Here is an 82915-nt window from a genome sequence, read left to right as displayed (position 1 = left end):
GATGTTCCCACCCCATATCCTGCTAACTATTAAATGTAGCTAAAGATTCCATCCTGTTTTGAATAATGTTTTTGGCTCTTGATCGCTACATCATACATCAATTCAGCAACGCCTTAGATTGTACCTTTGCAGAAGATGCCTGCCGGATTCGCTCTTTCCACAGTCCCCGGAATTTGGCTGTCCTGCGACGTATTGCGCTGAATGCCCTCAACTGCGAACCTACTTACAAACGTAGTCTTCGACAAAAAATGAAACGGGCAGCTATGGATAATGATTATCTGATTCAAATTATCAGTTCTTGTTTTCTTGACAAGATCTTAGATTCTTCGGATTCCTTTTGTCAAGCATGATTGAGACGCTCTTACCCTGCTGGGAATTAGGGTTATTTATTCTTTTAAAACTTACGCATCAAGACCAAAAAAACCGGGTTTTTTGCGGTTTTGCCGACTGTAACGAAGTCTGCTGGTAAAAACTCGGTTTCTGACCACCCGTGCGTAAGTCTTATTCTTTTCAGGGCGAACCGGGATATTTGGTCGATCGCCCCCCAGCTAAAATTACATATACTACAATATATAATACAGAGATTTGAGCCAAAATCCTTGGAGCTCAGAAAAATCAGAATCGAAGCCCCTTGAATGTGTAAAAATACTGAAGCAAACATTACTAAACCCTGCACGGAGCAATTGTTGTGGATTCCAGATATAACCCCCAATCCATAGAAGAAAAATGGCAGCAGACATGGGCTGAGCAAAACTTAGACCAGATGCCAGAAGATACCCAAAAGCCTAAATTTTATGCCTTATCCATGTTCCCCTACCCGTCGGGAAACCTGCACATGGGACACGTCCGCAACTACACAATCATCGATGTAATTGCCAGACTCAAGCGAATGCAAGGTTATCGGGTATTGAATCCGATGGGGTGGGACGCTTTTGGTTTGCCCGCAGAAAATGCCGCCATCGAGCGCGGAATTCCCCCGGCAAAATGGACGTATGAAAATATTGCCCAAATGAAAGGCTTATTTCGCCGTCTCGGCATTTCCTTTGATTGGACAAAAGAAGTTACAACTTGTTCTCCCGATTATTATCGGTGGACTCAATGGATTTTCTTACAATTTTTAGAAGCAGGATTAGCATATCAAAAAGAAGCGGCAGTTAATTGGGACCCGATCGACCAAACAGTCTTAGCAAACGAACAAGTAGATAACGAAGGTCGTTCCTGGCGTTCCGGTGCCAAAGTCGAGCGCAAATTATTGCGGCAGTGGTTCCTCAAAATTACCGATTACGCCGAACAGTTATTAAACGACTTAGACAAATTGCCAGATTGGCCAGAAAGAGTCAAATTAATGCAAGCCAACTGGATCGGCAAATCAGTCGGCGCTTACTTAGAATTTCCGATTGTCGGAATGAATGAAAAAATCGCCGTTTTCACCACACGTCCCGATACAGTTTACGGCGTCAGTTACCTTGTTTTAGCGCCGGAACACCCACTAACTCAGCGCGTGACAACGGAAGACAGAAAAGCCGCCGTAGAAACCTTCATCAAAGAAGTCGCCGCCCAAAGCGAGATCGATCGCACAGCCGAAGACAAACCAAAGCGCGGCATCCCCACAGGCGGCAAAGCAATCAATCCTTTCAACGGCGAAGAAATTCCCATTTGGATAGCCGATTATGTGCTGTACGAATACGGCACCGGCGCAGTCATGGGAGTACCCGCCCACGACACGCGAGATTTCAAATTTGCCAATCAGTATCAACTGCCAATTAAAGTAGTAATTGTGGATGATGATGAGATTCCGCTGACAGAAGCTTACACAGAACCAGGAATTATGATTAATTCCGAAAGCTTCAACGGCATGGATTCAATTAAAGGCAAAGCAGCGATTATTGACCATGCCCAAAATCAAGGTTATGGCAAAGCCAGAATCCAATACCGCTTGAGAGATTGGTTGATTTCCAGACAGCGTTATTGGGGAGCTCCGATTCCCGTAATTCACTGTCCCACCTGCGGAACTGTTCCCGTACCCGCATCGGATTTGCCCGTATTGTTGCCGGAAAATGTAGAATTTACAGGCAAAGGTTCGCCCTTGGCAAAGATGGAAGAATGGGTAAACGTTCCTTGTCCGAGTTGCGGCACTCCGGCGAAGCGAGAAACAGATACGATGGATACTTTTATCGATTCTTCGTGGTATTTCTTGCGCTATCCCGACGCTCAAAATCAAGAGCAAGTCTTCGACAGTGCGAAGACAAATGATTGGATGCCGGTAGACCAATATGTAGGCGGCATCGAACACGCAATCTTGCACTTACTGTATTCCCGGTTCTTTACAAAGGTTTTGCGCGATCGGGGTTTGATCAATTGTGACGAACCATTTAAACGCCTGTTAACTCAAGGCATGGTACAAGCAATGGCCTATAAAAATCCTGTTACTGGCAAATACGTTCCCCCAGCAGATATAGACCCCACACATCCAAAAGATCCTCAAACTGGCGAAGCTTTGGAAGTATTCTACGAGAAGATGTCCAAATCAAAATACAATGGTGTTGACCCCTTGGAAGTTATGGGCAAATATGGGGTAGATACGGCACGGATGTTTATTTTATTCAAAGCACCGCCAGAGAAGGATTTGGAGTGGGACGACGCTGATGTGGAAGGGCAATTTCGCTTTTTAAATCGCGTTTGGCGCGTGGTTACAGAGTTTGCTGGACGAGTCCCTGCCACCCCCGCTCAAGTAGGAGAAAATGCTGGATTAAGTAAACCTGAGAAGGATTTACGGCGGGCAATTCACACTGCAATTAAGGAAGTTAGCGACGATTTGGAGGGCGATTATCAGTTCAATACTGCTGTTTCGGAAATGATGAAACTCAGCAATGCTTTGAATGAGGCTAAATTTAAAGATTCGCCAGTTTATGCAGAAGGAATTAACACTTTGATTCGCTTACTAGCGCCTTTTGCGCCGCATATTGCTGATGAATTGTGGCACAATACTGGTAACAGTGAATCGGTGCATACGCAAACTTGGCCAAGTGTGGATGCTTCTGCCTTAATTACCGATGAAATTACTCTGGTAATTCAAGTTATGGGCAAGACTCGCGGCACAATTCAAGTACCTTCTGGTGCTGATAAAGCTGCCTTGGAAAAGTTTGCTCGCGAGTCGGAATTAGCCAAGCGTCACCTGGAAGGTAAGGAGATTAAAAAGGTAATTGTGGTGCCTGGAAAGTTGGTAAATTTCGTGGTAGCGGGATAAAGATGAGAAACCCGGTTTATTGAAGAAACCGGGTTTTTAATACTTGCATTTAAAAATTAGCCCCTCCAAAAATGAGTAATCTAAAAATTTCCCGACTATGACTTACGCACTCCGCCAAAGAAACCGGGTTTTTTAGGGAATCTGCTGCTTCTAACAAAGTATTTTCGTAAAAAACCCGGTTTCTGAGTACCCATGCGTAAGTCCTATTTAATTGTTAGTTTCAAAAAGCAATTGCACGATCGCTCCGCATTCCAATTTTAATAGAGATTGAGCGCTGCCGCCATTAACGGCAATTTCTACCCAACCGTCAGAACCAATTATGGCAATTAAATCGCCCGGTTGGCTGTCGCTGTAGGTTTTACCGCTGGCGATGCGAATTCCATCAGAACTATTGCTAATTGTCAATGACCAATTGTTACCTATAATGCAATTATTGGGGATATTAGTAATGAGATTGCCGAAGCGATCGACATATTGAATGCAGCCTGCTGCACCTGTGGCTGTAACGGCACAATTTGGTATCTCTAACTCGACTAAACTTGCAGGGTCGATGGCCTCTCCCAAGTCTTCCAAAGCCACCCCGTTCGCCAAGTGAGCGCCCGCTGCTGCAAAAATATCGCGACCGTGAAAAGTGCTGCTGGGTTGAGGTGTGCGCCAGTATTTAGGGTTGGTGAGTTCGACACAGGCGATCGCACTTTCCCGACTCAACACCCCGCTAAACAACCCGTTATCCGGCCCGACAAGAAAGCAATTAGTACATTTAATCGCAACCGGGCGTCTCTTGCTTCCCACCCCCGGATCGACGACAGCAACGTGTACGGTTTCCGGCGGAAAATAAGCAAAAGCAGTCATCAAACAAAACCTCGCGGCCGCAATATTTTGAGATGGTATTTGGTGCGTAATGTCAATGACTTTTAACTGCGGGTTAATTTGGGCGATCGCACCTTTCATCACTCCCACATAAACATCGCTTAATCCAAAATCCGTCAGCAGAGTTATAATTCTATGTTTAAACATATATCCAAAGGTAAAAACATGGTATCACAATGGGAAAACTTTCTGCAAAACTTGGGAGAATGGCACGGTTCCTTCACTCAGCTATCGCCGCGAGGAGAGGTACTTCAAGATATTCCTAGCATTCTTTCTCTCAAAGGTTTCAATGACAACAAAACTGTGCGATTGAATCTCCGTCGGTTTTACCCAAATCCTAGCGGTGTCGGCGAACCGGAAGTCAACGAACTTGTTCTAGAAATTCAAGCTTTGGGACGAGATACCCTATTTTTTGAGAATGGAGCTTTTTCTCTGGGTACTATTCAACTAGCGCCTTTTTCTGAGTGCGGTGCCGAGTTGGGTTTTATCTACAATTATCGCCGGTTGCGCTTCCCTATGATCTACAATACCGACGGCAATTTATCCAAAATTACCTTAATTCGGGAAAAGCAGCTTGATAAAAATGTCCCCGAACGTCCGCATTTAACTGTTGAGGATTTGCTGGGAGAGTGGCAGGGCGAAGCCGTGACAATGTATCCAGATGGGCGTTCTCCTGACATTTATTCAAGCAAAATGCAATTGCATTTAGAAAGTAGCGATCGCCTAGTGTATAAAATTACTTTTGGCAGTAATGCTACCGTTATCAGTTCTAGTGGCAGGATTGACGGTTCAGTTCTGCACTTTAACGAAGGTGCTTCACCCGTGCAAGTTTTGCTCCTTCCTGACGGCGGTTCTTGCACTTTACCTGTCAAGATTGAATTGGGAAAACCTATATTTTTCGAGGCCGGTTGGTTGGTAGAACCTGACTTGCGGTTTCGGATGATTCGCAGTTACAATGAGCGGGGTGAATGGGTGAGTTTGACTTTAATTAAAGAACGAAAAATTAGTCATTAATCCCGATCAGTTGTTGAGGATTAATATTGAGTCTTTGGGGCGGGCTAGGAGGGGAGCATCTCACTTTTGCAGCCAATCTAGAAATTGGAGTTAGGAGCCAGGATTCAGGAGTCAGGAGGAAACAGGAAGAAGGAAGCAGGAAGAAAAAGTGTTTTTACAAATATGAGATGCTCCCGGCTACAAGCCCACCCCACAATAAACTTGATGTATTGTGGAACGGGCATCTTGCCCGTTCTAAACATAGTACAAGATATCAGCACTAAAAACATTTTTCAGATTTAGGAACCGGACTTTGTTTCCTGGGTTTGCGATTGAATCACGGCACTCCAGTCATCATTGTTAACAGCAGCTTCCAAATCCTTAGCGCGTTCGCCCTCACTTTTGGCGGCTGTTTCTAACTCTTTGGTAAGAGTAGAATCTGCCATTGCTTTGCGTAATTTTAGCTTCTTTTCCTCATAAGCTTGTTGTTCCTCAGCAGACATAGCAGCGCGCGCTGCTTGGCCTACCGTAGCCGCCCACATTTCGCTTTCAGCACCGTTTCCAGGCGGAATGCTGCCAATTTCTGCTATCCAAGCATCCCGCAAACTTTCCATTTCTTCCCGCTTGGGGAATTTGAAAGTTTGCACGCGCAGGAAAGCACAATTTTCTGTGCCATTTTGGGCGATGTGACCGTTGAGTGAAAGCAAGATATTTCGCGAATAACCGATAAACTGAGTGTTGCGGGAAGTGTCCATTACAGCGTAAACGCCTGCGACTTTCGCGTTAGTTGCCAAATCGCGCCATGTATCGATCGACATTACTTGCGTGCCGTCATTTTCTAATTCAGAAATAGCGGCTGCTGCGCTGTGTTCTGAGTCGGAACTGTATAAAAAGTTGTGCAGTCCTTCATGGGCGACTGGTACGTTTTGATGTTCAATTGCTACGTCTCGATCGGCATTCACTTGATTAGCTTCCATAAAACCCAATTCCTCAAAAAATGTCAACTTTACTCATTCAATCCCACTTTCAGGGGCGGGCTTTCCGGCCCACCCCACAATAAAGTTCTGTTTGTGGAACAGGCCGGAAAGCCTGTTCTATTGTTTTTTTTGCCCTTATATACTTAACTTGCGGCAATTTGTTGCAATTCCTCGTCAGTCAATTTAACTTCGAGCGCCCCCACAGAGTCCTCAATACTCGATACTTTGGTCGCACCGGGAATCGGAACGACGCAGGGCGATTGAGCCATCAACCAAGCTAATACTATACAGTAAACTGAAACGTTTTTTTCTGCGGCTAATTTGGCGATCGCGGGTATATCTTGCAAGCTGGTGACGCGGCGACTTCCTCCCAAAGGACTCCAAGGAAAAAATGTCAGTTTTTCGGTTTCGCAATATTCCAGTACGCCGTCTGATTCTGGCTGCCTGTGCCAAGGATTATATTGATTCTGAACAGAGACAATTTCTACTGTATCGCGGGCGCGTTTGATTTGCTCTACAGAAAAGTTGGACACTCCAATAAATCGAATCATTCCTGCTTCTACTGCTTCTTTTGCGGGTGCTAGGGCTGCTTCGATGGTATAAGCGGGATCGGGCGAGTGATATTGCCAAAGGTCGATCGGTTCCTTGCCACCCAATGCTTCAAAACTTTCCCGAATTGTCTTGCGTAAATGATGGGGGTTGCCGTTGCGCGTCCAAGCACCTTGAGGCCGCATTAAGCCACCTTTAGTGGCCACAGTAACGGCCCTAACATCTCCGCTGTACTGTTGCAAAGCTTTGGCAATCAGGTGCTCGTTGTGGTGTTTGTCGGATTGATCTTGGCAGTAGGAATCTGCGGTGTCAATTAGGGTGACACCCAAATCGAGGGCCCGGTGAATTACCGCAATTGATTGCGATTCGGGCGGCCTGCCGCTTAAGGACATTGGCATACCTCCAAGACCGATCGCGCTGATAGTAAAATTACTGTTACCCAGTTTTTTTCTTTTCATTAGTTTGCCTGCGTTTGCGTGGTGTATTTCCAGTTTACATTTTAAGGATAGGTTGAAATCTTACATTTATTTAACTATCTAAGTAAATAGAAAAAATATTTTTTAGATAAGCTGTTTTGCCTTGAAAATGTATATTTCAATTCCCTATTCCACCCGTGTCAAATCCTCTCCCTCTCAAACATAATAGACAATATAGATGTGCTGCAGCTTACCTACCGACTTAACTAGCTGGAAGCGCTGGTGTAAAAGCGGAGTGCAAATTGCCAGAAGTAGCGCGAGAAATATAAAAGCCCGATCGCCAATATTCCCGCCCCTGCGAGCCAAACGATTTCACCTCTCCCCAGCATGGCTTCTGCAGGCACAGTCGTCAAGAAGGCAACGGGAACTACGAAAGTGAAGAAAAATCGATAAGCTGCGGGATAAGCTGCCATTGGAAATCTACCCGCTTCTAACAATCCTTTGAGGACTTCGGTAACATTGTAAATTTTGACAAACCAAATGCTGGTGGCCCCTAACATAAACCATATACTGTAAAGAGTAATAGTTCCGAATAACAGCGGTATTGCTGTTAAAAAATAGTTGCCGATTCCTACTCCCAATTTGTTGGCAGCATACAGCAGCAATACGGTGCCGAAGATTAAATCTGGGATTCCCCAAGGCGAAACTGTGTTTGCAGATAGCCAAAATTGGGAACTGATGGGTTTGAGGAGTACGAAATCGAGAGTACCTTGCTGGACTCGATCGACAATACGGCTGAGATTAGGGGCTAGAAACGTTGACGAAAACCCCTGCAAAATCGTGAAAATACCGAGTACAACTAAAGCCTCTTCCCATGAATAGCCCGCAAACCTGTAGCCAGTACGGTAGAACAAAAACAGCCCAAACAAGCTGCCCGCAAGATTTCCGAGGCTGCTGAGAGTCGCGAGGACAAAGTTGATTCGGTATTCTAGTTCCGCTGCGATCGCCGCACCCCAGAACAATTTCAGTACGTGCAAATATCGTCCCATGTTTGTCGCCATTTTTTGCCGTGTAAATACTTAAATTCGCATATTTTAAAGGTTGTGTGAAGTTAACTCCTGTACAGGCTGCTCATTTTACTATAACAATAAATTATTGATACCACTTACCTAAATAATTTTACTGAAAAACAGTATTAAGTTATTTCACAAATTTTAAACAGAAATTACAATTATTAATTTAAGTCAATCTTAAGCCCATATATTTTGGCAATTATTAAGCCGAATTCATGTTTTCACACAAAGTCTCGCTTAATTGATTGGAAATACTAATATGTTACAATTTTTAATATTATAAATATTTGAGAAACATCTAGGCATACCCAAACGGAACACTTAGGATGGTGCATACGTACTCAAAAGGAATACGTAATCAGCAATGCGTAATTATACGTACAAAAGAGGGTGCAAGAAATTGACTTAACTAACAACACGTAAGGAAAAAAAGACATGGATGCGTTAACATTGTCCAGGCTGGGAGTCAAGCACACCAAGAGTGCAGTAGCCGAATCGCTGCGGATCAATACAGGATACGACGTGACAAGCCCAGTCACTTTTTACGGGATTGTAAACGAGCGCTGCAATGTTAAATGCCGCCAGTGCGAGTATTGGCGGCTCAAAGAATATAAAGACGAAATGACGATCGAAGAATGGCAAAATGCCCTCTTAAGCGTCAAAGAATTTGTGGGCGAATTTTCAATCAACTTTAGCGGCGGCGAACCTTATATTAAAAAAGGTTTTCTAGACTTGCTGGCTTTTGCAAATAAAAATGGCATTCACGCCGGCGTCACCACCAACGGCTATTGCATGACCAGGGAAAACGCAGCCAAAACTGTCGCTGCTCGTCCTTTTAATGTGAATATCTCAGTTGACGGGCCGAATGCAGAACTGCACGATTATTTGCGGGGTCAACCGGGATTGTTCGATCGGCTTTCTAAAGGAATCGGCTATCTGCGCGAAGAACAAGAAAAACAGAACGTCTTGTTTCCGATCAACGTCAAACCGACGATGAACCGACTCAATTTCCGCCACCTCCCGGAAATAGTCACCTGGGCTCAGGGAATTGGGGCTACGACGGTGAACTTCCAACCGGTCAACCGCTGGACGCCAGAAACATACGAGGAATTGTGGATTGAAAAAGAAGACATGGAGGAATTTTCTCAAGTAATCGAGCGGCTAATTGAAATGAAGAACAACGGCGCTCCGATTATGAACAGCGATGAAGTGTTACGATTGATGATTCCTCACTTTGCCGAAGAAAAAGCTCCTGATTCAACTCGTCCTTGTCGTGTTGGACTGCGAAATTACTGGATAGATACGCGCGGCGATGTGAAATTGTGCGATGAGTTTCCCGTGATTGGTAATGTGAAAAACGCCAGCGCCCGCGAGATTTGGTACGGCGAAAAAGCTCAGGAAGTCCGCCGCGATACTTTGAATTGCGGCAAGCTTTGTCTGATTACTTGTGTTTCGCAAAAGACGATTTTGGACAAGGTGAAAATGGGGATGAAGTTATTAAAGAATTGAGGTTTGCTCAGTGTTAATATTGCTTTTGTTTAGGGTTGCCGGGTTTTATCAGAAACCCGGTTTTTTGTTTGATGAATTGTATTCCCGTTCGGTTTTGCGAAAGGACACGGCAATGCCGTTTCCCTACGAATACAATGTTTTGTATCAGTCGTAGGGTGCGTGATGGTGAAAAATCATTGCACTGCAGCCCTTTACTATTGACTGTCACGCACCCCTTTACCTGGGCAATATTTTTCTGACCAGTCGCAGGATTCTGGGGGATATTTTTGTCGCCAGCGATAGGATACCCAGTATCAGCAGGCCGAATATTAAACCGAAAAGCAAACTCCAGATAATCGTGGGGGTGAAGGGATGAAGCGGGAGGGAAAAATCTGGTTGCTATTTAATCGGTGTATCTTTGATTAGGAGATAGCTGGCCCAAAAGATTTGTTCGCAGCCGATCGCAGTTCCGACAAAAAAGATGATATTCTCAAGTTGGCGAGATCGCTTTTTCTCTTTGTCTTCGTTCTTCCTGCCGATTTCCATTTGTTCTCGATCGCGCTCTTTCTGCTATTGTTCCTTTTGCTTGTATAATTCTAGTTGTTGGCGATCGCGCTGACGTTCCCTCTCTTCCTGTTCCCGGTTCAATTCCACCTGTGCGATTTCCACCAGCCCGCGAATTGTGGATATTGTCTGCTAGAACAAATCTTGATTAGCAATCAGGTAGTTTAAGTATTTTTCAATTTGACTTTGATATTTGCGATCGCACAAACTCAGGAACTTCTGCAAAAACACCAGTTGCCGCCTTCAAGGGAAAAAATTTTGATTTTAGCATAAATTTCGATATAATTCTCCGCATTAATATCAACAGTATTGCTGTCTTCTCGCAAATGCCACAATTCCTTAGCATAATCCAATACTTGGCTTCTGATTTCAGCTAACAATTTTTTTAAGTTCGCTAGTTTAATTTCTCGATTTGGTTGCGCTTCAATTTGAGTGAATTCTGGCAGCTTTCTTTCTAATTGGCTGGCTATTTGCTGCCCTCGGCGATCGACCTTTCGATGTCAAAAAGAGCAATCGCCTGCGCGTGGAGAAAAAGAGATAAAGTGAGATCGACCTTCCCATCTCCAAAAAAGCGCTCGCGTGCGCGTTGAATTAGTAGGTTAGTCGATCGCACGAACTCTACTTTTGGCCAAACAAATAAGGCCGTTACCAACTAAAAGTTAAAATCTGTGTCAATCGGCAACTACTTACCGCGCCCTGGCTACAGTCTGCAAAGCCCAACGCTAAGCGAGTCGAGACAACTGGCGAGATCCATTTCAACGACAGCTTTGATGGGATACTCAATAGCCGCCGCGCTGGTAATGAGGGCGATGCGGATGCGATTTGGTAGGTAAGCGAGGATGGATTGAGCGTCAGCCGGAATTTGGCGGGCTGCTTGCGGTTGTCCGTCGGTCATGAAGATTGGGAGCGATCGCAACTGAGCGCTGCTAATCTCAAGGATGCTATCATAGATTAACAGTTACTATGTCTTTATAGGTAAATGACATGAACGCTAAAGAATTGCTCCTTAAAGAAGTGGATAATATTCCAGAATTTATATTAGAAGAAGTTTGGGATTTTCTGCAATTCCTCAAAGCAAAGTATGATAAAGAGAAGTTAGAAGCAAGCCTGCTCAGTGAATCTTCTTTGCAAAAAGACTGGTTAAAGTCAGAGGAGGATGAAGCATGGCACAATTTGTAAAAGGTGATGTGATAGTTGTTCCTTTCCCATTTTCCGATTTAACACAAGCCAAGCGCCGACCGGCTTTAGTCATAGCAACTTTGGCAGGAGACGATCTAATTCTTTGTCAAATTACTAGCCAGACGATCGCCGATCGCTATGCTATTACCCTTGAAAGTAGTGATTTTAACGAGGGCGGACTTAACCAAACTAGCAACATTAGACCTAATCGCTTGTTTACCGCTGACCGAGAAATTATACTTTATAAAGCTGGTAAGCTTAAACCTGAGAAGTTGAACGAGGCGATGGCTAAGATAGTTGAAATTATTCACCAGTAATTCTTTTTTGTCAAGCGTTCTTCTGCTTCAAAATGCTGTTTGACTACATTGTGTTGTGCGATCGCCTGTGCGTTGAGAAAAAGACATAAAGTGCGATCGACCTTTCCATCCCAAAATGCGATCGCACTCACACTCTCAACCAAAGCTCGCCCTTCTCATTCCACTCATGGCGATCGCCGCATCACCTATAATTTTAATTAACATCCTGTCCCTCCCTTAAGCAGGGCTGGGGGGACAGGATGAAAGGGGAAACGAGACTTAAAGCGATCGATAAACGCGATAGTTAATTTCAGGGAAAATATTATCAATCTCCTCAACCTTCTCCAACCAACCCGAATCAACTTTCCCTTCTTTCACTTCATCGTAAAGCTTGTGAAAGCGCATTAAGTGCGATCGAGTCCGGCGCACTGCATAGGGCACCATCGTTCCTGTACGCATGATAAATGCCCAGTCAGAAGATTGAGCTAGCAGCACTTCCCGCGCCGCCTGGTTCAAAGCCCGCCACTGCAATTCATCCGCAGGTTCCATGCTTCCCAACTCAATCATCCGTTCCGCAGCTTTGTGCAAGTGCGGGTAAATCCAAGCATTGGTATCGTTGAGCCAATATTCGTGGAAACCCCGGAAACCCCAGCTAGACTGAGACGGGCGGCACACTTGCTGAGTCGGATTTCCCCGCAAATAATCGGCTAAGTGCGTCATCTCATAGGTATTTTGGTCGTACCAACTCTTGCGGAACAGGTAATCTAAGAACCAAGGCCCTTCGTACCACCAGTGACCGAAAAGTTCGGCGTCGTAAGGCGAAACAATAATCGGCGGACGCTGCATAATGCCGTTGAGGTGTTCGACTTGGCGTTCCCGGTTGAAAGCAAAGTTGCTGGCGTGTTCGGCTGCTTTTTCCCGTGCCCAGTAAGGATCGTACAACTGTTTATCGCCTAAACCCAATCCGCGACCGGTGATTTTGTGATATTTAATCCCGGTATTTTTCCGCTGTCCGTTGGGCATGATGTAGGGCTTAATGTAATCGTAGTCAGCTTCCCAGCCCAAATCTTTGTAGAATTCGCGGTATTCGGCGGCCCCTGGATAGCCGACTTCGGAAGACCAAACCTGCTGCGAGGATTCGTGATCCCGGCCGAAGGCTGCGACTCCGCATTCGGTGAAAATTGGGGCGTAGCTGCCGTAGCGGGGACGCGGGCGGGCGTAGAGGATGCCGTGACCGTCTGTGAGAAAGTAGCGGAGGCCGGCGTCGGCTAACATCCGCTCTAAACCTTCGTAGTAGGCGCATTCGGGCAGCCAAATTCCTTTTGGTCGGCGGCCGAAGTTTGCTTCGTAATTGTCGCAAGCTACTTGAATTTGTGCCCAAACTGCTTCGGGGTACATTTTCATCAGCGGTAGGTAGCCGTGGGTGGCGCCGCAGGTGATGATTTCGAGGTTGTTGGTATCTTGGTGTTCTTTGAAGGCTTTGACTAAATCTCGATCGTACTTTTCCCAAAAGTTGCGAACTTGAGAGAAATGGGTGGCGTAATGTTCTGCTAAATAGCGGAGGTGACCGTTTCCGCTGTTGTGTTCGATTTCGAGATCCGCTAATTCTTCGAGTTTAGCCAAGTGGTCGTCGAAGCGGTCTTGCAGCAAGGGGTCGCGCAGCATGGCAACCAAGGGCGGCGTCATGCTCATGGTAATTTTAAAGTCGATGCCGTCGCGCTTGAGCCCTTCAAAGACTTGCAGCAGGGGAATGTAGGTTTCTGCGATCGCCTCAAACAGCCATTCTTCTTCTAAAACGTAGTCGCTTTCGGGGTGGCGGACAAAAGGCAAGTGGGCGTGGAGAACGAGTGCGAGGTAGCCAATAGTCATAAAAAAATTCGGTAAGTGGGAAACGAGCGTGTCTTTAGACCTGAGAGGGAAACGGCTAGGCGGTTTCAACCGCCGTGAATCTTTCCATTACACGGGGATTGCTAGATGGGAGTGTACTTTTGTAATGTACTTTCAGTGGGACAATTACCACATCCAACCTCGCAACAGGCGATCGCATAATGTTCGCTCCTTTATGAGCCTCTATGAGAGGGGTAATGTTAGCTTGCGCCTTCGTTAACAGCCGCTACTATATCTAGGAAACTGATTTAACCCAATAAGTCTGTTTAATCCTAAATTTCGCTTGGCAAGGAACTAGCGAGAGCATTCCCTGGTAGGTCTTTAACTCTTACCGTTAACGTAGTACGCAGGTACGCCTCTGGTCAACTATGGTTTAAGTCTTAGGCCCGAAGCAAGCGTGTCTTGAGATCCGGGTCGTTGACAGTGATTTGGATGCCGTACTTATTAACTGACGCCATTTAGGGACAGCTTTAAAATATTTTAAGATTTTATGCTGAAACGGGACTCACAAAATGCCGTGTTTTTTTAATGGCCTTTCTCTAACAAACTAAATGTCAGCAAATTCTGATTTTCTCCTTGCTGTCGGATTAAGGCTGCTGCTGTTTGAGAGTCTACTGGCTTTGAGAAAAAGAATCCTTGGGCGTACTCACATTTTAACCCTTTTAGTATAGATAGTTGCGAGGCTTCTTCGACTCCTTCGGCTACTACATCCATGCCTAAATTGTGGGACAAAGTGACGATCGACCGCACAATTTCTGTGGGGTCAATGCCTCCTTTACTGAAATCGAACTCACCTCCCATCCTGCTAACAAAAGAGCGGTCTATTTTTAAGGTATTGGTGGGGAAGCGGTGCAGGTAGGAGAGCGAGGAATAGCCGGTGCCGAAGTCGTCAATGCACAAGTGTATGTTTCGGGTTCTGAGCTGTACCAGCATTGCTGTTACTGATTCGGAATTTTCTATGAGTACGCTTTCGGTAATTTCTAGTTTTAAACTGCTGCCGTCGAGGTGAGTTTCTGCGAGAACTTGGTCGATGTATTCGATTAAATCTGGCTGAGAAAACTGTTTGACAGAAATGTTGACGCTAACGCTCAAGGGGGGGTGGTTGGGAAATAGCTGCTGCCACTGGCGGATTTGGTGGCAAGCTGTGCGGAGTACCCAGCGGCCGAGGGGTACGATCAAGCCGGTTTCTTCGGCGATGGTGATGAATTCGCCGGGGGAAACTAAGCCGCGTTCTGGATGCTGCCAGCGCACTAGGGCCTCAAAACTGGTAATTGTGTTAGTGGCGATCGACACGATCGGCTGGTAGTGAATAATAAACTGGGGCGCTGGGGATAAGGGAGGTAAGGCTGATTCGTGGGATGGCGGAAAGTCTTCTTCTCTGACCGGCTCTCTAATTGATTCGATCGCCCGCCGCAGGTCGTTTTCTAGCTGCAACAGCCGCAAAGCGTGGGCGTGCATGGAACTGTTGAAAACTTCGTGTCGGGCTCTGCCGAGTTCTTTGGCGCGGTACATTGCTGTGTCGGCGTCGCGCAGCAGGGTTGTCGGTTCCACGTATTCGCCAGAACTCAAAGCTATGCCGATGCTGGCGGTGATAAATACTTCGTGTCCGTCTAGAAGGAGAGGGGAGGTGATTTTCTTTTGCAGGCGGTTGACAATGGTGGTAGCTTCATTGATGCCCTCGATGTCTTCTAGCAACAGCACAAACTCGTCTCCTCCGAGGCGGGCCACTGTATCTCCGGGCCTCAGACAAGCTTCCAGACGCCGCGCGATCGATACTAGCAATTGATCGCCGATGGCGTGGCCGAGGGAATCGTTGACTACTTTAAATCTATCTAAATCGAGAAACAGTACGGCAAACAAGTAGTCTTTGCGGCGTTTTGCCAGCCTCAGAGCGTGTTCGAGCCGATCGGTAAATAGCGATCGGTTGGGCAATCCGGTGAGGGCGTCGTGAAAAGCATCGTGCAGCAGTTGTTCTTCGGCGAGTTTGCGCTGAGTGATGTCGTGACAGTTAATCACGATTCCCTCGACTGCGGGATCGTACAGCAAGTTGGTGGCTACAGCTTCTACATAACACCAGGAACCGTTGCGGTGGCGGACTCGGTACTCAACAGGGGACTGGCTTCTTTTGGGGTTTTCAATGGCTTTGTGGAGGGTTTCGGTGATCGTGGCGCAGTCGTCGGGGTGAACTATTTCTAAGGCGCTGCGGCCGATCGCCTGGTGGGGCGGGTATCCTAAAATTCGCTTGACGGAAGGGCTGATGTAGCGGAAAATTCCTTCGGCGTCGAGAATGATCGTGATGTCTGTGGCATTTTCTATCAGCGAGCGAAATCGCTGTTCGCTTTGGCGCAGTGCTGATTCTGCTTGTTTGCGATCGCTGATGTCCAGGGCTACTCCGTCTATAATTACGTCGCCGTTTTCGTTTTTGGAAAATTTAGCGCTGTCTTGCACCCACTTGACCTCCCCAGATCTCAGAACGATGCGGTACTGGCGATCGCACGGCAAAAGACTCGCTCTCGATGCTGCTACCCTGCTGTCACACGAGCTTTTGTCCTCTGGATGGATGATTTCTGTCAAGAGTTCCGGGTGCGAAATCACTTCTTCGGCCCCGAACCCAGTAACTTCGCGCACGCCCGGACTGATGTAGGGCAGGGAAATTGTGCCATCTGGATGCAGCACAGTGCGGTAGACTGAGCCGGGAATGTTGGCTGCCATTGTGGCTAGCTGCTGCTGGATGCCGCAGACTGCTGCTTCGGCCCGCTTGCGTTCTGCAAGCTCGGTTTGGGCTTGTTGGTAGAGTTCGGCTTGGTGGATCGCGATCGCGCACTGATCGGCTATGGCTTTGAGTAGCGACAGTTCTTCTGCGCTCCAAGAGCGCGCCCGATCGCACTGATAGAGGCTAATTCCTCCCAAAAATGACTGCTGGTAGAGCAGTGGGGCGATCGCGACGGAGCGAAACCCTACCAACCCTGCTGATTCTTGCAGTGACGGGCACAGTGTCGATAACTCGTCGATGATCAGGGTTTCCCCAGCCGCGAGCCCGGATCTGTAGTGCTCGGCCACTTTGCAATTTAACCCGACGAACCGTTCTTTGTCGGCTGCTTTGCTGATGTAGCGAATTGTGATGCCGCCTTCCTCAGCATCTGGCTGCAAGATGGCGCAGGCGCTGATGTCTAAAGCTTCGTGCAGTTGATCTGCGGTGGTTTGCAGCACTTCGTCGAGTACAAGGGTGAAGCGCATGGCTTGGAGGATGCGGTTGACGATCGCTTCTCGCTGAGCTTGCCGCTGAATTTGGGCGATCGCTTCTTGTTGCTGGCGCCGCATTTTGTATTCTTGGAGCGATCGTTCTAAAACTGTGGGCAACCTAAACAGCCGCCCTTTTAATACGTAATCGGTCATTCCGGCTTTGATGCACTCAACAGCCGCTTCTTCTCCCAAACTTCCCGTTACTAAAATTAAGGGTATGTCTTGCCCTAATTCCTGCATTAATTTCAACACTTCTAAACCGTTGAAACCGGGGAGGCGGTAATCTGAGAGTACAGCATCGTACTTGCAATTTTCGAGCAGTTTTCTGCACTCTGTTGCTGTTTCTGCCGTGTCGCACTTAAAATTTACCCCCCCCGCTTCTAAGGCGAGCACTATTAATTCCATATCTTCTGCCATGTCTTCGATAATCAACAAGTTTAATGTTGATTCCGCTACCATTTTTAGTAGATAGTTGGTCTGATTTATATCTAACATAAGGTATTGGGGAGGTTTTCAATTGGTTATTCGTGTTGTTGCTAGTAATTTATTAGACGGAATTTGATTGTTAATTTTATCTCGATATTTTTAGCAAAATCAATTATATACTCTACTCTCAAAACTTTTATTGAGTATCGGCCGTCGAGGGCTGACAGAACCGATTGGGGATCATCCCAATTTTTTACAGAGCGTTTTTTAGGAGTACGAGCATCTTGCACTGCCAAGCCTAGATCTTTCGCTTCCATCCCTGACAGTGAACATTCCTGTCACACCAAAATTCTGATGCTCTCACGGATTGTGACTTATTTAAGTGTATAAGAGTTTTAAATTCAGAATTTAAAACTCTTATACACTTAACTTATGAATCTATATTACCGTTTGAGATTGTTTGCCCTAGTTTAAAGTAAAAGGTGGCTCCTTGACTAGGTAGGCTTTCGGCCCAAACGGTGCCGCCGTGGCGGTGAATAATCCGCTGGACGATCGCCAAACCGATGCCCGTACCTTCAAATTCTCTCTGGGAGTGCAGCCTCTGAAAGGCTGCAAACAGGCGATCGGCATATTCCATCGGAAAACCCACCCCGTTATCCTTGACAAAAATCGTCCCATCAGGTAAACCCTCAATAACTATTGTAGCCGGAGTGCGTCCGCGGCTGAACTTGACGGCGTTGCTAATCAAGTTGCTGAACACCTGTTGCAGCAAGGTTGGATCTCCCATTACTGTCGGCAAATCTCCGACGGCAAATTCAACGCTGTGGGGAGTTTGGGCCGGATCTGCGACGGTTGGGGGTTTAGTCAATTTAATCGCATTTTGTACCAAACGGCTCAGATCGATCGGAATTTGCCTCAACTCGGTGCGACTCACCCGCGACAGGGCGAGCAAACCGTCAATCAACAGGCTCATTTTTTGGCTGCTGTCTTCAATTATTTCCATATAGTGAACTATTTTGCGATCGCTCAAAGCCTCAGTTAATTCTAGCCGCTGCTTCAACGCTTCTACAAAACCTGAAATGTGTCGCAAAGGTGCGCGCAAGTCGTGGGAAACTGAGTAAGAAAAAGATTCTAATTCTTGATTGGCAGCTTCTAATTGCTCTGTGCGTTCTGACAAAGCTTGTTTTGTCTCTACCAACTCAGTGATATCGCGAGAAGTGCCAATTAAAGCATAAACCTCGCCGTCTAGATTTCTCAGCGGAATTTTAAAAGTATCGTAGTAGGAATGGCAACCGGAAATTACTAATTTTTCCTGAAAGTGCAGAGTTTCGCCTGTTTCAAATACCTGCAAATTTTCCCGGCAAAATCGTTTTGCGAGTTCGTCCGAAAAACATTCAAAAACTGTTTTGCCCTGCATGTCTTTGCTGCTTTTGAAGCCGCACATTTTGGCAATAGTTTTGTTAACAAAAGACAAGCGCATATTGTCCCGTTCTACAACATAAATGCAGTCCGGCAAAGCATCAAAAAATGTTTCTAATTCTGCTGTACGCTGGGCGACTTGAGCTTCTAAAGTTTCGTTGAGTTCTTTGAGTTCTGCTTCGGCTCGTTTGCGTTCAGTGATATCTTGACCGATGCCGATACACCTGCCGTCGGAAAGGCGAACATTTGCCCAAGAAGTGTCGATAATTCGCCCGTCTCTAACTTTTGTTTTGAAGTCGCTCCACTTCTCATTTGCTGCTTGGATTTCATCCAAAACGTATTGACGGTATTCTGGCTGCGGATAAAATTCGGTCCAGATATCGCGGTCTTTAGTTTCTGCCAAACTCCAGCCGAGCACTTGTTCCCAGTGGCGGTTTACCCAGTTTATTTGACCGTTCTTGTCGAAGAATGCGAGCATGATCGGCACGTTGTCGAATATAGTTTGCAGCAGTTCTTTTTGCTGTTTTAATGATTCTTCGGCTTGTTTGCGATCGGTGATGTCGAGTACGGAACCGATAATTTGCCTCATTTGTCCGTCTGGGGTTCTTGTGAAGATTGTAGAGCGATCGTGCACCCAGCGCCATTCCCCATTTTTGTGTTTAATTCTGTAGTCTCTGTCATCCGTTTCATAGGGATTGCTGCTGTGTTTTAGTCGCTCCATACCTGTAATTAGCTTTAACAGCTCCTCGGGATGAACTAAGTTAGCGACAGCATCTATACCAAAATCTTGCCATTCTTTGGCAGTGTAGCCGAGTATGGCTGTGACCGATTCATTTGCATAAATATTTTTGTTTTCTACGGCATCGTAAATGTAAAGAAAGTTGGGGATAGTTGTCAGGATACTCTCTAAAAGTTGTTGATGTTTTTGCAGTTCCGATTCTGCCTGTTTGCGCTCGCTTAAGTCCAGCACAAAACTGACGCCTAACTGCTTCGTCCCTTCTAAAAATGTGCTGCCCAACATTACCGGAACGCGGCTACCATCGGAGCGTATAAATTCTTTTTCAAAGGGAACAACCGTATTTCTAGCCTTCAGTTCGGCAACTTTTTCTGTATCTAAACGCACGTATTCTGGTGGTGTCATTTCTTGCCAATTAACTTTTCCGGCAAGCAGCTCGTCCCGCGTATAATTTACCGTGTTTAAAAAAGCGGCGTTGGCATCTGTAATGCTGCCGTTAAGATCCCAAAAAATTAAGCCGATCATGTTAGAATCAACTACGGCTTTAAATTTGGATTCGCTTTGTCGCCACTGCGATTCGACTTGTTTTAGTTCTGTAATATCGCGGGCGATGGACAAAACTGTTTCTACTGAATTGTCTTCAGCAAACTCGGGAATGACTCGACAGTGGTAATGTTTTATGCCCTCAGTAGTGGGAAACTCAAATTCTATGGTTTCTTGTTTGCCGGTGCCAAAAACTTTCAGAAAAGCCTCATCCCACAGGTTGCACAAGTGCGGCGGCATTCCTGATTCTTGGTTGGTTTTGCCAATCAATTTGGCGGCGGGTTTTCCAATTGTTGATTCTACTGCTGGGTTGATGTAAAGGAGGCGTAGTTTGCGATCGAACCGGGCGATGATATCGGTCGCATTTTCCGCTAGGGTGCTGAAAGCTTGTTCGCGCCGGTGCAGTTCTTCTTGAATGCGGTGGCAATCGGTTATGTCTCTGCCAAAAGATAGAATTGAAACTACTGTTCCCGATTCATCGATGAGTGCAGAATTGTACCATTCGCAGTAAATTATCGAGCCATCTTTGGTATAGTTGCGGTTGCGGCAAACGTTGCGGGTTTCTCTGCTGTCTAACAGTTGATTTGTGACGGCGCACACTTGCTCGAAGTCTTCTTGATGAACTATTGACCATTCGTGCCAGTATTGGCCAATTACTTCTGCTGCACTCCAGCCAAATATTTGTTCTGCCATTGGCGACCAGCGCACTACCCGAAATTCTTTGTCCCACTCTACAACTGCCATTGGGGAGTTTTCTAGGTGAAATTCCCGCCGCGAGTTGGCTTTTTTTATTTGAGTTTGAAGTTGCTGGCGGAGTTGCTTCGCCTCGGCCAAGCGATCGCTAATTTCCTGTGTGTTTGCTGAGCCTGCGTTGGCGATGTGAGCAATGATTTCTGCTATTTGTTTTTCGAGTTCGTGCCAAGCGAGTTCGAGGGCTGATTCGGCCTGCTCTAGCTCAGTGGTGCTGTTCTGAAACAGTGTGGCACTTTCAACTGGAATTTCAGGCATAGTTTTGACACTTAGGCAAGTGTTACTTTGAGAATTCAAAATTAAAGGTTAAAAAATAAAAATATGTAATTTCCTGTTAAATTATACATTTTTAATTTTTAGTCTGTGCGTGGAGCCGATCGTTGGAGGCGGGCGGCGTTATTAAAGACTGCCAGTCAAAGGATTTGGGGTGCAGATTGATTAGCAATTGTGGTGGATCGATCTAAAACTCTCCTGGGTAAGGGAAGGGTGCGGGCAGGAGCAGGCCCTAAGTATATTTTTGCACAGAGTTGTTGTTTGGGGGCGATCAAAAGGAGATCGGCGTGGCTGCGGGCTTGGGTCGATCGCGAATCTGTAGCAGGGTGTTGCGTATGCAGAACCCCATTTGTCTCAACTAAACACGCTTTCTCAAAGTCCGGCAGGGGTTAAAACCTGCCGAACTAAGGGTTTGACGCGCTGGTTGACACCAATGAAAGCCCCCCTACCTACAAATAATCTCCCATCAGTTTGGTCAATAAAAAGCTAAAATAAAATCTAAAGTTATTCAGTCTTTAAAATTGCTTATGACTGCTGCTGCACCCTCTTCGATAAAAAACCGAACTCAGTACGAAGCCATTATCGGTCTCGAAACTCATTGTCAATTGAGTACGAATACTAAAATTTTCTCCAGTTCTTCTACAGAATTTGGCAATGCTCCAAATACTAACATTGACCCAATTTGTATGGGAATGCCTGGAGTGTTACCAGTATTAAATCAAAAAGTTCTGGAGTATGCGGTGAAAGCAGGGCTGGCTCTCAACTGCGAAATCGCACCTTACAGTAAGTTTGACCGCAAGCAATATTTCTATCCCGATTTGCCGAAAAATTATCAAATTTCTCAGTTCGATTTGCCGATCGCTACTAACGGTTGGCTAGAAATTGAACTGGTGGACGAGAAGGGAAATTCTACTAGAAAAAAAATCGGGGTCACTCGCTTGCACATGGAGGAAGATGCCGGAAAATTGGTTCACGGCGGCAGCGATCGGCTGAGCGGTTCAACTTATTCCATGGTCGATTACAACCGCGCAGGTGTGCCTCTAATAGAAATTGTTTCGGAACCGGATTTGCGATCTGGCGCGGAAGCTGCCGAATACGGTCAAGAATTGCGCCGGATCGTGCGTTACATCGGTGTTGGCGACGGGAATATGCAGGAAGGTTCGCTGCGGTGCGACGTGAATATTTCGGTGCGCCCCGTTGGCCAAAAAGAGTTCGGCACGAAGGTGGAAATTAAAAATATGAACTCTTTTAATGCGATCGAACGGGCGATCGATTATGAGATCGAGCGGCAAATTCAAGCTGTGGAAAATGGCGAAACCATCGTCCAAGAAACGCGGCTTTGGGATGAAAACAAGCAGTGTACTTTCAGTATGCGGGTTAAGGAAGGTGCAAGCGATTATCGGTATTTCCCGGAACCAGATTTGCCTCCGATCAAAGTTTCGACCGAGCAATTGCAGGATTGGAAAGCTCAACTGCCGGAATTGCCGGCAATGAAGCGCCATCGCTACGAAACTGAGCTGGGTCTTTCTCCCTACGACGCGCGGGTGCTGACTGACGACAAAGCGGTGGCGGAGTATTTTGAAAAATCGATCGCCGCCGGTGCTGTGGCTAAACAAGCTGCGAATTGGGTGATGGGCGATATAACTGCTTATCTGAAAAATGAAAAACTGGCGATCGCAGAAATTCCTTTCCAACCGCAGGATTTAGCCGAACTGCTGGCGCTAATTGAGGCCGGTACGATCAGTGGCAAAATCGCTAAGGATATTTTGCCGGAATTGCTGGCAAACGGTGGTTCGCCTCAGAAGTTCGTTGAGAGCAAGGGTTTGATTCAAATTTCGGATACTGGGGCGATCGATCAAGCTATCGATGCCGTGTTAGCCGCCAATCCCAAGGAGCTCGAACAGTACCGAGCCGGTAAAACTAAGCTGCTGGGCTTTTTTGTCGGCAAGGTGATGAAGGAAACGGGCGGCCGGGCTGATCCCAAACTGACCAATGAGCTGCTGGCGGCGAAGCTTAACGGCCCAGGCTAAGCAGTTATTAAGGGGGGCGTGTAGCGGATACAGCGGCGGGCGATCGGTTTTTCCTGAACTCGCCCTTCTCGCGGGATCGTAACTTTATAATTAATCTACATTTCTTTACAACATCTTCACGTTTGGGGGTGACACCCCTCATCCCTATCGTGTTATATTGTGTTATGTAGATGCACCCTGATGGCAGAGAGAGTTACTTAGGTAGCTCTCTCTTTTTTTTGTCTTTTTTTTTGCACGGACGTGAAAATACGGATGGGGGAGAGGGGGATTGGCCATACCGATCCCCGATTACTGATTACCGATTAGCAATTACCGCTTTGAGTCGATTAATATCAACTTTAGTTATTAACTAATTTTGACATTATGAGCGAACAAGCTAGCGAGCTAATCAAGCAGGGGATTTCGCAATATCAGGCGCGTCAATTTGAGGCGGCGCTGAATTCTTGGCAGGAAGCGCTGGCGCTATATCGCTCAATGGACGATAAGCGGCGATCGGGTGCGGCGCTGGGTAATATGGGCGTAGCTTACGAAGCGCTGGGAAATTATGCTCAGGCGATCGAGTGCTACCAGCAGCATTTGGTGTTAGCGCGGGAAATTGGGGATCGCCGGGGCGAGGCTAATGCTTTGGGAAATCTGGGCAATGCTAGCTGTGCTCTTGAGGATTTTTCTGGTGCTATTGATTACCAGCAGCAGCGTTTGGCGATCGCGCGGGACACTGGCGACGGGCGCTCGGAGTTGGAAACTTTGGGCAATTTGGCGCTAGCTTACGATGCTAAGGGAGATTTGCCTGGTGCGATCGAATGCTATCACGAGCAGTTGTCGATCGCGCGCGCCTGCAAGGACGATCGCGTTGAGCGCAATGCTCTCAAGAATTTGAAGCTTGCTTATAAGTATTTAGCAGATTACGAGAAGGCCGATGATTACCGACAGCAGCAATTGGCGATCGTCCGGGAACTGTTTTTAATTGATAAAAATAAGAGTTTTGTACAACTTGCAGAAACAGTTGGTTTGAATCCGATTGAGGATTTTGCTGGGGCTAATTTAAGCGGTTTTGACTTGCACTACGCTGATTTTAACGGTGCTGATTTGCGCGAAACCAACCTCCGAGGCGCAGATTTGACTTTGGCCGATCTCAGCGGTGCTTTGCTGAGCGCTGCTATTTTAATTGATGCTAATTTGTGCAATGCTAATTTGCGGGATGCTGAACTCAGCAGCGCCAATTTGAGCGGTGCTGATTTGCGAACAAAGCTGCCGCGGGCGAATTTGAGCGGTGCAAATTTAACCGGCGCCAATTTGAGCAGTGCTTATTTACCGAATGCGATTTTAGTAAATGCAAATTTGACAAATACTGATTTGAAGAATGCTGATTTAAGCGGTGTTAATTTGAGTGGTGCGAATTTAAACGGGGCTGATTTGAGCCGCGCTGATTTGAAAAATACGGTGGTTAAAAATGCGAAGTTTTTTGGTTGTCTGGGAATTTCGGAAGCTGTGAAGGTTGAATTGATGGCACGGGGCGGGATTTTTGAGTAGAATTAATTGGAAAGGTTGGTAATTGTAGAGGGTAAGAAAAGCTATGACTGCCGTAACTGCAAAACGATTCTCGATCGCCGAATATCACCGTTTGGGAGAACTCGGATTTTTCGCCCCCGATGAGCGAGTTGAATTGATTCGCGGAGAAATTATCCTCAAGACTACTAAAACTACGTTTCACTCTGTTTGTAATTCGCTACTGTTAGGAGAATTGTACCCGCTGCTGCGAAAAAGAGCGATCGTGCGCGGTCAAGAGCCAATTATTTTGTCTGATGATAGCGAACCAGAGCCTGATGTTGTGATTGCCCGCAATCGAGCCGATCGTTATTTATCTTCTCACCCGCAGCCTGCTGATATTTTGTTGGTAATTGAGGTTTCCGATTCTACGTTGAAGTACGATCGCACAACCAAGTTGTCTCTCTATGCTGAGACTGGGATTTCTAATTATTGGATATTTAATTTGGTTGATAATGAACTGGAAATGCACAGCGAACCTTATCAGAAACAAAACGGAAGTTATAGTTATCAATTGCAACGAGTTGTTTGGCCAAATCAGACGGTGGTAATTCCGGATTTTTCCGAGTTATCTCTGGATTTGTCTTCGGTATTTCCAGTCTAGGCTTCCTTCGATGATATAATGCAAAAGTGCGATGGCTACACCCCGGCTTGCGCCTACGAACTCTTCAAGAAAATAGCCCTATGACCGCTCAAACTCTCGCTCCACCCGAACAAATTGTCGAGCTATCGGGTATCAGTTGGCAAACCTACGAAACTTTGCTAGCCGAAATCGGCGATCGGCAAATTCGACTGACATATAATCGCGGCAATTTGAAAATTATGGTACCCTCCCCAGAACACCAACGTTTCAAAGAAGTATTGGGTCGATTTGTTGAAACCTTAGCTGAAGAATTAGATGTGAGAATTGAGCCTCTGGGTTCTACGACATTCAAACGTCCTGAACTTAGCGGTGCAGAACCAGATAAATGTTTTTACATCCAGAATATTAGTGCAGTTAAAGGCAAAAAAAGAATCGACCTGACTCAATATCCGCCACCGGATTTAGTAGTGGAAATTGACATTACCAGCCGTTCGGAAAATACCTTGCAGGTTTATGCGGATCTGGGAGTGCCGGAAGTTTGGATTTATAATGGATCGCGGCTCAGAATCAACAGATTAGAAAATGGAGAATACGTTGAGGGCGAGAGCAGTTTAGCATTTCCCAGCTTACCGATATTAGAGATTGTCAGATTTTTGGAACAAGCAGAAACAATGGACTATTTAGAATTAGTAAAAGCATTTCGGAATTGGGTAAAAAGCCAAATTCAGCAAAACCAATGAGTGGCGGATAAAATTAAACAAAATTTACAATTGTGTCCCCAAAAAAAGCTGTGTTGTGATAAAATAGAGATGATAAACTAATTTAAATATCAATTACAGGCTGGTAGTGCCAGCAATTCTACCCGATATGCGATCGCTAGAGTCTCACAACAAATACCCAGATTGCTTGTGGATGCAATTTGAAGCAATTCCAGTTCCATCGGTTGCACCCCAAACCCAGCAGCTCGACATTCACTTGAGCCTGAATTTTAACGAGCATTGGGAACCCCTGCTAGGTGGTCGCGTCAAATTTGGTCTGCAAGGCGGGACGCTCAAACTCTATCTAGAAAACTGCGAAATACCCGTAGCCTCACGTCAGTTAGTCGGTTCTTTCAAGCTTTTGCCAATAGAAGAAACCCTGGCAATTCAAAGCAGTGCAGAAAATTTAGTAACCGAAAGTCAGCGGGGAGTTCAGGGTCGCGAGAATTTGGAAAAAATTAAGGAGACAGAGAGCATATTTTGTCATGTTTCCACAATCAGCGATGATACAACGCCAGCTTGGATTTTTGCAGTAGAACAAGGCAAATCAGTATTAAAAGGTTTGCTAAAAAGTGCTAAGCTGGGAGAAATTGCGGCCAAAGAATTTCGGATGGCGGCAGCTTTTGAAGTTGCTAAAGAAGATATTAATCTCACAGATGCGGAGGGTTTGTGGCCGCACGATATCACGCCAAATCAACATTCGGTTTTAGAAAGAATCCTGACTATATACCTGCAAGCAAATAAACTCCAACCTGCCCTCAGTTGGGCGCTATTGTCCTACAATTTGCCTCCGGTTGAACCGCGCGAAGTGGAAATTGTCCCGGAAGCTGAATCGGAATTGCAGGAAATGGTCGATCGCATTATCTCCGCTGAAACCGACAACTTTGTGGAGTTGGCCCAAATCGCCAATCTCAACCCAGCACTAGATTTCGCGGGTAGCAGCTTGCGCGGAACGACTTTAAGTGCAGTGGATTTTAGCAGCGCAAATCTCGATCGGGCAAATTTCCGGGGTGCAACCTTAAACGATGCCGATTTCAGCGACGCCAACCTGCAAAATGCCAAATTCGGCGGTGCAGATTTGAGTGGCGCTTTCTTAGGAAATGCTGATTTAAGTGGCGCAGATTTGCACAAAGCAAGTCTAGCTTTAGCTAACCTCAGCGGTGCGAATTTGAGCGGCGCAAATCTGCTGGAAGTGAACTTAACAAATACTAATTTTAGTGGTGCGAATGTCGAGTCAGCCAGATTCGGGAACAATTCAGGAATGGATGAGGAGATGCAGGTGAATCTACAGCAGCGAGGCGCAATTTTTGAGGAGGTTTAGTCGGTAAGTGCGAGATCCCTTTGATTCATCCGCCTCCTTTGTGGCACGGGCCTCACGCCTGTGCGATGGAATTTCACCTTTAAACTATCGCCTCTGAAAAAAGTTGCTTCTTAATCCTTAACTCTCTAACTAAATTTATAGAGGGCGATGAACCGTAGCTGTTAAGACTGTAAACAGGCATTTCTTGCCAACACTGACGGCAAAACCAGTATACTTGACTGTGGCGAAGGTGACGCAGCATTTGATTCGTGCAGCAAGGACAGGTTGTCATAAAAACCTCTTTTTTAGAGACGAAAATGTATTTGTCTTTTGTTGCCAACTGCTGTAAGCTGGGTTGAAGCAGCAACTCTATGAATGTAGAGGTAAACTCTTAAGAATCCTGCGTCTGCCATACCGGGGAGTGTCAATCATCCCATCCCAAAATCTCTGCCACTTTTCCCGGCAGGGTAGTGACTTCAAATGGTTTGCGAATTACCCCAGCAACACCCATTTCGGCAAAGTTGGCCATATCGCTTGACATAACTCTTGCTGTCAGCAGAATCACTGGAATCGATCGAGTTATGGGATCGGATCGGAGACGAGCGTACACAGCAAACCCATCCATTCCCGGCATTGATATATCCAGCAAAATAGCATTAGGTCGTTCTGTTTGTAGGATTTGTAAACATTCTTCTCCTGATTCGGCCACCAGGGTGTTCCATCCCGCGAGGTCTTCCAGGCACAACTGTACCAGTTCGCGGAGGTGTTCTTGGTCATCAACGATGAGAATTTGTTTCCCTTTCATCTTGTTTTCGGGCAGGAGACTGCCCTCATAATTAGCTACTTGCAAAGTGTTCATTTTATTTTGATTGATTAGAAATCAATATTTCGGTTGCCAATTGGGTCTCAAATACACATCTTTAATCAATCGCTCAAAGATGTATATTTGAGAGTTGAATCCGAACTTGGGAGGGCGGAACTCTCAATTCTTTAGCAAGCGAATTGTTAAACCATCCTGGTGTATTTTAGCCACATAGATATCAGGATCTACGCGGTGGGGCAACGGGATGAGAGTTTGAAATCCACTAGGAAGGAAATAACCTTTTACTCCAGCCACTTTGGTAGGTTGACCTTGAATTAAAACAGTTTCTGGAGTGATTTGGAGATTCAATTTGACAAGATGAAGGTCAGAAATGTGAACTTCAAGGATAAGTGTCACATCCTTTTCGAGAATTTTAATGCCTGTGATCGGGGTTTCCTCTGTATGAGCAATCCAAGGTGTGGATTGCTGACAACCAGTGGGCAAACCGGAAAATGAACCTGCGAGATCCTGATTTACATCATTCAAAGCCTGAAAAGCATTCATCGAGTCTCCTCCTAATGCAAAGAACTTTTAGCTGCATAACAGGAGACTAAATAGCAACGGTAAGGAATTGGTAAAGATTCCGTTATTGTTACAAAACTTCACAAAAATGGTGAAAGTCAATCATCCCATCCCAAAATCTCTGCTACTTCTTCCGTCAGGGTGATGGGTTGGATCGGTTTGGCAATTATCCCAGCTACAGCCATCTGGGCAAATTTAGCCCGATCGCTGGGCAAAACTTTCGCTGTCAGCAGAATCACTGGAATCGATCGGGTAATCGGATCGGACTGGAGGCGAGCGTACACAGCAAACCCATCCATTCCCGGCATAGATACATCCAGCAAAATGGCGTTGGGTCGTTCTGTTTGCAGTATTTGTAAACATTCGTCTCCCGATCCTGCCCCCACTGTTTTCCATCCGCGTAAATCTTCTAAGCAGGCCTGCACAAGTTCCCGAAGGTGTTCTTCATCGTCAACAACTAGAATTTGTCTGTCTGTCATGGGATTTTGGATTGGAGATTTGGGATTTGGGATGGATGCTACAGATTAATCTATAGCGGTTCTCAATAAAATGAGGTACACACCGATCGCAACTGATGCCCTATGCCCTATGCCCACGGAGGCCTATGCCCTATGCCCGCGAGAGCACCTCATGTTACTGAGAAAGGCTATAAGCGTTATTCAATGATGGCTAAGGGTAGGGTGAAGCAAAATGTGCTGCCTTCACCTAAGATACTTTCCGCCCAGATTTTGCCGCCATGTCGCTCAACTATACTGCGACAGATTGCTAAACCTAAGCCGGTGCCTCCTTTTTCACGGGAGTCGGATGCATCGACTTGTTGAAATCGCCCAAAAATGAGTTCTAGTTTATCGGCAGGAATGCCTCGTCCGCGATCGCTAACTTGAAACAGCACAAAGTCTGTCTGGTTTTCGGCACTCAGATGAATTGTGGAATCGGCAGGTGAGAATTTAATCGCATTACTGAGCAAATTTGTTAAAGTTTGGACGATCGCATCTCCTGTTGCCCAGACTTCTGCATCCGTGGGGTTAACGATTAATGAGATCTGCTGTTGAGTAGCCAGCGCCTGAATGCTATCTACTGCTTGCTGCATCAAATCGGCAGCTTTGCAAACAGTTTTCTCCACAATTGCCCGCCCGGAGTCTAGGCGCTCCAAATCTAAAATATCATTAACCAGGTTCACTAATCGATTGGTATCGAGGAAGGCAATTTCAATCATGCGTCTAGATTTTTCTGGTTTTTTATCATAAACCCCACTTTTTATTAGTCCCAATGACATTTGAATGCCTGTCAAAGGAGTGCGAAGTTCATGGCTGACAATGCCAATGAACTCATTTTTAATCTGTTCGAGCCTTTGTCGTTCGGTAATATCTTCCCCAATGCTGATAGTTCCAATGATGTGTCCCTCTGAATCTTGCAGCATGGTATTGTTCCAGGCAATGAACCGTTCTTCACCCGATTTGGTCAAGATAAAATTTTGATAATAGGGATGATAGTTATGGGCTAAAACTTCCGAAAAAACAACTTTTACTGATTCTTGAAGAGGAGGGGGTAAGAAGTTTTCAAACCAATTTTTTCCTAAAATTTCTGGGTTAGTATATCCTGTGATTTTTAAGAAAAAAGGATTAACATAATTAACATTTCCCTCTATATCGAGTCCGACAACAATCAACTGCACGTTATCCAAGAGCGATCGCCAGCGTCGTTCCGCTTCTCGGATCGTGGCTTCGGCTTGCTTACGTTCTTGCAGTTCGATCTTAAGTTGTCGGTAGAGTTTGGATTGCTGAATGGCGATCGACAATTGGCTGGCAATCTGTTCAAGTAATTCTATTTCCCACGATTGCCATTGACGAGGTGCAGCGTTTTGGTAGATAGCTAACAAACCCCAGAGAGTTTCTCTCAAAAATATCGGGAAAACTGCATAACTTTTTGCTTGCAATTGTTCCAGTAGCTCGATATGACAGGGTTGAATTTCAGCGCTATAAATATTATTAATAACAAAAATTTCATTATTGCGGAATCGACCGCCGTGAGTTTCTTGCAGATAGGTATCTGCACAATTTTTTTGAACATCGCTTCCTATCAGTTTTACCCAACCCTCACCAACTGACTCCACGACAAAATCACCACTCCAATCAGGATTAAAGCGGTAAATGGCAGTGCGATCAGTTTGTAATGTCTGCCTAATTTCAGTAACAGCAGTATTTAGAACGGCATTCAGATCCAAAGATTGGCGAATCCCTTGAGTAATCCTCCATAGCAAATGTTCCTTTCGGGATTTCTGTAGTAAGGCTGCTTCCGCCTCTTGTCGAACTTCTTCGAGGTGCTTCGCTACTGTGATATCTTGATGAACGGCCACCAGAACATCGCCGTAGTCTGAATGCTTGAATACAGAGCAAGTTGCACTGCACCAAAATGGAGTTCCATCTTTCTTGACATTATGAACTTCATAGCTAAATTCACCCTTTCGTAAAACGGCAGACCGAATGGCTTGATTTACATCTTCAGGACTGACCGATTCGCTGCCATAGTTCACTATCGAAACGTGCTGACCGTTGAGTTCGCCAGAGTCATAGCCAAACATCTGCTCAAATTTAGGATTGGCATAGACAATTACTCCATTGTCGGTTCTTACTAAGGCAATTCCTTCCGCCATGTTGCGGGTAATGACAGCCTGAAGCTCCAGCATTTGTTGGGCTTGTTTAAGTTTAGTCAGATCGCGCAGACTAACGATTACCCCTACAATATTTTCGCCTGCATCACGTAAAGGGATATAAGTAACGCTCAAAAATTGCCTGACTAAATTGGGAGAATCAAACCAGTTTTCATACTGAATTTTTTCTCCCGCCAAACATCTGTCCAACCGAGGCTTTATCATGTTATCGAACACGTCTGCATCCAGGATATTTCTAACAGAATTTCCGATAACTTCGCTTTCAGATTTGTTGCACCAAGTCAAATAAGCTTGATTGACTATTTGATAAATATAGTTGCGATCCATGATCACAATCCCATCTGTTGTATTGAATAGGATGCGTTCATATTGGCGGAAGGTTTCTTCAGTACGTTTGCGCTCGGTGATATCAAATACGCTAGAACGACTCATCATGAAGTTACCTGCTTCATCATAAATTGCTGTAGCATTTAAGTTGAGCCACATGGGTTTTCCGTTTTTATTCAACATCTGAAACTCTAAGTTCTCGATCCAGCCTTGTTTTTTAAATAAGGGAAAGTTTTGATAAAAAATATTTTTACTTTCAAGTGTCATTAAATCAACAAATTTCTTTTGGTTTACAATTTCATCGCGGGTATAGCCTAACCACTTCAGTTCCGTATCATTAATCATAATTATTGTTCCTGCTGCATCTAGGGAATGATAGCCACAGGGAGCATTATTATATAGGTCTTCAACTTGATTGATATATTGTTGCAAGGTATGGTTGACTTCAGTGAGTTCGGCTGTCCGTTCTCTGACTCGTTGTTCGAGTTCAGTATTGAGTTGTTGTAGGGCAATTTCTGCTTGTTGGCGCTCCCTCAGTTCCGTTTGTACTTGCTCAAATAAATCAGCTTGCTGAATGGCAATTCCAGCTTGAGTTGCTAGCTGTCGCATGAGTTCAATTTCTGATGGTTGCCATTCGCGAGGTTCTGTACACTGATGAGCAATCAATAATCCCCAAAGTTCTTCTCCCTTAAGGATAGGAATAACCAGGCTAGCTGTAACGTGAAAATTTGGCCGGAATTCCCGGTGACAAGTATCAATTCCAGCAGTATAAATATCACATTTAGAGGTGAATAAGCCTTGTTTGAAGGGTTCGATATAGCTTTCAGCAAAGCAAGGCTCCTGTATCTGAGTGGATAAGATTGATCTCCATTCTGAACCAACTGACTCTACCACCACCTTTCCGCTCCAGTCTGGAGCAAATTGGAAGATAATTACGCGATCGCATTGCAGAGTGTTTCTGAGGTCAGTTACCGTAGTGTTGAGAATGTCTTCGAGTTTGAGGGATTCGGAGATAGAAAGTGCTGTTTTAGCAAGGATTTGTTGTTGCTGTTGTTGCAATTTCCCATAATTATCATCAGTATGTTCTATCATGAGTCTACTTAATTAATTACATTTTTTACATTGAGGCAGAAACCGGGTTTTTAGCCCTCGTGCGTAAGTTCTATTGGGAGCATCTCACTTTTGCAGCCAAGCTAGAAATTGGGGTTAGGAGTCAGGAGCCAGGAGCCAGGAGAAAAGAGTCAGAAGGAAGAAGGAAGGAGCCAGAAGAACTGTTTTTACAAATATGAGATGCTCCCAGTTCTATTTAAGTATTTCCAGGCTTAAGTAAAGGACGAGCGCGCCTGATTCGGCTGAGTACCCGCGTCACTAATTCAGGCCCTAGTACCGGCTTGGTAATAAAATCATCGGCTCCCGCTGCAAAGGCTTGTTGCAGAGATTCTGGATCGGTATGGGCTGTCACCACTAAAATCGGTAAATTTTCCCATTGGATATCCTGTCGGACGACCTGACACAATTCTAAGCCGCTGACGATCGGCATTTCTAGATCCAGCACTACTAAATCGGGCTCAGTGTTAATTAACACCTCCCAAAATTGCTGTGGTTCTTTGAGATTTGTCACCTCAAGTCCCCAAGGAGTCAGTAACGCTGATAATTTAACCAGCATCACAGGGTCATCATCTACGATTAAGACTTTGGCTTCAGAAGTTTTGGGACTGGGTAGAACACGGGCGATCGCTCGAAAAATTTGCTCGGTGGTTGCAGGTTTGTGGAGAAATTGCTTAGCACCTAAACGCGATACAGCCAAGCGATCGGCAAGACTATCTCGTCCGGTAAAAACGATTATAGGAAGAGTAGGCGATCGCTCGGTCAGTTCTCGCAGTAGCGTCAATCCACCTTCCTCTGTCTCTGCAAAGCTTAAATCTAGTAACATCACATCGGGCATTGACAAGGCAAGACACGATCGGGCATCAGTAATATTCGGCGCAATTTTCATCTGAAATCCCCAAGCTTCGGATTCTACTTTCAATCGCTCCGTTAATGCAGCATCATCATCAACTACCAAAACCCGATAGTTGTTGAAAATTGAAATAGTAGAAATTGGTACAGCCGTTGATGTAATCGGTGTTTTGGCTAATTCCTGCTGTAATCCTGTCACCACTTCCGAGAAGTCTGTAATTTCCTCAGCAGTCAAAGAGCGATCTTTTATTAGCAAATGCTCTGCAGAGCGTGCCAATTTCGAGCCTTCGGGATAACCAAAAGATCCCAGAGAGCCTGACAATTTATGAGCTTCATGTTTTGCAGATTGCTGTAATTCGGTTTCTAAATTTCCTGCTAATAGAGCAGTTTTTGCCCGATCCAATACAGTAATTTGTTGGTTGAAGGCTCCCCGAAACCGCTCTAACACTTTGTCGCTCTCGGACTTATCTACCCCGCGAGATTGATGTTTTTGGGTACTTTTTGTGACTAACTTGTTGAAGTTAAAGGGCGCAGATTGGGGGTAGGGTTTCAGTCGATAGCCCATGCCATAAACTGTTTCGATGATTTCTTCAGTTAAGCCACCTGCCTTCAGTTTCTTTCTGACATCCTTAATATGAGTGATAATGGCGCGATCGGTTGGTGCGTCATCAAATCCCCACAGACGATCCAAAATAACACTGCGGCTAAAGATGCGATCGGGATTTCGCAGCAATAATTCCAGCAGGTTATATTCTGTCGCTGTCAGTGAAATTATTTGTTCGCCAAATGTCACTCTACCAGAATCTAAATCTAAACAAAGCTCTCCCCAAGTCAATGTATTAGCCGCTGAATTCTGAGTAGAACCTCCTGGGGAAAGTGCTTTACTGCGTCGCAATAAAGTTCGGATTCTTGCCAGTAATACTTCCGTAGCAAAAGGCTTGCTGATGTAATCATCGGCTCCCGCATCGAAAAGAGCCACCACCTCCGCATCTGAATCATTTGCAGTCATTAACAGGATCGGTTTGCAATAGCCTTGCGATCGCAGTTGCCGACATAGACTAATTCCATCTAGTTTGGGAACCTGCACGTCTAACAAAATCAGGTCATACTCAATTGCTGCTGCCAAGTCTAGGCTCACTTGTCCATCATTTGCCCGATCAAACCCGTAATGATTTGCTTCCAACACCTTTGCCAGTGTTGCACTCAGCCCTCCCTCGTCCTCTACGAGCAGAATTTTTATCGGAGACTTCTTCATTTTGGCTGTGCGGTTCAATTCCCCTGCGATCGACGCGCATTAATGTCAGGCCGAAGCGTGGCTTCTAACTAAATCAGTGGTAGTCGTTAATACTGCTTTTATCTTACCCTTTTTGCAGTCCCATAATCTAAAAATAGCTGTCACTTCCGCAGGTTACATAAGACGGATCCCCCATCAATCTGCGTCCATCCCCGTTTATCCGCCTGCATCGGCGGTTAAAAAAGAGCGTGAAGCGAAGCTATCCCGAAGGGAATCGCCCCCACAAAGAGCGATCGCCCTCCCAAACAAATTATCCTTCATCCTCCGACTTTACAGGAGGACGCCCAGAAATCACAATAAATCCCACAGACTCAAGAGTCATGTGCGGGCGGCGAATACCAGCTAAAACTGCTTGACTCAACAAACTTTCGGTATTGATTTCATCCGCTAAAACCGATTCTAAAAGTTGTTCGGATTTAGAAAGTCGATTCAAGCGCAATTGCAATTGATTCACCCGGTTTTCGAGTTGGATTGCAGCGCTGACAGCAGATCGATCGCACATTTCCACAAAAGCCGATCGCCCGCGCAGCAATTCCTCCGATACCACCCGTCCCTTTTGACAAAAATCATCCCATTCTAGCGGATCGACAAAACTGTCAATCAGCGACGTGCGATTTTTCGACAAATTGTAATCCCGATTCGGCCCGCCTTTCCCCTTATAAGCCCGCTGCAAAATCGCTAGAATTTCCGCATCTTCCACCAGAGACATTTCTTCGCTGCGAGCATCTACAAACACAGTTTCAAAAGTTGGGAGAAACAGAGCATCAGCGCGGCGCTGCAAAGCTTTCAAGTTGTAATTTTCGATGTTTTGTGCTTGCAAAACTTGCTCGGCCGGCTGCACATCAGTCTGGATTGAATAATTAAACTGAAAGCCGAACCACTCTTTCCCAGGCTCCGCATCCCAACTTTCATCATGCCGCCACATGGCAAAAGCTTGACCGCGATCGTCCCAGCGAATATAAGAACCCAGTGCATCGATCAATCCCTCACCAATTCGGTAAAGAGCGACATCCGCATTCTGATAAGCAATACGGCGATTGTAACTACCATATTGCTGGCAATAAGGAATCAATCTGGTTGTCAAATCGTTTGAGGGAATCAACGTTTTTTGAGTAGGTTGATAGCGCAGCAGCCCCGATATACTCGGATGTTCGATTTGTTTGAAGTGAAGAGCTTGACACAACCAACCTTCAGTAGCCCGCTGCATTTCTTTATGCTTAGCATCGCAGTTGTCAAGAGATTCAAAATACTGAGATGCGCTGTCATCAAGAGTATCAATTTCATCGAGAACGTACTGTTCGTCAATTTTGATTTTCTCTTGTTCGATTTCAGTTTTAATCGCTTCAATTTCGCTGGATAAGCCCTTGCCTCCCTCAGCAAACAACTTTTCTTCAAGTTTGATAATTTTTTCCTCAGCATAAAACTGAAGGCTGGCAATAGATTTGTTGAAGATATCAAACCCATCTTTTAAAACTTGAAACCAAGCTTCGTGGGGACTCTCCGGCAAATCCGGGCCTGCAAACAAACAAAATTGCACTCCCATTTTGCTGCCAATGCGATCGACTCTGCCGAGTCTTTGTTCTAACTGGTTGGGAAACCACGGCAAATCGAAGTGAACTAACCAATCTGTCAATTGCAGATTTACCCCTACTTCCGCCGATCGATCGCACACTAAGATAAAACAATGCGGCTGTGTCTTAAACCGCTTGAGACTAGCCTCAACATCATTAGCCGATTTGCTCGTGTCATGGCTGGCGATCGCATTTTTACCAAAGATTTTAGCTAAATTTTCTGCAATCTCTTTACAAGTTGCAGTAAAACTGGTAAAAATCACAATTTTCGGGAAACGCTCGCCCGGAATCGGCCGTTTAATTTGCTGTTGAATTCTCGACAGCAAATCACGAGGTTTGCTGTGATACTCGCGCGGAACCTTCAAAGCAACTGCCAGAAATCGGAGAATCGCGATTCGTAACAAACTCAGTCGATCGAGTCCTTCCTGGGGCTTTTCCAGGGTATTGAGCAAGGTTTCCAGTATTTCCTTTTCTTCGGGAAACAGCTCCGTTTTGGTCAAAATTGCCGTGTCATTTTGTCCAAATTCGCGATCGAGTTCTGGAGTCGATTTTTTCTGCAAGCGAGCTTTGACAACCCGTTCTAAAACATTCAGCCAAGTACCAGAAGCGCGGAAAAATAGCAGAAAAATTCTCTGATATTCGCTCGACTTGGGAGCGACTGTGCGCCATTTATCGAGTACGGTTTGAATTTCCGACCACTGTTCATCATTCAGATCGTACTCAGTTTTGGGGACAGCCTCTCGCTCGAAAATCACATCTTCAACCGCATCCCGGCGGTTGCGAAGGATGCGACGATGCAGGCGGTAGGTATCGCTAACGTGAGTGCGAATAGTTCGGACAAGCCGAGCCTGTTCTGCGGTTTCTTGCGTTTTTAAACAACTTTCTAACTCAGTTGCTAATCCGATTAAATAATCATCTTTGGCAAAAATAGTGCGGAGTTGAGCGAGTTTTGTTTGCAAAACAGCAGGCTTGGCATTTTCTCGGAAATCCAGCAAAGCGCGGCCGATTTCTTGACGGTTTTGCACCTGTTCTTTGAAGCTTTCCAGGTCATCAAGACGGTAAGTTGTGGGTTCTAGCAAGTGCAGCATTGTTAGAAAATCTTGCTCGCGGCCGATAACTGGCGTTGCAGATAATAACAATACATTTTTGCTTTTCTGAGCTAGTTTTTGACAGAGTTCAAACGACTGCTGCTGAGCGCGATCGCTCGAATTGGCCATTGCCGCCACATCATGCGCTTCATCAACAATCAGAAAATCTAGGTTGGCGTTGCGGCTAATTTGATTGATGTCGCTAACAGCAACAAGCTGCACTCGGTCAGCAAAATGAGACAAATAGAATTTATTTTCCAACTCCTGCCGCCACTGTTCGAGCAAGTATTTCGGAACCAGAACCACAGCGCGTCCCGTGGGGTCATCTAGCAGGAATTGGCGGAGAATTGTTCCGGCTTCTACTGTTTTTCCGAGTCCTGGTTCGTCTGCCAATAAATAGCGCACGATTGGGTCTTCTAGGACGCGCCGGACGACTTCAACTTGGTGCGGATAGAGGTCTATGTTTGCAGAAATTAAACCGGTCATGCCACGGCTGACGGCCCGCTGTTCGATCGCAGATTGAACGAATGCCAATCGCCGATCGTGAAAATACGGCGTTTCTTGGCCTTTGACTGCTAAAATGTCGATCGGATCGGCGATCGGGATATTGCAGCGAACGTAAAGTTCGGTTTCAACAGCTTGCAAACTTTGGCTGTCGGGCAGGTCAATTTCGTACTCTAATTTATCTTCATCCCAGTCATAAACTCGCCCAATTATCCATCTTTCCTGAGTGGTACTCCAGAGGTAGCAGCGGGTTTGACGCTGAAGTCTAGCTTCTTGCAGCAAACCCAAGGCTACAGTTTTGCGGATGCGCTTTTTAACTGAGCAAAAATATTCAACTACGGCATCAGTACGCGATACCTCGACAACTTTTCCGACTCCCAAATCGTTTCTGGGCGATCGCACTAACGAACCAACATCAATCATAATTACAACCTGACAATACTTACTAGATTACAATAAATCCTTTCCAGTTAAAAATTCTAGCAAAATGCGATTTTTGCCTGCGTCACTTTTCTAGTCAAATGACACAATCTTGTATTCTGAAAAAAATCAGTTTAGCATGATAACTAACATTTTGGGCATTGAATAAATATGCTGACAGCGAATAAGAATAATAGGACTTACGCACGTACTACCATTTTCTGTCCGAATAAAACGTAGTGAAACAATCTCAAACCCTTGATTCAACGCCCTTGAGTGCGTAAATCCTGAATCACTAATTACGAGGAAGGAAAAATAACGCCTAGATTACCGGATTCCCATTTCGGATATTTCTGCATCACACTGCTATAAATTTCCGAGTCTGTGAACGCTGCTAACCAAGCTTGTAGCGGCGGCCAAGGCTGTTCGTTGAACCAAGTTGGATCTGTATGAGCGAATTGACGAACAAAAGGTGCGATCGCCATATCAGCCAATGCTACATTGTTACCAAATAAATATTGAGTGGCACTTAACTGTGAGTTGAGTTTTTCCAGGAATAAAGAACCTTCATAACGATGTACTTGGGCATCCACACCGGGATAACGATCGGGGTACTTATAACGGTCAAGATGATATTTAAACTTATCATCAAATAGAGCGATTAGTTCCAGCATTTCTGTAAGAGAACCTTGCTGTGGCATCAACCATTTTTCAGGATCGTGTTGTCTCAATGCCCACAACATGATATCGATACTTTGATCCAGTACACGCCCATCAACATCAATCAATATTGGTACTGTACCTTTGGCAGATACTTCCAACATCTCTGGTGGTTTGTCTCGCAAAACAACTTCCCGCAACTCACACACCCGATTGCTAACCATTAAGGCCAAGCGCGCGCGCATAGCATAGGGACAGCGGCGGAAGGAATACAAAATCGGGTATGTTGCTGACATATAATATCAATTCCGGTTGCACCGGAATTATTGTTGACTGTTGACTGTTGACTGTTGACTGTTGGCTGTTGACTGTTGACTGTTGACTGTTGGCTGTTGACTGTTGACTGTTGACTGTTGACTGTTGGTCAAAGAAATGAAAATTGCGCGAATTATTTGTTGACCGCAGGATTAGACTTTACGCCCGACGAGGAAGCGCGGATTTGATATCATTCCGGCCTGCGCCGGAATTGATATAATTAGTCGATCGCACGATCGCGTTTTTCGGGTCAGAAACCCGGTTGCTTTCGATATTTCTCGTCGCCAAACAAGATTTTTCGTAGAAACCGGGTTTCTTTGAGCTTAGTGAATAATAATATTAGTCGATCGCACCATCTACTTTTTCCTTCGCATCGTAGCGCGCGCCTATATGTACTTGGTTGCGACGCTTAGCAAGCTCAATCTGACGTTGACGTTCAGATAAGGCTTGTTTTTTGGTTTCAGTTTTGGAGTCATGACAATGAGGACAACTCACACCCACTACAAAGAATTCCGAAGCCTTATCTTCCTGACTAATCGGGTGACGACAACCGCGACAAAGTTCATAGTTTCCCGGCTTTAAGTCCTGACCAACAGAAACCCGCTCATCAAACACAAAACATTCACCTTCCCAACGACTTTCGGCTTCCGGCACCGTTTCCAAATATTTTAAGATTCCGCCTTCTAGATGATAGACTTCCTCAAAACCTTGACTACGCAAAAAAGCAGTAGATTTCTCGCAGCGAATACCACCGGTGCAAAACATTGCCACCTTCGGTTTATTGCGTAAAGCAGTTTCCCGCAGCACCCATTCAGGTAACTCGGAAAAGCTTTTTGTTTTTGGATTAATAGCGCCTTCAAAAGTACCCATAGATACCTCGAAGTCGTTACGCACATCAACCACCACAACATCGGGATCGTCAAGCAGCTTATTCCACTCATCAGGCTTAACATATTTGCCAGCCATGAGGCGGGGATTAATGTGCGGTACCCCCATCGTGACTATTTCGCGCTTCAAGCGTATTTTCAGGCGGTAAAAAGGTGCTTTTTCCGAGAAAGATTCCTTGTGTACCAGATCCGCAAAACGCGGGTCACTACGCAAGAATGCCAGCACTGCGTGTACGCCCTCGGACGAGCCGGCAATAGTGCCATTAATGCCTTCTTCGGCCAGCAAGATAGTGCCTTTAACGTTGTTGTTGTTGCAACAATCGATTAGGGGTGCTTTCAGGTCAGCAAAATCCGGTAGTTCAACGAACTTATATAAAGCAGCGGTTAAGAAATAAGCCATATATCGAATGGATAAGAGTAATTAATTTTCATAATTAAATTATATGAAAATTCAGTCAAAGCGGACGGTGGGACTCGGACCCACTAGGTTCAGCGGAAGAGGTAAGCATCACTCATGGAACCCGATACTGGCAAATGGTTACATCCTCCGAGCTGATTTTTGTATCCCGTGTGGTCTCGAAATTGTCTCCAAAGTGCTAACCTTGTCCTGTCGCTTTTGAAATTTTACCATGAGCCATACGTCTAGTAGAGGTGCGGAATGTGGGTTAAAAGCACCACGCAAAAAGTCGAGGGCTGATTTGGCGGATATGGAAACTGTGCTGGACGTATTGGCAGAGCTAGGCGCTTAACCCAAGCCATATTTAGAGACACTCCAAATACTCTCCACATTGTCTCCAAATTGTCTCCAAACAGCCATCAAAAACCCTGTGTTTGTCTCCAAAAACATCCTGTGCAACCACAGAGATCCAGCCCTAGAAACGCCAAAACCCTTGATTCCTCAAGAGTTTTAAAGAGTTTTTTCGCAAGCGGACGGTGGGACTCGAACCCACGACGTTCAGCATGGGAAGCTGACATTCTACCACTGAATTACGCCCGCGCTTACTGTTTTTTACCTGCTTTCACCTGCTTTCACCTTGGAGGCGCAGCGGTAAAAAACGACTAGAAGAACATTGTACAACGATTTTCTGATTTTGAGTATAGCATTTTGACAATCAATTTTGGACGACAGCGATCGTACACCGGAGCCATGAACTGCGGCGGACGAGCAAATTGTCATCGCCACGAAAAGCTGCCCCGAACATTGACAAAGAGTTAGCGGCTTCTGCGCCCACATTCCGATCGCGATCGAACTGCATCATTTTTAACAGCGCCGCCAAAGCTTCCGCAATTTGAGTCTGTCGCCATCCCATCGCCACGAACATCGCACCATAAACTCCCCATCCTTCACTTTCCTCAGCAACATCGGTAGCGCCACCGCAGAATCGCACTTTCTCACAGCCGTTACCCCCGGCAGCCTGTCTTGAGAATCCGAACTTTGCAGCGCTGCTTGGATTTCCCTAATTTCCCTCGCCCCATTAAAATATATTTTTGTTACTTTTATTTAAGATATTAGCAAAAAGTGCCGGATTGTGGGAAAATAAAAAGTTGACTTATTAGATTGTGTCTGCAAATTAACAGCATCAAACTTCAACACCAGAGGAAGTTCAGAAAGTAATTGCGGAATTTGATCGATATTGGCAACCGCTAATCAACGATACTCTGGAAATGACTCAAAAGGTAAAAATGCCCCAGCAAGAAGTTATGAAGCAGTTAAAAAAATAATCCAGAGAGAGTTTATATCGACGCGACGGTAGCGAATTTGCGTGAAGCGAAGCTATCCCGCAGGGAATCGCCACAACCTGCATAAAAACGAGATTAATTACGGTTCTGTATGGTGTTCTGTTGCTTGAGAAGGGTGGACAAGATTCCGGTTGGAATTTTATTGAGAAGTAGGAGCATTTAGGGAACTCCACTCGATCGCAAACATTCATTGAATTGCTAGGATCGCAGAATCTGGAAAGTTCACTGATTCTCCACTCTTAACAGTACAATTAGTGTAATTTTTAAGGAATTTCCCGTTTCAATCTTGTCCCCCACTAGGAAAGGGGGAACTCCAAAATAAGAATTTTAAAATCCCTTGAGCACACCGACCGAGTTCGCGTAGAGATTATCTCGGCAGGTAGATGACTTATTATTCATTTTGATATATATATATATATATATCAAAAACAAATGCAATATAACTATAATACGCCGACAGCAAGAGCTGTGGTAGAAAAAATGAGTCGTAATAAGTTTTCCAAGAAATCTCAACCTAAAGCTGATCAAAAGCAGCAGAACAATCAAAACGACTTATTTCCTGTAGTCGCAATAGGAGCATCTGCAGGTGGATTGGAAGCCTTTATGCAATTACTGAGCCATTTGCCGATCGATACCGGCATGGCGTTTGTAATAATTCAGCATATGTTGGCGAATCAGGAAAGTGTGTTGAGTGTGATTCTGGCTCGATCGACCCTGATGCCCGTGCATGAGGTGACAGATGGGATGCTGATAGCACCGAATCAGGTCTACGTCATCCCCCCGAATGTCAGCATGACCATCGATCGATCACTGCTGAAGCTAACGCCTCGCGGCAGAGGACGCGGGGTATTTATGTCGGTCGATAGTTTTCTGTTGTCCCTGGCCCAAGAACGTGGGAACAAAGCCATCGGCGTCATTTTGTCCGGGGGCGACGGCGATGGTGCCCAAGGGTTAAAAGCGATTAAGGCCGCAGGCGGTATTACTTTTGCCCAATGTGAAGATTCGGCACAAGTCAGCAGTATGCCGAATACTGCGGTGGCTACGGGTCAGGTAGACTTTATCTTGCCACCTGAAAAAATTGCCCAGAAAATAGCAGAGATCGGCCGTCATCCCTACATTGCAGATCGGCCTTCGACAGAATCGACAACCAGCGAAGATGCGATCGAAAGTGAAGATGCGATCGAAAATAAAGATGCGATCGCCATTATCTACAGTTTGCTCCGGGTGGCTACAGGAGTTGACTTTACTCACTACAAGCAAACCACCTTGAAGCGGCGCATACATCGCCGGATGCTGCTATACAAGCTGCAACGCATCGAAGATTATGCCGAATATCTCCAAAACACCCCGGCAGAAGTAACGGCGCTGTATCACGATGTCTTAATTCATGTCACCAGCTTTTTCCGCGACCCCGAAACCTTTGATGCCTTAACCAGCAATGTTTTTCCCGCAATCGTCAAAGATAAATCGGCAAAAAAACCGATCCGAATTTGGATTGCCGGCTGTTCAACGGGTGAAGAAGCTTACTCGATGGCCATCTGCTTGCTAGAGTTTTTAGCAGCTCGCTCTACTAACCTGCCGATTCAGATTTATGCCACAGACATCAGCGAAAGTGCGATCGCGATCGCCCGCACTGGCTTTTATACCCATGTCCAAGTCGCCAATATTTCAGCCGAACGCCTACATCGGTTCTTTGTCCAAGTCGAGGGCGGATACCAAATCACTAAGGCCGTGCGGGAAGTCTGCGTTTTTGCTAGACAAAACCTGATCGCCGATCCGCCATTTTCCCAGATGGATTTGATTACCTGTCGGAACGTGCTGATCTATCTGGGCCCCCAGTTGCAGAAAAAACTGCTGCCACTGTTCCACTATGGGCTTGGGCCCGCGGGCTTTTTGGTGTTAGGCACTTCGGAAACGGTTGGTGAGTTTTCAGAATTGTTTGCGCTATTCGATAAAAAGAATAAAATTTATACTAAAAAGCTGCTATCGCATTGGCTCAGTATGGATTTAAATGCTAGCAACTATTCTCTGACACCCCCCAACCCTGCACCGCTGCAGACGGAAAGATTGGACGAAATCGAAATGGAGAAAGAGGCCGATCGCATTGTTTTGAATCACTATGCCCCTGTCGGGGTCGTGATTAACACAGCCAGCGAGATTCTGCAATTTCGAGGAAAGACGAATGGCTACCTAGAACCGGCTCCCGGTAGAGCGAGCTTTAACTTGCTGAGAATGGCAAAAGAAGGATTGCGCGTGGAACTGCAAACTGCAATTCAAGAAGCCTCACAGCAGAAGCAATCGATCGCACGGGCAGGCTTGCAAGTTAAAGAGGGCGAGATCATCCGTCAGGTCGGAATTAATGTGATTCCATTCCAAGCCGGCGCTGTGGCAAAAAACTATTTTTTAGTGTTGTTTCAAGAAGAGTGCCCGATGATCTCTGCAATGCCTGCTGCTGACGATGGTAGAGTCAACTCCGATCCTTCACAGGCTGAAAGTCGGGAGATTGCAAGGCTGCTAGAGGAACTGAAAACAACAAAAGAACATCTCGGAGCGATCGTCCAAGAACATCAAGCCGCTAATCAAGATTTGAGAGCCGCCAACGAAGAGATTTTGTCGAGCAACGAAGAGTTGCAAAGCATGAATGAGGAACTCGAAACGGCGAAAGAAGAGATTCAGGCAACCAATGAAGAACTCAACACGATTAATGACGAATTGCAGCGGCGCAATCTTGAATCGACTCAGGTGAGCAACGATTTAGAGAATCTGCTGGCCAGCATCAATATTCCGATCCTGATGCTGGGAGGCGACCTGCGAATCCGCCGATTTACTCCCGCAATCGAAGGTATCTTCAACTTGATTTCTACCGATGTCGGGCGGTCTTTGAGCGACATCACTCACAAGTTGATGGTACCGGACTTAGAGCAACTGATTTTAGAGGTGATCCGCACGCTCAATTTGAAAGTTCAGGAGGTTCAAGATCGAGACGGTCGTTGGTACGATCTGCACATTCGAGCCTACCGGACGATCGATCACAAGATTGATGGGGCTGTGGTGATATTGGTGGATATCAACGAGCTAAAAGTGAGCGCCCAGCATTTGATGGAAGCGAAAAATTACGCCGAAACGATCGTGGAAACGGTGGTGCAACCGTTGCTAGTGCTAGATCTCGACCTGCGGGCGCTCACTGCCAATCGTTCTTTCTACGAGACGTTTCAGGTGACGCCGTGCCAAACAGAGCACCGCTCATTGTTCGATCTGGGTAATGGACAGTGGAATATTCCCAAGTTGCGATCGCTCCTAAAAGAAATTCTGGCAGGAAATGCCGGGTTTAAAGATTTTGAGGTCGAGGATGACTTTGAGAAGATCGGGCATAAAATAATGCTGCTAAATGCCCGCAAAATGCCTCCTAGTGGCGATACACAGATGATTCTGCTGGCGATCGAGGATATCACGGATCAAAAACAGTTCGAGACTGAACGCAGCCTTCGGATTCAAGAACAATCGGCTCGTGCGGCTGCTGAGGAGGCCAACCGCGTCAAAGATGAGTTTTTGTCCGTCCTCTCTCACGAATTGCGGACGCCGCTCAATGCGATGATTGGCTGGGCACAGTTGCTGCGCCTGAAAAAATTTGACGCGGCTAAAACCGAGGAGGCGCTAAAAACAATCGAGCGCGCCGCCAAAGCACAAAACCAGCTCATCGATGACATCTTAGACGTTTCGCGGATTACCACAGGCCAATTTCGGCTCAATGCTGCTCAAATTGAGATCAATCCACTGGTTGAAAATGCGATCGCGGTGATTCGTTTCGCAGCAGAAGCCAAAAATATTCAACTTGAATCGAGGCTAAGTCCTTTAAAACCAAAGATTTTGGGCGATCCAAGTCGCTTACAACAGGTGCTGTGGAATCTACTTTCAAACGCGATTAAATTCACCCCAGCCGGAGGAAAAATTGACATCGCATTAGACTACATGGATGGAATCGCTCAAATCCAAGTTAGCGATACTGGTAAAGGGATTCCCCCTGATTTTCTCCCCTATGTGTTCGATCGCTTCCGTCAGGCGGATAGTAGCTACTCTCGCAGAGACTCTGGATTGGGGCTAGGACTGTCGATCGTCCGTCATTTAGTAGAACTCCACGGCGGTACAGTTATTGCAACAAGTGCGGGTGAGGGACAAGGGGCAACGTTTACCGTGAGGTTGCCGCTACGAACAGAGATCCCATGATTGTTGACTGTTGACGGTTGACTGTTGATTGTTGACTGTTGACTGTTGACTGTTGACGGTTGATTGTGAGTCAAAAAAATGAAAATTGCGCGACTTATTTGTTGGCAGCTTGATTCGACTTTATCAGGACGATAAGCGCGGATTTGATATCATTCCGCCGCCACCGCCATTGATATTATTTCTAATCTTATCTTCTCATCTGATATCGTTTCCGGTTGCATCACAATAATAAAATCGAGTCAACATTTAACACTCAACCATTGAGTTTTTCCACCCCTCCTTCAACAGTCAACAGTCAACAGTCAACAGTCAACAATCATTCGGGTTGCATCACAATAATAAAATCGAGTCAACAGTCAACAGTCAACATTAATTGATATTATTTCTAATCTTATCTCCTATCTGATATCGTTTCCGGTTGCATCACAATAATAAAATCGAGTCAACAGTCAACAGTCAACAGTCAACAGTCAACAGTCAACCGTCAACAGTCAACCGTCAACAGTCAACCGTCAACAATGATAAGGAGTGCAACCGCAATCGATATAACTATTTACCAACCTTAACCTGAGCGCCATCCTTAAGAAAACCAGCCCCAGTAACAACCACCCGATCGCCCGCCTTCAAACCCTTTTTAACCACCACCTTAGCAGCAGTCAAATCGCCCACAGCACCCCCGGAAATTTCCCCGACTTCCACTGGTTGAGCCTGCACCTTGTTTTCGCCCACAAGTTTATAAACAAGAGAACTGCCATCAGATTGCGGTACAATAGCTTTAGCAGGGACTTTCAAACCTTGAGCCGTTGCCGTCGAAATGGATGCGCGCAAAAACATTCCCGATCGCAAAAACTCGCTTGTCGGCAAATCAATCTTCACCGTAGCTTGTCGATTTTGCGGGTCAACTACCGGCGAAATCTCTCGCACAGTTCCTGACAACTTAATCCGCTTGTCAGAATCCGAAGTAATTTGCACTGCTGTTCCCGGCTGCACTTGCGAAACCTGAGTTTCTGGCACTTTCAATTGCAGTTCCAGCTTGTTGCCGCGAATAATCGAAAAGAGTTTTTGACTTCCCGAAGAAACATCGCCAACTCGACCAATTCTTTCAGCCACAGTGCCACTATCCGGCGCTCGAACAATTGTTTGTTCTAGTTGAGTTTGTAACTGTTTGACTTGTGCATCATTGCTGCGGACACTTGCTGCGTTATTTCCGACATTTGCTCTCGCACTGCTGACACTCGCTCCTGCCGTATTCACTTTAGCACGAGCGCTGGCAAGGGCAGCTCTCGCCGTACTGATATTAGCTTCAGCAGTAGCTACTTTAGCAAGAGAAGATTGCACTTCTTCCGCTGCTTTATTCTGTTCTTGCAAAGCTGTATTCAAGTCAGCTTTAGCTTTGTTCAAGTCTTGAACAGCAGTCTGCCGCTCTGTCTTGCGTCTTTCCAAATCTTGCTGACTAATTACTCCCTGAGAAGCCAAATCTTGGGTGCGATTTACTTCTCTTTGAGCTTGATCTAATTTAGCCTGAGCGGAGGCAATGCCTGCTTTAGCTTGGGTGACACCGGCTTTAGCTTGTTCCACACCGGCTCTTGCCTGCCCGACACCTGTTTTGGCTTGCGCTGCGTCAGCGATGGCTTTTTCAACACCAGCTTGGGCTTGAGCAACGCCGGCTTGGGCTTCTTGTTGGGCTGACTGAGCTTGCTCTACTTGAGCTTGGGCTTGTTCTACCGTAGAATTGGCCGATTGTACTCCCGCCAGCGCTTCGGCAATTTGCGATCGTAGCACCGAATCGTCCAAAACCGCCATCGTCTGACCTTTTTCTACCACATCCCCTTCATTCACCAACACCTGCTTGATTTGCAAACCGTTGGCTTGTGGCAGCACCGGCAGCAAGTCATAGGCTGCCACCGTGCCCGTCGCTTCCAGAGTTTCACCCACCTGGGCAGATTCCACAGGCGCCACTGTCACCGTCGGAGCCGTCGCCTGCTGGTTTACCGATGGAATTGGAGCTGCCGGAGGTGAACTCTGCTTGCCCCCAGTCAAGTTTACTGCTAGCAGCGTTGCAGCCACGCCAACCCCTGCGCCCGCCAACAAGGCCGGCCACCTGATTTCTTTGCGGGACCCAACTTCAGTTGCTTCTGGTTCCCAAACTTGTTCCTCCTCGATTTCTGGAACTTCCAGCGCAACTTCTCGTTCATCTTCCTCACCGGAGAATTGCCAGCGAGAGTTGTCTGAGACTTCACTTTCAGCTACATCCACTGCTGAGTTCCTGTCGCGCCCGCTCTGCACGGGGGGAACGGGTTGCTTTTCTTCGGCTTCTGAAAAAACTTGATTAGTCACGGTAGTTCCTCTCGCCAGTATGAGCCTTTCCTTTTTTTTATATTGTAAAGAAAGATTACGATATTATTTAGTTCATTGTAGCGGAGGGCATCTGGAGTAGCGCTTCCTCCTTTTGGGTGAGTGTTGCGCCGTTTCACCCTACAATGGCGATTTTGATTAAATATTGATCAAAGTTTGTGCGATCGACATTTAATTTGATCGGTCTGTGGGGCATACTGAATATTAGCGGGATTGGCGATCGTGGAGTCGATCGGGCTGGCATTGTGTCTCCCCAAGTGGCTTAGCCGTCACCTATCTATCAATGCTGAGAAAAGTCAGTCTAATCTTGAACTGATTATTCCTAATCTATACTTTCATGTGTTTATTGTATAATACGGCACATCTGCTGAAAAAATTGTGCCACTTTATTTAAAAAAAATCAAAATGAATAGTCTCTTTTCTCCTCTCCAACAGTTTCTAATTACTTGGCTGCTAGTGCTAGTAACGGGATGGTTTACCCTGAGTGCGGTCAGTTATGTTGGGGAACTGGTCAGCATTTTAGTAACAGCGGGACTGATTGCATTTTTATTAAATTATGCAGTAAAAAGACTGCAAGTATTTTTGCCCCGGGGAGTAGCTGCGGGGCTGGTTTATTTAACTGCGGGTGTGATAGTAGTAGTAATCGGTGTAACTATTGTGCCGCCGGTGTTCAGCCAAGCGAGGCAGTTGGGGGTGAGGTTCCCGGAATTGCTGGAGTCGGGGCGGCTGCAGCTCGCTGAATTTCAAGCCTGGAGTGCCGAGCGCAATTTACCGTTTGACGTGCAAATATTGGAGCAGCAACTGTCAGCTAGAGTCCAGGGACAAGTCCAAGCGATCGCCGGTACGGGTTTAGGCTTAGTTGTAGGTACTTTTAACTGGTTTTTGGACTTAATTTTTATTGTCGTGATTTCCTTTTATATGCTCCTAGATGGGCAAAGAGTGTGGCAGGGTTTGACCAGCATTTTTTCCCCAGACATTCGCTATGTTTTAACAGAGACTTTGCAGCGAAACCTCCAGCGATTTGTATCGGGACAGTTATTGCTGGGACTATTTATGGCCATCTCGCTGACTCTGGCTTTTTGGTGGCTGCAAGTTCCGTTTTTTCTGTTATTTGCGGTATTTATAGGATTGACGGAAATAATTCCGTTTATTGGAGCCACTTTGGGAATAGGCACTGTTAGTATAATTGTAGCGTTTATTGATTGGTGGCTGGCGCTGCAAGTGTTGGTAGTGGCGATCGGTCTCCAGCAAATCAAGGATAATTTAGTAGCTCCCCGAATCATGGGCAATCTCACCGGATTGAGTCCGGTAATTATTTTCACAGCTTTGCTTTTAGGAGGTAGAGTGGGAGGATTGTTGGGAGTTATCCTGGCAATTCCGCTCACTGGGGTTGTAAAAAGTATAGTAGAAATTGTACTCAATCCCAAATTGCCACCCCAAACAGGCTCGTTTTTCTACAATCCTTTTAGCGGCGAGGAATTGGGTAAAATACCAGAAGAGGAAACTAGAATAATCTTGGTCGCAGATGAACAAAAGTAGTCTAATTTTTGTAGTAAGTAATTCAGTTATGAAAATTTTTATAACTCAGGAATTAACTTTTGGCTGCTGAGTCCATTAAGAAAAAACTAAAGTCTCTACAAAGAACTTTAAGAACTTTAGTCTTGATTACTAACCCACTGAAAATCTCAAACCTAAAAACTTATGAAATGGTGGCAAAATCTTAGAAAAAATCCTCTAGCCCGGTTGGGAGCCGTGCTACTGTTAATTTTTTATACAGTCGCACTTTTGGCCGAATTTGTGGCCCCTTACGACCCCTACGACTCTCAATTAAACGGTTCCTTGCTGCCGCCGACTCAAATTTATTTAAGCACCCCAGACGGGCGATTTATCGGGCCCCACGTTTATCCGACTACTCAGGGCCCAGTGGATGCGGATACCGGCGCTCGCGAGGTAATTGTAGACTGGCAAAAACCCTCTGTTGTCGGTTTGTTTGTCAAAGGTTCTCCGTATAAGTTTTTAGGAGTTTTGCCATTAGACAGGCACTTGTTTGGTACTACAGGAGAAGGTCAAATTAACATTTTAGGCACGGATGAACAAGCTCGCGATCAATTCAGTCGCCTAGTACACGGCAGCAGAATTAGCCTCAGCATCGGTTTAGTAGGAATAGCAATTTCTTTTCCCTTGGGATTGTTAATCGGAGGCATATCGGGTTATTTTGGCAGTTGGATTGACAGTATCTTAATGCGCTTTGCCGAAGTATTGATGACGATTCCCGGTCTTTATTTATTAGTAGCGCTAGCAGCAGTGCTGCCCCCAGGATTGACAAGTGCTCAGCGATTTATATTGATTGTGCTGATTACTTCATTTATCAATTGGGCGGGTTTAGCGCGGGTGATTCGCGGTCAGGTACTGTCAATTAAACAACTAGAGTTTGTGCAAGCGGCGCGGGCAATGGGCGCCAATCCAATTTATATTATTATCCGCCACGTTTTGCCACAAACTGCAACTTATGTAATTATTTCTGCTACTTTGGCTGTTCCGGGTTTTATTGTGGCGGAGTCGGTTTTGAGTTTAATTGGCTTGGGAATTCAACAGCCCGATCCTTCTTGGGGAAATTTACTATCTCTGTCTACTAATGCTTCAATTTTAGTGTTGCAGCCTTGGTTGGTTTGGCCTCCGGCGATACTGATTATTTTGACTGTTTTGGCGTTTAATTTATTGGGGGATGGGTTGCGGGATGCTCTCGATCCGCGCAGCATTCAAAGGTAATATCATTTCCGGTTACACTCATACATGATGTTGACTGTTGACTGTTGACGGTTGACTGTTCACGGCGTCAACAGTCAACAGTCAACATTGAACTCGAATTTACTATTCCGATGCTAACGGATTTGATATAATTGGGAGTTAGTAATTTATAGTTTCCAGGCAGATCCGGTGTAACAGTTACGCCCCCTAATTTTGCAGATTAACCGGCAAGCCGATAGTAAAAGTAGAACCAACACCCTCCTGACTTTTTACTGAAATATTGCCACCCATCATGAGGCAAAAACGCTGGCTGATTGCTAGTCCCAAACCGGTGCCGCCGTACTTGCGGGTGGTAGAAGCGTCTGCTTGGGTAAAGGGTTGAAAAATGTGCTGCAACTGGTCGGGAGTCATCCCAATTCCTGTATCTGTACAATTAACAACTAAAAATTCTTTACTAGCAATTGAATATTCTGAATTCGCCGCAGGTTCAGAAGAGTTTTCTTGTTTTGCTTCGCTGCTGTCGCCCGCAATTTTTTCTCGGCTGGCTGTGAGGGTTATTGTACCGTTTTGAGTGAATTTAGCGGCATTGCTTAGCAAATTTAATAAAATCTGCTGCACTTTGGTAATGTCACCGTGCATAGTGCCGATATTGCTAATTTGGTGCAACTTGAGAGTGTTGCCGTTCTTTTCAATTAGCGGCGCGGCGGTGGATGCGACTTCTTCAATCAAGGCGGCGATGTCGAAGGTTTCTAAGTAAAGATCCATGCGGCCGGCTTCGATTTTAGAAATGTCGAGAATGTCGTTAATTAGCGATAGCAAGTGTCTGCCGGAAGTGCGAATTTTGTCTAAATCTGGGGTGAGTTCATCGTAACCCAATTCTGCGGTTTCTTCTTGGAGCATTTCGCTGTAGCCGATGATGGCATTCAGAGGTGTTCGCAGTTCGTGGCTCATGTTTGCCAAAAATGCGCTTTTTGCGGTGGAAGCGGCTTCGGCTGCTTCTAGGGCGAGTTGCAAGGCGGATTCAAAGACTTTTCGATCGCTAATATCCTCGACGCTGCCTTCATAGTAAAGTACCTCGCCGTTGGCGTCGCACACTGCACGCGCGCTTTCGGAAATCCAAATTACCTTGCCGTCAACGCGGTAAACTTGTGACTCAAACCCCGAAACTTCTCCGAATTGTTCCATCACCCGCATAAACTTTTCGCCCTGCTGAGGATTGACGTAAGCTTGCTGCCGGATGTTGGTGAGATTGGATGTCAATTCTTCGGGAGTGGCGTAGCCATAGATGCGGGCTAAAGCTGGATTTACGCTCAAGAAGTGGCCTTCGGGGGTTCTTTGAAAAATGCCTTCGACGGCATTTTCAAAGATGCTACGATATTTTTGTTCTGCTTGACGCAAAGCGCTTTGTGTACGATCGCGCTCGCTGGCTTCGATCGCCAATGATACCAAATCTGCGAGGGAAGCAGCAAAATTTTGTTCTTCTAATGTCCAGTGGCGAGTTGTTCCCACTTGTTCGATACAGATGACTCCGACTGTTTGTCCTCCCAGCCGCACCGGCGCATCTAAGGTTGATGTAGTACCCATTTGTGCAAAGTAAGATTCCACAAATTCTCTGGTTATAACATCTGAGAGAGCGTCCTCGGCTGCGATCGTCCGGTATTCTTCCAAAGCTTTACAATAAGCTGGATAGTCTGCTGCTGCGAGTTCGGCGCATCCTTCATGCTGTTGGCTGCTGCGGTGAAATTGGTCGAGACATTGCAGTTTCGATCGGCTTTCATCGTACAACCACGCTCCGGCTCCTTCTGCATCTAGGGTATGAGCGGCCGCTTCGGTAATTTGCCTCAAAGCTACTTGCAAATCGCCTCGATACAGCGCTTTATTTCTTGCCAATTCTACCAAAACCGTATTTTGTTTGAGCAATTGTTTTTGCCTTTGGCGTCGCACGGATTCGGCTCGTTTCTGTTCGGTAATATCGCGGGCCACCCAAATTACGGATTCTTCGGAAAGTGGCGAAATGCTGGCGGCAAAACAAACTTCGCGGTCGTTAATGGTTAAATCGTACTCGATGCTGACAGTTTGCTGAGTATCTAAAGCAGTTCGGATGTGGTTGAGAAAATTGTCTGCTGTAGCTTGCGGAAACATCTCTCCGACTGTTTTGCCCATTAATTCTTGGGCTGGTTTGTATAGCAGAGAAAGATTTGTGGGCGCAATTTTTAAATAGCGACCGCTGGCGTCCACAACTATAATTAATTCACTCATGGCTGCAAACAAAGCCCGCAATTCTGCTTCTGCGGCTTTGAGTTCGGCAGTCCGCTCTGCTACTCGCTGTTCTAAACTAGAGTTGGTTTGTTCTAGGGCAACAAAAGACGATCGCAATTGTCGGGCCATTTGATTGAAAGACTGAGCTAGGAGACCGAGTTCGTTGACACCTTTAACTTCGACTTCGCCGTCTAATTCTGCGGAGGTGAAGTCGGATGACTCAGACATTTTGGTTAAAGCTTTGGAAGCTTCCAGCAATCGGGTAATCGGTTGGACAACCCAGCGAGAGGTAAATATTCCGAGTGCGATCGCCAGTACGAAGGCAAAAAAGCACAATAAGATAGTTGTGCGAGTGTTGGCGTTAATTTGCTCCATAAAGTCTGCCTCCGGGATTGCGACTACAATCAGCCAATCGAGGCCGCGGCCGTCTTGCAGGGGAACAACGGTAATGAATTGACGTTTGCCGTCTATCTCGAAGGTAAACTGTCCTTGGCTGTCAATTTGTTCAAAACTACCAAATCGTTGTTGCAAGTATGTGGAAGACGATCGAATTAGCAAATTTTTGCTCCTAGTCGCCAACAGTCGTTTTTGTCCGTCTTTGTCGGTGACAAAGGGCAATTCGTCTGTGGAACTGGCGACTATTTCCCCGCTGCGTTCGATCGCGAAAACTTGTCCAGACGGGCTAATTTTGATACTTTTGAGAAAATCGCTGATTTGAGAAAGAGTCAGGTCAATTGCCAATACCCCCCGCAGGTTTCCTGTTTCATTGTAAATAGGCATCACCGGCGTAATCCCCAGAACTGGCGGGGCTGCGAAGACGTAGATGGGAGACCAAGTGGCTTTTCCTGACTGTTTGGCAGCTTGGTACCACGGTCTAGTACGGGGGTCATAAGGGACGGTTTTGATTAGCTCAGTGCGATTTCCTTGGCTATCTAGGCGATAAATTTGGCGGTTTGGAGCGGTTGATTCGTCTCTGATGTATACTAAGTGTTCTGCTTCTCGCTTGAGCAAGACGAATCTGCCCTGTTCGTCGCCGTAGTAGATGGTTGTAGTTCGATCGCTCAGCTTGGTCTGGTTCCACAAATAGCGCTCTAAGTTGGGGAAGTCTTCCGGGTCTAAGTTTCCAGAGGCGATCGCAGCAGTATTCATTTGCAGGAATAAATGAGACACATCCCCAAAACTGCGGAAATTTTCTTTCGTCCTCGCTGCAACTTCCAAGCTTAACCTCGTAGCAAGGTCATTGACAGCTTTCTGGCCGTTGCGAAACGAAAGCCATCCAGTCACGCCGACTGCTACGGAGATTTGCACCACCAGCGGTATCAACAAAACTAGGCTTAGTGACATCTTGGGCGAGCTTTTCATCACACAACTGCTCAGACTTTTCAATAACATCAATATTTTGACACCTACCAGGTTTGCGTATCGTTTGTCGCTTAAAAGAGATCCTCGATATAAGTTACAATGTTGTACACAAATAGTGAAGTGCAGTGGTCGGCAACTCAAAACGGGGCTGAGGTTTCCACCGCTACTGTAAAAACTTGCAATATTAATCATGCCACTACTTGCCTGAATGTGGCGATCGCTCTGGGGACTCGCTGTCAAAACGTCACACTCCATAAAAAAAGCAACTTTAGGCCTGTGATCCACACCCTGCTTGTCATCAGTCATTGCCAATTATTCAATTTTTTAATCTAAACTTTTTAATCTCAAATAAGCTCACTTTTTCCGGGTGGGGATTGTCTTCCTTACGCCTGGTTAATAAAAATTTAATTTTAATTTTTTCTACCGTGCCAGGACAAATGTAAATTCTGTGACAATCTGGTGTTGAAAAATTTGCTATTAATAAGATAAGCCGCCAAAATCCCGCTCGACTACAAAGAGGATAATTGAAGCATCTGCATTTCATCAACGCCAGCCAAGTAAAGCGTTTTTGGCTTTTTTGGACGAGCGACATTTTGGCAAAATAATACTTCTGGAGGATGACATGAACTATACATTTGAAATCCTGGGCGTATCTCCAACTTTAACATTTTTTAACCAGCAGCAGGAATTGCTGAAACAACAGCAGCCGTCCGGTGTAGAATACTTGGGAAACTGGAAGTGTACTCTCGATGCGTTTGTGGCATCCGTGGAGACAGTTTCTCCTTACCGGGGCTGGGATGTCGATCGAGTTGTAGACACCGTGATTAGTTTCTGGATGAACAACTCCGATAGCATCCAGTATTGGAGACACAGGCTGCAGGATGCCGGCAGCGAAAACTTGTTAGTAGCCAGAGTAGGCGATATCAAGTCTTTGCAAGCTGCATTTGAATCGCTGCTGGGGGAATAAGAAAATCGCCAATTGCGAAAAAGTCGATCGACTTTTTCGCTCAAACTGAGATCTTGCGTCATTCTCAATCATCCTTTCAGGGCTGGCTAGGAGCAACGGTTCAAAATAAAATTTATCTGTTGTGGAACAGGCATCTTTCCTGTTCTTGAGAATAGTGCAAGATGTAAGTAAAATCCACTCAACTCTCTATTTTCAATTTCCAATTCCCAATTCCCAAATATTATGTCTCGTTCCAAAGCCCTGCAATCTTATATTTTTGTCCGCTTGCTCCTGGCACCGCTAATGTTGTGGACAATCACCACAGCAGTATTTTTATTGTTGCGGGCCACTCCGGGCGACCCCATAGATGCCATTCTCGGCTCACGAGCTCCCGCAGGCGCCAAAGAAGCAATGCGAACTCAACTCGGCCTCGACGCACCCCTGTGGCAGCAATATCTCAAATACATGAAAGACTTGTTGAGCTTCGACTTGGGAACCTCCATCACCACTCGCGGACAAACCGTGTGGCAAATTATCGGAGATTATTTCCCCGCTACAGTGGAATTAGCAGTTTGTAGCATGGCCATAGCTTTAATTGTCGGCATCAGTATCGGTTCCCTGGCAGCATCTCGCCCCAACACTATTTTCGATGCAGTCGGCCGTTTGTTTGGCATTATCACTTACTCGCTGCCCGCTTTTTGGGCCGGCATGGTTTTGCAATTGATTTTCGCAGTGCAGTTGGGATGGTTTCCTTTGGGAACTCGCTTTCCCGTCACATTCCCCGCCCCCGAAGGCTACACAGGACTCTACACGATTGACAGTCTCCTGAGCGCTAACCCTGGTCAGTTTCTCACATCTTTGCATTATTTGGCACTTCCGAGTTTGACGCTGGGCATTCTTTTGAGCGGCATTTTCGAGCGCATTGTCAGAGTGAATCTCAAGCAAACTTTGCAAGCAGATTATGTGGAAGCAGCTAGAGCTAGAGGCATTCCAGAATTCCAGATTTTATGGGCTCACGCTCTGAAAAATGCACTAATTCCGGTGATTACTGTCTTAGGATTGACTTTTGCTGCACTGTTGGGGGGTGCTATTTTAACAGAGGTTACTTTTTCTTGGCCGGGGTTGGCAAATCGCCTTTACGAAGCGATTAGCTTGCGGGATTATCCAACTGTTCAAGGTATTGTGGTGTTTTTTGCGGCAATTGTCGTAATTGCCAGCATTGTAATTGATATTTTGAATGCTTACGTTGACCCACGAATTCGGTATTAAAGGAAGTTAGTTGTTATTATATGATGTCCGGTCAATTACCCGTAAGAAAAAGGGTAATTGACCGGACATCATACAGCGTATCCTGCTCTTCCTTACTTACTGTGCCCAACTATTGGTTTAAGTAGTTGAAAATCAACCTATGTCTGAATAAAAAAAACGGCTAAAATCAAATAAAACAAGACCATAAATCTTTGCTATATAAGAATTTGTGCCATTATTTTAAGATAAATTAGCACAGTAACTAAGGAAGAGCCAGTATGGTGTACAGTCCGCGCCTTACCACTACAGATGGTGTCAAAATAGATTCCTGGCGTCCAAGACTGTATCCGTTGTACCGCAGAATTCAAAACATCTGTGGCTTGACAACCTAAAACTCGTGTAATATACTGTAATTTATTGTACTTTTGTCAATTCTTACTGCCATGAAGCTAACTGCTGGTTGCTAACCCATCCCGATCGATTTCCAAAGCTCTGTGCTTTAAAAACTACGAAATCCAGAGATTTGAATTGGGTAGCGACCTCTCGATCGTACTGCGATCGAGCGTCCAGCACTACGAGGACGGCTCAGCAAACCAAGATGGAGTAGAAATATGCAAAAGAAAGCAATTCTCAACGCAGCTAATTTGACCTGCGAAGTCGCACCCACACGGACTTTGTTCGCAGATATCACTGTTGCGATTCATGAAGGCTCGCGCATTGGCTTAGTCGGTCGCAACGGTAGTGGTAAATCGACCTTGCTCAAGCTACTTGCCGGACAACTAATCCCGCAGATTGGCACAGTCGCGAGGACAGGTAGTGTTTACTATCTGCCTCAAGTCAGTACCCTGAATCTGTCTGCATCCAATGAATTGGTACTGGACTGGATCGCTTCTCATTCGGATGAATGGTGGAGGGTGACGACGTTGCTAGAGGAGAAGTTTGCCTCGGAAGTCTCGCTATCTCAGGCTCTGGGCACACTGAGCGGTGGAGAACTGACGAAACTTTGGTTGGCGATCGCTCTATCGAAGCAGCCTGATATTCTGTTGTTAGATGAGCCAACAAATCATTTAGACCTGTTAACCCTGGAACAGTTGCAGACAGCACTGCAAGAATTTTCTGGTGCTTTCGTTATTGTCTCGCACAAGTCGTTTTTTCTCGATCGCACCGTCGATACGATTTGGGAATTAACGCCAGCGGAGTTAAAGGTTTACGGTGGGAACTACTCCTTCTATCGATCGCAAAAAGAAATCGAACATCAAGCCGCATTACGCGCCCACGAAGTAGCGCGAAAAGAGCTAAAGCGAGCGAAAACATCAGCATCTCACGAACAACAACGAGCCGCCCAATCTCGCCAACAAGGTCGCAAACGTGCCGACAGCATTCCGAAAATTCTCGCTGGTGCGTTGAAGCGACAAGCTGAAGTAATGGCAGGAAGTGCTAAGAAAAAACATGAACTAGCCGTAGAAAAAGCAACTAATCAAGTTACCGAAACCAAAATCAGAACGACGAAAACAACCCGGGTTAAATTAGAAGAATGCAGTCAAAAACACAAAAATTTAATTGATATCCAAGGTGCTGATTTGATATTAGAAGAGCGCCGATTACTCAAAAATATTCAGCTTCATGTATCGTCAGACTCGCGCATTGCTATTGCTGGAAAGAACGGCTCAGGAAAATCCTGTTTAGCTCAAGCCCTTCTAGAAATGGAGCGAACTCAAGCAATTTTACAATCCGGTGAAATTGCCATAAAATCTGCCCTAAAATGGGTATATCTCGATCAAAGCTATGAAATGGTCGATCGCTCTCGGACAGTCCTAGAAAATATGCAAATGGCAAACCCAAAGTTAGACTATCAATTGCTGCGACAGCAATTAGGAAATTTTCTATTTTTTAATGAGGAGGTGAACAAGCCTGCATCTGCCTTAAGCGGCGGTGAGTTAGCGAGATTAGGGCTGGCTGCGATCGGCATTTCTCAAATTGATTTGCTCATTTTAGATGAACCAACAAATAATTTGGATTTGGAAACAGTGAATCAGATTGTTGATGGAGTCAATGAGTTTCAGAGCGCCCTCTGGGTGATTTCCCACGACCTCGACTTTCTCAGCCGCATTGGAATCACACAAGCCTACCAACTCCACAATGGCCAACTTCAGCCGCTGATCCATCAACCGCATGAGTTGGAACGTTATCATCAGGAATTACTTGAGATGCAAATGTCTTAATTCTGAAGCTCAGTGGCGCAGCCTACATCAGCAGGAGTAGCAAAAGCTCCTATTTTGGGAAGAAGACAATTTCTAGTTTCTGGGCAATACTGGATCAAACACAGTTCAACATTTGAGGAAACGCTGATGAGATTATTGCGAACAATCGCCGCTCTATCGGCGGCCTTGACCCCACTGATGGCTGAAGCTGCCTTTAGCCGTCCCATGCCGGGAACAGCCGATTTTCCCAGAGCCTCAAACCCCGATGTAAATGTGCCGGTTTGCTTCATCGAAACCCGAGGCGGCACAACTTTTGATTTAGTCAGCTTGTGCGGCAGCAATGCTGCTCCCCAAAACCCTGCTCCGGTTGCGGGCAACCCCGCCAATGCTCCTGCAAATAACCCCAATGGAGGTGCTCCGCCTGCTCCCCCCAACCCCAACGCCATCACCAGAGATGGTACCGGCACCCCGATAACTACTCCTGCAGGCACGGCAAATCCCAACAATCCGAATAATGCCAATCCGGGAACGGCGTCCAATACCAATCCGAATAATGCCAATCCGGGAACTGCGCCCAATACCAATCCGAATAATGCCAATCCGGGAACTGCGCCCAATACCAATCCGAATAATCTCAATCCGGGAACTGCGCCGAATACTAATCCGAATAATCTCAATCCGGGAAGTGCGCCCTATATCACTCCCAATAATCCCAATCTGGGAACTTCGCCGAATACCAATCAGAATAATCTCAATCCGGGAACTTCACCGAGTACCGGCCCCAATAACAGTGCGTCTCCCACGGGTGGAACTGCTGGCGACAGCAACAGCGATTTAGTTCCCAATCGCAATCTCAATCTTCCCAGAGTGCCGCCGAGTTCCTTTGGCCCCGGAGGTGTTGCACCGACTAGAGATGCGATTGATGGCCCCCGCCAGTAATAGGCGAAGTGTCAGAACTTTCATCACAGAAACCGGGTTTCTCGGAAACGTTCTCTTTTTCAGGGATATTTCACCCGCGAGAAAGCCGGAATATTTATTTGCCTGCTTAATATTGATGTCAGGTGCGATCGGCATATTTTGTAGCAGAGTAGCCAAATAAAAGTTAAGCTAAGAACTTGTAGACGCTATCAGCCAAGCACTCTTTTAAAACTGGCCAACCAGGTAGAAGCAGTGATAGATAGCTAGCTTTAATCCGTAACAGGATTAGTTATCAGCACAGGTTAAAATTATTACCAGGCGGGTGCTCGCCAGCTCCAAGTTCTCAAGCTAAACCATTCAACAGGCATATTTTTGTTAAGCCAGTGTGGTTGGGAAAGTACCGGCTGATAACATTAGCAAGACAAAATTAACCCGATTATTCGGAGGCTCTTCATGAGCAAAATATTTGTTTTAATAAATTGGAACAAAATTGCTCTAGACCCGATCCTCTGCGAGGGCTTCGCTAACGCACTTGAGGAGGAAATCTAGTGTCAAACTTAGTTCAACGCTTAGAAATAACCGCTCATCCGCAACTAGAAAAATCCCTCGGCTATCGAGGAGATAGTCGCTGGGTAGCTTGGCGCTGGGAGCCCGACATCGACCAACTTATTTCCAGCGACGGCAAAACTGTCGGCACTGGCAATAATATGGCTTGGCTGGTGTTTTTGCAGCACGATTTAGTCGATCCTGCCCTACAAGAGTACAACCTCGGCGAGGGCGATCGCTACTGGCTGCTTTTAGACACCGAAACTAGAAATCTCTACGTCGGCGAAGGGAAAACTGTTCAAAGTCTGCTCGAACAGCCGGAAAGTTTAGGTTTATTGGCCTGTCTCGATGGCGGGAATGCCGATCGACAAACTGGTGAAAATTGGCAGCAAACGCTATCTCAACTAACAGCCAAACCAGTTGTTCGCCACCTCACAAATGCCCTTCCTTTCGGTATCGCGGCTGCTTTGATAGGTGCTTTAGGCATCGGAACCGGATTGTGGGTAGTGCCCGCCGTGCAGCAGAAACTAGCCGAAAAAACAGCTTTTATTGCCCCAATTAGTTCTGGCGCCAACTGCGGGCTTGGCGGTTCCGACGATTTTTCAGCTTATATCGGTTCGTCAAGCGGAAACAAAGAACTTCATTTAATAGGCGTTTACGAAGCCAATGCGGATCACAAGAACCGAGATTTATCTAAAAGTGCGATCGAAGTCAAAGTAGAACGCCGAAACAAGCCCATAATTCTCGCACTTTCAGCCTACGAACCGGTACAATGGAACATTACCGCAGAACCGGGCGCCGTTATCGAAAAAATCATTGTTAACGGATACCACAACCAAACTGTTTCAGGAGTTTCTGGAATTCCAATTGAAGAGCACAGCTACGAAGAAACCGGAGACAATCTCGGCGACTTTATCTACAACTGGGGTGCTACCGCTGAAACTAGCAATACTTCTTCCCTCGTGACTAAATTGGAACAGAGAAACAGCACCAGTTTAACTTCCTTTCAAGGATGCTACAGAGGTAAGAACTTTAGTATTAATTGAGCTCACTGAGAGAGGGCAACAAGTTAGACAATTTTCGATTTTCGATTTTCGATTTTCGATTCAAAAATTGGGAATAACTGATTGGATATGGTTTTAGTAGTTGTTACAGTTCCGTTCTTTTTTTAACTGGTGTTAAAACCTATCCCCCTAAAATCACAAAACCCGCGTCGGCGGGTTTTTTATTAAGAGCTAAACTTATTGGCATCTCTATGGTATGATATCAAATCCGTTAGCATCGGAATAGTAAATTCGAGTTCAGTGTTGACTGTTGACTGTTGACTGTGAACAGTCAACAGTCAACAGTCAACATCATTCCGGTGTAACCGGAAATGATATGATATGCGGTGGCGTCATTACCAATTCCCAATTCTAACAATACTAATAGATTTCTTATGAAATACTGGTACGAAACGCTCGCAGTAGCACAGCGGATTTTAATAGAATTGGGGAGACGCCGACGCAGCTTAGTCTTGTGGAGTATTTTTCCAGTTTCTATCTTGCTAATTAACGGTTTAATTTTAAAAGAACGCGCTAATCTCAGCACAGCAAAAGCCTTTGAAGTTGCTGCACCTGCAAGCTTAGTAGGAGCGGCTTTATTTTTTAGCTGTCTCGGTGGTAGCGTAGCAACAGTAGTAGCAGAGCGAGAACAGCATACCCTCAAACGCTTGTTTATTTCCCCCCTGAGCGGCACTTCCTACTTTTTAGGAATTTTCCTGGCCCACAGTTGCATCGGCATCGGTCAGGTAATTTTAGTATACACGATCGCCTCTTGTTTAGGAGCGCAATTTCAAGGCTCTATCCTGTTAGGATGTGCGATTATTCTGCTCAGTATTGTATCTTATGTAGGTGTAGGCTTTATTCTTGGTACCCAGTTTGCGAGGCGCACTGAAGATGTCAACTCGCTAGTAGCCGCTTTCGGCGTTCCTTTGTTGATTTTAGGAGGCGCATTTTTGCCAACTTCGCTGTTTCCCAAAAGCCTGCTGGAACTCGCCCAGTACAATCCTATTTATCACATGAACGAAGCGCTGATGGGGGTGTGGGCTGACGGCCAAGATTTGGCTGATATTTCCGAACACTTCTGGTATTTATTCATATTTTCTATTGCCATGATTGCAGGTGGATGGCTTTCTTACCGCAGGATGCTGAGAGTAGAAAGAAGACTTTAAAACTATCTCATTATGTCCTAATTATTCATCTCTCACTTCTCTGACTCTGCGCCCTCTGCGCTCTCTGCGGTTTAATCGTTCAGAAACAACCGTAAATATATAAAATAATACGGAGAATTAAAGCAGTGCTGCAAATAGAAAAGCTAAATAAGTTTTACGGCGAGCGTTCAGTGCTTAAAGATTTAACACTGCACATTCAAGCTGGAGAAATTTACGGTTTACTGGGGCCAAACGGGGCGGGCAAAACTACAACTATCAATATTTTATGTAATTTGCTAAATGCGGACAGCGGTCAAGTTTCTATTAATGGCGAACCTGTTTCTGACTCTACAAAATCCTTAATCGGTGTAGCGCCTCAAGAAAATTTGCTTTACAAAAGCCTTAGCTGCGAAGAAAACCTCAATTTTTTTGCTCAAATTTACGGCTTAGAGCGCAAACAGCGGCGCTATCAAGTAAGACACTGTTTGAAAGCAGTAAATTTGACAGATAGAGCTACAAGCCCCGTGGAAACTTTGAGCGGAGGAATGCAGCGCCGCTTGAATATTGCGGTGGCTTTGGTGCACCAGCCTAAATTAGTAATTTTAGATGAACCGACAACGGGTTTAGATATTGAGGCTCGCTATGAAATTTGGGAGTTAATTCAGCGCTTGCAATCGGAAGGAATTACAATTTTGCTGACAACTCACTTGTTGGATGAAGCTGAGCGGCTGTGTCAGAGAATTGGGATTTTGAAAAATGGCAGTATTGTGGCTGAAGGCAGTTTAGAAGAGTTGCAAAAACTGATTCCTGCTCAAGAAATTATCGTGGTAAAAACCGACGAAGAAGCTGAAGTTATCGCCCGCGCTAAACAATACAGTTTCATTCCCCGCCGCTACGGTAGCGATTTAGCTTTTTGGCTGCCGGAACGTTTAGAATTAAAAGAGATTATTTTGCTGTTCGACGGGATTTCTATTGATTCAATCGCTCGGTATCCGGTGCGGCTAGAACATATTTATGTCGAAGTCACCAAACAAACTGCATCTTAATCTGCGTCCATCTGCCTACATCCGCCCACATCTGCGGTTAAAGTTCCAAAGTAATTAACTGAGCAATTTCATCCGTTTGAAAACCCAACGCCATAGGCTTTTGAACTTGGGGAATCACTTGCACATCATAGAGTTCTGTGACAATTCCTTCAAACCGCAACCAGTGAACGATCGCCCCATTCGTCAAATCAATCACCATCATACCACAGCGAGCCTCAGCATCCTTAGCTGCCAACAACTCATCCAATTCTAAACCGCTAAAAGTGTTGTCACCTCCCCGAGGTTTCGAGAGTCCAACAATTGCCCAATTTTGCCAAAAAGCTAGTCCTCGCACGTATCCCGGACAAAACGTAATCGCCTCAAATTTCCCTGTGTCTAAATCCACATAACCCAATTCCCCTCTCCCCGAATTCAGCAACCACAATTTGTCTTGATACCAGCGGGGTGAGTGTGGCATTGACAATCCTGTGACGATAATATCATTAGATTCGATATCAATAACTATACCGCCGTTTTGTCTGCGATCGCGCCAGCCATCCACTACATCCGACTGACTCGACGCTGTGACATATTTCGCCTCCCCAGCTACCATTGCTAAACCGTTGAGATGACAGCGGTCTTCATTTATATATTGTGAGATAAAACCTGGTTTCCAGAGAGGTTTGCAACTGTGGCGATCGCTCACTGTAGCGATACAATTAAACAAAGTGCTAATAAAAATGATTTGATTATTTTTATCGACAGCGATATCGTGAATGTCGATATCTCCTGTAGTATAACCGATTCTTGGTATATATAATTTATCGTATCCTTGGTAGAATTTGCCGGATTCTAAGACATTATCTAATTGCCAGAGTTGATATTTTGAACTTAAATAAAGGCGTTCCCCTGTGCAGAAAAGCCCCATTGCGCGATCGAATATTCGCCAAAAAGCCGAGATTCTGTTCGTTTCTGGCACAGCACCGATTAACATTAACCTGCTGGTTTGATAGGTAGTGCAGGCGAGGCTGATTTGTTGTTGGGTTAACCAAGAGGGAAAATCGCGATCGCCAAAAATTTCGTGTTCTTGGACTGTATTGAAATTTGTGCGATCGTTATTCATAGAATCACTGAGCGTAATTGCCTAAAATCAATAATCTCATAAACCCGTCGCCGCGCCACGGTAAATCGCTTCGACTTTTGATAATTCCTGTAAAAGTACCTAGAAGTATATAAAGATTTGTACAGGAGGGAACTAAAGCACTGACAGTGCGCTCCCATCCTACTAAGTAGTAGTTAAAAATCTAGCGTGTTATTAGCCACCAGGTAGAAAGCCCGCATCTTAACTCAAATCAGGTGACAGAGCCTTTGCTGCTCAACAAAGCATTCTACTGGAGGTAAAAACATATGAAAACTCTCGTTCAAATTAAGTTTCAAAAAAAAGTTTTTCCCACCGCTTGTGGCATTAGCAACCAAGCAACGGAAATAGTCATCCTTGACCCCACAATACCCGAGGGCCACCACATAGCCTCTGGCATCAAACCCGGCACAGCAACCTACCTCCTCGAAAGCCAGCCGGATGCCCTAGAGCAAATCACTACACTGTTAGCTCAGCATACAAGCATCGAAGCCCTACACATCATCACCCACGGCGGCCCCGGCAGCCTGTACTTAGGCACAACAGAACTAAGTAGCAGCAACATCCAAAACTACAGCCAACAGTTGCAACAGTGGCGCAACAGCCTCACGGCCAACGCCACCATCATCTTATATGGATGTAACGTAGCAGCCGGAGACAGAGGCCACCAATTCCTGAATCAACTCCACCAACTCACAGGCGCAAACATCGCCGCCAACCCCACTACCACGGGTAACAGCAAACTAGGCGGCAACTGGGAGATCCTCCAACTCATCCCCCCATCCCCCCAAAGGTTCAAACTTGCCCTCACAGAAACCACCATCAAAACATACAGCGGCGTACTAGGCTTCGCCCCCAAAGTTGACTTCCCTATTGGCTCTAGCCCCTTCGGCGTCAGCATCGGCGACTTCAACGGTGACGGCCTCCCTGACTTAGCTTTGGCGAACTACGCTAGCAGCACCGCCTCCATCCTGCTCAACACCACCGCCACAGGAGCCACCACTCCCACTTTCACCACCAAAGTTGACTTCCCTATTGGCGCTCGCTCCAGCTACCTCAGCATCAGCGACATCAACGGCGACGGGAAACCTGACTTAGCTGTGGAGAACCGGGAAGAGAACAGCGTCTCCGTCCTGCTCAACACCACCGCCACCGGAGCCGGCATCCCCACTTTCGCCACCAAAGTAGACTTCCCTACTGGCACTCTCCCCATCTCCGTCAGCATAGGCGACATCAATGACGACGGGAAACCTGACTTAGCTGTGGCGAACCGGGAAGAGAACACCGTCTCCATCCTGCTCAACACTACTGCCACCGGGGCCCCCACCCCCACCTTCGCCACCCAAGTTACCTTCCCTACTGGCAGTTACCCCTACTCTGTCGGCATCGGCGACTTCAACGTCGACGGAAAACCTGACTTAGCTGTGGCGAACTCCTCCAGCAACACCGGCTCCATCCTGCTCAACACTACCGCCACCGGAGCCGGCACCCCCACTTTCGCCACCCAAGTTACCTTCCCTACTGGCAGTTTCCCCGACTCCGTCAGCATCGGCGACTTCAACGGCGACGGGAAACCTGACTTAGCTGTGACGAACTTCAACAGGAACAACGCCCCCATCCTGCTCAACACCACCACAGGAGCCGCCACCCCCACTTTTGCCACCCAAGCCCTCTTCCCTACTCGCACTGTCGCCAACTCCGTCAGCATCGGCGACTTCAACGGCGACGGGAAACCTGACTTAGCAACGGCGGAGTGGAGCCCCGACACCGCTTCCATCCTCCTCAACACTACCGCCACCGGAGCCGGCACCCTCACTTTTGCCACCCCAGTTGAGTTCCCAACTACCAGTACCCCATCCTCCGTCAGCATCGGCGACTTCAACGGCGACGACAAACCTGACTTAGCTGTCGGGAGCGTCTTCGGCGACAGCGCCTCCATCCTGCTCAACACTACCCCCAAAGTTACTGCTGTCACCGCCACCACTGCTGACGGCAGCTACGGTGTCGGTTCTACTATCAATATCACCGTCACCTTCGATGCTGCTGTCAACGTCACGGGCATACCTCAACTGCAACTAGAAACCGGCACAACTGACTCTTTTGCCACTTATGCTAGCGGTAGCGGCTCTACAGCCCTCACCTTCAACTATGTAGTGCAAGCAGGAGACGCCTCCGGCGACTTAGAATACCTCGCCACAAATGCCTTAACTCTCAACGGTGGCACAATTAAAGAGACTGCTGCTACCGCCTTTGATGCTTTCTTAACCCTACCCCCCTTAGCCTCAGCCAACTCCCTCGGCGGTAGCAAAGCCATAGTTATTGGCACAGTGCCGACGCCAACACCAACGCCAACACCAACGCCCATAACTAATAACATCCCCAACGATGACTGCATCTGCGACAAAATTGCCTACCCCAACTTAAACCAACCTAACTCAGTGGAAAACACCATAGTCGGTGTATCCGGCCTTCAAATAGGTACTGCCAGAAATGACCAATTTATAGGCAGCAACAACGGCAACATATTCGATGCTATATCTGGTAATGACAACTTATATGGTGGCGACAGCGGCGACATCCTCAGCGGCAACGTAGGCAATGATTTTATCAGCGGTGGTAGTGGCTCTGACATCCTATTTGGAGATGCAGGAAACGATATCATTGTTGGTGAGTTCGGCAATGATTTTATCAGCGGTGGCAAAGGCAATGACTCCCTAAATGGCAGCGAAGGTAATGACATCGTTTATGGGAATAAAAATGATGACTTCATCGATGGTGGCCAGGATAATGACACCTTATATGGAGGCAGAGGTAACGACATCATGCTTGGTAGTCAAGGTGATGACTACCTGTTTGGAAACCAGGGCTCGGATACCATCTGTGGCGGTGAAGGTAATGATTTAATCAGTGGTGACGAAGCAGCAGATATTCTGGGAGGGTGTGAAGGAAATGATACTCTTTACGGAGGCATAGATAACGATACTCTCACGGCTGGGGAAGGCGACGATATTCTTTACGGAGACTTGGGAAATGATAGTTTGATTGGCGGTAGTGGGAATGATATCTTTGCCTTAAAAGCTGGTCAAGGATTTGATATCATCGCTGATTTTACCATCGGTCAAGATTTGATTGGATTAAGCGGAGGTTTGAGTTTTGGTCAGTTAGAAATAACTCAAAATTCTCAGGGAAGTATTATTAAGAACCTCTTGACAGGAGAGGAATTAGGTGTGATGATTGGAGTGAGTGCCAATGCAATTACATCCGCTAATTTCCGGGTGATTTAGGAAAAAATGAAAAGTGCGATCGCCCCTTGAGTAAAAAAGGGATCTCGCATCAAAACCAAAGAAACCGGGTTTTTTACCGAATCTGCAGGCTGTAACGCAGTATTTTCGCAAAAACCCGGTTTCTGACCACCCTAACGAATTTACACTGTCTTAGCCCACTCGATCCAAGTTTCCATCGGGCGGAAACCGACTGATTTGTAAAGCTTTGTCGCGCCTGTCAAACTGTCAGCATCGACGCTGAGTTTAGCTGTGTTTGCGCCCGCCGCTTTTAAGGAGTGCAAACCGGCCAGCAGCATCGCTTTTCCTAAACCCATTTTCCGAAAGTCGCGCCGCGTACCCAACAATTCAATCCAACCGTCTTTTGTGCCGCTGCGGGCGTTTTTTTGGGGTTTGATTTGACAGTCGCAGAAAGCAGCAAATTTGCGATCGCCCGAAACAGCAATTAAATCTAATTCCGGCTGATAATTGGCGTCTTGCATCCAGTAGCGCACCGTTTCCGCAGTTAAATCGTGGTGATTCCAGTGATCGATAAATGACTGGTTGAACATTTCTACCCAGGGTTGGATGTCTTGTTCTCCTGATACGTGTGTCAGCGCAAAATCTGCGGGAAATTCGGGTGTTGGTATAGGTTCGGCGAGGGATCGGGCCATTGTGAGAAAATAGCGATCGACCTCAAAGCCCTGTTTTTTTAACAGCAGGATTTCATCTGTTTTATCCTCCCGGCTGTAGGTACGCAATTTCGCGGGCAAATTCCGTTCTTTCGCGACTTCGCGCAGCCGCTTTTCTCCCCACTTAATTATGTCTTTTTCTAAACTTTCGCCACGGACATTTGGATGCACGTAAAACCAGAGAGAAGCGTCTATTTCATTCTGGGAATCGGGCATATCTAGGAGTGACAAACCGATTAGTTTGTAATTACCATCTTCCCACAACTGCACGTCGCGGGCTTGGTCGAGTTTGGGTGCATCAAGTATTAGCTTGAGTTCAGTTGCTGAGACTTCTTCGCCGAGTCTATCCACTGCTTCGCAAGCGTCGATCAAATTTGCGATCGCGCACCAGTCAGTTTCGCCCTTGTAGGAGCGTGTTGTCAAGATATTCATAAAAAACTTGCAATCCGTAATTTCGGACTGTTCCTCTTAATTGGTATTGGCAAACAAGTACAGTAACTCAGACATTTTGGACAAACGTCTGTAACAGGCAAGAGGCCTGTTCCACAAGAAATAAATACTCTTGTGCGGCGGGCAAGCGAACCCGCATCTAAACTGTTTTTAGTATTTGAAAATGGTGTCGATAAAACTCAGAAACCTGTTTATATCACCCAGGCTTTCAGGTTTTATCTCATAGCGCAATCATAAAAATTGGTTGGCCTTTTTGGGCTAGTTTTGTATGTGAGTCTCAGACTGGAGGAGCGCCCAATGTTCGCAAGCAGCTTCCTCAAAGTTATCAAGGCTGGTGCTTGACTAACTGTTGTTTAAATAAATTTGATGAAGCTAAGTAAAGAAGTTGTCACCCCCACTGGGTAGTTGGTTTTTACTTTTGCTCTGTCTTACAATAAATCCTGTTTCAGGGATTTGTTGCTCCTCCTGTTAACTCGCCCGCTTTGGGGGAGGGGAGAAGTTGAACCTATTAAAAAGTTGCCTAGTTCAACTATAACCGCTACGTTTCTTTTTTGCAAGTTTGATGTAATAGAAGTTCTGTTACTATTAACGGAAGCCTGTAGTCGGCAGAAGCACCGAGCTTTTAACCGGCCGTAACTGTAGTTTTTATAACCTTTTTTCCGGGCTTTAGGATTTAATTTTATCCAAACGTTAAACTAACGTTAAACTGTTTTTTACAGATTAATATGAGGTAAATATGCTCGACAACCTCGATTTAGATATTTCCCTGGATAAAGAAACCTATGATGCCAAGATAGAAATTTTAATGCAACAGTTGCGATCGCTCCAACTGGCCTGCAGGGAAAAAAAATTGCCCGCAATCATCGTCCTCGAAGGCTGGGCCGCCGCCGGTAAAGGCGCGCTGGTCAAAAAAATGGTGGGGTACATGGACCCGCGGGGGTTTGCCGTTCACCCGATTTGGCCGCCGTCAGATGCAGAAATGGGCTATCCTTTCCTATGGCGGTTTTGGCAGAAACTCCCCGCCCGCGGCAAAATTGGTTTTTTCTACCACAGTTGGTACACTCACATTTTAGAAGACCGATTGTTCGATCGAGTCTCCGACGCAGAAGTACCAACAGCCATCAGGCAAATCAACGCCTTCGAGCGGCAGATGGTGGATGATGGGGCCGCAATTGCCAAATTTTGGATTCACTTAAGCAAAAAAGAGCTCAAGCATCGGCTCAAAAAACTAGAAGACGATTCCTTACAAGCTTGGCGAGTGCGGCCCGAAGATTGGAAACAAGCCAAAAAATACGAAGAATACACAACTTTTGCCGAAGAAATGGTAGCCCAAACCGGCACGGGCCCCGCACCTTGGACGCTAGTAGAAGGCGATTGTCAACGGTGGGCGAGAGTCAAAGTTTTGACCCAAATGGCAGCGACAATTACAGAAGCATTGGACAGACTGCCGATGCAATCTGCACCCGTGGAATTGCCCCCTCAAGAAAGCTTGCAACCCACCGAACCCGACTTGCTGGCCCAAGTAGATTTAACTCAATCGCTGTCGCCCGACGAATACAAACAGCAACTTCGTGAGGAACAAACCCGTTTTGGCAAACTGCAACAAAGCATCTACGAAGAGGAAATCCCCGTATTAGTGCTGTTTGAAGGTTGGGACGCCGCCGGTAAAGGAGGAGCAATCAAACGCTTAACCGACATATTAGACCCCCGCAGTTACATCGTTAATGCCTTTGGGGCGCCGACAGACGAAGAAAAAGTGCATCACTACCTCTGGCGGTTCTGGCAGCGGCTGCCAACGGCTGGTAAAATCAGCATTTGCGATCGTAGTTGGTATGGTAGAGTGCTGGTCGAGCGAGTCGAAGGATTTGCCACCGAGCCCGAATGGCGCCGAGCTTATCAGGAAATCAACGAATTTGAGGAGCAACTCACCAGTTTCGGTTGTGTCTTAGTTAAATTCTGGCTGCACATCAGTCCTGACGAGCAACTAAAGCGGTTTACAGAGCGGCAAAACAATCCCTTTAAACAATACAAACTCACCGAGGAAGATTGGCGAAATCGGGAAAAGTGGAATTATTATGAAGTGGCGGTGAATCAAATGATTCAGCGCACCAGCACGCCGCTTGCTCCCTGGACGCTAATTGCGGCCGATAACAAGTATTATGCTCGTGTTAAAGTAATTCAAACGGTAACGCAGGCAATTCGGAATCAACTGAAGCGCCGATAAATTGGGATTGGTGAATGGGTAACAGGTAATGGGAAAAAAAAGCAGGCGACAGAAAGCAGACTTAAATTGCCAATTTCACCTGCGGCGTGCTCGATTCATTACCAATTATCAATCAACCATTACCAGTTATCAATTACCAATTAACTGTCAGCAATCTGTGACTGGAAGTAGCGGGCTTGCAGCCTGCAACCAATGGTTGATAGCTGACCGGAAGCGAGCATTAGGGTAAATGCGATCGGACTGCGTTATTCGCGAAAGTTAAAAACCCACCGATGCCCGTATTTCCTACCGCAGTTAAATTAGCGCTCGTTTCCAAAACTTCTGTACTAATTTATGAAGACACAGAATATTGCAAGATGCCAGAACTGTTAGCTCGCATTCTATTTCTATTCCTCCTGTTCTCACTGATCAAATCGTGGTGGGATCAATCAGGGGGCAAAGACAATCCTTTATTAGATCGGCTGCGCGTTTTGCTGCTGATCAGCCTTTTGATTCTAGCTTTTTTTGCACCAGACACCCCGGTCGGAGCAGCGATTTTCGGGCTCATAGCCTTCTTCTTTAAGCCACTGGGTTTTTCCATCACGCTGCTGGTGATTGCATCGGCGCTGATCACGAACGGGGGCATCCGCAACCCGGCGCCGAGAATGATCCTGGCAGCGCTGCTAGTTTTGATCCTTTCGAGTATGCCAGTTGTCGCTTACTGGTTCGCCGAACAAGCAGAACGGGACGCCGCTGCCGCCGTCCGCACAGCTTGCTGCGATGAAACTGCCGCGGCGATAGTTCTCCTGGGCAAGGGAACCACTCAGCCCCACATCCCCAACCGAGTAGCGATTCAACTGACAGATACAGGCAATCGCCTGCCCTATGCTGCCGTTTTGTACCGCCAAAAAGTGGCACCGATGGTCATCGTTACCGCTGGCCCCAGACCAGAGTTGGAGGGTTATGTTGGGGAAGCGAAGGATATCGAGACTTTGCTGGCAAACAACATGGGCGTGCCGCGCAGCAGTATCGTGCTCGACGATAACGGCAGCAACATACGCACCAGCGCCCAAGAAGTGAGAAAGATACTCGACAGCCGTGGCGCCCCGCGCAAAGTAATCCTGGTAACATCTGCGATTCAGATGCGCCGTGCCAGCCTCGCTTTTGCGAATATGGGAATCCAGGTGATTCCTAGGGCTACCGACTTCTACACTTTTCAACCCACATCAGGAGGGAGATCCAGTAGACTCCGCTTAGACGCGGGAGATTTTCTCCCCAGTGCAGAAGCTTTGGTAACTACGACGCGAGTATTCGATGAATATTTCGGGTCTTTCTATTACTATTTGCGCGGCTGGCAGGCTCCCAGAGCCTAAAGTGGCAAGTTGCTGGTGTTTTTCTTAGGCAACAGCGACTGCTCCCCAGATTGGTTTAAAATCTGATGAGAAGAAGACCTTTGTGGGGAGCTGTATTTTCTCATTCCGGCGGGGTCGCCGGCTGCCAAGTTGGCAACTAATAAAAACAGCACCCAAAATACAGTCGTATCCCACCCGGCTTTTGGTTTGGGTTGTGCTGGTGGGTTTGTGACTGATTCAACGTTGACTTTGATATCTAGTTTGCCTTCAATTTCTTTGCCCTTGAGAACCCCGTCGTTGCACACACCCTTAAAAATCATGGGAGCGGGCTTTGGTGCTTCTGCTTTCGCTTCTGTCATTTTTTTATCCTAATTTTGGTAGATCCGGTTGGATAGTACATTCTTAAAGGTTCGGGGGTTTTCCGGACAGGATTTTGCGAACTCTGAAAGAATTAAGTTAAATATGCACCCCGCCCCTTGCTGCGGCTTAGACATCAGAATCTGAAGGCATTTCAAGCTAGTGCTTGTTTGTTTTGGCTAGCAGCGTTGCCTTGAAGCTGCTACTTATCTATCTGGGTGAAGGGGAGAGTTTTATGCAAAGTACAGGTTTTTTTATGAAAAATTTGTCAATAACTTTATTGCCTCCCGGCGGGCCGAAACGTCAATAGCCTGAAGTTCGAGCTTGGTTGAGCTCCCCGAAGAAACCCAGTTTCTTCCCGCAGCGGGCCCAAGTGAGGCAATTCGGTTAATAAACGGGGTTTCTGGCACAATATCGCGCCAGGAATGCCAATCTAGAATTTAAAATAATCGAAATAATCGAGAGTGCAAATATCCACCAGCAAACTATCGTCCTTGCAACCGGAACAACTGGCAGCTTGGGCAAAAGAGGCAATTAATCGCAGTAAATCCGGTCAAATTCCCGCGTACATCCCTCTCCTTGCACAAGCAGACAGACAAAGGTTTGCCGTGCAAATTCGGGCAACAGACGGTCAAATTGTGAGCTGGGGTAGCATTGCTCAAACATTCCCGCTGATGAGTGTAGTCAAACCCTTTGTGCTGCTTTATTTGCTGTGCGAATTGGGCGAAAAAAGGGTATTTGACTGCGTTGGCTGCGAGCCTTCGGAACTGCCTTTCAATTCCTTAACTCAACTCGAAATAGACGAAGGGAAGCCGAGAAATCCGATGATTAATAGCGGAGCGATCGCCCTAGCGTCTTTGATTCCCGGTCAAAATGCTGTGTCGCGCTGTCAAAACTTGCTTGATTGGTTAAATCAACAGGCAAACAGTCAGTTATTGGTTGACGAGTTAATGTTCGATTCAGTGAAGACAAATCCGAATCAAAACAATTGGAATCTCGCCTTAAAAATGGTAGAATCGGGTTATATTCAAAATGCAGAAATTGCTTTAAAAACCTACAATCGCGTTTGCTGTTTGGCGGGAACTGTGGAGGATTTAGCTAAGCTGGGGATGGTTTTGGTAAATAGTGGCGATCGAGCAATGCGCGAAAATTGCCGTACTGTCAAAGCACTGATGGCAACTTGCGGTTTGTATGAAGCATCGGGCCGCTTTGCACTGCGGGTGGGACTGCCGGCCAAGTCGGGAGTTAGCGGGGCTTTGCTGTCGGTAATTCCGGGTCAAGGTGCGATCGGCTTTTACAGTCCGCCCTTGGATAAAGACGGAAATTCTATCGGTGGCTTATTTTTGTTAGAACAAATAGCTAAAACTTTGCGGCTGAGCGTGTTTGATTAGATTAGGAATTACGCACCGGGGATCAGGGTTTCGACTTCGCTCAACCACCGGGGGTTTTTGCAAGAATATTTCGTGAATGCTGGCATAAACTGCCAAAAACCCGGTTTCCTTGGTTTTGATACGTAAGTCCTGAACCAATGCCCTGTTTGGCCAATACCCAATGCCCAATGCCCAATAACTAATGCTTTTCGCCCAAAATAGCATAAACCACAGTCTCTTCTTTTTTACCGCGCAATTGAATCGAGCCTACTTTTTGGCCTTCGTAGCGATCGCGCACATAAGCAAAAGTCCTCGCCGTCACCAATAAATTAAAAGGACTGTCAGAAACAATTTCCTTATTCATCGCCTCCAATCTAGCAGCAACATTGACAGCATCGCCGATCACAGAATAATTCAAACGCCGGGAACCGCCCACGCTGCCAGCAACTAACTGTCCGGTATGCAAACCGATGCCAAACTTAATTAAAGGTTTGCGTTCAATTCTAAGCTGCTGGTTAAGTTGGTGCAGCCGTTCGTGCATCGCAATACAAGCCGCAACTGCATTCACAGCATCTTGTTGAATTTGTCGATATTCGGTATGGCAAAAAGGCACCCCAAAAACTGCCATAATTGCATCACCGATGTATTTATCTACAACGCCGCCGTGATCCATAATACAGTTAGTCATCGCTTCCAAATAATTGTTCAACCAGGTGAGTAAATCTCGCGGTCGCATTTTTTCTGAAATCGAAGTAAAACTACGAATATCCATAAACAGCACCGTTGCTGTAAGTTCTTGAGGTTCGAGTTCTCCCTGTTCAAATATCTCTGCTTTGCGTTGCCAAATAAGCTGAGCAGTCTCTGGATCGACGTGCTTTTCAAATAACCTCATCAACTGCTGCTTTTCGTACTGTTCCCGCAGTTGCAAAGCAGTGCCAGATAAAATGAGAGTGCCGATAGGTGCGGCAATCGGAACCCACCAAAAAAAGAAGCCAAATAGCAAAGCAGCAGCCGCAATCCAAATTATAGGCAAACCGAGAGCGATCGCAATTCTCTCTTTAACACCTCGCTTGCCCAGAACCAAAGCGGTAAGCGGGCCAATCCCCAACAATAACAAAATTTCTACCAGTACCGGCAGCCGCTGCAGCAGGCGTTGATTGAGCACATTGTCAACCAATGCTGCATATAAATAAACCCCAGCCGTAGTCTTGTTGAGAGGTGAAGATATGGGGTCGAAACCGGTAGCAACTATGCCCACTAAAACTAACTTATTGGTCAGAGCGTCTGCGGGAATTCTACCTTCTACGACATCAACAAAAGCATAGGTAGATAGATTTTCTGTTTTCCCCGGCCAGTTAATCCAAACTTTTTTTTCCTGCTTATTATTTTTTGAATGTGGAAGCAATACAGGATCTTGGGGATTAGCAGCATTGTACCTGTGAGTCATTGCTAAACCGAAATTAGGAATCCCGTTGAGAAAGATTTTTGACTCGCGGGTAATACCGTCGCTATCGGCTTCTTGGCTGATGTGGCCGACACCTGCGGCGGCTGCTTTTAAAGAGGCTACGGGTTCTTCTTTGGGGGTTCTAGGGAGTACAACTTTGCCGTTGGCGGCGATTGCCGCAGCTAAAATATCATCTTTCGGACTTGGATCGAGGAAAAGAATGTCAAAACCAACTGCTGTAGGGGGAGATTGTTTCAGTGCTTCTAGCAGTTCGGCGTAGCGGTTGCGGGGCCAAGGAAATTGACCGTATTCTTGCAGGGAATGCCGTTCGATCGCAATTACCACAATTCTCTCATCCCATCCGGGATTGGGCAAAATTCCCGATTCTCGAATTTGAAAGAGAGTTTTGTATCCCAAATATTCAAGGGGTTTCCACATTCCCACTTGCAGCATGATGACAGACATTATACCTACTACTGTCCCTGTCATCCAGGGAGGGTTTGTGGCTATATATTGCCGCAGGCCTAGCAGTTGATTTTGTTTGAGATAATCGATCCATTCTTTGAACTTCATGCAATTAATTTGACGCAATCATTGACATTTGAGTCCGACCTTCGAGAGGAGTTATATCAATCCTCCATGAGTAGTAATTTTTTTACCCCACCCCAACCCTCCCCTTATCAAGGGGAGGGAGTAATAAATTCATAAATGATGCGAGGATTGCTATATATCCATTCCGGTTGCACTCCTGTTGATTGTTAACTGTTGACTGTTGGCTGTTGACTCTTGACTCGGTATCTAAAAACTGAATGGTTGAGTGTTAACTGTTGACTCGATTTGATTATTTCGATGCAACCGGAACCCCTAGTATAGTCATGAAGTTTTACAATACCGTAATGGCGAAAGTTAACGCCAAGTTTCTTTATTTTGACTAATCTGTGGGGCATCTAAATTATATTTGTAGGCGGGCGGGACACCTCACAATAATTGCATTAAACTTGACTTTAAGATTTAGACGCGGCTGGGCTTAGGAAGTTTCACCGCGAAATGCTTCGCCCCTACAGGAAATAATCAACTCCAATAAGACTTACGATTTAACTCACGTCCTCAGAGATGGGCCGCGCAATTTGCTCTGAGAGAGGTTGTTTAGGGAACGGCGAGGCTGTAGTGCCGTTCGGTGACTGACGGGCCTCGCACTACGATTTGGAGGCGGCGACTTGGAGGTAAAATTCCTTGGATTTTGAAGTTGCCATTTTGATCGCTCTTAATCTCTTCGTTGTTGACATAAAGTGTGTCGATCGGGTTAATTTGACCGCTGAGGCGATAGATATTGCCGCTGAATCTCAACAACCTGCGGACGTTGAGTTTAGCTAGGCGAGGGCTGGCTGAGGGGGTCACGGGCGAGGTTTGAGGGAAAATAGTCGTGGCGTTGCCGCTGTTGACAACTACTTCCGAGTCGGTGTTGCCGGATACTACCACTGCACCTTCAATTGTTTCGACTGCGGTTTTACCCCCGCCGACGCTGACGCCAAAGGAGGTGCCGCGAACTCCAGCAACGCCTTCTGGGGTTTCAACTCTGACTGGGGCGGTTTTGGCAGAACTTTTTTGTTGGGCAATTTGACTCGATTTGCCGAGTCCGCTGAAGGTATTGAGGGCGACTATTTGGTTTGGGGGGATAATTGTTGAGGTGTTGGCTGCGGGAGTTGTCGCAGCAGTTTTGCCGATCGACAACCTGACTCGCCCCCTGCTGACAAAAATGGCTGTGTTTTTTTCGCCGCCTGCACTGCTTGATAAATCGGATATTCTGACTGTGGTTTTTTCGGCAACTTCCACGATGCCGAGGTCGTTGTCGATGCCTAAACGGGCTGTGGAATTGGGGCCGGTGATGATTTCGTCTCCTGGAGCGAGAAGCCGATCGCCCACGACCGCCGGCCGCCCTTTAAAGCTGACTGTACCGCGAATTTCTTCTATTTCGAGCGATCGCCCGGTCGCTGTTCCCTGAGCCTTTATCGTCTCTGCTGGGGATAAATTCGCCGCCACTGTTGCCGGATTTGTTGGAGATTTTGAGTCGGTTGGCAATGCTGGCGGTCGATCGACCGAGACAATTTTAGTAGCGTTCGACGGCTGTTTGGGGGAGGGAGAGAGCGGACTGGCGATCGTCCCACGAAAGGGCAACAGACTCGCCAGCACAGCCAAGGACAAACTTAGGAGCGGAATTTTGGTCGATCGCCCACAGGTAAAAATTTTATTCATAATTTCAATTTTGTCATATTGAAGTTTCTAGACTTCCTTTCCTGTATCAGACACCCTAAATCCGGCAATCGTTCCACTTTTTATGCCCTAACACAGCAGCACAAATAAACTTTCTCAGCCTGAAATTTTAGCATTAAATCTTTTTTTTATTGTCCGATTGTAGTAAACCGTTACAACATGACCGTTTCCTACAATCTGACATTCGGAAAATTTTGCAAGCTAGACTCCAAGTGCTTTACAGCATTAATTTTAGCCGATGTCAACGTTAGAAATACAAGATTTATATATAGCAAACCTAAAATTAATTACTGCTTCTGAATGTCTTTTGGCTTCTGTCGGAAGGATGACTAATTGGAAATAAATCCTGTAGTTGTGGGAATTAATAAAAAGATTGTTTTTGCGAAGGGATAAAAAATAATTATCTCCGTGGTGGGCGAGGCTCTGGAAGTTGAGCTTGCCGCTGTGGAACCTGATGAGGCAAACCCAAGCGAATCCGGGTAGACGATCGACAAACTCCGACTAGAATAGCGTTTTTTCGGGAAAGTTGGTGGAAATTTCGATGGAAAATCATAGGGAGCGATCGCCTGCTGGTGTTGCTGTTCCGAAGTAGACGCCAAACTGTAAAATAAACGGTTGTATATAGGTTAGATAGAGCAGGAGAACAATTTCAGTGGCAATAGAAGTAGGTCAGAGAGTGAAAGTGCGCCGTCTCAGAGATCGGATACCTCCGAATATGGTGGGCAAGATAAAGGAGAATCCAGTAGGCACTGTTGACGGATTCAAAATGGTTGACGGTAGCGGAGTAGGCGTGGTTGTCAAGTTTGACGGTTTTGCGACTTGGTTCTTTGAAGATGAGCTAGAACCCGTTTAACAGATGTAGAAGGAAGAAGGAAGAAGGAAGTTCGGCAACGGATTCTGTAACGGATGTAACGGATGTAACGGATGTAACGGATGTCAGTCCGATGGAAGAAGGAAGAGGAAAAATTTTCCTAATTCTTCCCCTCTCCCACTCTCCCACTCTCCCACTCTCCTCTTCCTCCACTCTCCCCCCTCCCCCACTCTGGCTGAAGGTTGCGCTTAAATGTTAAAGAGTAAGCTTTGGCAGTGAGAACAGAAAATGGCTTTGATTTTGACATTTTTGGGCAAAGGCGGCACTGGCCGCAGTACGATCGCGATCGCAACAGCTAAAAAATATGCCGCTCAAGGCAAGCGAGTTCTGCTGCTCGGCCAAGATCCGGGCCCTGCATTGGGTATTCTGCTAGGGGTTCCCCTGACTCTCAGCCCCCAGGAAATCGCCCCCAACCTCAAAGCCGTTCAGGTGCAAAGCGCGCCGCTGGTAGAACGCAGGTGGGACGAAATTAAACAACTAGAAGCTCAATATGTCCGTACTCCCTTTTTCAAGCAGATTTACGGCCAAGAATTAGGGGTGTTGCCGGGAATGGACAGCGCGCTGGCGTTGAACGAACTTCGGGAATACGAGGACAGCAAACAATACGATGTAATTGTTTATGACGGCAATGGCGGCATGGATACGCTGCGGATGCTGGGAATGCCGGAAATTCTGAGTTGGTATATCCGTCGCTTCCGTCAAGCTTTGGTAGATTCGGATTTGGGGAAAGCGCTTTCACCTTTTATTCAACCGGTTGTCAGTACGGTGTTGACTGTGGATTTGTCGGGAGACAATGCTTTTCAATCTACTAAGCAAGTCGATAATCTTTTGGATAAGGGTAAGGAAGCGCTGGCAGATCCGAACCGCACGGCAGCTTTTTTGGTGACGACTGGGGATGCAAGCGCGATCGCAACTGCTCGCTATCTTTGGGGAAGTTCTCAACAAGTTAGTTTGACTGTGGGCGGTGTCATTGTTAATCAAGCACCGGTTACAGAAGCTATTACTGCCGAGTTTGATCCTTTGACGGCTGTTTCGGTTCCGGCGCACAGTGACAATAATTGGCAGCCGCTAATTGATGCTTTGCCAGATTTTTCGGAGGCCGCAAAAGCTCCTAAACCCATTAACATAAACATTGCACAGCGTCAAGTTAGTTTGTTTTTGCCTGGGTTTGACAAGAAAGAAATTAAATTGATTCAATCCGGGCCGGAAGTGACGATCGAAGCGGGCGATCAGCGGCGCAATATTTTGCTGCCTCCGGCGCTAACTGGGAAATCGGTTACTGGTGCTAAGTTCCTGAATGGTTACTTGATTATTTCTTTTTAGGGTAAGGAAGAAGGCACGACACGGATTTTGACACGGATACACTGACGAATTCCCTGGTTCCCCGGCTCTGCCTGGGAACCGATGTCTAGAGGCTCTGCCTCGATTGCGGAGGAAAATTGGAGGCAGAGCCTCCGGATCTGCTTTACCAGGCAGAGCCTGGTAACAAGTGGAACAAGTGGATCTGTTAGTCTGCGGAGGCAGACTTGGTTTGTTTAGAGGCGGTTTCAACCGCCAAGTCCTTATGATATTTATATAGCCAGACACGATCTAAAGTCACCATCAAATTTTGGGAAACAGCAATGGTTACACACCTGCAATCTCCCGACAAATCAAATATTATCTACCCCGATGACAACGGCCAACCAATGTCAGAAAATACTGAGCAATTCCGATTAATCGTTTGGATTAAGGAAAATTCCGAACTATTATTTGCGAATGACCCGAATGTTTTCGTGGCCGGCGACTTGCTTTGGTATCCTGTGGAAGGAAATAATAAACTTTGCCAAGCTCCAGATGTGATGGTAGTTTTTGGTAGACCAAAAGGTTATCGTGGTTCCTATCAACAGTGGAATGAAGATAATATTGGGCCACAAGTTGTGTTTGAAATTTGGTCGCCGGGAAATCGGCCCGCTGCAATGATTCAAAAGTTCAAATTTTACGAACGTTACGGTGTGGAAGAATACTATTTGTACGACCCGCAAATATTAGAATTGACAGGATGGCAGCGGGTTGAGGAAGAGTTAGAGGCGATCGAACAAATAGACGGTTGGATTAGTCCCAGACTGGGGGTGCGCTTTGGATTCTCTGAAACTGGACTCGAAATGTTCGCACCGTCGGGAGAACCGTTTGTGAGTTTTGTGGAACTCGCTCAATTGCGGCAGCAGGCGGAAGCACGGGCTCAGGAAGCAGAAACTTTGCTGGAACAAGAACGATCGCGATCGCAAGCTTTAGAATTAAGACTTCGAGAAATGGGAATCGACCCCAATGAATTGTAATTGCAACTCGTACAAAAACCCGGTTTCTTCAAGAAACCGGGTTTTTTAAGACAATTACCTAACTTTTACCGTTACCGTTTCCATTGCCGCCAGTTGTTAGCAAAACCCGCTTAGCTAAAGGTTCGGGCACTTCTTGCAATCGATCGAACTCCCAATTAAAAAATCCGACTCCCATTGTCTGCGATCGCAATTCTACGATCAAATTCTGCATTTCTGCGATCGGCAAATAAGCAGAAACTGCATCCCATCCCTTCCAGTCTTTTTTACCTTCGTAGCCGAGAATTTGGCCGCGGTGTCCGCTGACCAACTGCAACACCTTTGAGGTACACTCGTTCGGAGCGCAAATTTCAACTTTGGCGATCGGCTCCAGCAATGCCGGTTCGCACTTCGCCATTCCCTCCTGCATCGCCAAACGCCCCGCTTGCTTGAAAGCTTGTTCGGAACTGTCCACAGAATGGTAGGAACCGTTCGTCAGCGTCACCGCTACGTCTACCACCGGGAAACCCAGCGGGCCGCGGTCCAAATACTCGCGCACACCCACTTCCACGCCGGGAATGTACTGTTTTGGGACGACGCCGCCGACTATTTTGTCGCTAAAGGTGAAACCTTCTCCGCGAGGCTGCGGTTGAATGTCGAGGTACACGTCGCCGAATTGTCCGTGCCCGCCGCTTTGGTGTTTGTAGCGGCCGTGGATGGAAGATGCTGGTTTGCGGATGGTTTCTTTGTACGGCACTTGCGGTAAGTGAGTTACCATCGGCAAGTTATACTTGCGGCGCAACCTGTCTAAGGCTACTTTCAGGTGGATTTCGCCTTGACCCCAAAGTATAATTTCGTGAGTGTCGCCGTGCTGTTCCCAGACTAAAGATGGGTCTTCTTCTAGCAATTTAGCTAAAGCGGAGCTCAGCTTAACTTCATCGTTGCGCTTTTCTGGGACGATCGCCAGTGCGTAGACAGGCGGGATGATTTCGGCTTTTGGCAATTCGGACGATCGGTCTAGGGTCAGCGTATCGCCTGTTTTCACGCCTTCTAGCCTTCCCAAAGCCACAATTTCCCCGGCGCTGACGGATTGCAAACTTTGCGTTTGCTGGCCGGTCAAGCGGTACAAACCGTTAACTCGAACGCCGTTCAAAATTGCTCCGTCTGCCAGCGTCCCCCGCCACATTCTCACTAAGGATAGTTTGCCTCCCTGCGGCGTGTAATA

The 82915-nt window shown here is 46.3% G+C and carries 59 protein-coding genes, 1 tRNA gene and 2 pseudogenes (1 of these 62 running past the window's edge); 30 read left to right on the top strand and 32 right to left on the bottom strand.

Going from position 1 to position 82915, the window contains the following annotated elements:
- Window positions 1-113: 113 nt before the first annotated feature.
- Both NDI35_RS16345 and leuS read left to right on the top strand, forming a co-directional pair.
- A pseudogene (locus tag NDI35_RS16345) lies at window positions 114-350 on the top strand (transposase); the annotation flags it as partial.
- 338 nt (window positions 351-688) lie between these two features.
- On the top strand, window positions 689-3247 hold the full coding sequence (gene leuS, locus NDI35_RS16340; protein ID WP_445313660.1) for a leucine--tRNA ligase: 2559 nt from the start codon (window positions 689-691) through the stop codon (window positions 3245-3247).
- Window positions 3248-3454: 207 nt separating this feature from the next.
- On the opposite strand, the gene NDI35_RS16335 is transcribed toward leuS, so the two are convergent.
- Window positions 3455-4264, bottom strand: coding sequence for an SAM hydrolase/SAM-dependent halogenase family protein (locus NDI35_RS16335; protein ID WP_445313659.1), 810 nt, complete (start codon window positions 4262-4264; stop codon window positions 3455-3457).
- Window positions 4265-4282: 18 nt separating this feature from the next.
- Between NDI35_RS16335 and NDI35_RS16330 the strand changes: the two genes are divergently transcribed.
- Window positions 4283-5131, top strand: a complete 849-nt coding sequence (locus NDI35_RS16330; RefSeq protein WP_445313658.1) for a DUF3598 family protein — start codon at window positions 4283-4285, stop codon at window positions 5129-5131.
- A 278-nt stretch (window positions 5132-5409) separates the two neighbouring features.
- Here NDI35_RS16330 and NDI35_RS16325 read toward each other — a convergent pair whose 3' ends face one another.
- The 3 genes from NDI35_RS16325 to NDI35_RS16315 all read right to left on the bottom strand — a co-directional run bounded on the left by NDI35_RS16325 (window position 5410) and on the right by NDI35_RS16315 (window position 8113).
- A complete protein-coding gene (locus NDI35_RS16325; protein WP_445313657.1) occupies window positions 5410-6087 on the bottom strand; it encodes a GIY-YIG nuclease family protein in 678 nt (225 codons plus the stop codon).
- A 143-nt stretch (window positions 6088-6230) separates the two neighbouring features.
- Window positions 6231-7094, bottom strand: coding sequence for an aldo/keto reductase (locus NDI35_RS16320; protein ID WP_445313656.1), 864 nt, complete (start codon window positions 7092-7094; stop codon window positions 6231-6233).
- A 224-nt stretch (window positions 7095-7318) separates the two neighbouring features.
- Window positions 7319-8113, bottom strand: coding sequence for an ABC transporter permease (locus tag NDI35_RS16315; protein WP_445313655.1), 795 nt, complete (start codon window positions 8111-8113; stop codon window positions 7319-7321).
- 447 nt (window positions 8114-8560) lie between these two features.
- On the opposite strand from NDI35_RS16315, the gene NDI35_RS16310 reads away from it, so the two are divergent.
- The gene (locus tag NDI35_RS16310; protein WP_445313654.1) at window positions 8561-9634 is read left to right on the top strand and encodes a radical SAM protein; all 1074 of its coding nucleotides are present in this window, start codon (window positions 8561-8563) and stop codon (window positions 9632-9634) included.
- Between the two features lie 378 nt (window positions 9635-10012).
- On the opposite strand, the gene NDI35_RS16305 is transcribed toward NDI35_RS16310, so the two are convergent.
- The 3 genes from NDI35_RS16305 to NDI35_RS16295 all read right to left on the bottom strand — a co-directional run bounded on the left by NDI35_RS16305 (window position 10013) and on the right by NDI35_RS16295 (window position 11072).
- Complete coding sequence (locus NDI35_RS16305; protein WP_445313653.1) at window positions 10013-10159, bottom strand: hypothetical protein; 147 nt, start codon at window positions 10157-10159, stop codon at window positions 10013-10015.
- Window positions 10160-10386: 227 nt separating this feature from the next.
- The gene (locus NDI35_RS16300) at window positions 10387-10557 is read right to left on the bottom strand and encodes a hypothetical protein (RefSeq protein ID WP_445313652.1); all 171 of its coding nucleotides are present in this window, start codon (window positions 10555-10557) and stop codon (window positions 10387-10389) included.
- Window positions 10558-10877: 320 nt separating this feature from the next.
- Entirely contained in the window at window positions 10878-11072 is a 195-nt protein-coding gene (locus NDI35_RS16295; protein ID WP_445313651.1) for a hypothetical protein, read from the bottom strand.
- A gap of 89 nt (window positions 11073-11161) precedes the next feature.
- Here NDI35_RS16295 and NDI35_RS16290 point away from each other — a divergent pair, with 89 nt between their 5' ends.
- Window positions 11162-11356 carry a hypothetical protein gene (locus tag NDI35_RS16290; RefSeq protein WP_445313650.1) on the top strand — a complete coding sequence of 65 codons (195 nt, stop codon included), beginning with the start codon at window positions 11162-11164 and terminating at the stop codon, window positions 11354-11356.
- Complete coding sequence (locus NDI35_RS16285; RefSeq protein ID WP_445313649.1) at window positions 11341-11673, top strand: type II toxin-antitoxin system PemK/MazF family toxin; 333 nt, start codon at window positions 11341-11343, stop codon at window positions 11671-11673. The genes NDI35_RS16290 and NDI35_RS16285 overlap by 16 nt, the downstream gene beginning before the upstream one ends.
- Here NDI35_RS16285 and NDI35_RS16280 read toward each other — a convergent pair.
- The 4 genes from NDI35_RS16280 to NDI35_RS16265 form a co-directional block, all read right to left on the bottom strand.
- Complete coding sequence (locus NDI35_RS16280; protein WP_445313648.1) at window positions 11664-11816, bottom strand: hypothetical protein; 153 nt, start codon at window positions 11814-11816, stop codon at window positions 11664-11666. The two genes, NDI35_RS16285 and NDI35_RS16280, sit on opposite strands and share 10 nt — an antisense overlap.
- A 115-nt stretch (window positions 11817-11931) precedes the next feature.
- On the bottom strand, window positions 11932-13521 hold the full coding sequence (locus NDI35_RS16275; RefSeq protein ID WP_333071186.1) for a glycoside hydrolase family 57 protein: 1590 nt from the start codon (window positions 13519-13521) through the stop codon (window positions 11932-11934).
- 543 nt (window positions 13522-14064) lie between these two features.
- On the bottom strand, window positions 14065-17241 hold the full coding sequence (locus tag NDI35_RS16270; protein ID WP_445313647.1) for an EAL domain-containing protein: 3177 nt from the start codon (window positions 17239-17241) through the stop codon (window positions 14065-14067).
- Between the two features lie 397 nt (window positions 17242-17638).
- A complete protein-coding gene (locus NDI35_RS16265; protein ID WP_445313646.1) occupies window positions 17639-20914 on the bottom strand; it encodes a PAS domain S-box protein in 3276 nt (1091 codons plus the stop codon).
- Between the two features lie 542 nt (window positions 20915-21456).
- Between NDI35_RS16265 and gatB the strand changes: the two genes are divergently transcribed.
- The 5 genes from gatB to NDI35_RS16240 all read left to right on the top strand — a co-directional run bounded on the left by gatB (window position 21457) and on the right by NDI35_RS16240 (window position 27166).
- Window positions 21457-22959 carry an Asp-tRNA(Asn)/Glu-tRNA(Gln) amidotransferase subunit GatB gene (gene gatB, locus NDI35_RS16260; RefSeq protein ID WP_445313645.1) on the top strand — a complete coding sequence of 501 codons (1503 nt, stop codon included), beginning with the start codon at window positions 21457-21459 and terminating at the stop codon, window positions 22957-22959.
- Between the two features lie 363 nt (window positions 22960-23322).
- The gene (locus tag NDI35_RS16255; protein WP_445313644.1) at window positions 23323-24489 is read left to right on the top strand and encodes a pentapeptide repeat-containing protein; all 1167 of its coding nucleotides are present in this window, start codon (window positions 23323-23325) and stop codon (window positions 24487-24489) included.
- Between the two features lie 43 nt (window positions 24490-24532).
- Window positions 24533-25108, top strand: coding sequence for a Uma2 family endonuclease (locus NDI35_RS16250; protein ID WP_445313643.1), 576 nt, complete (start codon window positions 24533-24535; stop codon window positions 25106-25108).
- Window positions 25109-25188: 80 nt separating this feature from the next.
- A complete protein-coding gene (locus NDI35_RS16245) occupies window positions 25189-25827 on the top strand; it encodes a Uma2 family endonuclease (protein WP_445313642.1) in 639 nt (212 codons plus the stop codon).
- Between the two features lie 106 nt (window positions 25828-25933).
- Complete coding sequence (locus NDI35_RS16240) at window positions 25934-27166, top strand: pentapeptide repeat-containing protein (RefSeq protein ID WP_445313641.1); 1233 nt, start codon at window positions 25934-25936, stop codon at window positions 27164-27166.
- A gap of 79 nt (window positions 27167-27245) precedes the next feature.
- Here the strand turns inward: NDI35_RS16240 and NDI35_RS16235 are convergent, their stop codons facing one another.
- The 12 genes from NDI35_RS16235 to NDI35_RS16180 all read right to left on the bottom strand — a co-directional run bounded on the left by NDI35_RS16235 (window position 27246) and on the right by NDI35_RS16180 (window position 41613).
- Complete coding sequence (locus tag NDI35_RS16235) at window positions 27246-27437, bottom strand: hypothetical protein (protein ID WP_445313640.1); 192 nt, start codon at window positions 27435-27437, stop codon at window positions 27246-27248.
- 132 nt (window positions 27438-27569) lie between these two features.
- Complete coding sequence (locus NDI35_RS16230; protein ID WP_445313661.1) at window positions 27570-27950, bottom strand: response regulator; 381 nt, start codon at window positions 27948-27950, stop codon at window positions 27570-27572.
- Between the two features lie 177 nt (window positions 27951-28127).
- Window positions 28128-28511, bottom strand: coding sequence for an Hsp20/alpha crystallin family protein (locus tag NDI35_RS16225; protein ID WP_445313639.1), 384 nt, complete (start codon window positions 28509-28511; stop codon window positions 28128-28130).
- Between the two features lie 116 nt (window positions 28512-28627).
- Window positions 28628-29008: a response regulator gene (locus NDI35_RS16220; protein WP_445313638.1), complete on the bottom strand. Its 381-nt coding sequence runs from the start codon at window positions 29006-29008 to the stop codon at window positions 28628-28630.
- A 176-nt stretch (window positions 29009-29184) separates the two neighbouring features.
- Window positions 29185-32619 (bottom strand): PAS domain S-box protein, encoded by a 3435-nt coding sequence (locus NDI35_RS16215; RefSeq protein WP_445313637.1) that lies wholly within the window; start codon window positions 32617-32619, stop codon window positions 29185-29187.
- 214 nt (window positions 32620-32833) lie between these two features.
- Entirely contained in the window at window positions 32834-34741 is a 1908-nt protein-coding gene (locus NDI35_RS16210) for a response regulator (RefSeq protein WP_445313636.1), read from the bottom strand.
- Between the two features lie 289 nt (window positions 34742-35030).
- The gene (gene dpdE, locus NDI35_RS16205) at window positions 35031-38366 is read right to left on the bottom strand and encodes a protein DpdE (protein ID WP_445313635.1); all 3336 of its coding nucleotides are present in this window, start codon (window positions 38364-38366) and stop codon (window positions 35031-35033) included.
- A gap of 296 nt (window positions 38367-38662) precedes the next feature.
- On the bottom strand, window positions 38663-39319 hold the full coding sequence (locus tag NDI35_RS16200; protein ID WP_445313634.1) for a glutathione S-transferase: 657 nt from the start codon (window positions 39317-39319) through the stop codon (window positions 38663-38665).
- A gap of 178 nt (window positions 39320-39497) precedes the next feature.
- Window positions 39498-39626, bottom strand: a complete 129-nt coding sequence (locus NDI35_RS16195; protein WP_445313633.1) for a hypothetical protein — start codon at window positions 39624-39626, stop codon at window positions 39498-39500.
- Window positions 39627-39677: 51 nt separating this feature from the next.
- A complete protein-coding gene (trhO, locus tag NDI35_RS16190) occupies window positions 39678-40625 on the bottom strand; it encodes an oxygen-dependent tRNA uridine(34) hydroxylase TrhO (protein ID WP_445313632.1) in 948 nt (315 codons plus the stop codon).
- Between the two features lie 525 nt (window positions 40626-41150).
- Window positions 41151-41222, bottom strand: a tRNA-Gly gene (locus NDI35_RS16185).
- 115 nt (window positions 41223-41337) lie between these two features.
- Window positions 41338-41613, bottom strand: a complete 276-nt coding sequence (locus NDI35_RS16180; protein WP_445313631.1) for a hypothetical protein — start codon at window positions 41611-41613, stop codon at window positions 41338-41340.
- A gap of 220 nt (window positions 41614-41833) precedes the next feature.
- Between NDI35_RS16180 and NDI35_RS29615 the strand changes: the two are divergent.
- Window positions 41834-41947, top strand: a pseudogene (locus NDI35_RS29615) (DUF8630 family protein); the annotation flags it as partial.
- Between the two features lie 450 nt (window positions 41948-42397).
- Window positions 42398-46189 (top strand): chemotaxis protein CheB, encoded by a 3792-nt coding sequence (locus NDI35_RS16175; protein ID WP_445313630.1) that lies wholly within the window; start codon window positions 42398-42400, stop codon window positions 46187-46189.
- A 549-nt stretch (window positions 46190-46738) separates the two neighbouring features.
- Here NDI35_RS16175 and NDI35_RS16170 read toward each other — a convergent pair.
- Complete coding sequence (locus tag NDI35_RS16170; protein WP_445313629.1) at window positions 46739-48526, bottom strand: efflux RND transporter periplasmic adaptor subunit; 1788 nt, start codon at window positions 48524-48526, stop codon at window positions 46739-46741.
- Window positions 48527-48949: 423 nt separating this feature from the next.
- On the opposite strand from NDI35_RS16170, the gene NDI35_RS16165 reads away from it, so the two are divergent.
- Window positions 48950-50083: an AI-2E family transporter gene (locus NDI35_RS16165; RefSeq protein WP_445313628.1), complete on the top strand. Its 1134-nt coding sequence runs from the start codon at window positions 48950-48952 to the stop codon at window positions 50081-50083.
- Window positions 50084-50245: 162 nt separating this feature from the next.
- The gene (locus tag NDI35_RS16160) at window positions 50246-51313 is read left to right on the top strand and encodes an ABC transporter permease (protein ID WP_445313627.1); all 1068 of its coding nucleotides are present in this window, start codon (window positions 50246-50248) and stop codon (window positions 51311-51313) included.
- A 186-nt stretch (window positions 51314-51499) separates the two neighbouring features.
- On the opposite strand, the gene NDI35_RS16155 is transcribed toward NDI35_RS16160, so the two are convergent.
- Complete coding sequence (locus NDI35_RS16155; RefSeq protein WP_445313626.1) at window positions 51500-54913, bottom strand: PAS domain S-box protein; 3414 nt, start codon at window positions 54911-54913, stop codon at window positions 51500-51502.
- A 99-nt stretch (window positions 54914-55012) separates the two neighbouring features.
- Between NDI35_RS16155 and NDI35_RS16150 the strand changes: the two genes are divergently transcribed.
- The 8 genes from NDI35_RS16150 to NDI35_RS16115 all read left to right on the top strand — a co-directional run bounded on the left by NDI35_RS16150 (window position 55013) and on the right by NDI35_RS16115 (window position 64009).
- Window positions 55013-55246 carry a hypothetical protein gene (locus NDI35_RS16150; RefSeq protein ID WP_445313625.1) on the top strand — a complete coding sequence of 78 codons (234 nt, stop codon included), beginning with the start codon at window positions 55013-55015 and terminating at the stop codon, window positions 55244-55246.
- 289 nt (window positions 55247-55535) lie between these two features.
- On the top strand, window positions 55536-55880 hold the full coding sequence (locus tag NDI35_RS16145) for a hypothetical protein (RefSeq protein ID WP_333437237.1): 345 nt from the start codon (window positions 55536-55538) through the stop codon (window positions 55878-55880).
- Between the two features lie 222 nt (window positions 55881-56102).
- Window positions 56103-57128 (top strand): ABC transporter permease, encoded by a 1026-nt coding sequence (locus tag NDI35_RS16140; RefSeq protein WP_190663047.1) that lies wholly within the window; start codon window positions 56103-56105, stop codon window positions 57126-57128.
- 590 nt (window positions 57129-57718) lie between these two features.
- Window positions 57719-59329, top strand: a complete 1611-nt coding sequence (gene abc-f, locus NDI35_RS16135) for a ribosomal protection-like ABC-F family protein (protein ID WP_445313624.1) — start codon at window positions 57719-57721, stop codon at window positions 59327-59329.
- 126 nt (window positions 59330-59455) lie between these two features.
- The gene (locus NDI35_RS16130) at window positions 59456-60247 is read left to right on the top strand and encodes a hypothetical protein (protein WP_445313623.1); all 792 of its coding nucleotides are present in this window, start codon (window positions 59456-59458) and stop codon (window positions 60245-60247) included.
- A gap of 527 nt (window positions 60248-60774) precedes the next feature.
- Complete coding sequence (locus tag NDI35_RS16125; RefSeq protein WP_445313622.1) at window positions 60775-61818, top strand: hypothetical protein; 1044 nt, start codon at window positions 60775-60777, stop codon at window positions 61816-61818.
- 392 nt (window positions 61819-62210) lie between these two features.
- Window positions 62211-62984: an ABC transporter permease gene (locus tag NDI35_RS16120; RefSeq protein ID WP_445313621.1), complete on the top strand. Its 774-nt coding sequence runs from the start codon at window positions 62211-62213 to the stop codon at window positions 62982-62984.
- 125 nt (window positions 62985-63109) lie between these two features.
- Window positions 63110-64009, top strand: a complete 900-nt coding sequence (locus NDI35_RS16115; RefSeq protein WP_445313620.1) for an ABC transporter ATP-binding protein — start codon at window positions 63110-63112, stop codon at window positions 64007-64009.
- A gap of 37 nt (window positions 64010-64046) precedes the next feature.
- Here NDI35_RS16115 and NDI35_RS16110 read toward each other — a convergent pair whose 3' ends face one another.
- Window positions 64047-65111 (bottom strand): TIGR03032 family protein, encoded by a 1065-nt coding sequence (locus tag NDI35_RS16110; protein WP_445313619.1) that lies wholly within the window; start codon window positions 65109-65111, stop codon window positions 64047-64049.
- A 284-nt stretch (window positions 65112-65395) separates the two neighbouring features.
- Here NDI35_RS16110 and NDI35_RS16105 point away from each other — a divergent pair, with 284 nt between their 5' ends.
- Entirely contained in the window at window positions 65396-68410 is a 3015-nt protein-coding gene (locus NDI35_RS16105; RefSeq protein ID WP_445313618.1) for an FG-GAP-like repeat-containing protein, read from the top strand.
- A 140-nt stretch (window positions 68411-68550) separates the two neighbouring features.
- Here the strand turns inward: NDI35_RS16105 and NDI35_RS16100 are convergent, their stop codons facing one another.
- A complete protein-coding gene (locus NDI35_RS16100; protein WP_445313617.1) occupies window positions 68551-69510 on the bottom strand; it encodes a GNAT family N-acetyltransferase in 960 nt (319 codons plus the stop codon).
- A gap of 754 nt (window positions 69511-70264) precedes the next feature.
- On the opposite strand from NDI35_RS16100, the gene pap reads away from it, so the two are divergent.
- Window positions 70265-71752, top strand: a complete 1488-nt coding sequence (gene pap / locus NDI35_RS16095) for a polyphosphate:AMP phosphotransferase (RefSeq protein ID WP_445313616.1) — start codon at window positions 70265-70267, stop codon at window positions 71750-71752.
- A 272-nt stretch (window positions 71753-72024) separates the two neighbouring features.
- Window positions 72025-73104 carry a YdcF family protein gene (locus tag NDI35_RS16090; RefSeq protein ID WP_445313615.1) on the top strand — a complete coding sequence of 360 codons (1080 nt, stop codon included), beginning with the start codon at window positions 72025-72027 and terminating at the stop codon, window positions 73102-73104.
- On the opposite strand, the gene NDI35_RS16085 is transcribed toward NDI35_RS16090, so the two are convergent.
- Entirely contained in the window at window positions 73101-73442 is a 342-nt protein-coding gene (locus NDI35_RS16085; RefSeq protein WP_445313614.1) for a hypothetical protein, read from the bottom strand. The two genes, NDI35_RS16090 and NDI35_RS16085, sit on opposite strands and share 4 nt — an antisense overlap.
- A 462-nt stretch (window positions 73443-73904) precedes the next feature.
- Here NDI35_RS16085 and glsA point away from each other — a divergent pair, with 462 nt between their 5' ends.
- Window positions 73905-74831 carry a glutaminase A gene (gene glsA, locus NDI35_RS16080; protein WP_445313613.1) on the top strand — a complete coding sequence of 309 codons (927 nt, stop codon included), beginning with the start codon at window positions 73905-73907 and terminating at the stop codon, window positions 74829-74831.
- Between the two features lie 178 nt (window positions 74832-75009).
- On the opposite strand, the gene NDI35_RS16075 is transcribed toward glsA, so the two are convergent.
- The 3 genes from NDI35_RS16075 to NDI35_RS16065 all read right to left on the bottom strand — a co-directional run bounded on the left by NDI35_RS16075 (window position 75010) and on the right by NDI35_RS16065 (window position 79124).
- Entirely contained in the window at window positions 75010-76827 is a 1818-nt protein-coding gene (locus NDI35_RS16075) for a CHASE2 domain-containing protein (protein ID WP_445313612.1), read from the bottom strand.
- Window positions 76828-77400: 573 nt separating this feature from the next.
- Entirely contained in the window at window positions 77401-78507 is a 1107-nt protein-coding gene (locus NDI35_RS16070) for a FecR family protein (RefSeq protein ID WP_445313611.1), read from the bottom strand.
- Window positions 78508-78854: 347 nt separating this feature from the next.
- Complete coding sequence (locus NDI35_RS16065; RefSeq protein WP_445313610.1) at window positions 78855-79124, bottom strand: hypothetical protein; 270 nt, start codon at window positions 79122-79124, stop codon at window positions 78855-78857.
- A gap of 53 nt (window positions 79125-79177) precedes the next feature.
- Between NDI35_RS16065 and petP the strand changes: the two genes are divergently transcribed.
- The 3 genes from petP (at window position 79178) to NDI35_RS16050 (ending at window position 81714) form a co-directional block, all read left to right on the top strand.
- The gene (petP, locus tag NDI35_RS16060; protein ID WP_445313609.1) at window positions 79178-79378 is read left to right on the top strand and encodes a cytochrome b6f subunit PetP; all 201 of its coding nucleotides are present in this window, start codon (window positions 79178-79180) and stop codon (window positions 79376-79378) included.
- Between the two features lie 246 nt (window positions 79379-79624).
- Window positions 79625-80719, top strand: coding sequence for a Get3/ArsA fold putative tail anchor-mediating ATPase NosAFP (locus NDI35_RS16055; RefSeq protein WP_445313608.1), 1095 nt, complete (start codon window positions 79625-79627; stop codon window positions 80717-80719).
- Between the two features lie 299 nt (window positions 80720-81018).
- Window positions 81019-81714 (top strand): Uma2 family endonuclease, encoded by a 696-nt coding sequence (locus NDI35_RS16050; protein ID WP_445313607.1) that lies wholly within the window; start codon window positions 81019-81021, stop codon window positions 81712-81714.
- 58 nt (window positions 81715-81772) lie between these two features.
- On the opposite strand, the gene NDI35_RS16045 is transcribed toward NDI35_RS16050, so the two are convergent.
- Window positions 81773-82915: the 3' portion of an elongation factor G gene (locus NDI35_RS16045; protein WP_445313606.1), read on the bottom strand. The gene runs 924 nt beyond the window's last position; 1143 of the gene's 2067 nt are visible here — the last part of the coding sequence; the start codon falls outside the window, past its right edge; it ends in the stop codon at window positions 81773-81775.

This window comes from Microcoleus vaginatus FACHB-2002 (genome assembly GCF_040004035.1).
Lineage (GTDB): Bacteria > Cyanobacteriota > Cyanobacteriia > Cyanobacteriales > Microcoleaceae > Microcoleus > Microcoleus vaginatus_C.
The sequence above is the reverse complement of the archived record's forward strand: the minus strand, read 5'-3'. Positions and strand labels throughout refer to the sequence as shown.

Bases quoted from the DNA above. Each gene is read 5' to 3' on its own strand.
- NDI35_RS16335 (WP_445313659.1), bottom strand. From the start codon at position 4,264: ATGTTTAAACATAGAATTATAACTCTGCTGACGGATTTTGGATTAAGC.
- NDI35_RS16330 (WP_445313658.1), top strand. From the start codon at position 4,283: ATGGTATCACAATGGGAAAACTTTCTGCAAAACTTGGGAGAATGGCAC.
- NDI35_RS16325 (WP_445313657.1), bottom strand. From the start codon at position 6,087: ATGGAAGCTAATCAAGTGAATGCCGATCGAGACGTAGCAATTGAACAT.
- NDI35_RS16320 (WP_445313656.1), bottom strand. From the start codon at position 7,094: ATGAAAAGAAAAAAACTGGGTAACAGTAATTTTACTATCAGCGCGATC.
- NDI35_RS16315 (WP_445313655.1), bottom strand. From the start codon at position 8,113: ATGGCGACAAACATGGGACGATATTTGCACGTACTGAAATTGTTCTGG.
- NDI35_RS16310 (WP_445313654.1), top strand. From the start codon at position 8,561: ATGGATGCGTTAACATTGTCCAGGCTGGGAGTCAAGCACACCAAGAGT.
- NDI35_RS16305 (WP_445313653.1), bottom strand. From the start codon at position 10,159: ATGGAAATCGGCAGGAAGAACGAAGACAAAGAGAAAAAGCGATCTCGC.
- NDI35_RS16295 (WP_445313651.1), bottom strand. From the start codon at position 11,072: ATGACCGACGGACAACCGCAAGCAGCCCGCCAAATTCCGGCTGACGCT.
- NDI35_RS16290 (WP_445313650.1), top strand. From the start codon at position 11,162: ATGAACGCTAAAGAATTGCTCCTTAAAGAAGTGGATAATATTCCAGAA.
- NDI35_RS16285 (WP_445313649.1), top strand. From the start codon at position 11,341: ATGGCACAATTTGTAAAAGGTGATGTGATAGTTGTTCCTTTCCCATTT.
- NDI35_RS16275 (WP_333071186.1), bottom strand. From the start codon at position 13,521: ATGACTATTGGCTACCTCGCACTCGTTCTCCACGCCCACTTGCCTTTT.
- NDI35_RS16270 (WP_445313647.1), bottom strand. From the start codon at position 17,241: ATGGTAGCGGAATCAACATTAAACTTGTTGATTATCGAAGACATGGCA.
- NDI35_RS16265 (WP_445313646.1), bottom strand. From the start codon at position 20,914: ATGCCTGAAATTCCAGTTGAAAGTGCCACACTGTTTCAGAACAGCACC.
- gatB (WP_445313645.1), top strand. From the start codon at position 21,457: ATGACTGCTGCTGCACCCTCTTCGATAAAAAACCGAACTCAGTACGAA.
- NDI35_RS16255 (WP_445313644.1), top strand. From the start codon at position 23,323: ATGAGCGAACAAGCTAGCGAGCTAATCAAGCAGGGGATTTCGCAATAT.
- NDI35_RS16250 (WP_445313643.1), top strand. From the start codon at position 24,533: ATGACTGCCGTAACTGCAAAACGATTCTCGATCGCCGAATATCACCGT.
- NDI35_RS16245 (WP_445313642.1), top strand. From the start codon at position 25,189: ATGACCGCTCAAACTCTCGCTCCACCCGAACAAATTGTCGAGCTATCG.
- NDI35_RS16235 (WP_445313640.1), bottom strand. From the start codon at position 27,437: ATGACAACCTGTCCTTGCTGCACGAATCAAATGCTGCGTCACCTTCGC.
- NDI35_RS16230 (WP_445313661.1), bottom strand. From the start codon at position 27,950: ATGAAAGGGAAACAAATTCTCATCGTTGATGACCAAGAACACCTCCGC.
- NDI35_RS16225 (WP_445313639.1), bottom strand. From the start codon at position 28,511: ATGAATGCTTTTCAGGCTTTGAATGATGTAAATCAGGATCTCGCAGGT.
- NDI35_RS16220 (WP_445313638.1), bottom strand. From the start codon at position 29,008: ATGACAGACAGACAAATTCTAGTTGTTGACGATGAAGAACACCTTCGG.
- NDI35_RS16215 (WP_445313637.1), bottom strand. From the start codon at position 32,619: ATGATAGAACATACTGATGATAATTATGGGAAATTGCAACAACAGCAA.
- NDI35_RS16210 (WP_445313636.1), bottom strand. From the start codon at position 34,741: ATGAAGAAGTCTCCGATAAAAATTCTGCTCGTAGAGGACGAGGGAGGG.
- dpdE (WP_445313635.1), bottom strand. From the start codon at position 38,366: ATGATTGATGTTGGTTCGTTAGTGCGATCGCCCAGAAACGATTTGGGA.
- NDI35_RS16200 (WP_445313634.1), bottom strand. From the start codon at position 39,319: ATGTCAGCAACATACCCGATTTTGTATTCCTTCCGCCGCTGTCCCTAT.
- trhO (WP_445313632.1), bottom strand. From the start codon at position 40,625: ATGGCTTATTTCTTAACCGCTGCTTTATATAAGTTCGTTGAACTACCG.
- NDI35_RS16175 (WP_445313630.1), top strand. From the start codon at position 42,398: ATGCAATATAACTATAATACGCCGACAGCAAGAGCTGTGGTAGAAAAA.
- NDI35_RS16165 (WP_445313628.1), top strand. From the start codon at position 48,950: ATGAATAGTCTCTTTTCTCCTCTCCAACAGTTTCTAATTACTTGGCTG.
- NDI35_RS16160 (WP_445313627.1), top strand. From the start codon at position 50,246: ATGAAATGGTGGCAAAATCTTAGAAAAAATCCTCTAGCCCGGTTGGGA.
- NDI35_RS16155 (WP_445313626.1), bottom strand. From the start codon at position 54,913: ATGAAAAGCTCGCCCAAGATGTCACTAAGCCTAGTTTTGTTGATACCG.
- NDI35_RS16150 (WP_445313625.1), top strand. From the start codon at position 55,013: ATGTTGTACACAAATAGTGAAGTGCAGTGGTCGGCAACTCAAAACGGG.
- NDI35_RS16145 (WP_333437237.1), top strand. From the start codon at position 55,536: ATGAACTATACATTTGAAATCCTGGGCGTATCTCCAACTTTAACATTT.
- NDI35_RS16140 (WP_190663047.1), top strand. From the start codon at position 56,103: ATGTCTCGTTCCAAAGCCCTGCAATCTTATATTTTTGTCCGCTTGCTC.
- abc-f (WP_445313624.1), top strand. From the start codon at position 57,719: ATGCAAAAGAAAGCAATTCTCAACGCAGCTAATTTGACCTGCGAAGTC.
- NDI35_RS16130 (WP_445313623.1), top strand. From the start codon at position 59,456: ATGAGATTATTGCGAACAATCGCCGCTCTATCGGCGGCCTTGACCCCA.
- NDI35_RS16120 (WP_445313621.1), top strand. From the start codon at position 62,211: ATGAAATACTGGTACGAAACGCTCGCAGTAGCACAGCGGATTTTAATA.
- NDI35_RS16110 (WP_445313619.1), bottom strand. From the start codon at position 65,111: ATGAATAACGATCGCACAAATTTCAATACAGTCCAAGAACACGAAATT.
- NDI35_RS16105 (WP_445313618.1), top strand. From the start codon at position 65,396: ATGAAAACTCTCGTTCAAATTAAGTTTCAAAAAAAAGTTTTTCCCACC.
- NDI35_RS16100 (WP_445313617.1), bottom strand. From the start codon at position 69,510: ATGAATATCTTGACAACACGCTCCTACAAGGGCGAAACTGACTGGTGC.
- pap (WP_445313616.1), top strand. From the start codon at position 70,265: ATGCTCGACAACCTCGATTTAGATATTTCCCTGGATAAAGAAACCTAT.
- NDI35_RS16090 (WP_445313615.1), top strand. From the start codon at position 72,025: ATGCCCGTATTTCCTACCGCAGTTAAATTAGCGCTCGTTTCCAAAACT.
- NDI35_RS16085 (WP_445313614.1), bottom strand. From the start codon at position 73,442: ATGACAGAAGCGAAAGCAGAAGCACCAAAGCCCGCTCCCATGATTTTT.
- NDI35_RS16075 (WP_445313612.1), bottom strand. From the start codon at position 76,827: ATGAAGTTCAAAGAATGGATCGATTATCTCAAACAAAATCAACTGCTA.
- NDI35_RS16070 (WP_445313611.1), bottom strand. From the start codon at position 78,507: ATGAATAAAATTTTTACCTGTGGGCGATCGACCAAAATTCCGCTCCTA.
- NDI35_RS16055 (WP_445313608.1), top strand. From the start codon at position 79,625: ATGGCTTTGATTTTGACATTTTTGGGCAAAGGCGGCACTGGCCGCAGT.
- NDI35_RS16050 (WP_445313607.1), top strand. From the start codon at position 81,019: ATGGTTACACACCTGCAATCTCCCGACAAATCAAATATTATCTACCCC.